A 113,392-nucleotide genomic window follows, 5' to 3' on the forward strand; every position below is an offset into this window, starting at 1 on the left:
GTGTGCCTGACGCCAGGCCAGCAACAGGGTCTCCGCGCCGTCGTCGAAGGCCACGCTGACCCACGGGTCGTCCCAGGTGGGGAGTCCCGTGGGGAACCGGGGCACCGAGCGGGCGAGATGCTGACGGATGGCCTTGTGCGCGTCGACCCCGGCCCGCACCAGGGCGAGCTGGTCGTCGTCCATCCGGTCGAGCAGCCCCGCCTGGTAGAGCCGCCCGGCCAGGCCCGTGCACATGGTGAAGACGATCTCCTCGTCGGTCATCGTGGCTTGGGGGTACGCCCAGTGGGCGGCCTGCTCGGGCAGCACGTGCACCAGCGAGGCGACCGCGATGGCCGGGTAGAGCAGCGGGTCCTGCTGGTCGGAGGTGGACTGCAGCTGCAACCGGCTGAGCATCGCGAAGTCCGACCGCAGCGCGCCCGAGCCGCAGTTCTCCAGCACCAGGTCCGGGTGCCGGTCGAGGACCCCGTCGAGCCAGGACAGCACCGCACGACAGTGCTCGAGCAGCCCGTGCCCGACGCTCGCGGCCTCCAGGTCGGTGCCGGGCCCCGGCGTCACGTTGTAGTCCAGCTTGAAGTAGCCGACCCCGAGGTCGAAGACCAGCCGGTCGATCGTCTGGTCCAGGTGCGCGCGGGCGTCCGGGTTGCGCAGGTCGAGCAGGTAACGGTCCCGCTCGCGGACGCGCACGCCGCCGCGCTGCAGGAAGGCGCGCTCGGGCAGGGTCTGCGCGGTCCGGCTGGTGACCCCGACGACCTCGGGCTCCAGCCAGAGTCCGGGCACCATGCCCCGGCTGCGGATGTGGTCGAGCAGAAAGGACAGCCCGCGCGGGAAGCGGACCGTCGAGGGCTCCCAGTCCCCCACCGAGGCCCACCAACCGGCCGTGTCGTCGTACCAGCCGGCGTCGATGCAGTAGTACTCCGCCCCGACGGCCTCCGCCGCGTCGATCAGAGGCAGCTCCTTGGCCTCGGTCGGGTCGCCCTCCAGGGTGTCCATGTAGTCGTTGAAGACCACCGGCAACCTCACGTTCTGGGGATGGTCGCGTCGGCTGGCCCGCCGCTGCTCGGTGAGCCGGCCGAAAGCCTCGTCGAGGGAACCGGCCACGGCGAAACTGACCGGCACGGTGGTGAAGGACTCGGTTGCGCTGACCGAGACCGACCAGCTGTGCAGCATGTCGGTCGGCCCCAGCACCGACACGTACGCACCGTCCGCCTGGTCCCCGGCCGGCGGCCCGGCCGCGTCGTCGCTGATCACGGCGGGCTGCCAGCCCTGGCCCCGGCGCTCGCCGACCTCCCAGACCCACGGGCCGTTGTGCTCGACCTGCCAGGCCAGCGTCCGGCCGGCACCGCCGACCACGGCTCCGACCGGGACATACGCCCCGGAGGACCAGGTGCTGGTGGCGACGGCGCGGACCGCGCTGCCGGCCGTCGGTCCGCGGGCACCGGACCGCGTCGTCACCAGGCCGGCCGAGCGCAGCGGATGCGCCGACCAGCGGTTCTCCGCCGTCCAGCTGCACTCGGCCCGCCAGACGGTCGTACCGGCGAGGTCGTCGGAGACGACGGCACCGGTGGCCAGGCTGCTCACCGCCCAGACCAGCACCGGCGGCCGTCCGGCTGTCCCGGACAGGGTCGTCGTTGTCCGCACCGCCGCCATTCCGGGCAGCACGACGAAGCGGCTGAACGCGCGCAGCCCCGTCACCGGCTCCATCTGCTCGATCTCGAGCACGGCCGCCGGACCTTCGGTGCGCGCCTCATGTCGGACGTAGCGCAGACCGCCGCCGAGCTGACTACCGGTCATCCGGGAGCTGTGGCTGCTGGGGTCCGAGCCGAGCTGGGGGCCCATCACCTCGACCAGCGGCTGCTGCACCCGGGCGTACGCGGCGGGGTCGCCCGGGCCGGGACCGGCTCCGGCCACGACGTCGACCAGCCGGAGCGGGCCGTCCTCGCCCGCACTGTCCACGTCCGCGAGGAAGCGCAGGCTGACCGCGGGGGTGGTCCAGTCGATCGTGGTCACGTGGCCTCGCTGCTCCTCCGGGTCGGGTGCGGCTCAGTCTGCCGGTAGCCTGCCGAGCATGGCCAGGACCATCGCCACCGCCACCGCCGTCGAGCTCGCCGAGCTGCTGGACTTCGTCCGGCCGCGGCACCACCTGCTGCTCGCCACCACCCGCGCCGACGGCCGTCCGCAGCTCTCGCCCGTCTCCGGCGGCGTCGACGAGCAGGGCCGGATCGTCATCTCCTCCTACCCGGGCCGGGCCAAGGTCCGCAACGCCGAGCGGCACGCCGCAGTCTCGGTCTGCGTGCTCAGCGACGACTTCGACGGCCCGTGGGTGCAGGTGGACGGTGACGCCGAGGTGCTGCACATGCCCGAAGCCGAGGACCCGCTGGTCGACTACTTCCGTTGCATCGCGGGCGAGCACCCGAACTGGGACGAGTACCGGGCGGCGATGCGGCTGCAGGACAAGTCGCTGATCCGGGTCACGCCCACCCGCTGGGGTCCCGTCGCGACCGGCGGCTTCCCCGCCGACGTCGCGGCCCGCCTGGACGGCTGAGCCGCGGCTCGGCGCCGGCTCAGCCGTCGACGAAGGGCTGGTCGTCCCCGACGCAGACCCGGCCCGCGGCGGGCAGCGCGGTCTTCAGCAGGTAGCGGTCGACCGCGTCGGTCACACACGCAGAGGTGCCGTAGGAGGTGTGGCCCCAGCTGTCGGAGGTGAGCAGCCGGGAGCCTGGGGACAAGGCGGCCGCGTGCTGGGCGCCGACGTAGTTGGTGGCTGGGTCCCAGTAGCTGCCGACGACGAGCAGCGGCTCGAACGGGCGGCGGGTGAAGGGGCCACGGTAGGCGTCCTCATCCCGTCCGCTGAACGCGTCCCCGGCGCAGGACCCCAGGCTCCAGGTCCAGAGCCGACCGAAGTAGCGGGCCCTGCGGTCCGCCGCCGACCCGGCCTTCGGGTAGGTGGCGAGGTGCGCCGGGTTGAGCGAGTCGGTGCAGGCCACGGCGGCCGGGGCCTCGTAGCCGTTGTCGTAGGGGAAACCGAACCGCGGCGGACGGCCACCCGTCCGCTGGTCGATCTGCTGCAGCACCCGCGCGACCTGGTCGACGGACCGCCGCCGCTGGGCCAGGGCGCGGCCGGCTGCGGGCTCGGTCGTCTCCAGCAGCTGCGCCATCAGGCTGGTCACCAGCTCGGGCCCGTTGGGGTAGTAGAGCGCGCTCAGCACGCTCGAGACGAGGTCGGGGTAACCGAACCGCTCACGTTCGTCGGTGTCGGGGTCGGTCACCACGATGGGGTGCTTCTTGAGCCGCTTCGCCACCACCTCGAAGTTTCCGACCGGGTTGCCGTCGGCGAAGCTGCACGCGTCGGCCCCCGCCTTGTCGCAGCGGACGAGGAGCGTCCGCAGCGCCTTGGACGCCCCTTCGGCAGCGTGGATCCGGGCCTCGATCGGGAGCTTCGCGGTGGCCGTGGTGCCGGCCCAGCCGACCGGGTCGATCACCCCGTCCAGGGCCAGCGCCCGGACCCGGTCGGGGAAGAGGTTGGCGTAGACCTGGCCGATGTAGGTGCCGTAGGAGAAGCCGAGATAGCTGAGCCGTCGGTCCCCGACCGCCCGTCGCAGCACGTCGAGGTCGCGGGCCACCTCGGCGGTCGACATCGACACCGACAGCGGCGCACCGGTGCTCGAGCAGCCGCGACCCAGAGCTCGCTCGGCCCGCAGGTAGGCCTTCTGCACCGCGGCCCCGTACGGGAACGGGACGGTGGCGAGGGTGTTCAGGACCGGCGCCTGGTCGGCCGGCGTGGCGAAGCACTGCACCGCGTCGCTGGCGCCGACGCCCCTCGGGTCGAAGCCGACCAGGTCGAACCGGTCGAGCAGGCTCGAGCTGAGGAACCGCGGCGCGTCTTGCACGAAGTCGGTACCGGAGTCCCCCGGCCCGCCCGGGTTCACGAACAGGGTGCCGATCCGCCGTTCGGGGTGCCGCGCCGGCAGCTGGCGCAGGGCGACCTCCACCTGGGGTCCGTGCGGGTCGTCGTAGTCCAGCGGCAGCTCGGCGGTGGAGCAGCGGAAGCCGCCACCGCAGTCGTACCACCTCAAGACCGGCGTGGGGACGGCGTCGACGCGGCGGCGCTCCTGCGGGCTGGTCACGTCGTAAGCCGTCAGGCCGGCCGCCGTCGCCGGTGCGACCACCGCGCCCGCGCTGACCAGCGCCAGCAGCAGGGAGACGACGAACGCGGGCAGCATTGGGACCGCCGAGCGACGCTGGAGCGACATCGCAGGCCCTTCCGTTCGCGACGACATCCCCCGGGTCTGGTCGCTGAACCTATCGGACAGGACCGACGATCTGCGGGATCACGGCCGCGGCGGCTCGGGCGGGGCGAGGTGGGTGAACGCGGCGAGATTGGCGGTCGACTCGCCCCGCGAGCGACGCCAGACCCACTCCCGGGTGATGCTGGCGGCGAAACCGAGCTCGAGGATGGGGTTGAACGAACGGTCGGCGGTGTCGGCGACCGTGCCCAGCACCTGGTCGACGGCCGTCCCGCTCAGCGCGTCCAGCGGCAGGCTGCCGGTGAGGTAGATGTCGCCGAGCGCGTCGAGGCTGAAGCAGATCGTGTGCAGCTTGAGGTTGCGCTCCAGCAGCCAGCGGTAGACCGCCGCGTGGTTCTCGTCCGGCCGCCGGGCGACGAACGCACGGACCCCGAGGTCGTAGCGGCCCACCTCCAGCGCACACTCGGTGACCAGCTTGGCCGTGCCCGGCAGCGAGACCGAGAACACGCCCGGCCGACTCTCCGACCAGGGGAGGTCGAGCCCGGCCAGCACGGCGCGGACCAGTACGGCGGGCTCCCTCGAGGCGGGCTCGCCCGCTGGATGCACGCTCATCGGGCGAGCCTAATGGGGGACCAGGGGGCGGTCAGTGGGTCAGGACCAGCTTGATGGCGGCGACGACCACGCCGGCCACGGCCAGGGAGATGCCGATCAGCACGTTCTTCCAGGTGTTCTTCTCGCCGTCGAGGTAGGACGCCACCGAGCCGAGGAGGACGAACCGGACGACGATCGAGGCCAGCGAGACGCCGACGGCAACGGTCGGGGAGAGCCAGTCGAGCCAGCCCGCGACGAGCAGCACGGTGGGCAGCAGGCCCGAGGTGGCGATCGGTACCGAGTCGCGTACCGACTCCTGCAGGCTCGTGCCCTCGTCGATCGTCCGGTGGGTGACCACCAGCGCGAGGACATGGGCCGCGAAGGTCGACACCGCGGTGCCGACGACCAGCAGCGCCGCCTCACCGTTCCGGACGGTCGCCGGGGTCGAGGCCGCGACCACGGCCAGCACCAGGATGTTGCCGTAGATGTAGGACTCGACGCGGGACGCGGCACGCTGCCGGGGCAGGGCGGCCGAGGTGATCTCCGAGGTCGTCCAGGGCCAGCGGGTGAGGAGACCTGTCGCGGAAGGGCGGGGCACGGCGCGAGTCTGGCATCCCCCGGCCTCGCGTGCCGACGATGAGGCCGCCCCCAGTGCGAGACCGGCCGCATGGACGCCGAGAGCGGGGCACCTGGGCCGGTGGTCGCCTTGTCCGCCGCGTCCAGGGCGGCGCTCGACGAAACGGTCGAGACGCTGCGGCACGCGGGAGCCCACCGCGAGTTCGCCGAGAGCCTTCGCCGTGGTCGATGAGACCGGGTCCTGCGCCTGCTGCGCTCGGTGAGCGACGACCTCTCCATGCTGCGGGACGCTGCGACCGCCGCACCGGAGAGGCGCGCGGGGCCGCTCTTGCTGCGCCGCGTCACGTACACCTTCATCACCGCGATCGAGTCCTGCGTGGACGTGGCGCAGCACATCTGCGCTGCCGAAGGATGGGGCCAGCACGCGGGACAACGGCGACGCGCCGGCCCTTCTGGGCCGCCACGGTGTGCTGGAGCCGCCATACGCCTACCGGATGCGACAGGCTGTCGGCTTCCGCTACGTCCTCGTCCACGAGTACGCGAAGGTCGACGACCTGATCGTCCCGAAGCGGCTCGCGGACCCGTCCGACGTCGACGAGTTCGCTCGTTCCGTGGCCACCTGGCTGCCAGACCGGTGAGGAGCAGCCGATGACCAGAAGAGCCGGGTCTCAGATTCCCGCTGGGATTCCCGGGTGTCGCGCCCGGCATTAGGGTGACTTCCTGTCCGTCCGCGGCCCTCGACGGCCCTGGCCCAGGAGCTCCGTTGCGCCTCTCACTCAGTCATCCCGCCCGCTTCCCGCTCGCGCTGGCCGCGACCGCCCTCACCCTGGTCGGCACTGCCGCCTGCGCCCCCGAGGACGCGACCCCACTCCCCGCGACCAGCGCCGCCAGCGGGACCGCAAGCCCCAGCTGCACCAAGGACTCGCTCAGCCTGGTCACGCCCGGCACCTTCACGGTGGGGACGGACAAGCCGGCGTACGAGCCGTGGTTCTCCGACAACGACCCGACCAACGGCAAGGGCTATGAGTCGGCCGTCACCTACGCGGTGGCCGAGCAGCTCGGCTTCGCCAAGGCCGACGTGAAGTGGATCACCGTCCCCTTCACCAACGCGTACGCGCCCGGGGCGAAGAAGTTCGACGTCGACGTCAACCAGGTCTCGATCACCGACGCCCGCCGCAAGGCCGTCGACTTCTCCTCCGGCTACTACGACGTGGCCCAGGCCGTCGTGACGTCGAAGGACTCCCCCATCGCCGGCGCCACGACCCTCGCCGCCCTGAAGAGCGCCAAACTGGGCGCGCAGGTCGGCACCACCTCCTACACCGCCATCACCGACCAGATCCAGCCCGACAAGAAGCCAGCGCCCTACGACACCAACGACCTCGCGGTGCAGGCGCTGAAGAACGGCCAGATCGACGGTCTGGTGGTCGACCTGCCGACGGCGTTCTACGTCGCCGCCGCCGAGCTCGACGGCGGCAAGATCGTCGGCCAGCTGCCTCCCGGAGCCGGGAAGGTCGACTCCTTCGGCTTCGTGCTGGCCCTGGGCAGCGGCCTGACCAGCTGCGTCTCCACCGCGGTCGACGCGCTGAAGACCGACGGCACCCTGAAGAAGATCGAGGGGCAGTACCTGTCGAACGCCGGCGGCGCCCCCCTGCTGCAGTGAGCTGGCAGCCCTCGGAGCTGCAGCAGCAGCGGCTCGACTACCGCCGTCGCCGCTCGACCGGCTCAGTGGTGATCGCCCTGGTCAGCACCGTGGTGATCATCGCCGCGCTCGTTCTCGGGATCACGGCGACACCAGGCTGGCCGCGCGTCCAGGAGACGTTCTTCGACCCCGCCCGCGCCTGGTCCGCGCTGCCCGCCGTGGCCACCGGGCTCTGGCTGAACGTGCGGGTGATGATCGTCTGCGGCGCCTTGATCCTGGTGGTCGGGCTGACCCTGGCCGTGCTGCGGACGCTGCGCGGGCCGGTCTTCTTCCCCGTCCGAATAGCGGTGGCCGCCTACACCGACCTCTTCCGCGGGCTGCCGCTGCTGCTGGTGCTGTTCCTGCTCGGCTTCGGCGTCCCGGCGCTGCGGCTGCGCGGCGTGCCGAGCGACCCGCTGGTCTGGGGCGGCGCGGCCCTGGTGCTCACCTACTCCGCGTACGTGGCCGAGGTGTTCCGCGCCGGCATCGAGTCGGTACATCCCTCCCAACGGGCGGCCGCGCGCTCGCTCGGGCTCTCCTACGCGCAGTCGATGCGGTTTGTCGTGCTGCCCCAGGCGGTCCGTCGGGTGGTGCCGCCGCTGCTGAACGACCTGGTCAGCCTGCAGAAGGATTCCGGGCTGATCGCTGTCCTCGGGGTGGTGGACGCCATCCGCTCGGCCCAGATCGAGACCGCGACGGACTTCAACTTCACCCCGTACGTGGTGGCGGGGCTGCTGTTCGTGGCCTTGACCATCCCGCTCACCCGCTTCACGGACTGGGTGGCGCGGCGCCAGGGTTGGTACGGCGTGGCGGGAGCGACGACGTGAGCCTGGTGGAGGCCCGGGGTCTGCGGAAGGCGTTCGGGCCGCAGGTGGTGCTGGACGGGCTCGACCTCGACGTCGACGCCGGCCAGTGCGTGGTGCTGATCGGCGGCTCAGGCTCGGGCAAGTCGACCCTGCTGCGCTGTCTCAACCTGCTGGAGACCCTCGACGACGGCCAGATCCTGCTGTCGGGCCGCGACATCAGCGACCCCCGCGTGGACGCCGACGCCGTCCGGGCCCGCGTGGGCATCGTCTTTCAGGCCTTCAACCTCTTCCCGCACCTGAGCGTGCTGGACAACGTGATGCTGGCCCCCGTCCGGGTGCACCGGCGGCCCCGTGCGGAGGCCCGGCAGCAGGCGATGGAGATGCTCGAGCGGGTGGGGCTGGTGGGCAAGGCCAACGCCAGGCCGGACGAGCTCTCCGGCGGCCAGCAGCAACGGGCGGCCATCGCCCGCGCCCTGGTCAACTCCCCCGTCCTGATGCTGCTGGACGAGGTCACCTCGGCCCTCGACCCCGAGCTGGTCTATGAGGTGCTGTCCCTGCTCCGCGACCTGCGACGCGAGGGGATGACGATGGTGCTGGCCACCCACGAGATGGCCTTTGCCCGCTCCGTCGCCGACACCGTCTGCTTCCTGGACGGCGGCCGCGTCCTGGAGCAGGGCCCGCCCGCCCAGGTCTTCGACTCCCCCCGCGAGCCTCGGACGCAGGAGTTCCTCTCCCGGCTGGCTCTCTAGCCGAGTTGTCAGAACTGATTTGCCCCATAGGACAACTACGTTCTGACAAGTCGGCAGGAGCTAGACCCCCTGGACGAACCAGCGGGTCTGGTACGGCGCCACGGCAAGAGGCCCGTCCGTGAGTGGCGTCTCCTCGGTCAGCGCGTCCCAGGCCCAGTTGCCGACGGGGACGACCCAGCGGGGCAGGGACTGCTCGCGGTCGGTGACGTTGTAGACCCCGACCATGGTCTGGGTGGGGGCGCGCCGGACGAAGACCAGCACGGCCGGGTTGACCGGGTCGGCGATCTCGGTCTCCACGGCGGCGTCGAGCGCCGGCAGCGAGGCCCGGACGGAGATGGCGTGCCGCAGCCCGTGCCAGACGCGGTGCTCTACCGTGCCCGGCTCGTGCCGCAGCGCGGCGATCTCCCAGGACATCCGCGGCCGGTGCACCCAGCGGTTGTCGTCGACGTGCTCGGGCTCGTCGAGGAAGTGGTAGTCGTTGCGCAGCGCCAGCTCGTCGCCCATCCACAGCAGCGGCAGGCCACCGAAGCCGAGCACCAGGTGGTGGGCCAGCAGCAGCCTCTCCACGGCCCGGTCCAGCTGGGCCGCGTCGCCCCGGCCCAGCGCAGCCTCGATCCCGAGCAGCGAGGCGGCCGTACCGCTGATCCGCCGGTCACCGGTCTCCAGGTTCTCCTGGAAGACCAGTCCGCGGGCGTCGCTCATCGGGTAGAGGCCGGCGTAGAAGTCAGCCAGGAAGTGCCGGTGCTCGAAGCCGTTCAGTCCGACCGAGGCGGCGTCGCCGTCGTCGATCGCCCAGCCGATGTCGTCGTGGCAGCGCAGGTAGGTGTCCCAGACCGTGGTCGGCGGCTTGGCGGGGAAGCGGTTGAGGGCGGCGCAGAAGAGCCGGGTGTCCTTCGCGGCCAGCGCCGACCAGATCTGCACCATCAGCGAGTTCTGGTACGCCATGTCGCTGACCTTGCCGGCGTGCTTGCCCACCCCGAGGTACGGGGCGAGGTCGGCCGGGCCGACGATGGCCTCGGCCTTGAAGATCAGCGCCGGCGCCGCGATCCGGGCGACGGTGCGCAGCGCCTGGGTGATGGCGTGCACCTCGGGCTGGTTCTGGCAGTTGGTGCCCATCCGCTTGAACAGGAACGCGATGGCGTCCAGCCGCAGGCACTCCACGCCCAGGTTGGCCAGCCAGCAGATGAGGTCGGCGAACTCATAGACCACGTCCGGGTTGTGCCAGTTGAGGTCCCACTGCCAGGTGTTGAACGTGGTCCAGACCCAGGAGTGGGAGTCCTCGTCGTAGGTGAAGTTGCCCGGCGCGAAGTCGGGGAAGACCTCCGGCAGGGTGGCCTCGTACGCGTCCGGCAGGGTGCGGTCGGCGAACATGTGGAAGAAGCCGCGGAAGTACGGATCACCGCTGCGGGCCGCTGCGGCCCACTCGTGCTCGGCGGCCACGTGGTTCAGCACGAGGTCCAGGGTCAGCGAGATGCCCTTGCCCCGCAGCACGGTGGCCAGCTCACGCAGGTCGTCGATGGTTCCGAGGTCGTCGCGGACGGCGCGGTAGTCCATCACCGCGTAACCGCCGTCGTTCGGACCGGGACGGGGCTTGAGCAGCGGCAGCAGGTGCAGGTAGGTGACGCCGAGCTCGGCGAGGTAGTCGACCTTCTCCCCCACCCCAGCCAAGGTGCCGCCGAACAGGTCCGCGTAGGTGGCGTAGCCCATCATCTGCGGGCGCGAGAACCACTGCGGGTCGGCGTGCCGCCGCAGGTCGAGCAGCCGCAGGTCAGCCGGCCGTTGGCGGAAGTTCTCGGCCGCGATCATCACCAGCCGCCGGCCCATCTCGGGTGCGGAGTCGGGGTAGGCGCCGCCGAGGGCGCTCAGCAGGTCCGGCCAGTAACGCTGCAGCCGGGTCTCGAAGACGACCTGGTCGTGAACCGGCTCGCCCTCGAGCAACGGTGCCACATCGGGGATGCTCACCCGCCGAGGGTAGAGGTTCGGGCGCTCCGGCGGGCCCAAGGGGTCCGCGGAGCGGCCGCAGCGACGCGCTCAGCCGACCGGGGACGCTTCCTGGAACTCCGCCAGCAGGGGAAAGGTCTGCGCCCCGAGCTCGACTTGGGTGAGCAGCACCCCGACCGTGCCGTCCGGGTCGACGAAGAAGTCGGTGCCCTGTCCGCCCGACCACCCCCAGCGGCCCTGGTGGGGACCGTCGGTCTGCACGGCGACGCCGAACCCCCACCCGATGCCGTCCCAGAAGCCGGGGAAGAAGCTCTCCGGGGTCTTTGCCACGGTCGGCACCTGGTCCCGGCTCAGCTGCCGGACGTCCTCGGGACTGATGAGCTGACGACCCTCGTGGCGGCCGCCGTTCACCAGCACGGCAAGAAAGCGCGCGTAGTCGCGAGCGGTGGAGACCAGCTCGCCGTGGCTCACGTCGACCCGGGGCGGACCGGCGTACGGGCCGCCGCCCGCCGGCTCGGTCTCGACCAGGCCCGCGTCGCTGTGGCGGTAGGCGGCGGGCAGCCGGTCGCACTCCTCACTCGGCACCCAGAAGCCGGTGTCCACCATGCCCAGGGGGGCGAAGAGGTCCTCCGCGAGGTGGTCGGCCAGCGGGCCCCCGGTGACCCGCGACAACAGCACGCCGAGCAGCCCGAACGAGTGGTGGTAGCGCCAGCCGTCCCCGGGCTGGAAAGCGAGCGGCAACGCGGCCAGCCGGTCCAGCCACTCATCGGCCCCGACCGGCCAGGGCAGCGGGCCGGCCTCCAGGCCGGTCGCCGTCATGGCCTCCTGCAGCGGACTTTCCTGGGCGATCATGCCGTAGCCGGAGGTGTTGGTGAGCAGGTGCCGCAGGGTGATCGGGCTTCGTTCGGGGACGGTGTCGGTCAGACCCGCCGTCGGTTCGGTGAGGACGCGGCGGTCGGCCAGCTCGGGCAGCCAGCGCTCGACCGGCTCCTCGAGCCCGATACGGCCCGCGGCCACCAGCCGAAGCGCGGCGACCGCAGTCACCACCTTGGTCATGGACTGGATCCGGAAGATCGCGTCCTCGCGGATGGGCGGGCCGCCCAGCACCGCGTCACCGACCATGACCACGGTGGACTCGGGCGAGCCGAGCAGCGCCACCGCGCCGGGGACCGTCCCGGCCTCGACGTGCCGCTGGAGCAGCTCCTTGAGGTCGACGCCCATCCTCAGGCCGACTGCTTGTCCCCGCGGCGGATCTTCAGCCGCGACTTGAACTCGTCCACGAACGCCTCGCGGATCACCTCGTTGTCCAACGCCCGACCCACCCCGCCCAGCTTGCCCCGGACGACGCGCTGGCAGACCGTCAGCCACGCCTGACCCATCGCGTAGGTGAAGGTGGAAGCCACCCCGGCCCCGACCACGCCGCCCGCCACCGAGCCGGCGCCCGGAACCATCTTGAGCAGCCCGGCGAAGGTCGCGCGGCCGGCGGAGGTGGCCGCCGTCGTCGACGCGATCGCCATCAGCGCGGCCCGGTCGAACTTGATCGAGTACAGCTGCGCGATCTTGGCCATCATGCCCAGCTGGATCGGCACCAGCGTGGCGGCGTCGGAGAACGGGATCGGGATGAACGCCGCCCCGGCCGCGGTGGTGGCCGCGGCGGCTATGTAGCCCTGCGCCTGCCGAGCCTTCCGGGCCGTGTCGATCTGCTGGGCGGCGGTGAGGGCCTCTTCGACGCCGTCGGGCGCAACTTGAAAGGTGGCATCGAGCAGGTCCTTCAGGCCGTGCGCCGGCTGGCCCGAGAACGGGTCGGCGGCCGCGTTGATCAGGAAGGGACGCCCGCCCGCGAGCGGCAGCCGCTGGTCGGCGATGATCGTGGCCAGCGCGAGCGCGTCCGGGTGGTACTGGCCGTCGCGGACCGGCACCTGGGTCAGGACCAGCACGACCTGCAGCCCGATCTCGTCCAGCCGGCGGATGAAGTCCGCCTCGGACTCCTCGAAGCGGCGGTCCATGCCGCGGACGCAGTACCAGGCGACGTGCAGCTGGTCCGAGAGCGGCAGCTTGCGCATCTCCTTCATGGCCTTGGACAGCTCGGAGAGGATCTCCTTGTTGTCCTTGCCGACCTCCAGGCCCTGGGTGTCCACGATGCCGAGGTGGCCGACCTTGTCGACGTAGAGCCGACTGCCGCGGGTCACCGGCTCGCCGATGCCCGTCTTGGCCACCTCCTCGCCGAAGACCGCGTTGATCAGCGTCGACTTGCCCACGCCGGTCTTGCCGAAGACCGCCAGGTTGAAGCGGCCGATCGCCGCGGACTGGCGGTCGTACTCCTGCCGGAAAGACTCCCGGAACCAGTCGGTACCGCCTGCCACCTGCGTCTCCGTCCTGTGGGCCGGTTCCCCAGCGTACGGGCCGGCCTCAGCCCCGGGGCGCCCCGCCGGGCGGGAGCAGGCCGCTGCGGTAGGCGAAGGCGATCGCTCGCGGGCGGTCACGCAGTCCGAGCTTGTCCAGCACCCGGCCCAGGTGGGTCTTGACGGTGGTCTCGCCCAGGAAGAGCTCCGCGGCGATCTCGGCGTTGCTGTGACCCAGCCCGACCAGCCGGAGGACGTCGGTCTCGCGGGCAGTGAGGAGATCGAGCTCGGGCGCCGGCACCGGAACGGCCGGGGCAGCCGCCAGCCGGGCGATCACGCCCGGCACGACCGCCGGGTCGAGGGCGCCCTGACCGGCCCGGGCGTGCCGGATCGCGTCCACGAGATCCTCCGGCGGCGAGCTCTTCAGCAGGAAGCCGGCCACCCCCTGCCGCAGTGCCGCGTCGACCACCTCGTCCTCGTCGAACGTGGTGAGGATCAGCACCCGGGTGCCCGGAACGGCGGCGATCACCCGCTCGGCCGCAGCGAGACCCGAGAGCCGGGGCATCCGGACGTCCATCAGCACCACGTCGGGGCGCAGCCGGGTGGCGACGGCGACCCCGTCCAGGCCGTCGGCCGCCTCCCCCACCACCTCGAGGTCGTCCTCGCTGGAGATCAGCAGCCGCAGCCCGGCCCGCACCATCGCCTCGTCGTCGACGAGGACCACCCGGGTTCGTCTCATCGGACCGGCTCCTCGACCCGCGCCCGCAGCGGGAGCACGACCCTGACCGCGAAGCCGCGGGGCTCGGCCGCTCCGTAGTGCAACGTGCCGCCGAACATCGCCACTCGCTCAGCCATCCCGGTCAGGCCGTTGCCGGCGGTCGCGACGCCGGTCGCCGGGCCGTCGTCGCGGACGGTGATGGCCAGCTGCTGCTGGCCGGCGTCGAGCTGGACAGCGATCGTGGCGCCGGGCGCATGCTTGATCGCGTTCGTCAGCCCCTCCTGCACGATCCGGTACGCCGACACGTCCAGCGCCTGGCCCAGGTCGCGCACCTCCCCGGTCCGCTCCAGGGTCACCGCCGTCCCGGCCAGCCGGACCTGGGCCACCAGCTCTTCGACCTGGGCCAGGGACGGCACCGGGGCGAGGTCGGGCCCCTCCGCCCGGACCAGCCCGACGATCCGGTGCAGCTCGTCGACCGACCGGCGGCCCAGCTGCTCGGCCTGCCGGAGCGTGTCCTGCTCGGCGGTCATGCCGTCCAACCGGCGGCGGACCACGCCCACCTGCAGGGTCATCACGCTGACGCTGTGGGCCACCGCGTCGTGCAGCTCACGGGCGATCCGAGCCCGCTCGGCGCTGATCGCCGTCTGCGTCCGCAGCTCGCGCTCGGCGGCCAGCTCCGCGGCCAGCCGGCTCAGCTCGGCCGAGCGCAGCTTCTCGCGCTGCAGCAGCGAACCGACGAACCAGCCGGGGGCGGTGAACAGCAGGTAGAACAGGATCTCGAACACCTCACCGCCGCGGACGGCGGTGCTGACCCCGACGCTAGCGGCCACCACCAGCCAGGCGGCCAGGCTCCAGCGCCCCGGAAGACGGAACGCGAAGAAGCCGATCATGAAGAGCAGCATGATCAACTCGGTACCGCCACCGTGCGGCATCCCGGGCACCAGCACGTTCGCCGTGCACAGGCCGACGGCCACCACCAGCCCGAGAAAGGGCAACGGGTAGGCCAGGACGGCGCAGGCCATGATCAACACGATGCTCAGGAAGATCAACGGGCTCAGCCCGTTGCGCTGCGGGTAGGTCCCGTTCTCGACGATCATCGCCACCCCGAGGAGCAGCGCGACCCCGACCACCGCCAGCCACCCGCGCCGGGTGGTCGGGAACACGAACCGCGGCCGGGTCACCGGCGCCGAGGTGGTCATGGCAGCACGCTAGGCGGTCCGGGACGAGGCCCGCATCGTCTGCGGAGAGGATGCCGTAGGCCAGGACGTCCTCCCCGCGGATGACAGGAGCCGGCGACGCCGACCGCCGGTCGCAGCGAGGACGGGCCGGCGGACCGATCCCCCACCCCACCCGGAGTTCCTAGCGTTCTGGCCATCACCTCGACGACCTCCGGCCGAGGTCACGACCTAGGAGCCCCGATGACCACCACTGTCCCCTCGTCCACCACCGACCCCGTCGCCCAGCCCGCCGAGACCGCCGAGACCGCCGGTCTGTTCAGCCCGCCGCTGCGGACGGTGGTCAGCTACGCCGGCGGGGCCGCGATGCTTGCCACCCCGCTGCTGATCGTCGGCGGCATCCTCACCTCACCGCCTCAGGCGAGCCGGGCGATGGATGACTACGTCGAGTCACTGGCCCGCGACCCGTTCCTGTCCAGCCTGTCGGCCAGCCTGCTGCACTACGGCTGGGTCACCCTGGCCCTGGGCCTGCTCGTGGCGATGACCCTGGTCCGGGGCAGCAAGGGTCGGGTCCTCACCCTGGTCGGTGGTCTCGTGGGCGGCTTCGCCGCCGTGCAGATGTCCGCGCTGATGCTGAACGACTACTTCCTGACCGCCCTGGGCAACAACCTGGCCCTGGGGGACGCCGTGAAGGTCGCCAACGCGATGATGGTCGACGGCGACGTGGCGTCCCAGCTGTGGTGGCAGAGCGGCAAGCTCGTCATCCTGCTGCCGGTGCTGCTGTACGCCGGACTGGCCCGCGCGGGCGTGATCTCCTGGTGGCTGGTCCCGCTGTCGGCCCTGCCGATGGTCCTGCCGTACCTGGTCATGGGCTGGGTCGGCGGCGCGTCGGACCAGCTCATCGGCGGTAACGCGCTCGGCCTCATCGCCGGCGGGCTGACCGGTCTGGTCTGCTACGCCCCGACCTTTCTGGTGGGCCTCCGGCTGCTGGGCCGCGGCCGGCTGACGGCCTGAGCGCACGAGCCGGAGCCCGAGGATTCGGGCTCCGGCTCACCGCGCCGGTAGACTCGGGTCTCGTTGCCTGCGTCGCCGCCGCGACCGCGACTCATCTACCTGTCAGGAAGTCCTCACGCATGCCCATCCGCTCTGATCTGCGCAACGTCGCCATCGTGGCCCACGTCGACCACGGCAAGACGACTCTCGTCGACGCCATGCTCTGGCAGTCCGGCGCCTTCCGCGCCAACCAGGACGTCAACAACCGCGTGATGGACTCGATGGACCTCGAGCGCGAGAAGGGCATCACGATCCTCGCGAAGAACACCGCCGTGCTGCACCACGCGCCCGACGGTTCGAACGTGATCATCAACATCATCGACACCCCCGGCCACGCCGACTTCGGTGGTGAGGTCGAGCGCGGGCTGGAGATGGTCGACGGCGTGGTCCTGCTGGTGGACGCGTCGGAGGGCCCGCTGCCCCAGACCCGGTTCGTGCTGCGCAAGGCGCTGGCCAAGAACCTGCCGATCATCGTGGTGGTCAACAAGGTCGACCGCCCCGACGCGCGGATCGCCGAGGTCGTCGAAGAGACCTACGAGCTGTTCCTCGACCTGCTCGACGACAGCGACACCGACGTCCTCAACTTCCCGGTCGTCTACGCCTCGGCCAAGGCCGGTCGCGCCTCGCTGACCGCTCCGGCGAACGGCGAGATGCCGGACGCGGAGAACCTCGGCCCGCTCTTCGCGACCATCCTCGACGGCGTCCCCGCGCCCGAGTACGAGGAGGGCGCGGTGCTGCAGGCCCACGTGACCAACCTGGACGCGTCGCCCTACCTGGGTCGGCTCGCGCTCTGCCGGGTCTTTGCCGGTGAGATGAAGCGCAACCAGGTGGTGGCCTGGTGCAAGCAGGACGGGACCATCCAGAACATCAAGCTGTCTGAGATGTTGATCACCGAGGCGCTGGACCGCGTCCCCGCCGACCTGGCCCGCCCGGGCGACATCGTGGCCATCGCCGGCATCCCCGACATCACCATCGGCGAGACGCTGTCGGACCCCGCGAACCCGAAGCCGCTGCCCCTGATCACCGTCGACCAGCCGTCGATCTCGATGACCATCGGCATCAACACCTCCCCGCTGGCCGGCAAGTCGGGCAAGCTCCTCACCGCCCGCCTGGTCAAGAACCGGCTGGACGCCGAGCTCGTCGGCAACGTCTCGATCAAGGTCTTCCCGACCGAGCGTCCCGACACCTGGGAGGTCCAGGGCCGCGGCGAGCTGCAGCTGGCCATCCTGGTGGAGATGATGCGCCGCGAGGGCTTCGAGCTGACCGTCGGCAAGCCGCAGGTCGTCACCCGTGAGATCGACGGCAAGGTCCACGAGCCCGTCGAGCGGTTGACCATCGACGCCCCCGAGGACTACGTCGGCGTGGTCACCCAGCTGATGGGGCTGCGGCGCGGCCGGCTGGAGCAGATGATCAACCACGGCACCGGCTGGGTCCGGATGGAGTACCTGGTGCCGGCCCGCGGCCTGATCGGCTTCCGGACCGAGTTCCTCACCGAGACCCGTGGCACCGGCATGATGCACCACGTCTTCGAGTCCTACGAGCCCTGGCACGGCGAGCTGCGCACCCGTCCGAACGGGTCGCTCGTCTCCGACCGGAGCGGCGCCGTGACGGCCTACGCGTCCTTCAGCCTGCAGGAGCGGGGGACGCTCTTCGTCGGCCCGACCACCGAGGTCTACGAGGGCATGATCGTCGGCGAGAACGCCCGCTCCGACGACATGGACGTCAACATCACGCGCGAGAAGAAGCTCACCAACGTGCGCTCCTCCACCGGCGACGAGCTCGAGCGCCTCATCCCGCCGAAGAACATGGCGATGGAGCAGGCGCTGGAGTTCTGCCGTGGCGACGAGTGCATCGAGGTCACCCCGGCCGCCGTCCGGATCCGCAAGGTCGTGCTGTCCGGCAACGAGCGGGCCCGGACCCGCTCACGGGCGAAGAACGCCTGAGCGCTGCGTCAGCAGCCATCACGTGGAGCGATCCTGACGGGTAGTCGCGTCAGGATCGCTCCACGTGGTCTCTCAGCTGGCGTCAGACCTGACGGTCGGTCGCCGGCGCGTCGAAGGTCGGCGGCACGGTCGGGCTGATGACCTCGTCGAGCGGCTCGGACGAGCCGTCGTCGATCAGCACACCGTCGGCGACGAGCGTCTCGGGAACGACCTCGTCGGGCACGGTGGGAGCGGCCGGCTGCGGGGCCGGGGCCGAGGTCGCCGCGGCGGCGGCGGCTGCACGGCTCTTGATCAGCGCGCGGGCCGCGTCGATCCGCTCCTGGATCTTGTCGAAGGTCGGGTCGATCCGGCCGGTCACGTCGCTGCGGACGCTGTTCAGGACCCGCTGGCCACGGGTGGCCAGATCGCTGTAGGTGCTGGTGGCCTGCTCCTGCAGCTCGGTCACCCGGCCCTTGGCCACCTCGGGAACGGCCTTGATGTCCTCGGGCACCCGCTTCTCGGCGATGAGGCGGACCTGCTCGGTCTGCTTCGCCAGCTCCTGACGGCGGAACCGGAGCTCGGCCAGCCGAGCGTTCGCCCAGCGCTGGGTGTCGGTCACCGTGCTACGGACGGCGCCCACGGCCAGCTCGGTGAAGCCGGCGAACGCGTACAGGGCCTTCAGGTCGGCCTCGCGCATCGCGGCCGCGGTCTGCGACAGCGACGGCCGCGGCTCGGGCTCAGGGGCGACGTCCACGGTCGGCACGTCGCCGATCAGCGGCTCGGCCTCGGGGCCGGCGAGACTCGGTTCGACCGGGGTGTACTCCGCGACCGGGGTGGTGTCGGTCGGGCTGGTGTCGATCGGGCTGGTGTCGACGGGGGTCTCGTCGAACGGGGTGGGGTCGGGCGTGGTGGACATGATGCCTCCTGGGCGTGTCTTCAGTGGAAGGGGTCGGTGGACGGTGAGGGGGGCCCGGCTGTGGCCGCCTGGTCGGCCGCACTTCGCTCGTTCTCACGTACGAACGAGCTGTAGATCTCGATCAGCACGTGCTTCTGGCGCTCGCTGATCCCGGGGTCGGCCAGCACGGCCATCTCGACGGTCGTGCTGGGGTGGTCTAGAGGATCCAGGATTCCGGCGCGGACGTACAAGGTCTCTGCCGAGACCCGCAGCGCCTTCGACAGCTGCTGCAGGACCTCGGCCGAGGGCTTGCGGAGCCCGCGTTCGATCTGGCTCAGGTAGGGGTTCGAGATCCCGGTCTGCTCGGCCAGCTGGCGCAGCGAGAGCTCCGCGCTGCGACGCTGAGCCGCGATGAACTCACCGAGGGAGTTGAGCTGGTCCCCCAGGTTCGCTGATCGCAGACGTGCCATGCCTCCATGGTGCTTGCAGTTGCAAGCGGATGCAAGCCCTGGCTAGCAGCATGGGGGGTATCTCAGGGTCGGCGGGCGCGTGCCGTCAGACCGCGCGAAGTCTCCTGGGCGTGGTGGCCTGGGGGACGGAGGCGGTGATGAGGGAGCCGTCGGGCCGCCGCTCACCGGTCTGCAGGGCGAGGCGACCCTCGATCAGCGGGCCCTGTCCGTTCAGCTGCACCACGATGGGCGGACCCTCGACCAGCCGGACCCGGCGGCCCTGCACCGCGACCTCGACCGAGGTCGGGCCCGCCTCGACCACCGTGAAGGTCATCTCCTCGGCCGTCAGGTCCACCGCGACCCGGGTGCCGCGCAGGGTGAGGCTGAAGCGCAGCGCCGACCAGCTCTCGGGCAGCCGCGGGTCGAAGGTGAAGACGCCGTCGTAGTCACGCATCCCGCCGAAGCCGTAGACCAGCGCGTTCCAGACGCCGCCCGTCGAGGCGACGTGCACCCCGTCCGTGGCGTTGCCGTGGAGGTCGGCCAGGTCGACGAAGAGCGAGCTGTGGAAGTAGCGCAGCGCGAGGTCGCGGTAGCCCACCTCGGCCGCGATGATCGACTGGACGACGCCGGAGAGCGTCGAGTCGCCGGTGGTGATCGGGTCGTAGTACTGGAAGTCGGCCCGCTTCTGGTCCAGCGAGAAGTGGTCGCCCTGCAGGAACAGGGCCAGCACCACATCGGCCTGCTTGAGCACCTGGAAGCGGTAGATGACCAGCGGGTGGTAGTGCAGCATCAGCGGCCGCTTGTCCTCCGGCGTGTGCTTGAGGTCCCACACCTCCCGGTCGAGGAACTGGGCGTCCTGCGGGTTGATCCCGGTGACGGGGTCGTACGGGATGGCCATCGCCTTGGCGGCCGCCACCCACTCGCGCAGCTCGCTGGCGTGGATCTCGAGCCGCGCGACCACCCGGCGGTACGCCTCCGGCATGTCGGTCTTCATGTGGTTGACCGTCCAGGCGGCCTTCTCGAGGTTGAACCGGGCCATCACGTTGGTGAAGAGGTTGTCGTTGACCACGGTCGTGTACTCGTCCGGGCCGGTCACCCCGTGGATGTGGAAGCTGCGGGAGCCGTCCCCGTCCTCGCGCCAGAAACCGAGGTCGGCCCACATCCGGGCCGTCTCGACCAGGATGTCGATGCCCTCGCGCCACATGAAGTCCTCGTCGCCCGTGACCTGGACGTACTTGCACAACGCGTAGGAGATGTCGGCGTCGATGTGGTACTGGGCGGTCCCGGCGGCGTAGTAGGCCGAGGCCTCCTCGCCGTTGACGGTCCGCCAGGGGAAGAGCGCGCCGCTCTGGGCGAGGTCCTGGGCGCGGCGGCGGCCGGCGTCGAGCATGTTGTAGCGGAAGCGCAGCGCCCCGCGGGCCATCTTGGGCGAGGTGTAGGTCAAGAACGGGAGCACGTAGATCTCGGTGTCCCAGAAGTAGTGGCCGCCGTAGCCAGAACCCGTCACGCCCTTGGCGGGGACGCCGGACTGCTCAGCCCGGGCGGTGGCCTGGGCGATCTGGAACAGGTTCCAGCGGATCGCCTGCTGCAGCGCCGGCTGGCCCTCGATCACCACGTCGGTGCGGTCCCAGAAGTCGTCGAGCCAGCGTCGCTGCGCCACGTACTCGGGTTCGGTCCCGCTGGCCAGGACCCGGTCGAGGGTGCGCCGGGTCCGGTCCACCAGCTCGCGCACGGGAATGCCGCGGGAGGTGTGGTAGGAGACCGTCTTGATGATCTTGATCGGCTGGCCGGGACGGGCCTGCACCCGGTAGACCATCTTGCCGGTGTCCTCGTCGGCGCTGATGTGGGCGGTGTAGGGGTTGGCGGTCTCGATCGCGTGGTCGACCCCGACGGCCAGGGTCATGCCGGAGTTCGCGCACCGGTAGCCGAGGGCGATCCGGGTGTCGGAGCACCAGTGCTGCTGAGGTTCCAGCACCCGGGTCTCGAACGCCTCGGCCTTGCGCGGGTCCGTGCCGGTGCCCATGGCCGCGGACCGGACGTGGTACTCGTCGCGGCCGTCCTGCCGGTTCAGCGTCTGGCTCGAGATGACCACCGGTGCCTCGTCGTCCAGCATCGTGACCTCGATGGTCATGATCGCCAGGTGGCGGTTGGTGAAGGAGACCATCCGGGTGGAGGTGACGCGGACCCGCTTGCCACCCGGCGTGCGCCAGACGATGTCGCGGTGCAGGACCCCGTCGCGGAAGTCCAGCGAGCGCTCGTAGGACTCCAGGTCGGCCACCGAGAGCAGCATCGGCTCGTCGTCCACGTAGAGCTTCATGGTCTTGTTGTCGGGCACGTTGACGATCGTCTGGCCGACGCGGGCAAAACCGAACGCCTCCTCGGCGTGCCGGATCGGCCAGGTCTCGTGGAAGCCGTTGATGAAGGTGCCGTGGGCGTGGGCCTCGCGACCCTCCTCGACGTTCCCGCGCATCCCCAGGTAGCCGTTGCCGACGGCGAAGAGGGTCTCGGTGACACCCAGGTCCGCGGAGCTGTAGTGCGCCTCGGTCAGTCGCCACTCATCCACGGGGAAGCGGCCGCGGTCCAGCGGGTCCTGCGACCGGATCGGGTCGTCGCCACCGGAGCCGATCACGGCCGGGGCTCGGCGGTGCTCGAGGCAGTGCCGTCGCCGACGAGCTCAGCCAGATCGGCGACAACGATGTCAGCGCCAGCAGCAGTCAGCCGGTCGACCCCGACACCGCGGTCCACGCCGACCACGAGGCCGAAGCCGCCGTCCCGCCCGGCCTCGACGCCGGAGAGGGCGTCCTCGAAGACCACGGCGCGCTCCACCGGGACCCCCAGCTGCTGGGCGGCGTACACGTAGGTGGCCCCCGACGGCTTGCCGGCCAGGCCCTCCTGGGCGGCGACCGTGCCGTCGACCACCAGCTCGAAGCGCTCGGCCAGCCCGGCGGCCTCCAGCACGGCCGGCGCGTTCCGCGAGGACGACACGACCGCGACCGCGGTGCGCCTCTCGGCCAGGAAGTCCAGCAGGGCCACCGAGCCGGGGTACGGGAGGACGCCCTCGTCGGCCAGCACGGCGGCGAAGAAAGCGTTCTTGCGGTTGCCGAGACCGCAGACGGTCTGCACGTCCGGCCCGTCGGTGGGGTCCCCGTCGGCGAGCGGGACGCCGCGCGAGGCCAGGAACGAGCGGACGCCGTCGTAGCGGGGCTTGCCGTCGATGTGGTCGAAGTAGTCGCGCTCGGTGTAGGGGGCGTCGGTGAGCCCACGCGTGGTCAGGAAGTCCACGAACAGCTCTCGCCACGCGCGCATGTGCACCTCGGCCGTGGGCGTCAGCACGCCGTCGAGGTCGAACAGCGCCGCGTCGTACGTGTCCCAGTCCACCCGAGAAGCGTAGAGCCCATTCCGCTGTTGTTCGGACAAATGCGCCAACGATTGTTCGCCCAGGGCAGAGCCAGTTCGCGCCGTGGCTGATCGCGGCTAGATTTCCGACGTGACCAGGCCCGAGGAGAGCGACCCGATCGTCGTGGAGGTCGTCCGCAGCGGCTTCGTCGAGAGCGTGCACCGCGGCCGCGTCGCGATCACGGGACCCGACGGCGACCTGCTCGCCTCCGTCGGCGCCGAGTTCGCCCCGATGTACCCACGCAGCTCGAGCAAGCCGCTGCAGGCGGTCGGCATGCTGCGGGCCGGCTTGGACCTGGACGCCTCACCGGAGAAGGCGGCCCTGCTGGCGTTGGTCTGCGCGTCGCACTCCGGCGAGCCGATCCACGTCGACGGCGTGCGGGCAATCCTGGCCGGCGTCGGACTGGACGAGTCGGCGCTGCAGACCCCGCCCGACTGGCCGCTCGACGACGTCGCCCGCGAGGCCGTGATCCGGTCCGGCGGGGCGAAGGCGCCGATCTCCATGAACTGCTCGGGCAAGCACGCCGGGATGCTGGCCACCACGGTGGCGATGGGCGGGGACGTCGCGACCTACCGCGACCCCGACTCCAAGACCCAGCTGGCGATCCTGCGGACCATCGACGACCTCGCTCACGAGCAGGCCGGTCAGCTGGCCGTCGACGGCTGCGGCGCACCGCTCTTCGCGATCTCGCTGTACGGCCTGGCCCGGGCGTTCGGCTCGCTGGCGGCCGCCGCTGACGGTGAGGAGCGACAGGTCGCGGACGCCATCCGGGCCCACCCGGAGTACACCTCGGGCACCACGCGTGACGAGCTCGCGCTGCACCGGGCCATCCCCGGTCTGGTGGGCAAGGCCGGCGCCGAGGCGGTCTACGCCGTCGGCCTGCCCGACGGCCGCGGGGTGGCCCTGAAGATCACCGACGGCAACCCGCGCGCCCGCGCGGTGCTGATGGCCGCCGTCCTGCAGCGCCTGGGCTACGACCACCGGACGCTCGACGAGCAGGTCAGCGCCCCGGTCCTGGGCCACGGCGAGCGCGTCGGCGAGATCCGCCCGGTCGCCGAGGCCTTGACCGCTCTCGGCTGAGGAACGCGCCGCTGAGCGTGAGGTCAGAGGCGGGGGCGGACGTGCAGGCCGACCTCGGGGTCGACCAGGATCTCCTGGCCGGCGGCGATGCCGTCGACCAGCAGGGTCGCGTCGGGATCGACGGTGCGCTTGACCATCGCCAGCGCGACCGGGCCGAGCTCGTGGTGGCGGGCGGAGCCGCCGACGAAGCCGACCGACCGGCCGGCCAGCTCCAACGCCGCGCCGGGGGTCGGCAGGGAGTCGACGCTGCCGTCCAGCAGCAACCGCACCAGCCGGCGGGGCGGCCGGCCGAGGGTGTGGACGCGCGCGACCGTCTCCTGACCGCGGTAGCAGCCCTTGTCCAGGTGGACGGCGACACCGAGCAGGCCGACCTCGTTGGGGATGGTGCGGTGGTCGGTGTCGAGGCCGACCCGGGGCACGCCGGCCTCGATCCGTCGGGCCTCGAGAGCCCAGGTGCCCGCTCGGGGGGCCAGCTCGAGGGCCGCGGTCAGGTCGCCGCGCGGGACGAACAGCTCGCGGCCGCCGAGGGAGTCCGGGCCGCTCCGGACCGGCCAGGGCACCTCGTCGCCGCCGAGCTGCCAGACGACGGCGTACTCGGGGGTCCGGTCGGCGACCTCGACGCGCATCATGAAGCGCATCCGGTCCAGCCAGGCCGCCAGGCCGGGCGCGGCGTCCGGTTCGGTGTGCGCCCAGAACGTCGTGCCGTCGTCGACGCCGTAGAGGACGTGCTCGACGTGGCCCTGCGGGGAGAGCACCAAGGTGGTCACCCCGACGCCGGGCGCCAGGGCGGTCAGGTGCTGGGTGGTCAGCGAGTGCAGCCAGGTCAGCCGGTCGGGGCCCGTGACCGTCACGACGCCGCGGTGCGAGAGGTCGACCACGGCCGTGCCGGACCCGAACTGCCGCTGCTCGCGCATCGGGTCGCCGTAGTGCCAGGGGACGCCGGCGTCCACGCCCGACTCGGCCACGATCGCGGTCTGGGAGCTCATGGTCTGGTCAGCGCGAGACGCCGGAGGTTTCTTCCCGACCGGTCGGTGATCAGGCTCGGGCGCGGACGAGACGGGCCCAGAGATGGTACTGCAGCGGCTGTCCGTTCGCGGCCTTGTCCAGCGTCCAGAGCAGCTCGCCGTCCACGTTCCCGTACAGCCGTCGGCCGGCGGCGTAGTCCTCGGCCGAGACGGTCCGCACCACCGCGTCGGTGGTCAGGTCGATCTGGGCGCCCGTGACCTTGCCGTACCAGATCTCGGTGTAGCCCTCGGGGTGGGACATCACGACCTCGATGCTGCCGTCGGCCTGCGGCCGCCAGAACCCGGTCTCCATGCTCAGCGGCCGGACAGCCCGGCCCTCCTCGTCGACCTCGAACGTCTGGGAGAGGTAGTGCAGGTAGTCACCGCCGTTGGTGGCGAAGTCGACCTGCTGACCGAAGTCGAAGTCGGGGATGCCGGGGTAGTTGCCCTTGCCCGAACCCTCCCAGCGACCGATCAGCCACGCGATCGGCATCAGCCGGGGGTGCAGGTCGGGATTGATCTCGAACGCCACCCCGACATCCTAGTGTTCGCGCCGCCGGGCCGCCTGACGACCGGGCAGGTCGTGTCCACGCGCTCGGCACGGCCCGCACCAGGCTGTCGACGACGCCCTCCCCCAGACGATCCCCGACCCCTACGATCAGGTCCATGACGGGCTGCCCGCAATGCCACCAGAGCAATGCGCCGACGGCCCGGTTCTGCTCCGGCTGTGGCGCCCGGCTGGTGGGGCCGACCTCGCTGCGGGAGGAACGCAAGCGGGTCAGTGTGCTGTTCTGCGACCTGGTCGGCTTCACCTCCCGCTCCGAGCATCTCGACGTCGAGGACGTCCGGACCCTTCTCACGCCCTACTACCTCCAGGTTCGCTCCATCCTCGAGCAGCACGGCGGCACGGTCGAGAAGTTCATCGGGGACGCTGTGGTCGGCGTCTTCGGGGCCCCCCGGGCCCGCGAGGACGACGCCGAGCGTGCGGTGCGCGCGGCGCTGGCGATCACGGACCGGATGCGGCAGCACGCCGGCGGTCCCGGGCCGGACCTCCACGTCCGGCTCGCCGTCACGACCGGCCCGGCTCTGGTGTCCCTCGACGCGCGCGTCCGCGACGGCGAGGGACTGGTGGTGGGAGACGTCGTCAACACGGCCGCCCGGTTGCAGACTGCCGCGCCCGAGGACGGCGTCCTGGTCGACGAGCTCACGCGGCGGCTCACCGACCGCTGGGTGCACTACGAGGCCGTGGCGCCGGTGCTGCCTCGCGGCAGGACCGAGGCCGTCCACCCCGCGGTCGCCGTCGGGCTGCGACGAGACGCCGACGACCGCAGGCGCAGCCCGGAGGCTGCGCCGATGGTCGGGCGGGAGGTCGAGCTGGCGAGGCTCGTCCAGGTCGCGGACCGGGTGCGCCTGCGCGGCCGGAGCGAGCTGGTCGTCCTGGTCGGCGCCCCGGGTCTGGGCAAGACCCGGCTCGTGACCGAGCTGCGTCAGCGGCTCGGCAACGGCCCCGCGCCGGCGGGGTGGCGGCAGGGCCGGTGCCTTCCCTACGGCGAGGACGTCGCGCTCTCGGCGCTGGCCGCCATCGTGGTGGACCTCGTCGGCATCCGAGCGGCCGACACGGCGGCCGAGGCCGAGGAGCAGGTGCGCTCGACGGTGGCCGGGTTCTCGCTCGAGGCCGAGGAGGCCGACTGGCTCAGGCGCCAGCTGGCTGTGCTGGTGGGCCTGGGTACGGCGACCGGCAGCGGCATGAGCGAGGCCTTCGCCGCCTGGGCTCGGTTCCTCGAGCTGGTCGCGGCGGGCCAGCCGGTGGTGCTCCTGGTCGAGGACCTGCATTGGGCCGATCCGCTGCTGCTCGACTTCCTGGATCACCTGCTCAGCTACGCCGAGCACTCCCCGATCCTGGTGGTCGGGACCACCCGGCCCGAGCTGCTGCCGCGCCGCCCGGGTTGGCAGCAGCCCGACCCGCGTCGCACGCTGGTGTCGCTGGCCCCGCTGAGCACGCCCGAGACGGCGCGGCTCCTGGCCGGGTTGCTCGGCCGGCACGTGATCCCGGCCGAGCTGCAGGCACCGCTGCTCGACCGGTCCGGGGGCAACCCCCTCTACGCCGAGGAGTGGGTGCGGATGCTGGCCGACCGCGGCCACCTCAGGCGGGGGCGTCGCACCTGGACCGGCGACGCGGTGGCCGAGCTGAGCAGCCCGCCACCGACGGTCGAGGGCATCACCGCCGCACGCCTGGACACCCTCGACCCCGAGCACAAGCAGCTGGTGCAGCTCGCGGCGGTCCTGGGGGGCGAGGGGTGGCTCGAGGCCCTGGCCGCGCTGAGCTCGCTCGACGAGGACACCCTGAGCGCACGCGTCGCGGTGCTCGAGCGTCGCGAGCTGATCCGACGGACAGCCGACGACGACGGGGCCGGCTGGGTCCGCTACGTCTTCGTGCACGCGCTCGTCCGCGACGTGGCGTACGCCCAGATCCCGCGGGCGGTGCGCGGGGAGTGGCACCAGCGCTGTGCACGATGGCTTTCAGGGCTCGCGGCGGATCGCGTCCACGACCGCGCCGAGCTGCTCGCGCACCACTGGAGGTCGGCCCACGAGCTGGCGGTGAGCACCCAGACGTCGACCCCCGAGCTGGTCGAGGCCACCCGGCTGGCTGCCCGCGCAGCCGCGGACCGGTCCCGGCAGCTGCACGCCTACGCCGTGGCGGCCGCCTGGTACGAGCAGGCGCTGGCGCTGTGGCCGTCCGAGGACCCCGACCGGCCCCGCCTGCTGCTGCATCTCGGCTCTGCCCTGTCCAACGCCCGGAGCGCCGGTGCCGACCTGCTCGAGGAGGCGTACGCCGGCCTGGTCGACCAGGGCGACCGCGAGCTGGCCGCCGAGGCGAGCCGCCGGCAGTCAGCGACCTACTACACCCAAGGCGATGACGAGGCGGGCCGCACGGCGCTGCAGCGGGCGCTCGACCTGCTCGAGCCGGCGGGTCCCTCGCTCGCGAAGGCCTCGGTCCTGGCCGACACCGCGCTGGACCAGATGATCGCCGGCCGCCCGGACGAGGCCCTGGCCAGCGGCCGGAGGGCCCTCGAGATGGCCGACGCCCTCGGCCTCGACCAGCCCGCAGCCCGGTGCGGGGCCCTGACGGCGGTCGGCGTCACGCGGCTGGAGACCGGTGACCTCGGGGGGCTGGACGACCTCCAGGAGGCCCTCGACACCTGCCTGAGGAACCGTGCCCCGGCGACCGTCGAGTACCACAACCTCGCGAACGCGGCGGTCGCGATCGGGGACCTCGCGCGCGGCTTCGGACTCGACGCCGAAGCCCAGGCCAGCGCCCGCCTCTACGCCATGGCCACCGACCTGCGGCTGGCCGACTCCGAGCGTGCCTGGGAGAGCTACTGGCGCGGCGACTGGAGGACCGCCACCCGCCTGGTCGAGCGGGCCCTCGCCCTGTCGGAGGAGGGGTCGTCGCACTTCACCGACGTCGGCTGCCAGCAGCTGCGGGGGCTGATGAGGCTGGCGCGCGGTGACCTCGCGGGGGCGGACTCGGACCTGACGGCCGCCGTCGAGGTCGCCGCCAGGCTCGACCTCGCCGGCACATTGCAGTCCCTGCTCCCGCAGCAGGCCTGGGCGCAGCTGGCGGGCGGCGACGTCGGAGCAGCCCACGACACGGCCGACAGAGCCGTCTCGTTCGTCGCGGACGGAGCGCGGCTGGCCAGCCCGGACTGGTCGGGACCGCTGGCGATGGTGCTCGACGGGCTGGGCCGCTCCGCGGAGTTCGCCGAGCTGGCCGCAGGTGTCCGGCTGCCGACCCGGTGGCTCGCCGCCGCCCGCGCCGTCGCCGTCGCGGACTTCGACGGAGCGGCGGAGGTGTACGCCTCGATCGGCTCCCGACCCGACGAGGCGCTCGCGAGACTCAGAGCAGGCGAGCAGCACCGCGCCGAGGGCCGAGCAGGCGAGGCCGAGGCCCAGTTCAGCCGGACGCTGACCCTGTGGCGTGCCCTCGGCGCCCGGCTGTACCTCTCCCGCGTCGTCGAACGCCAGCCGCGCTACGCCTGACCGGCGACTCATCGTTCCCTGCGGATGTCTGTCAGCAGGCTGACGGTGGGGAGTACGGACGGAGACGGAGCCGGACGCCCGCACCGCCGAGGGTGGGGCAGTACCCACCGAGCGCCCGCCGGGCGCCCTACCGCCGAGGAGATCGCCATGGAAGAACTGATCGTGAAGCTCTGGAAGTTCGTCCCCCCGGTCGGCCGCGTGACCCGGCCCGGGCTCGCCGCCGTCATCGGTTTCGCCTTCGGCGGTATCGGCCTGGCGATCTACTTCCGCACCCTCGTCGACGTCCTGGTCCCGATCGCCCTGACGGTCGGCTGCGTCCTGGTGTTCGACCAGGCAGCCGGTTTCGGGTGGTTCTTCGGCGCTCTGGTGTCGGCCACCTACGGCTACTTCCGCTCGGGCGAGTCGAACCAGAGGCTCGGCGCGGCCGCCGACCGCCCAGCGGTGGGCGCACGCTGAGACCCACCACCCTCGGCTGGAGGCCGGGGTCGCGAGGAGCACATCGGCCAGCAGCGCGGCTGATGTGCTCCACTTGGTGCTGTGCCGACCAGGGGACGACCGGACGGGCTGTCGCGCGGCCTCCTCGCCGCCCTGCCGCCGCAGGGGCGCGACGCCGTCCTGTCGGCCGCCCGGCACCGCTCGTTCGCGGTCGGGGAACGTCTTGTCCGGCAGGGGGAGGACGCTCTGGAGCTCTTCCTCCTCAACTCGGGCTGGGCGGCGGTCCGGCTCGGCACGCCCAGGGGCGACAGCGTCACCCTGGCGGTGCTCTGCCCCGGCGACGTCTTCGGCGAGACGGGGGCGCTGAACACCCGACAGCAGCGGACCGCGACCGTCCAGGCCCTTGACGCCGTGACCACACTGGTGGTGCGCTGGGACGACCTGGAGGTGCTTCGCCGGTCCCACCCGGAGGTCAACGACTTCCTCCTCGCCCTGCTGGGCCGCCGGATCGAGCGGCTGAGCCGCCTCGTGGTCGAGGCGCATCACCTGCCGGCCGCACGCCGGGTCGCGCGCCGGCTCTACGAGCTCGGGCGACAGTTCGCCGCCGACGGGACGAGCCCGCTGCTCCCCTTGTCCCAGGAGGAGGTGGCGCAGATCGCGGGAACGACCCGCCCCACGACCAACCAGGTCCTCAAGCGGCTGGAGGCTGACGGCGTGATCGCGCTCGCCCGCGGCCGGATCGAGCTGCGCAACCTGCCGGAGCTGCGGTCGCGCTGCTCCTGGTGAGGAGGTGTCTGTCGGCGAGCCGACACCGGGGTGTCCCGGGGACGACGGAGGAGAGCGCCGGAACTGACGAGGCTGAGAGCACTCGCCAGATCGGCGACATCGGTGATCCCCGGAGGTTCCCATGAGCTCGACCATCAACCCCACCAGCACCCGGCCCTCGCACGGCCGCGTCCTCAGAAGGCTCGGCTCCGCCGCCGTGGCAGCTGTCGCCCTCGCCGGCGGCCTCGCGGTGGCCACCCCGGCGCAGGCTGCCGGCGGGGGGTACAACCCCTCCTTCCTCTACGCGTGGAACTGGGGCGACTGCTCGGTCAAGGTCGGCGTCGTCCGAGACGTGTACTCGCCCTGGGCCGCGATCGGCGGCTCGAGCGTCACCTGCTCGCAGCGGCACTCCTCCACGAAGGTGACGGTCGTGCAGCTCTTCAACGGGAACGTGGTCAGCGGGAGCTCGGCGAGCACCTCCTTCGCCAACTCCTACGGGACGGGCGGCCGGATCCTGGAGACCCCCCGTTTCTGCGGCGGTGGCTACTGGTCCCAGCGGGCGACCGTGACCATCTCCGGGCTGGGCGCCTACACGTTCACGACTCCGCAGGCCTGGGTGCAGACGGGCTGCTGACCGCCGGCGACGATCCGTTGTCTGGCGGCCGCGGCGGATCGGGCAGGTCGCGCTCGAGCACGGTGCTGACGGTGACGTAGGTCCGGCCGCCCGCCACCGGCCAGTGCTCGACCCGCGACCCGACCTCGCGGTAGCCGAGCCGCCGGTAGAGAGCGGCGGCCCGCGGGTTGTCGTGCTCGACGGCCAGCTGGGTCCGCGACCGGCCGTGAGCGCGGGTCCGCTTCTCCAGCGCCACCACCAGCCGGGTGCCCAGCCCGAGGGACTGCAGGTGCTCGTGCACGCTGAGCATGGTGAGCACCCCGACGTCGGAGTCCGGCGGGAAGCTGACCGAGCCGACGGCGACCAGGCGGCCGTTGGCCAGGGCGATCACGAGCACCGTCCGGAGACCCTCCCAGCTGTCCTGGAGCGCCTCCGCCAAGGCCCGCTGGTGCTCGACGCCCCCCGACCAGTCGAGGTCGGTCAGGTCCGTCGGCTCGAGGTCGCGCACGGTCAGTCGGAACTTCACTGCCCCATCTTCGTGCCCCCACCGGCAGCGCCACCCGTTCGGGGCCTTCGACAGGCTCAGGGCGCGTCCTACTAGCGTTGCGGTCATGACGCGCTACATCGTGATCGGGGCCGGGGCGATCGGCGGAGCCCTCGGCGGCCGGCTCACCCACGCCGGTTTCGAGACCGTGCTGGTCGCGCGTGGAGACCACCTGCGGGCGCTGCAGACCAACGGCCTGCGGCTGCGGACGCCGACCGAGGACCTGACCGTCCCCGTCCAGGCCGTCGGCGGTCCGGACGAGCTCCAGCTGAGCGCGGACGACGTGCTGGTGGTCGCGACCAAGACCCAGCAGGCCCACGACGCGCTGGTCAGCTGGGCCGACGCTGCGGTGCTCGGCGGCGGCACGGCCGGAGAGCGGCTCCCGGTCCTGATGGCGCTGAACGGGGTGGCCAGCGAGGAGCTGGCGCTGCGCTACTTCCGACGGGTCTACGGCGTCTGCGTCTGGATGCCGGCGGTGCACCTGGTGCCGGGTGAGGTGGTGCTGCGGGCCAGTCACCGGTCGGGGATGCTGCACGTCGGCCGGGTGCCGGCCGGCGCCGATGGGGCCGACACCGCCCTGCTGGACCGCGTGGCCACCGACTGGACGGCCGCCGACTACGACGTCCCCCGGCCCGAGGACGTGATGGCCTGGAAGTACCGCAAGCTGATCAGCAACCTGGGCAACGTCTTCCAGGCCCTGGTGCACACCAACGGTGACGCCGCTCCGCTGGTGGCCCGGGCGGAGGCGGAGGCGCGCGGGGTGCTGGACGGGGCGGGGATCGCGTACGTCTCGGACGAGGAGGAGCGGGCTGCCCGCAGCGCGGGGTTCACCATGACGCCCGTCCCCGGGGTGCCCGACGACGTCGGCGGCTCCACCTGGCAGTCGCTGCGACGCGGCACCGGCAACGTCGAGACCGACTACCTGAACGGCGAGATCGCCTACCTCGCGCACCGGACCGGCCAGCAGGCCCCCGTCAACGAACGGCTGGCCACCCTCGCGCGACAGGCGGCGAGGAGCGGGCTGGCCCCCGGTGACCTCAGCGCTGACGAGCTGGCCGAACGGCTCGGCCTTCCGGCCTCCTGAGGAGGCCAGCAACGAAAACCACTGGTCGGAACGCGTCGCTGCGTGGTCTGATCGACCCGCCCACGTCCACCGAGGAGGAACCCGCCATGCGAGCAGCCAGCACCACCCCGCCGGTTTTCCTCCTCCGAACGGACGTGTTGGCCCTTGCGCACCCTCAACCTCGGCATCCTCGCCCACGTCGACGCCGGTAAGACCTCACTGACCGAACGCCTGCTGCACGTCGCGGGCGTGCTGGACGCTCCCGGCAGCGTCGCCGCCGGTAGCACCCGGACCGACACCATGGCGCTCGAGCGCCAGCGCGGCATCACCATCCGCTCGGCGGTGGCGACCTTCACCGTGGACGACGTCCTGGTCAACCTCCTCGACACCCCGGGCCACGCCGACTTCATCGCGGAGGTGGAGCGGGCGCTGTCGGTGCTCGACGGTGCCGTCCTCGTGGTCTCGGCGGTCGAGGGCGTGCAGGCCCAGACCGTCGTCCTCTACCGCGCCCTGCGCCGGCTCGGCATCCCCACGCTGGTCTTCGTGAACAAGATCGACCGCAGCGGCGCCGACCCCGCGGCGACGCTGGCTGCGGTCGCCCGCCGGCTCAGCCCGTCCGCCGTCGCCCTGCAGCGGGTGCTCGAGGCGGGAGCGCCGACGGCCCGGGTGCTGCTGCGCGAGGCCGACGAACCCGGACACGTCGACGAGCTGACCGAGCGGCTGGCCGAGGTCGACGACGAGGTCCTGGCGGCGTACGCCGACGGCACCCGACTACCCGCGGCCGGCCTCCGCCAGCGCTTCGACGCGCAGGCCCGCGCGGGTGCCGTCCACCCGGTGCTGTTCGGCTCGGCGACGACCGGCGCCGGTGTGCCCGAGCTGCTGGCGGCCCTGCCCCGGCTGCTGCCGGTCCGGGCGCCGGACCCGGACGCAGCCGCGTCGGGGCTGGTGTTCACGATCGAGCGCGGCGAGGACGGGGAAAAGCTCACCTACCTGCTGCTGCGCGCGGGCCGGATCCACGTCCGCGACCGGTTGGACCTGCGCCGGGGCCGGCCGGAGCGGGTCACCGGGCTGCAGGTGTTCGCGCCGGGCGGCACCGAGCGGAGCGCCGTGCTCGAGGCCGGTCGGATCGCCCGCGTCCGCGGCCTGGACCAGGCCAGGGTCGGGGACGTCCTCGGCGATCCGGCCCTCTGGCCCCAGGCCGAGGCGCACTTCTCCCGGCCCTCGCTGGAGACGGTGGTCGAGACCGTCGACCCGACGGACCGAGGAGCCCTCCACGCCGGGCTGACCCAGCTCGCCGAGCGGGACCCCCTGATCTCGGTGCGTCAGGACGACAGCCGCAGCGAGATCGCGGTCTCGCTCTACGGCGAGGTGCAGAAGGAGGTGCTCGGCAGCCTGCTCGAGAGCGACTACGGGGTCGAGGTCACCTTCGGGACGTCGACGGTGATCTGCGTCGAACGGGTCGTCGGAACGGGGGCCGCGGTCGAGGTGGTGGCGGCCCCGAGCAACCCCTTCCTGGCCACGGTGGGGCTGCGGGTGGAGACGGCGCCGGTCGGCAGCGGCGTCGACTTCGGCCTGGAGGTGGAGCGCGGCGCGATGCCCGCCGCGTTCTTCACCGCCGTCGAGGACGCCGTGCGGCAGACGCTCGGCTGCGGACCGTACGGCTGGGAGATCCCGGACTGCCGGGTCCTGATGACCCACTCCGGTTACTACCCGAGGCAGAGCCACGCCCATCAGAGATTCGACAAGGCGATGTCGAGCACGGGCGCGGACTTCCGCTACCTGACGCCGTGGGTGCTGATGACGGCCCTGCTGGATGCGGGCACCCAGGTCTGCGAGCCGGTGCACCGCTTCGTGCTCGAGGGACCGCAGGACACCCAGGGCGCCTTGCTGGCCGTCCTCGTCCAGCTCGACGCGGTGCCGCTGGAGACCTCCTACGCCGACGACGTGGTCACCCTGACCGGCGACGTCCCTGCCGCGTCGGTGCACGAGCTGCGGCTGAGGCTGCCCGGGCTGAGCCGCGGCGAGGGTGTCTTCACGACGACGCTCGGCCACTTCCGTCCGGTCCGCGGACGCCCGCCGACGCGTGCCCGGATCGACGACGACCCGACCGACGCCGAGGTCTACCTGCGGACGGCGGGGAGGCTGGCCGGCCGGGTCTGACGGCTCAGGGGTTGCCGTGGTCGGCGATCCGCCAGGGGACGTCGTCGCTGTCGCGCTCGAGCAGGTAGGCCCAGCCGTTCGGTCCGTCGTCGTAGGCGAGGTCGGAGGAGTCCGAGAGCCCGCTGAAGCGCAACGTGACCCGCACCCGGTAGTAGCTGCGGCCGGGCTTGGCCGGGAGGCCGTCCTCGGGCTCGGCGAGCGACTGGCTCTGGACGATCGCGAGGTCGTTCATCGTGCCCAGCACGCCGAACCGGGTCGGGGACGAGCTGGGGTAGATCGTTCTCATGGTGGAGAAGTCGCGTTGGTTGTAGGCCTCGACGTAGGTCGTCACCACCTGCTCCGGAGTGGCCCGGGCGTCCGGCTCGGCCACCGGGTGGGTGTCCAGGTTCAGCCGGAAGCCGGCTGCATGCGCACCGAGCAGACCGAGGGCTAACCCGGCGACGAGCAGGATGGCCGCCCACCACCGCCGCTGTCTCATCCGGCCAGCGTAGGGACGGATTGGTCGCCGGGCCACTCACGCGCCGACCCGGACCCGAGTCCGCTCAGCTCAGCCGCTCGGTCAGGTGGATCGTCACCTCGTCACCGTCGGTCTTGCCGATCGCCTGCTGGATGGCGGCCGCCACGGGCAGCTTGTGGGTGCCGTCGCCCAGCGCCATGAACGAGCTCCGGAAGGGGGCGCCGTCGATCGTCCCCGCGACCTTGACCAGGCCGCGGGTGCCGAAGACCGAGGCCGAGCCGGGCAGCTGGACGCAGGTCCACGTGTCACCCGCCCGCACCTTGCCCAGGGTGGCGGTGAACACGAGGTCGAGCGGGCCGGCGTGGGACGGCATCACGCACCGCCCGGTGTGGTCGGGTCCTGGAGGTAGACCAGGCCGTTGCCGTCGGGGTCGGCGAAGTGGAACATCGGCGGCACCCCCTCCCACCGCAGCACCGCGTCGTTGTGCAGCGTGGCGCCGGACTCGACGAGCCTGGCGTGCGCCGCGTCGGCGTCGGAGGTCCCCATCCGCACGGCCATGGGCAACGGGCTGTCGGGCGGGAGCAGGACCAGGCTGACGCTCGACCCGGGCGGTACCACCTCGACCATCCGCGCTCCGGCCCACACCTCGACGTCGCTGCGCAGCTCGAAGCCCAGCACGTCCACGTAGAAGCTCTTCGCGCGGTCCTGGTCGGCCACCGGGAGGGAAATGCTGTGCACCACCGTCGTCATCGTCATGGTGGGCAGACCCGGTAGGGCCGGAGAAATCATCGGGTAGACGTGAGCCGCGAGTACCCGGCTCAGGTCTACCCAACGAGGTAGCGCCGCCCGTTCCCGGGCCCTCAACCCGCTGAGGTCGCGACGCCGCTGCCGAGCGGGACCGGCTCGGGCCGCTCCACGGTCGTGGCCAGCTCGACTGCCGCGTGCTCGGCACTGGAGCGGGGGATGGCGTCCATGATCTCCAGCACGTGCAGCGCGAGGTCGCCGGAGGCGCGGTGTGGCCCTCCAGTGGCGAGGGCCCGGGCCAGGTCCGCGACGCCGACGCCCCGCCCGGCCCCCGCGTAGCCGGCCGCGGCGGGGACCGGCCGCCACTCCCCCGTCGCCGCGGTCCAGACCTCGACCAGGCCGTCGAAGGTGTTGGGGTCGGGAACGGCGACGGTCCCGGTGGTGCCGTACACCTCGAAGAGCGGTCGGCGGCTGGCCCGGACGTCGAAGGAGAGGCTGACCGTCGAGGTGGTCCCGCCCCGGTGCTCGAGCAGGGCCTGCACGGACGTGTCGACCGTCACGGGGACGGGCGTCCCGGCCTGCGGTCCGGTGGCGACGGTCCGGAGCCGTGACGACCGTCGGCTCAGCCCGCTGACCCGCTCGACCGGCCCGAGCAGGGTGACCAGCGCCGTCAGGTAGTAGGGGCCCATGTCCAGCAGCGGTCCGCCGCCGGGTGAGTAGTAGAAGTACGGCGCCGGGTGCCAGGCCTCGTGGCCGGGTGAGCTCCAGGCGACCGCCGCCGCGTAGGGCTCGCCGACGACGCCGGAGTCGAGCAGGTGGCGGGCCGTCTGCACCCCGGTCCCGAGCACCGTGTCGGGCGCGCTGCCGATGCGCAGACCCCGCTCACGGGCCAGCTGCACCATCGGGGCCGCATCGGCGAGCGAGAGCCCCAGCGGCTTCTCCGCGTACAGGTGCCGACCGGCCTCGAGCGCCGCAGTCCCGACCTCGACGTGCACCGCCGGCACGGTGAGGTTGAGTACCAGGTCGACGTCGTCGTACGCCAGCAGGTCGGGCAGCGAAAGAGCGACGACCCCCTGGTCGGCGGCGACCTGCCGGGCCCGGTCGGCATCCAGGTCGGCGACGGCGACCAGCTCCAGCTCGGGCAGGTCGGGCAGCGTCTGGAGGTACTGCGCGCTGATCTGGCCGACGCCCACGATGCCGATCCGCACCCGGTTCGAGTCCACCGGCGCAGCGTATTGGCTGCTGGGCCCGCTCACCTACCGTGGAGGCATGCCCGCGCTCCCCGGTCACCGTCCGCCCCTGATCCTCGAGCTGGACCTCACCGAGCTGCCGGTCGACCCCGACACGGCCGACCCGCTCGCCCGGCTGCGCCTTCGCGGGCGGCGTCAGCTGAGACCGATGCTTCGTGCGCTGCACGAGGCCGCGGCAGACCCCCGGGTCGTAGGGCTGGTGGCCCGCGTCGGCGGGTCGCTCCCCTGGGCCGCGATGCAGGAGCTGCGGCTCGGCGTCCGGGCGTTCGCCGACAGCGGCCTCCCCACCGTGGCCTTCGCCGAGACCTTCGGCGAGACCGGGGACACGGCCTCGTACGTGCTGGCCACGGCCTTCGACCAGGTCTGGCTGCAGCCGGGTGGCGGGATCGGGATGCTCGGCGTGGCCACCGAGACGACGTTCGTCCGCGGGGTGCTCGACCGGCTGGGCGTCCAGCCCGAGTTCGAGCAGCGGCACGAGTACAAGAACGCCGTCAACACTTTCACCGAGAGCAGCTACACCGACGCCCACCGGGAGGCGCTCGAGGCGCTGACGGCCTCGGTCCAGGCGGAGGCGGTCGAACGGATCGCCGCCGGGCGGCGGCTCTCGCCGGAGCGGGTCCGCGAGCTGGTCGACACGGGCCCGCGGACAGCCCGGGAGGCCCAGCGCGACGGTCTGGTGGACGAGCTGGGCTATCGCGACCAGGTGCACGCCGCCCTCCGCGCCCGGGTGGGCGAGGACGCCGAGCTGCTGTTCGCCGACCGCTGGACGCCCCGCCGGACCCCGACCCTGCCCCGGCCCCGACGCGGACGCGTCGCGCTGGTCCAGGCGCGCGGCACCATCGTCAGCGGGCGGACGCGCCGCGGTCCGACGGGACGCCAGCTGGGCAGCGACTCGGTGAGTGCCGAGCTGCGGGCGGCGCTGGGCGACGACCAGGTCCGCGCGGTCGTGCTGCACGTCGACTCCCCCGGCGGCTCGGCCGTGGCCTCGGAGACCATCTGGCGCGAGGTGGGTCGGCTCCGGGAGTCCGGCCGGCCCGTCGTGGTCTCGATGGGTGCGCTGGCGGCGTCGGGCGGCTACTACATCGCCTGTCCGGCCGACGTGATCGTCGCTCTGCCCGGAACGCTGACCGGCTCGATCGGCGTCTTCGGCGGCAAGCTCGTGGTCCGCGACCTGCTCGAGCGGTACGGGGTGATCACCGACGCCGTCGAGCAGGGCGAGCGGTCACGGATGTTCTCCTCCCGCCGGCCCTTCTCCCCCGACGAGCGGGACCGCTTCGCCGCGACGGTGGACGCCATCTACGACGACTTCGTGGCCAAGGTCGCCGACGGCCGCGGACGCGACGTCGCCGAGATCGACGCGGTTGCCCACGGCCGGGTCTGGACGGGCCGGGATGCCGTGGCCGCCGGTCTGGTCGACGAGCTCGGCGGGCTACGGGACGCCGTCCGGATCGCGCGCACCCGGGCCGGCCTGCCTGACGACGCACCCGTCAGCTCGTTCACCGTCCCGCCGCTGGCCCGGCTGAGCCGACCCCGCAACAGCGACGACCCGCGCGCTCAGGCCGTCGCAGTCTGGCCGGGACTCGGCGACCTGACCGCCGCGCTCGGCCTGCCGGCCGGCACCGAGCTACGGATGCCGAGCCTGCGGCTGAGCTGAGACGAGATCTTAGAGCCGGAGCTCCGCGAGCATCGGGCAGACGAAGGTGCCGCGACGGGCGCCGAGCCCGACCGCGTCGAGGTGCCGCAGGATCTGCACGTAGGACTGCAGCAGGGTCGTCTCGGTGTAGGTGATCTTGTGCTCGGCGCAGTGGCGGCGGACGAGCTCGCTGGCCCGACGGAGGTTGGGGCGGGCCATCCCGGGGAAGAGGTGGTGCTCCACCTGCAGGTCGAGGCCGCCCATCAGGAAACGGACGACCGGGCCACCCTTGATGTTGCGCGACATCAGCACCTGACGGCGGAGGAAGTCGACCTTCACCTCGCGGGGCACCAGGGGCATCCCGATGTGGTTGGGCGCGAAGGCCCCTCCGAGCAGGAAGCCGAAGACCCCGATCTGCACGCCGACGAACGCGAAGGCCAGGCCTGGCGGCAGCAGCCAGAACAGCAGCGCGAGGTAGCCGACGAAGCGCACGGTCATGAAGGTGAGCTCGACGCCACGGTGCCGGACGGGACGGCGACCCACCAGGTGACGGACCGACGAGACGTGCAGGCTCAGGCCCTCGAGGGTGAGCAGCGGCAGGAAGAACCAGCCCTGGCGGCGGACCAGCCGGGCTCCGAGGCCCCTGCGGGCGGCAGCGGCCTCGTCGCTGAAAGCGACCGCCCCACTGCGGATGTCGGGGTCGGCGTCCAGCTTGTTCGGGTTCGCGTGGTGGCGGCTGTGCTTGTTCATCCACCAGCCGTGGCTGATCCCGGCGAAGAAGGCCGAGAGCACCCGTCCACTCCAGTCGTTCCAGCCCGCGGAGCGGAAGATCTGGCGGTGCGAGGCCTCGTGACCGAGGAAGCCGAGCTGGGCCAGGATCACGCCGAGGACGGCGGCCAGCACCAGCTGCAGCCAGCTGTCGCCGAGCAGCACGACGCCGGTGAAGACCGACCCGAGCGCGACCGCCGCTGCGGCGAAACGCGTCCAGTAGTAGCCGTAGCGGCGCTGCATCAGCCCGGCCTCCTTGGCCTGGCGCAGCAGCTCACTGAAGCCGTTCAGGTGCGCCGCCGGTCGACGGGAGGAGGGAGAGAGCGCTTCGACAGTCACTAGGGCCCCGATCGTGAGGTCTTTGCTGCGCAAGCGCACAACAGGTGTGAAGGTACCCGACCCGTTTGAACCCAACCTGTGGGTGAGATGTCCGAGCGAGGTGGTGCCACAATGCCGCCAGCAGCGGAAGGGAACATCGTGCGTCTGGTGGTGCAGCGGGTGAGCTCGGCCCGGGTCGTGGTGGCGGGCGAGACCGTGGGCGAGATCGCCCGGCAGGGTCTGCTCGTGCTCGTCGGGGTCACCCACGACGACACGGCCGCTGACGCCGCCCGGCTGGCCGAGAAGGTGTGGACGCTGCGCATCCTCGCCGCGGAGCAGTCGTGCGCTCAGCTGGGGGCGCCGCTCCTGGTGGTCAGCCAGTTCACCCTCTACGCCGACACCCGCAAGGGCCGCCGTCCGTCCTGGAGTACCGCGGCCCCCCGCCCGGTGAGCGAGCCCCTCGTCCAGGCCTTCGTCGATGCGCTGCGCGGGCTGGGAGCCGAGGTCTCGACCGGCGTCTTCGGCGCCGACATGGCCGTCACCCTGACCAACGACGGCCCCGTCACCCTGATCCTGGACTCCTGAACCGAGGTCTCAGTAGCCCGTTGGTCCTGGAGACACCTGCGTTCCGGCCGGTCGGTCTGGGCGGGACTCGGCAGGGTCAGGCGGCCTCGAGCTCGACCTCGACGTCGGCCACGCTGCCACGGGCGGCGCGGACGACCCGGTCCAGCTTGGCGCCGGGCGCGAGGGTCCGCAGCGTCCAGTTGCCGTCGCCGGCGAAGAACCGGAAGTGACCGGTGGCTGAGGTCGGCACCTCGGCGGTGAACTCACCGCTGGCGTCGAGCAGCCGGACGTAGGCGTTGGGGACCGGCGAGCCGGCCCGCAGCACCCGGCCCTGGATGACGGCTTCCTTGGTGGTGTCGATGCCGGCGACGCTCAGGCCGCCTGTGGTTGCTCCGCACATGCTGTGTCTCCTCGTGTCGCGTCGGGGGTGGAGTCAGGCCTGGCCGGGCTCGTCGCCGACGGCCACCGGGACGCCGACCAGGGAGCCGTACTCGGTCCACGAGCCGTCGTAGTTCTTGACGTTGCTCTGGCCCAGCAGCTCCTGCAGCACGAACCAGGTGTGCGCGCTCCGCTCGCCGATCCGGCAGTAGGCGATGATCTCGCCGTCCCAGTTGACGCCGGCATCGCTGTAGATCTTCTTCAGCTCGTCGTCGGACTTGAAGGTGCCGTCGTCGTTGGCCGCCTTGCTCCACGGCACGTTCACCGCGGTGGGCACGTGGCCGCCGCGCTGGGACTGCTCCTGGGGCAGGTGGGCCGGGGCGAGCAGCCGGCCTGCGTACTCGTCGGGGCTGCGGACGTCGACCAGGCTCTTGCTGCCGATCGCGGCCACGACCTCGTCGCGGAAGGCGCGGATGTCGGTGTTCGGCTCGGACGCGGTGTAGCTGGCCGCCGGTCGGGTGACCGTGTCGGTGCTGAGCGGCCGGGCGTCCAGCTCCCACTTCTTGCGACCGCCGTCCAGCAGCCGGACGTCGCCGTGGCCGTACAGCTTGAAGTACCAGTAGGCGTACGCGGCGAACCAGTTGTTGTTGCCGCCGTAGAGCACGACGGTGGCGTCGTTGGCGATCCCACGCGAGGAGAGCAGGGCCTCGAACTGGGTCTTGTCGATGAAGTCGCGACGCACCGGGTCCTGCAGGTCGGCCTTCCAGTCCACCTTCACCGCACCGGCGATGTGGCCACCGTCGTAGGCCGTGGTGTCCTCGTCCACCTCGACCAGGACCACGTTGTCGTCACTGCTGTGCTCGGCGACCCAGTCGGCGTCGACGAGAACCTCTGACCTGCTCATCTGCGAATCACTCCTGTTGCGGTGGGTCGGTATCCCTGGGTAGTGGACGCTCACGCGCGCGGATCGGCGCCGTCGGTGAGCGGTGGTGGCGGGGGCGCGGTCGGCCTGTGGCCCGACGCGAAGAGAGCGCGCCCCTACCGGCGGGGGAGTCGACACAACGACGACCGCATGCGCCCGTGGTCCACGGCGCGGCGGCGGGTGAGCGACAACGCCCACACCCTGTCGGTGGTCATGTCAGCCACCGTACGGCGGCGAGCCGCGCTCTCCCCAATGAGTCCCGAGACGTGGGACGAGTGTCCAGCATTCGGACAGCCGATGTTCCACCCCTGGACGGACCTGCTCGATGCTCCGGGTGGACGCGACCAGCGGTCCGGACCCGCACCGTGGAGGACATGATCTCGTCGCTGACCTCACCCCCACCCGGGCCTCCCGTCGTGGGCTGCCCGTCCTGCCACCGCGCCCTCGAACCCGGGACACGGCGCTGTCCGGGCTGCGGCCTCGGCCTGACCGGTCCGGCGGCCGCTGAGCTGTGGCGGATCGACCAGCAGCTGCTCGAGCTGCAGCGCCACCGCCGCGAGCTGATCGACTGGCTGCGCCGGCACCCGTCGGCCGACGGGCCGCCCGCAGCCCAGCCGGTGTCACCGACCGGTCAGCGGCGGTCCTGGACCGGGCAGCAGCTGCTGCTCGCCGCCGGTGCCCTGCTGGTGGTGACCGCCGCCGTGGTGTTCCTCGCGGTCGCCTGGTCGGCGCTCGGCGTGACCGGCCAGGTGGGCGTGATGGGGTTGCTGACCGTCGGGGCCGGGGCGACCAGCCTCACCCTCGCGAGCCGGCAGCTGACCGCGACGGCCGAGACGCTCGGCGCTGTCGCTGTCGGGCTCGCCGTCGTCGACCTTGCCGCCGCCCACGCCCTGGACCTCGCTGGGCTGCAGGCGGTGGACCCGGACCGGTACGCCGCGGCGACCTCTGCCCTGCTCGCGGCCGGCTGCGCCCTGATCGCCTGGCGACACCGGTCCCTGGTCAGCTTCGCACTGGCGGCCGTCCTGGCCGGAGCGGCCGCCCCGCTGTTCGGCGCGGTGGCGGCCGAGCCCTCCGGCGCGACGGTCGCGCTGGTCTTCCTGCTCACCGCGGCGGTGGCGATGCTCCTCTCCCAGGCTCCGCACTCCCGACGGGTGGTTCGCGTGGCCCTGCGGGTGGTCGCCGCGGCCTACCTGCTGGCCACCTGGCTGGTCGCGGTGGTCACGACGCTGCAGGAGCCGCTGCTGGGTGTGGGCGGCCCGGCGGCATCGATCTCGCTGGTCGCGGCGGCCGGGGTGCCGTCTGGTCCGGTCTGCCGGATGGCCTCGGGCGGGTGCGGCGCCCCGGGTGGGGCTGTCTCGCCCTCGTCGTCGCTGTGGTCACGGTCGCCGGGGCGGCCTGGCAGGCGGACGCGTCCGGGACCACCACGGCCGCGGTGGCCCTGGTGGCGGCCGGAGCTGCTGTCGCAGCCGGGGCCGCCCGTCGGCCGCTCACCGTCGGACCGGTCGGGGTGGCGTTGCTCGGTCTGCACCTGCTCGCCGCCGCGACCCTGCTGGTCGCCGAGGGGTGCTACCTCGACGACGGCCGGCTTGAGCGGTCGCCGCTGGGCTGGACGCTGGCCGCTGCCCTGCTGGTCACCGCCGTCGCGGCCGCTGCGCTGGCCCGACGCGACGGGTGGCTGCGCCCCGTCGGCCTCGGTGACACCGCCCTGCTCGTCCTGCTCGCGGCGGCCCAGCTGGCTCGACCGTCCGGCGTCGGACCCTGCGTGGTCGTCCTCCTCGTGCTCGCGGTGGCAGCCGCCGCCCTTGCGGTCCTTCGTCGGGGACGGGTCGAGGAGCCGGTCTTCGCCGGCGCCTGGGGCCTCGCGTGGGTCGCGGCCCTCGGCGTGTCCGCGGGCAGTCACTCCCCCGCGCCCCTCGTCGCGGCGACCCTGGCCACCGCCGGCCTGACCGCGGCCGCCAGCGCCCTGCTGCCGGGACGCGGCTGGCTCGCCGTCCTGGGCACGCTGCTCTGCTCGGCCTCGGTCTGGACCGTGCTGGTCGACCGCGCGGTCGAGACGCTCGAGGCGTACACCCTGCCGCTCGCCGTCCTGCTCGCGGTCGTCGGCCTGGTCCGGTGGCGGCGGGACCCGACCGCCTCGTCCTGGCTCACCGTCGGCTCGGCGCTGAGCGTCGGCTTGCTGCCCTCGGCCCTGGCGACCGTTGACGACGCCGGACTGACCCGGCCGCTGCTGGTCCTCGCCGTCGGGGCGGCGGTGATGCTGCTGGGGGTCGCCCGGGGCCGGCAGGCACCGGTGGTGATCGGCGGCCTGGCCCTGGTGCTCGTCGCGGGGTCCCAGCTGGCGCCGTGGGCGGTGGGCCTGCCGCGCTGGGTGTCCTTCGGCTCCGTCGGACTGCTGCTCCTCGTGCTGGGTGCGCGCTATGAGCAGCGACGCCGCAACGCCCGCTCGGCGTTGGCCTGGGTGGCCGCGCTGCACTGACCGATCGCCGCGGCGCCGTTCGATCTGACAACGTTGTCCCGCATGCTGAACGAATGCTGAGTGACTTCAGCCACACCGACCGACGCGTTGCACGCCGCCGAACGGGCCGACTTAGGCCCGATCACCCTCCTGCGCCGCCCGCGAACGGGGGCAGCACCTCGATCCGCACCTCAGTCCTCAGAGGTCTGTCCAGGTCGCTCTCGCGCACGGCGAGCCCGTCCAGGAGCACGGTGCAGGCGCTCAGCACCCGGGAGAAGTGGCCGCTACGGGCGCCGACCCGGTCGAGGGCGGCCCGTAGCGTAGAGGCCTCGACGGTCTCCTCAGCCGTCCCGGCGGCGGCTCTGGCCCCGGCCCAGTAGTGGAGGTGAACGGTCGACATTGCAGTAGTCTCGGCCATGAAGTGCAGTCCGGCCACGCAGCGCCGCCCTGGCCAGCTCCGCAGCATCCTGGCCGGATGTCCGGCTCGGTACCGCCGCCACCAGGACTGCACGCACGGACGACACCCGCACGGTAAGTGACCCCCTACGAGGAGGCCCGAGATGGCGACCCTGCTGCTGCTCACCAACGACACCCACGCGTCGTCGGAGATCCTGCCGGCCCTGGAGCTGCTGCCGCACCAGGTCAAGGTCGCCCAGGCCGAGGCCACCGCCCTGCTCGACGCCCCCGCAGCCGACGTCATCCTGCTCGACGCCCGCCGTGACCTCGTCGGTGCCCGCTCGCTCTGCCGGCTGATCGAGACCACCGGCAAGGAGTCCCCGCTGCTGGTCATCGTGAGCGAGGGTGGCCTGGCCGCCCTCTCCTCCGACTGGGGCTTCGACGACCTGCTGCTGGCCACCGCCGGCCCCGCCGAGGTGGACGTGCGGCTGCGACTGGCCATGACCCCCGCCGTCAGCTCGGGCACCGACCCGCTGATCCAGACCGGGAACATCGTCATCGACGAGGCCGGCTACTCGGCCAAGCTCAACGGCAACCAGCTCGACCTCACCTACACCGAGTTCGAGCTGCTCAAGTACCTGGCCCAGCACCCCGGCCGGGTGTTCAGCCGCCAACAGCTGCTCAGCGACGTCTGGGGCTACGACTACTACGGCGGCACCCGGACCGTCGACGTCCACGTGCGCAGGCTGCGGGCGAAGCTCGGCCCCGAGTACGAGTCGGTGATCGGCACCGTCCGCAACGTCGGCTACCGCTTCGTGGCGCAGGTCGAGGAGAGCTCGCGGGTCACCTCGGCCTGAGGCCGGCCCGGCCCGCGATACTCCTACCGCTGGCCCCTAGGCCGCATCCGAGCGGCGCTCGCCGATCTCGTAGACCTCCGAGGCCCGGCCGACGATCAACGGGTCGGGGACGCCGACCACGTCGGCGTCCTTGCCCTCGTAGTCCGCCCGGTGCAGCACGTAGCGCATCGCCTCGAGCCGGGCCCGCTTCTTGTCGTTGCTCTTGACCACCGTCCATGGCGCGAGGTCGGTGTCGGTGTGGGCGAACATGCCCTCCTTGGCCGCGGTGTAGGCGTCCCACTTGTCCAGGGAGGCGAGGTCCATCGGCGACAGCTTCCACTGCCGGACGGGGTCGATCTGACGGATCAGGAAGCGGGTGCTCTGCTCGCTCTTCGAGACCGAGAACCAGAACTTGACCAGGTCGAAGCCCTCCTCGACGAGCAGCTCCTCGAAGACCGGCGCCTGCCGCAGGAACTGGGTGTACTCGGCGTCGGAGCAGAAGCCCATCACCCGTTCGACCCCGGCCCGGGTGTACCAGGAGCGGTCGAACAGCGCCATCTCCCCACGGGCGGGCAGCCGGGCGATGTAGCGCTGGAAGTACCACTGCCGTGACTCGTAGTCGGTGGGCTTTTCCAGGGCGACGACGTGGGCGTTGCGCGGGTTGAGGTGCTCGGTGAAGCGCTTGATGGTGCCGCCCTTGCCGGCGGCGTCGCGGCCCTCGAAGGCCAGCACCTGACGACGGCCGGTGGCCTTGATCCAGCGCTGCATCTTCAGCAGCTCGATCTGCAGCAGCCGCTTCTCGCGCTCGTAGGTCTCGGTGTCGAGCCGGTCCTCGTACGGGTAGCCCTCACGCCAGGTGTCGACGATGGTGCCGTCGACGGCCCGCAGAATCGGGTCGTCGTCGTCGAGCTCCTCGACGGTGAAGTCCTCAGCGCCGTAGCGCTCCTTCAGCCAGATCAGCTGCTGGCGCAGGGCCCGGTCCAGGGTGTCAGCCACCCCTCAGTTCTACCGGTCCGGAGGTACGCGCCGGTGACCGCCCGGTGAACAACAGGTGGCCACGCCGTTCCCCGAACCGGCCAAACCTCGCTCCCTGAGCCTGTCGAAGGGTCAGCGCGGACCCGGGCCGTCACGCTCGACGATGGCGGCCGCGGCCGCCTGCCGCGCACGTTCCCGCGCGAGCATCCGGCGCACGTGGGTCGGCACGGTCCCGGGAGGACCGTCGGGGCGGACGTATTGCACCGCCCCCAGCACCTGGGCGAGGAGCACCAGCAGCAGGGAGACGGTCAACGCCGACGCCGCGATGGCCGACCAGCCGGCCGAGGCGCTCCCGGAGATGCCGGCGTAGAGGGCCACGACGGCGACCGCGTAGGAGCCGACGTGCAGCCACCAGGAGAGCCGGCCCAGCGTTGCCGACGGGACGCCGTGCTGACCGCGCCACCAGGCCATCGCCTGCCGCCAGGCCAGCAGCTGGACGACGCAGATCCCGGTCATCACGAAGGCGCAGACCAGGGCCAGGGCGGTCCAGACGACGCCCGTCGCCGCGGTCGTGAAGCGCGGGAAGGTGGCGACGCCGGCGGCCGCAGCCACCACTGCGAGCGCACCGACGACGATCCCCGCGACGGTGAGCCGCAGGTGCGGGGTCATCCGGGCGGCGACGGCCGGCTGCCCGCCCACGCCGTACTCGCCGATCTGCTCGGCCGGGTACTCCTCGTCGCGCATGTCCGTCCCTCCCGCGACGCGGCTCCCCCACGCCGTCCCTCGACCGCCCAGCCAGTCTAGGGCGGCGGGACGTGACACCCCGGCCCCGCGGACGCCTCGGCACCACCCGGAGGGAGCCTCACCCTCTAGTGTCAGCAGATGGCCACCCCCGTGCGCATCCTGTCGGTTCCGCGGCTCGACCCGGCGCAGGTCGAGGCGGTGCGCAAGCTGCTGGAGCGGTCGACGGCGACCGACGGCGCCGTGGCGGTCAACGAGTCCGGGCTGCTGCACCTGGACCATCCCGCCGAGGACGTGCAGCACCTGCTGGCCCTGCCCCCCGCCGGGATGCCCGGGACGCTCCGCGGCTACGCCCAGCTCGACGCCACCGGGCCGACCAGCACAGGACAGCTCGTCGTCGACCCGGCGCAGCGTCGTCACCAGGTCGGACGGGCGCTGCTGCACCGGCTGGTCGAGCTGGCTCCCACCCCGGTGCAGGTCTGGGCCGTCGGCGACGCCGAAGCCGCCCGTGCGCTGGCCGCCACCGAGGGACTGGTGCCGGCGCGGGAGTTGCTGGTGATGACCCGGTCCCTGCTCACCGAGCTGCGGACCCCGGAGCTGCCCGACGGCGTCACGGTCCGGGCCTTCGTCCGCGGCCGGGACGAGCAGGCCTGGCTGGAGGTCAACGCGAGGGCCTTCGCCTCCCACCCCGAGCAGGGCGGGGTCACCCTCGAGGACCTGCGGGAACGGATGGCCGAGCCCTGGTTCGACCCGGCGGGGTTCCTGCTCGCCGAGCGTGGCGGCCGGCTGGTCGGCAGCCACTGGACCAAGCGGCACTCGGCCACGCTCGGCGAGGTCTACGTGCTGGGTGTCGACCCCGAGGCCGGCGGCCGCGGTCTCGGTGGGGCGCTGTTGGACCTCGGTCTGCAGCACCTGCGCGACACCGGGCTCAGCGAGGTCGAGCTCTACGTCGAGGGCGACCACGAGCGCGCCGTCGCGCTCTACCAGGGCCGTGGCTTCACGACGGCCAGCCGTGATGTGATGTATGCCCGACCGTGAGCACGCCGCCGCGCCGGCTCTGAGCGAGCCGGCCGCGGACGCCTCACGATGAGATCAGGAGCTCGGATGGAAGCAGTCGACGTGGCCGCCCCCGCACCCAGGGGGACGGCGAACGGGTTCGCGCCGCCTCCCGAGCCCGATGCTCTGGAAAACGCCGAGCTGTCCTCGGAGCGCTTCCTGGACCGCGAGCTGTCGTGGCTGGCCTTCAACAACCGGGTGCTCGACCTGGCCAAGGACGACGGGCGGGTTCCGGTGCTCGAGCGGGCCAAGTTCCTCGCCATCTTCGCCAGCAACCTGGACGAGTTCTACATGGTGCGGGTCGCGGGGCTCAAGCGCCGGATCGCGGCGGGCGTCGCCGTCCCCACGGTCAGCGGGATGATGCCGCGCGACGTGCACTCGGCGATCCTCAGCCGCACCCGCGAGCTGGTCGCCGAGCAGGCCCGCGTCTTCACCGAGGTGGTCCGGCCCGAGATGGCGGCGGCCGGGATCGAGATCCTGCGCTGGGAGCAGCTGACCACCGAGGAGCGGACCCGGATGGACGAGCTCTTCGCGGAGCGGATCTTCCCCGTCCTCACCCCGCTGGCCGTCGACCCGTCGCACCCGTTCCCCTACATCTCCGGGCTGAGCATCAACCTCGCCGTCCTGGTCAAGAACCCCGAGACCGGCGTCCGGCAGTTCGCGCGGGTCAAGGTGCCGAGCGTCCTGTCCCGCTTCCTGCCGCTGTCCGAGGGCCGCTTCGTCGCGCTCGAGGACGTGATCGCCCAGAACCTCGACCAGCTGTTCTCGGGCATGCAGGTCGTCCAGCACCACACGTTCCGGGTGACCCGCAACGAGGACGTCGAGGTCGAGGAGGACGACGCCGAGAACCTCCTGCTCGCCCTGGAGAAGGAGCTGCTGCGGCGCAAGGTCGGCCGCCCTCCCGTCCGGCTGGAGGTCGAGGACGACATCGACCCGAAGATGCTCGAGCTGCTGGTCGGCGAGCTGGACATCGCCGAGAAGGAGGTGTTCCGGGTCCCGGGGCCGCTGGACCTGCGCGGGCTCTTCGCGCTCACCGACATCGACCGGGCCGAGCTCAAGTACCCCACCTTCCTGCCCTCGACCCACCCGCACCTGTCCGAGGTCGAGACGGCCAAGCCGGCGGACATGTTCGCCGCCCTCAAGCAGCGTGACGTGCTGCTGCACCACCCGTACGACTCCTTCGCCACCAGCGTGCAGCGCTTCATCGAGCAGGCGGCCGACGACCCGCAGGTGCTGGCCATCAAGCAGACCCTCTACCGCACCTCCGGTGACTCCCCCATCGTGGACGCGCTGATCGAGGCGGCCGAGGCGGGCAAGCAGGTGCTGGCCCTGGTCGAGATCAAGGCCCGCTTCGACGAGCAGGCCAACATCGCCTGGGCCCGGCGACTGGAGCGGCACGGCTGCCACGTGGTCTACGGGCTGGTCGGGCTGAAGACGCACTGCAAACTGTCGATGGTGGTCCGCGACGAGCCCGAGGGGCTGCGCCGCTACGTCCACATCGGCACCGGCAACTACAACCCGAAGACGGCCCGGACCTATGAGGACATGGGGCTGCTGACGGCCAACCCGATCATCACCGAGGACGTCGGCCGGCTCTTCAACCACCTGTCGGGGATGAGCCAGGAGACCTCGTACAAGCGGATGCTGGTGGCCCCGCACGGCATCCGGACCGGCCTGCTCGGCCGGATCGAGACCGAGGTGGAGCACCACCGCGCCGGCCGGCCGGCCGGGATCAAGATCAAGGTGAACTCCCTGGTCGACGAGGCGATCTCGGACGCGCTGTACCGGGCCTCCCAGGCCGGCGTGCCGGTGGACCTGTGGGTGCGCGGCATCTGCACCATCCGTCCCGGGGTGCCCGGGCTGAGCGAGAACATTCGGGTGCGCAGCATCCTCGGCCGCTTCCTCGAGCACAGCCGGCTGTTCTGGTTCGCCAACGGCGGCAACCCCAGCGTCGGCATCGGCTCGGCGGACCTGATGCACCGCAACCTCGACCGGCGGGTGGAAGTGCTCGCCTCCATCACCAACCCGGCACACGTGGCCGAGATCGGCGAGCTGTTCGACTTCGCCTTCCGCAAGGACACCGCCTCGTGGAAGCTGCAGCCCGACGGCAGCTGGACCCAGTTCACCGAAGGCCAGGACCACCAGCCGCTGGTCGACATGCAGGAGCACCTGATCAGCGTCAAGAGCAGGCGTCGGGCGAAGTGAGCGGCGCGGGCGGAACAGGGGTACGCCACGTGGGCAGAAGGCGCCGGGCGTGAGGGTCCTCGGGGCGGGGGACGCGTGCCCGGCATGCTGAAGGAGCTGGTCCGGCCGGTGCCGACGAAGCTGCGGCCGATCCTCGCCGGAGGGGCGGTGGTCACGCGCGAGCACCCGACCCGAGGCACGGAGGTCGTGCTGGTGCACCGCAAGCAGTACGACGACTGGAGCCTGCCCAAGGGCAAGCTCGAGGCCGGTGAGTCGCTGCCGGCCTGCGCGGTGCGCGAGGTGCTGGAGGAGACCGGGGTGACGATCCGGCTGGGCACACCCCTGGACCAGGTCGTCTACGAAGCGGGCCGGGCCGGGCTGAAACGGGTCGACTACTGGGCGGCCTCGGTGGTCTCCGCCACCCGGCGCGCTCCCGACGCCGAGGTGGACGTGGTCTCCTGGCTGCCGCTGCGGGCCGCCCTGAGCCGGCTGGACTTCGACCACGACAAGTTCCTGGTCCGTCAGCTGATGGACCAGCCGGTGACCACGCCGCTGGTCATCCTGCGACACGCCAAGGCGATGGACCGCAAGGACTGGTCGCGCAAGGACGCGGCCCGTCCCATCAACTCCCGCGGCCGCCGTCAGGCCCGGCTGCTGATCCCCATGCTCGGCGCGTACGGGGTACGGCGGCTGGTCTCCTCCAGCTCGGCCCGCTGCGTCAGCACGGTGATGCCGTACGCGCACAGCCAGGAGCTGCGGGTCGAGACGCACGGGCAGCTGAGCGAGGAGGAGGGCAGCCACGACGCGTCGGGGGTCGCCCGGCTGCTGGGCCGGATCCGCAAGCAGACCGTCGCCGACCAGGTCCCGACGGTGGTCTGCGTCCACCGGCCCGTGCTGCCGCACGTGCTGGAGGCACTGGAGATGGCGCCGACGCCCCTGGTCACCGGGGAGTTCCTGGTGGCCCACCTGACCGGTGACGGCGAGGTGCACGCCCTCGAGCGGCACCGCCCCCAGGCCTGACCGTCGGAGTTGAGGACACACCAGCACGTGGCCACTCGCGCGCCGCTGGTACCCCACCCCGAGAACGCTCGGTACGGCAAGCGCGTCTGGCTCTGCGCACGAGACAGGCTCTGGCGGGTGGACGGCATCTACGGACCGTTCAGCGTGATGGTGCCCTCAGCAGCATGCATGCATCACCGTCACCAGCCATGACCCAGGTCCCACCATCGACATCCTCGACGACTCGAGCACCGCGTGCGACGCGTCAGCGGCCGACCCTGGGACGGAGCGCGACCGATGGCCGACCTCCGTGCGGGACGCCGGCAGTAGCCGAAGGGTCTGCGAGAGGTCAGATCCGGGCCCCGCTGATCGCTTTCGGGCGGTGCCGGGCACGATGTCGCGGGTGGCAGACAGCCTGCAGGAGGGTCGGCTCCCGACCGGCCCGCGCGGTCGGTGGCGCAGCGGACTCCTGGTGACGGTGCTGTGCACGGCGCAGGCGTTGGAGCCTTGGAGCACGACCTCGTTCTGTCGCTGCCCTCCCTTGACTTCGACCCAGGGTCTGGCCAGCTGACCAAGATCATCGGTGACCGCCCAGGCGAGAAGTGGCGGCGGGTCTTGGGTCACTCGGACCAAGAGGCGGTGCGCCCGCGGGAACGACTGGTCGAGATGGTCGAGCGATGGCGCAACCCCTACTCGCACGGAGGTTCCGAGAAGGGGCATGGCGCAACGGTCTGCCTTCATACGCCGGAAGTCGGGGCGTTGCCCTTGGGTCTGACGAACGTCCGCGACAGTCCTCTGTTCTCGTTCCACGCTGCTTCCGACACAGACATCGAGGACGTGTTCGCGCTGTTCGACGAGATCGACGCCTATCTGGTCAAGACCATTCCTGCGGGACGCGCAGTTGAACCTGCACAAGATCTCTCTCCTGCATGATGAGAAAGTGAAGCGACGCCAGTACACGGCCACTGAGCTGAACCGACTCGGCGGCATCATCGGCCAGTCGGTCGCAGGCTTAGTGGCTCAGGTGAGCACCGTCCCCTGGTACGGATTCAACGGCATCCAGGCCCTCGTGCTTACCGACGATGCCGTGTACCGCATCCAGCAGAGCTTCTTCGCTCTCCGCAGAGACCGAATACTCGGCAGGTATCCGCTCACCGACATCAGCGACCCTCGCTGGACACCGGCCCGGAACGGACGGTCTGGCCGCATAGCTTTCCGCGTGGCTGGCTCACAGCACTGCTACATCTCCAAGTGGCAAGAGGCAGTCGAGCTGGCGGGTCGGCTCGAGCGGCCCGCCGCCTCGGCCTGAGCCGGAATACGACACGCAGGCCCACCAAGGGCCTCAAGGATCAGTGGATGGCCATCCCGGGCACCTGAGTGGACGACAGTCGTGCGGGACGCAATCCAGTGGCCGACCCTGCGGCGGGGCACGACCAGTGGTCCACAACTCTCGCGAAATCTCGCACGGAGGAGGATGCCGGGAGCTAGCGTCCATCAGCATGTCTGGCTCCCGTTGGTTCAGCTACGTCGTCATGGGAGCGTCCAATCCTTCCGAGCCGGCCATGCTTGAGGAACTGGAGCGCGTGCTGGACGCAGCTCGACCCGCGAACATCGACGTGGACCGAAGCGAGGCCATCGATGGCTCTTTCCTCATCGCCCACTCCCGCGGCTTTCTCGGAGATATCGAGGTCGAGGTCCACAAGGACTGGGCTGACCTCAGGAGCATCGTCATCGACCGGCAGATGCGAGCCGCGGAGTTCGGAGCGGGTGGGTCCGAACGACCGCGCAGACCGTCGATCGGATCATCCGTGGCCACTACGACATCGAGCGAACCCGCTGGCGTGACAGCGTCATCGGACAAGCATCAGCGGCGAGAACCACACCCGGACCATCTCGTCAGCGTGGGCTCGACTACCTGTTCCTGGTCGCTTCCTCACCCGCGAGCGGCTGCAGCTCGACTGCGGGTGCAGGCTTTGAGGCGGCGCTACCTCAAACCCCGGGACCAAGGCCAGACTGAGGTTTGATATCTGCAATATGGTGCAGCCGCCTATCCGATAGCGTAATCCATCAGTTCTCCGAAGAACACCAGAAGAGAGAAGAGCACCGTGAGGCTGAGAGCGGCAGTGGCAACGACGGCGCTAACTCGGCTCAGTAATGCGCGCCTTACCGATGCGTGGTCGTCCCGTAACCAGAACCCCAGCAGGAGAACGGCGGCTAGCGCTGACGGCGGCACAATCATCAGGGCCCAACTCGTCAAGGAGAAAGTATCCGGAGCGTCGCCTTCGCCATTGACGACGAAGTAGAGGACGAAGGCCATAGCCAGTGCGGCGGCGACTGTCAGACGGAGGACGACGATCGGTCCTCGAGCCGAGGTGCGTTTCCGCCGCGGCGGCCTCTCGTCGCCGAGCCTGCCGCGCTCTACGTCGGTTGATCGCTGCACGTCGCTAGTGTGCTGCACCGACCCCTTCCGCGAGGTCGATAGGCGCCACTCCGTCCCTCGGCTACCTCAACCGCGTGGAGTACGAAGCCCTTCACAAGAACGCAACATCGCGGCAAGCTCAACACACCCGTTCGTGTCCGGGGGCCCGGGTCGGCCTCCCCCGGTGAAGGGGGCTTTTTGGCGAGCTGGCGGGCTGACGTAGGGCGGTCATAAGGCCTGGCAGATCGGTGACCAAGCCGCTTGCAAGAGCTTGATGACGAGCAAACCGATGGCTCGCCGACGAGCTAGTGAAGAAGCGACACGTTGGAGGAGAATCCAGATCCCGGGGGATCGGGTGCGTTCCAGCCTGAGCCGAAGCAGATCGAGCGTTCACCCGCCGTTCACCTGCGGCGGGCCGTCCGGACAACTGACGCCGCTACGTTTCGGCCATCGGGAGGGGGTGACCCTGCCGCGCACCCGTCGATGTGGTATCGGCGGGAACCTCCAGGGGACGCATCCCCTCCTGTCTGTTAGGACACGCATGACCCTGCACCAGGCTTCCGCGAAGCCGCACCTGACCTCGCGGGTCGTCAAGCTTGCGGCCGTGCTCGCCCTCGGCACGCTCAGCTTCGCCGCTTGCGGCTCCGACCCCGGCACCACCACGAGCGCCGCACCCGCCGGCTCCAGCTCCGGCGGCAGTTCCTCCGGCCTCGCCTGCCCCTCCGGCTCGCTCTCCGTCGAGGGCTCGAGCGCCCAGGCCAACGCGATCAGCGAGGTGATCGCCAACTACAACTCCGAGTGCGGCGACAAGGCCAAGATCGAGTACAACCCGACCGGCTCCGGCGCGGGCATCAAGTCCTTCTACAACGGGCTGGTCGACTTCGCCGGCTCGGACTCCGCGCTGAAAACCGAGGCCGTGGACGGCGTCGTCGAGGCCGACAAGGCGAAGGACCGCTGCCAGGGCAACCCGGCGTGGAACCTACCGATGGTCGTCGGCCCGATCGCCTTCGTCTACAACGTCGACGGCGTCGACAAGCTCACGCTGAACGCCGAGGTGCTCGCCGAGATCTTCAACGGCACCATCAAGACCTGGAACGACCCGAAGATCGCCAAGCTGAACGACGGCGTGACCCTGCCGAGCGACCCGATCACGGTGTTCTTCCGCTCCGATGAGTCCGGCACCACCGAGAACACGACGAAGTTCCTGCAGGCCGCCGGCAACGGCGCCTGGAAGGACGAGCCGGCCAAGGCCTGGACCGGCACCGGCGAGGGCAAGAACAAGTCCTCGGGCGTCGCCGAGGGTGTCACCGGCACCAAGAACTCCATCTCCTACGTCGAGTGGAGCTACGCCAAGGACAACAACCTGAAGATGGCCGCCCTCGACAGCGGCAAGGGTGCGGTCGAGCTCAGTGGCGAGTCCGTCGGCAAGGCCGTCGCCGGGGCTACGGTCAAAGGCTCGGGCAGCGACCTCAGCCTCGGCCTGGACTACACCGGTAAGGCCTCCGGCTCCTACCCGGCACTGCTGGTCACCTACGAGGTCGTCTGCAGCAAGGGCCTGGCCGCCGACAAGACGGCGATCATCAAGGACTTCCTGGGCTACTTCGCCTCCGACTCGACCCAGAAGGGTCTGGAGGACCTCGGTTACGCGCCGCTGCCCGCCGACCTGCTGACCAAGGTCAAGGCGTCGGTCGACGCCATCTCCTGATCGCCGCAGACTAGGAGCTCGCGCACTCCTCCCCCCGCGTCCGCCCCCCGGGTCGGCTCGAGGGGAGGAGTCGTGAGTCTCACCCGCTCCCCACCACCCAGGAGGGTGATGTCCGCCACCGAGACCGGCACGGCTGACACGCTGGACCCCGGCCGCCGACCGGCCCCCGATCCCGCCCGCGATCCCACGGTCTCGCCGGTCGTCATCCACGACGAGCCCGAGGTCACCTCGCCCGTACCGCAGGTGCGGGTCACCTCGCCGGAGCGTCGGACCGGCGGCCCGGTGCCCGAACGGGGTTCCGGGGTCAAGCTGGCCAAGATCAGCCGGACGGGCGACCGCGTGTTCGGCGTCCTGGCCGGCGGCTCCGGTGCGGTGATCGTCGCCCTGGTGATCTTCGTGGGGGTGTTCCTGCTGGCGCTGGCCCTGCCCTCGCTGCTGCAGAACAAGGACAACTTCCTCGTCTCCCGCAACTGGGTGGTGGCCGGTACCGACCTGCGCTTCGGCATCGCCGGCCTGCTCTGGACCACCGTGCTCTCCTCGGTGATCGCGATGCTGCTGGCCGTTCCGGTGGCCGTCGGGGTGGCGCTCTTCCTCACCCAGTACGCGCCGCGCCGGCTCTCGGGCCCGCTCTCCTTCGTGGTCGACCTGCTGGCTGCGGTTCCCTCGATCATCTTCGGGCTGTGGGGCCTCACCGTCCTGGGCCCGTTCCTGAACCCCGCCGGGGTGTGGATCTCTGACCACCTCGGTTTCATCCCGCTCTTCGCGGCGACCGGTGCCCAGCCGAAGAACTCGGTCTTCGTCGCCTCGGTCGTGCTGGCGATCATGATCCTGCCGATCATCACCGCCATCTCCCGTGACGTCTTCGCCCAGACCCCGCGGGACCACGTCGAGGCCGCGTACGCGCTCGGCGCCACCCGCTGGGAGATGATCCGCACCGCCGTGATGCCCTACGGGCGCTCCGGCGTGATCAGCGCGTCGATGCTCGGCCTCGGCCGGGCGCTGGGCGAGACCGTCGCCGTGCTGATCATCCTGAGCACACCGGCCCCCGGCGCCGCCTTCTCGCCGTCGATCTTCGCCGGCGGAGAGACCTTCGCCAGCAAGATCGCCAACAACGCGTCCGAGTTCGACACCCCGTCCAAGACGGGCGCTTTCATCGCGGCGGGCCTGGTGCTGTTCGTGGTCACCTTCGTGGTGAACGCACTGGCCCGGGTCGTCGCCGACCGGGGGAACGCCAAATGAGCCCCTCGGGGGGGGATCGGGGGGGTCGTCTCCCCCGGCAAAGGAGCAGCATGAGCATCAGCGCAGTCAAGGATGGCGAGCAGCTGTCGTTCCGCCGCCCCAGCGGCATCCGGACGCTGACCAACTCCCTGGCCGGGGTCTACGTCGTGCTGGCCGCAGTGCTGGCCGTCATCCCGCTGGTCTGGGTGCTCTACACCGTGATCAGCAAGGGCTACCGACTCGTCCTCACCTCGTCGTGGTGGCTGCAGAGCCAGCGCGGCATCACCCCCCGCCGCGAGGGCGGTGGGGCGTACCACGCGATCGTCGGCACGATCGAGATCGGGCTGATCTGCGCGCTGATCGCCGTCCCGCTCGGCGTCCTGGGGGCGGTCTTCCTGATCGAGTACGCCCGCGGCACCAAGGTGGCCCGGGTGGTCAGCTTCACCGTCGACATCCTGAGCGGGATCCCCTCGATCGTCGCCGCCCTGTTCATCTACGCCCTGTTCATCACCGTCTTCGGCCTCGGCCGCTCGGTCATCGCCGTCTCCTGCGCGCTCGTGCTGCTGATGCTGCCCGTGGTGCTGCGCTCGACGGAGGAGATGCTCAAGCTGGTCCCGGACTCCCTGCGCGAGGCGTCCTACGCGCTCGGCGTACCGCGCTGGAAGACGATCCTCCGGGTGGTCATCCCGACCGCGTTCGGCGGCATCTCCACCGGCGTGGTCCTCGGCCTGGCCCGCGTGATGGGTGAGACGGCGCCGTTGCTGATCCTGGTGTCCTACGCGGTGGGCATCAACTTCTCCCCGTTCACCGGCACCATGGGCGCCCTGCCCACCATGATCAACGCCGGCCGCGACCAGGCGCCGACCCTGCCCGGCTACGAGCGCGTGTGGGCCGCCGCGCTCACCCTCATCCTGCTCGTCATGCTGCTCAACCTGCTCGCCCGGGTGATCGCCCGCGCCAGCAAACTGAAGGAGAAGTAACCCCATGGCCAAGCGCATCGACGTCCGCGACGTCGACATCTACTACGGCAGCTTCCACGCCGTCCAGGAGGTGTCGATGACCGTCGAGCCCCGGACCGTGACCGCCTTCATCGGCCCGTCCGGCTGCGGCAAGTCGACCTTCCTGCGCACGCTGAACCGCATGCACGAGGTCATCCCCGGCGCCCACGTCAAGGGCAGCATCACCCTCGACGGCACCGACCTCTACGGCTCGGGCGTCGACCCGGTGGCGGTCCGTCGGGTGGTCGGCATGGTCTTCCAGCGACCCAACCCGTTCCCCTCGATGTCCATCTTCGACAACGTCGCCTCGGGCCTGCGGCTCAACGGGGTCAAGAACAAGGTGGTGCTCAGCGAGGCCGTGGAGCGCTCGCTGGTGGCGGCCAACCTCTGGAACGAGGTCAAGGACCGGCTGGGCCGCGCCGGCATCGGGCTGTCCGGCGGTCAGCAACAGCGGCTGTGCATCGCCCGCGCCATCGCGGTCGAGCCGCAGGTGATCTTGATGGACGAGCCGTGCTCGGCCCTCGACCCGATCTCCACGCTGGCGATCGAGGACCTGATCGGTGAGCTGAAGGAGCGCTACACCGTGGTCATCGTGACCCACAACATGCAGCAGGCGGCCCGGGTCAGCGACCAGACCGCGTTCTTCAACCTGGCCGCCCAGGGCAAGCCCGGCCGGCTGATCGAGATCGGGTCGACCGAGAAGATCTTCTCCAACCCGACCGAGAAGGCGACCGAGGACTACATCACCGGCCGCTTCGGCTGAGCTGCCCGCCGGGCACAGGCCCCCGACATAGACTGCCCGGCGTGAGCGCGCAGGCTGGTTGGTACCCCGATCCAGGTGGCGGGAACGGCCTCTACCGTTACTGGGACGGCAAGGCCTGGTCCGCCGCCACGTCGCCCAACCCGAGCGCCCCCCCGCCCAGCCTCGGACTGGTCAACCCGGTAGCGCCGCCGGCCCCCACGCCAGCCGGTCAGGGCGGTCAGGGTTACGGCGGTCAGGGGTACGGCGGCCAGGGGTCGGCCTACGCGGCCTACCAGCAGACCACGAAGCGGCGTACCCCGTGGGGCTGGTGGCTCGCCGGCGGAGCGCTCGTCGTGGTGATCGTCGTGATCGCGGTGCTCGCCGTCCGTGCCACCACGGGTCTGGGCGCCGCCGCCTCGCCTCCCGGGGGTCAGGGCAGCCAGAACGCCTGCCCCCAACCCAAGGAGGAGACGGTCGAGCCCGGCCAGGACCCGAACGACGGCCGGGTGCACGGCGGGCCGCTCTCCTACCCCGAGCTGGACAGTCCCTGGGCGCTGCCGGCCCCTGACGACCGGGTGCCGTTCGGCACCGACGTGCGCGTCCAGACCGTGCTCGACCAGGCCGACTACGACGGCACGGGCAAGGGCCACGACTGGGTGGCCTCGGTCCTGGTGGCCGAGCTGCAGGCCGGTGACGGCTTCTTCAGTCCCGAGGACGGGTCGAAGATCGTCGTGAAGTGCATCCTGGGAACCTTCTACGGCCCCGCGGCGGTCACCAGTGACGTCACCGTGAACAAGGCGGCCACCATCGACGGGCACGACGCCTGGATCGTCGAGTCCGAGCTCCACTTCGACATCCCCGGGCTCAGGACCAAGGGCGAGCGGCTGATCGTGGCCATCGTCGCCACGGGGACCCGGTCGGGCCTCTTCTACGCCTCGATCCCCGACACCCAGCCGACGCTCCTGGAACCGGCCCGGCAGGCGCTGGCCCAGCTCACCGTCACCGAGTGAGGCTCGTCGTCGTGACGTGAGGGGCTCAGCAGCGAGCCAGGCCGCGCCGGGCCTTGAAGGCCAGCACCCGCGCGGCGCTCTCGTCGATCCGGGCCGCGAAGTCCGGGTCGCTCTTGGCTCGAGCCACCAAGGTCTTGGCCATCGACTGGGCCAGCGACGGGTCGGCCACGATGATCAGGTCGCCGCCGGCCTTCACGAAGCGCACGGCGCGCTGGGGGCCGGACACGTTGCTGACGCCCTTGGCGGCGAGGTCGTCGGAGATCACCACGCCGTCGAAGCCCAGGTCGCCGCGGATCATCTGGTCGATCACCGTCGAGGAGAAGACCGCCTGCTGCTTGGCGTCGATCTTGGTGTAGGTGGCCGAGGAGACCATCACCATGTCCACCCCGGCCTTGACGGCGGCCGAGAAGCCGGCCAGCGCCGGGTCCTTGCGGGTGGTGGCCCCGTCGACCACGCGGGCCTCGGTGTCGGTGTTGCCGCGCACCTGGCCAAGGCCCGGGAAGTGCTTGACCGCCGTGGCGAGGCCGGCGTTGTCCATCCCGGTGGTGAAGGCAGCGACCTTGCGGGCGACCACCGTGGGCGAGGACCCGTAGCCCCGGCGGAGCTGGCTGATCGGCTGGTTGACCGAGACCAGGCTGCGCGGGACGACGTCGGCCACCGGCGCCAGGTTCAGGTTGATGCCCGCCTTGTCCAGCTCCTCGCCCCACGTCTCGGCCTCGTCGGCCAGCTCGGCGTCGGGAAGCTCGGCCTGTCGGAAAGCCGAGGGGATGTCGCTGAAGCCCGAGCCGGCGAGCCGCTGCACGAGGCCGCCCTCCTGGTCGGCGGCGAGGACGACGTTCACCCGCTGCGGCCGGTCGGCTGCGCCCCGGACGTCGGCGACCACCTGCTGCGTGGCCGACATCCCCGCCTTGGAGTTGCCCAGCAGCAGCACGCTGCCGGCGTGGGTGCGGCCGATCATGGTGGCCCGTGACGACGTGAGGCCGGTGGAACTCACCGAGACCATCAGCAGCTGCCCCACCCGCTCGGACAGGCTCAGCTCACCCAGCAGGCCGGCACAGTCGGTCGGCTGAGGACCCACCGGGGTCGCGGTGGAGCTCGGAGACGGGCTGGGCGTCGCGGACGCGCCACCCGGCGACCGGGACGGCTCGGTCGAGCCGGAGTCCGAGCGGCCCGAGGACGGGGCGGGGGTGAGCGGACCGGAGCTGGTCGGGTTGCCGCCCGAGGTGGTGCAGGCGGCGAGTCCGAGCAGCACCACCGCGAGCGCCGGCACCACCAGCCGCACCGGCAGCGCCACCGAGGCCTGGGCGCGCCGGCGCCGGCCGTGACGACGTGATGCAGCAGGACCTGACCCAGCCACAGCTCACCTCCTGGTTCGGGGCGTCCACGCCGCGCGGTCCGTTGGCCGTACCGCAGACGTTCACCCTAAGGTGGGCCACACGCGCTTCCGGTGCACGTCGTGCCCGGAACACACCTGCGGGAGGACCCATGTCGAGCATCAGCGTAAGTCCCCGGACCCTGGCGGACGTGCTTCCGGGCGGCCTCGCCCGAAGTGTGGCCCTGGTGGCTGCTGGTGCGGTCCTCGTCGGGCTCGCCGCCCAGGTCTCGATCCCGCTGCCCTTCACTCCGGTACCGCTGTCGCTGTCGACCCTCGCGGTGATGCTCGTGGTCGCGGCCCTCGGAAGCCGCCGCGGCGTCGCGTCCATGGCGCTCTACGTGCTGCTCGGGGTCGCCGGGGTCCCGTGGTTCACCGCGCACCACAGTGGATGGGCGTTTGCCTCCTTCGGCTACGCGGTCGGCTTCGTCGTGGCGGCCTGGATCGTCGGTCGGCTGGCCGAGCGTGGCGCCGACCGGCACGTCCTGCGGACCGCCGGGGTGATGGTGCTGGGAAACCTCGCCATCTACGCGGTCGGCGTGCCCGGCCTGATGCTGATCGCCGGACTGCCGTTCGGCAAGGCCCTGCTGCTCGGCGTCGTGCCGTTCCTGATCGGCGACGCCCTGAAGATCCTCGTCGCCGCGGGCCTGCTGCCCGCCGCCTGGAAGCTGGTCGGCCAGCGCCGCTGACCTCGGTCTGAGTCCCCGCCGGCAGCCTGAGCGGCCAGCCGGACGGACCAGCATGCCCAGGATCAGGGCCGCTCGGAGCCGGACGTCGATCGGATTGGTCCTTTCATGAGACTGAGATAAGTCTTTTCTCGGACGAAAACGGTTCGATATCAATCCGGTTTCTGTTGGGTCTTCCCGCCCTTTCCTCGCCTAGGGTCTCGGTGCGTCAGACAGCGTCGGGGGAGCTGGGGGGCAGCCATTCTGCTGCCTCATTCCGTCCCCCCCGATCGGAGCAGTCATGTCCTTTTCCCCCACTCAACGCCGGCTCGCCGCGGCAGGCTCGCTGGCCCTCGCCGCGACCGTCGCCCTCGCCACACCGGCGCCCGCCCAGGCCGCCGGCTCCCGCGCCTACAGCGGATCCGCCTACGGCTCCACAGCCAAGGTCGGCAGCCTCGTCAACTCCGGCAAGACCTCTTCCGTCGGGCTCTGCACGACGACTGCCCCGAAGTCCGCCAGCAACAACACCGCCAAGATCGTCCTGCCCGGCGTCGGCCGGATCGGAGCGGCCACCACCAAGGTCACGACCTCGAAGAGCAGTGGCCAGCTGACGACCAGCACCACCACGACCGGGTCGACGTCGCTCGTCGGTGACCTGGTCCAGGCGTCGGCCATCACGAGCACGGCCAAGGTCAAGTACTCCTCCGCCGGCTACACCCGCGCAGCCTCCACCGTGTTCACCAATCTCCGGGTGGCGGGCACCAGCGTGACCGCCAGGCCGGGGGTGGACACCATCATCAGCATCCCCGACGTGGCGACCGTCCGCATCAACGGCCAGAGCACCTCCACGACCAACGGCGCACACAGCATCACCGTCACCGGACTACGGATCACGCTTCTCGCGGGTAACCGGCTGGGCCTGCCGACCGGTGACATCGTCGTCGGGGTGGCCACCAGCGACCTGCGCGACCCGGTGCACCGCCTGGCCTCCGGCGCGGCCTACGGCACGCTGGTGAACGTGGCGGGCGTGGTCAAGTCCGGCGCGACAGCAGCGGTCGGCCAGCCCTGCGCGGGCAGCAACGGCGTCACCCTGACCAACTCGGTGGACTCGACCACGCTCGGCTCGGCCCTGCACGTCGGGGCGGTGCGGAGCGCGACCAAGAGCACGGACACCTCCGCTAAGACGCTTTCCGTCGCGACGAACACCGTGGCGGGCATCGACCTCCTCGACGGTGTCGTCACGATCGACGCCGTCGAGGCCAAGGCCGCGACCACCGCGAAAGGCACGAGCACCCCGTCCAGCTCCTCGTCCGGGACCAAGGTCGTCGGGCTCAAGGTCAACGGCGTCAGCCGTACGGTGAGCACCGCGGAGAACACCAGTATCAACATCGCCGGCGTCGGCACGCTCTACCTGCACCGCGCCCTGCGGACCAGCACCGGCATCCAGGTCTACGCCGTCCAGCTGAAGCTCAGCACGGCGTCCCAGGGCCTCGGCGTCGGCACCGTCATCACCGTCGGCTCGGCGAAGACGGGCGTCGCCGCTCACTAGACCAGGGCTCCCACCAGGGCGGACGTGCTCCGCCACCCCCTACTGCGCGCTGCCGGCTCGTCGACGAGCCGGCAGCGCGTTTCTGCGTGCCCCGAGCCTGACGGGCCGAGCAGGAAAGCCATTTCTTTTCGGAGCCGAAACCACCCTGGATTGGTCTTTCTTGAGGCATCTTTTACGCAGTTTTGCCCTTGGCTACGGTTTGGTCTCGCTTTGATTCTTTGCATTTTTAAGCCGCCACGAATGTCCTATGTTCTGTCCTGTTCGCGGCTACCGGGGGGAGCCAAGCGGCGCCAAAAACACTCATTCCCACCCCGATCGGAGAGCACCGTGTCCACCTCCCCCACCCGCCGCATCCTCGCCGTGACCAGCGCCTCGACCGTGGCCGCCGCGCTGGCCATGACGATGCCGCTACCCGCCCAGGCCGCGACCACGACGTACGACGCCTTCAGCGGCTCGGCCTACGTCTCCGTAGTCACCCTCGGCCCGATCACCTCGGGCGCGAGTGCCGTGTCGTCGGTCTGCACCACCAACAAGGACCTCACCCGCACCAACACCGTCGCCAAGCTCTCCGTGCCGCTGCTCGGCAACGTCGGCGCCGGGAACACCCAGGTGACGACCTCGGGGTCCGGCAGCTCCGGCGCCACCACCGCGACCACCACCATCGCCGGCACGTCCCTGCTGGGCGGTCTGGTCTCGGCCAGCGCGATCACCTCCTCAGCCAAGGTCTCCCACACCGGCGACACCTACACCAACACCGCCAGCAGCACCTTCACCGGTCTGAAGATCGCCGGCCGCTCCGTCACCGTCAAGCCGACCGGGGTGACCACGGTCAGCATCCCCGGCATCGCGAGCGTCGTCCTCAACAACCAGAAGGTCGCCAGCGCGGCCGGCAACCACACCCTCGGGGTGATCGCCATGCGGGTCAACGTGCTCAAGGGCAACCCGCTGGGCCTGGCGAGCGGGACCGTCATCGTCGGCGTCGCGAACGCCGGGCTGCGGGACACCATCTTCCACAAGCCCGCCGCCTCGGCCTACGGGACCCAGATCGACGTGGCCGGCGTCGTCAGCGCGGGCAAGACCGCTTCGGTGGGGCTGCCCTGCGGCGGTCTGACCGACGTCACCAAGTCCTCCAACCTGGCCGGGGTCGACGTCCCCGGGGTTCTCAAGGTCGGTGCGCTGACCACGAAGGTCTCCAGCACCGACACCGCCTCGAGCACCACGGCCAACGCCAGCGCCGAGATCGGCGCCACCAGCCTGCTGGGTGGCGTCATCAGCGTCGACGCGATCACGGCGGCCTCCAGCTCCACCCGGAAGGGGACCAAGGTCACCACCACCTCCGAAGGCACCCAGGTGCTGGGCCTGAAGATCAACGGCGTCGACCAGACCACCGCCGACGTGGCCGAGAACAGCACGATCGACATCGACGGGGTGGGCACCCTCTACCTGCGCCGGGCCGTACGCTCGGGCAGCAGCCTCCAGGTGTACGCCCTCCAGCTGAAGCTGGACACTGCCCAGCTGGGGCTCGCCGCCGGCACCACGCTGACGGTCGGCTCGGCCTACGCCGCGGTCACCGCCTACTGACCGCACCACCACACCAAGGCCGATGAGCGGCCGGCTCGGGCGCCCGAGCCGGCCGCTCGTCACGTCTCGAGCCGGGTTCAGCCCAGCCCGAGCAGGGCGTTCTCGATCACCTCGGCCATCGCCGGGTGGATCCAGTACTGCCCCTGCGCGACCTCGGCCGCGGTCTGGCCGAAGCTCATCGCCTGGATCAGCGGCTGGATCAGCGACGAGGCGTCGGGTCCGATCAGGTGGGCCCCCAACAGCCGGCCGGAGGCGCGGTCGCCGACCAGCTTGACGAAGTGGTCGGTGTCCTCCATCGCCCAGCCGTAGGCCACGTCGCCGTACGCCTGCCGGGCGACGGTGTAGTCCAGCCCCTGCTCGCGGGCCTCCTGCTCGGTCAGGCCCACCGCGGCGACCTGCGGGGAGGAGAAGACGGCGTGCGGAACGAACCGGTGGTCGCTCTCGTGCAGGTCGTCGGGGTGCAGCAGGTTGTGCTGGACCACCCGGGCCTCGTGGTTGGCCACGTGCTTGAGCTGGTGGTGGGAGGAGACGTCGCCGAGGGCGAAGACATGGGAGGCCGTGGTGCGCTGGTGGGCGTCGACCACCACGTAGCCCTCGGCGTCGACGTCGACCCCGGCGGCCTCGAGGTGCAGGGTGTCGGCGTTGGGCCGTCGGCCGGTGGCGATGAGCAGGACGTCGACGGTCAGCTCGTGCTCCCCGTCTGCGTCCACCACGGTGGCCCTCACGCCGCCACCCTCGGCCGGTCGCACCTGCCGCAGCGCAGCCTCGGTCCGCAGGTCGACCCGGGAGGCCATCAGCTCGGTGAACCGGGTGGAGACGTCGTCGTCCTCGCGCCGGAGCAGCTTCTCGCTCCGGCTGAGCACGGTCACCCGGCTGCCGTAGGAGGCGAAGATGTGGGAGAACTCGGCGGCGATGTACCCGCCGCCGACGATCAACACCGAGCGCGGCAGGTCCGGCAGCCGCATCACGGTGTCCGAGGTGTGGTAGGTCACCGAGTCGAGGCCGGGGACGTCGGGCAGCACGGGCCGGCTGCCCGCCGCGAGGACGAAGCGGTCCGCGGTGATGGTCTCCGCGCCGACCTGGAGAGCATGCTCGCCGACGAAGTGGGCCGACTCCTGGTAGACGGTGACGTTGTCGTTGCGCTGGCGCCACGTGAGCCCACCGGCCGAGATCGGGTCGATCCGGCCGAAGATGCGGTCCCGGATCTCGGCCCAGTGCACCGCCGCCAACTCGAGGTCCACCCCCAGCCGGTGCGCGTGGGCGGGGCTGAGAGCCAGATCGGCGGGGTGCACGAACATCTTGGTCGGGATGCAGCCGACGTTCAGGCAGGTGCCGCCGAAGGTGCCCTTGTCGACCAGGGCGACCGAGGTGTCGGCGAAGCGTTCGTCGACGATCGAGTTGCCGGAGCCGGAGCCGATGATGGCGAGGTCGTAATGCTGCACCCCGCCATGCTGCCAGGCGGCCCCAGCCGCCCCGTTCCCCTAGCCCGTCGAAGGGCCCGACCGGTCAGCTCAGACCTCGACGCCGAGGGGCACGCTGATCCCGAGCCCGCTGCGGGTCTCGCGACCGTAGTGGCCGATCTCCCGGGCCAGGTCCAGCGGTCGGGTCGTCATCGAGGTGTCCGGCGCCAACAGGTGGGCGGGGACCAGCCAGACGATCTCGAACTCGATCCCGTCCGGGTCCCGCCCGTAGAGGGACTTGGTGGTGCCGTGGTCCGACAGCCCGGTCAGCGCATCGGCCGACGCCAGGTCGAGCTGAAGCTGCTCGAGGTCGCCGAGGGTGCTGACCTCCCAGGCCAGGTGGTAGAGCCCGACGGTGGAGCGGCCCGCGGGGCTGGACGCAGCCTGAGTGCCCATGGCGAAGAGGCCGAGGTCGTGGTCGTTGGTGGAGTCCCGCGCACGCAGGAACGAGGCCTGCCCCGCCATGCCGGCGACCACGGTGAAGCCGAGCACCTCGGTGTAGAAGCGCACCGAGCGGTCGAGGTCGGCGATGAAGAGGACGGCGTGGTTGAGCCGCTGGATGGCCATGAGTGCCCCTGGGGTAGTGATTGAAGGTTCAAGTAAGTGTAGCGTGACTCCCGGACCCAGCACCAGCAGGATGGGGCCAGCACCGGGAGCGGCAACCGGTGCTGGACTCGGACCCAGAGACGGAGAGCAACGATGAGCGACGGGACCGGCCGCCCGCAGCCGCCGCGGATGACCCGCGCGCTGACCTTCCTGTTCGCCGTCGCGGGTGGGGCGGCGGTCGGGAACCTCTACTGGTCGCAGCCGCTGCTGGACACGATCGCCACGGACCTGCACGCCTCCACCGCCGCAGCCGGCTGGCTGGTCACCGCCACCCAGCTCGGCTACGCGGCGGGGATCCTGCTGGTGGTGCCGCTCGGCGACGTCACGAACCGGCGTCGGCTGCTGCTGGTGATGATGCTGTGCGCCGTGGCCGCCCTCCTCCTCTGCGCACTGGCTCCGACGATGGGCCTGCTGCTGGCGGCGATCACCCTGCTCGGCCTGACCACCGTCGGCGGGCAGATCCTGACCCCGCTCGCCGGGGACCTCGCCGACGACGGTTCCCGCGGGCAGGTGGTGGGGACGGTGGCCTCCGGCATCCTCACCGGGATCCTCGTCTCGCGGACCCTCAGCGGCCTGGTGGCCGAGGTCGCCGGCTGGCGGGCCATCTACGTGCTCGCGGCCGTCGTCGACGTCGTCCTGGCCGCGCTGCTCTACCGGGCCGTCCCCCCGCTCTCGCCCAAGACCAAGCTGGCCTACCCGAGGCTGATCGCCTCCGTGGGTGCGGTGGTGGTGCGCGAACGCACGGTGCGGTGGACGCTGGTCCTCGCCGGCATCTCCTTCGGGGTGTTCACCATGTTCTGGACCTCGCTGACCTTCCTGCTCAGCGGGCCGCCGTTCTCCTACCCCGTCTCCGTGATCGGTCTCTTCGGGCTGGTCGGCCTGGCCGGGGCCATCGCCGCCCAGCGCGCCGGTCGGCTGCACGACCGCGGCTGGTCCCTCCCAGCCACCGGCATCGGCTGGGCGCTGGCCCTGCTCGCGTTCCTGCTCGCTCTGGTGGGCGGCCGCTCGGTGGTGCTGATCGTGCTGGCCATCCTGGTGCTGGACGTCGCCATCCAGGGGGTCAACATCCTCAACCAGACGCGAATCTTCGCCGTCTCGGCCGAGGCGCGGAGCAGGCTCAACACGGCCTTCGTGACCAACAACTTCATCGGTGGCGCCGTCGGCTCCGCGGCCGCCACCGTGCTGTGGTCCGTCGGTGGCTGGACGGCCGTCACCACAGCCGGCGCCGGCCTCAGCGTCGTGGCCCTGGTGGTCTGGGCGATCGCCCGTCGCGGCCCCTTGCGGACCGAGCCCGTCGCCCGCTCGTGAGCACGACGAGATTGCCTGCATTTCCTATCGTGAGACAGGGGTTTGCCTGCCCGGGTCGGCTCGGTTACGGTCAGGCCAGGTCATGAGTGCCAGCACGTAGCCCCGGCTCGCTGGCCAGCAACCCTCCGCGACGGTTGGGGTGCTCCGGGTGAAGACCAGGCCCGCGTCCTCCCGGACGCCGGCAAACCTGTCGTCCGACTTCCGAGGGAACCCTGGTGACCCTTCACCTGCACGGCCGCATCCACGTCGACCTGCAACGCACCGCGAGTGCGGGCTGTCGACGCATGCCGACCTCCGCCTGAGCTCTGCTCCCCTTCCTTCCCACCCTCGCCGGCTCGCCACTCGATGGCGGCGCCGCACCCCAGGAGTCCCGCATGCCTTCGTCCACGTCCCCACTCGGCCAGATCGCCCAGCGGCTCGCCGCCCGTACCGACCTCTGGCAACCCCTCGTCCGCTATGACGCCCAGAACCGCTTCTACACCCGGCTCGCGGCGGAACCCGACTACGAGGCGTGGCTGTTGACCTGGCTGCCCGGCCAGGGCACCCTCTGGCACGACCACGGCGGCAGCGCCGGGGCCTTCGCCACCGTCCAGGGCACGCTCACCGAGCGCCACGCCGTTCCCGTGGGCGACGGCACCGCCCGGATCGCCGCCGGAGAGCGTCGGCTGAGCGACGCGGCGGTCCGCCCGTTCGGCCGCCAGCACATCCACCAGGTCGTCAACGCTGAGCTTTTACCAGCCGTCAGCGTGCATGTCTACGCCCCGTCACTGAGCGAGATGAACGAGTACGAAGCCCACGGGTCGCTGCTATCGTTGACTCGATCACAACTGGCCGGGGTGAATTGGTGAGCATCCTCGTCCCGCCAGCCACCACGACCCGCACCGGTCGCAAGACCATCCACGAAGTGCTGGAATCGGCCCGGGGGCGCCTCCAAAGGCTCACCCCAGCACAGGCCCGGATTCTCTGGGGCACCGGTGCGGTCGTGGTGGACATCCGTCCCGCGGCTCAGCGCGACGTCGAAGGTGATCTTCCCGGCGCCCTGCTGATCGAGCGCAACGTGCTCGAGTGGCGCTTCGACCCCGCCAGCGACGCGGCCCTACCGATCGCCTCGTACGACCTGCCGGTGATCGTCCTCTGCCAGGAGGGCTACACCTCCAGCCTCGCCGCTGTGGCCCTGCAGGACCTCGGCGTCTGGCGCGCCACCGACGTCATCGGCGGTTACGCCGCCTGGCGGTCCCTGCTCTGACCGAGTTGTCAGAACTCAGTTGTCCTCCGGGGCAGCTGAGTTCTGACAACTCGGGGGGGGGAAAAGGGTCAGACGCCGGCGTAGGAGTGCAGGCCCGAGACCAGCAGGTTGATGCCCACGAAGTTGAACCAGAACGACGCGAGGCCCACGATCGCGATCCCGGCGGCCTTGCTGCCCCGCCAGCCGGCCGTCGAGCGGGCGTGCAGGTAGCAGGCGTAGATCACCCAGGTGACCAAGGCCCAGGTCTCCTTGGGGTCCCAGCCCCAGTACCGACCCCAGGCGTACTCGGCCCAGATGGAGCCGGCGGCGACGGTGAAGGTCCACAGCGGGAACGCGAAGGCGTGGAAGCGGTAGGCGAGCAGGTCGACCCGCCGAGACGTCGGCAGCAGCGCGAGGTAGCCCTTGACGGTGCCCCGGTCCTCGGCCCGCTTCTTCAGCAGGTACAAAATCGACAGCAACCCGCCCACGTTGTACGCCGCGCCCGAGATGGCGGCGGCCACGATGTGGATCAGGAACCAGACCGAGTGCAGCGCCGGCACGAGCGGGGCAACGGCGACGTAGAAGACGGTGACCGCCAGGCCGTTGCCGACGGCAGCCAGCAGCGTCACGGGCAGGCCCAGCCAACGCAGGCCCGAGCGCCAGACCATGACCAGGTACACCGCGACGATGAACACCATCGCCAAGGTGGTGAACTCGAACATGTTGCCCCACGGCGCCCGGCCCGCGGCCAGGCCTCGGAGCAGCACGCCGCCCACACTGAGCGCGAGCCCGAACACGGTCAGCGCGACGCCCATCCGGCCGAACTGCTCGACCCGCTGCGAGCTCGCCGCCGTGGCCGGCTCGGCGGGGGCGGTGGACCGCGGGACGGCCCGGGTCCGGGGAGCGTCGACGGTGTCGTAGACGGCCTCACCGCGCGCCCCGACGCTGGCCAGCTCGCGCTCGGGCTCGGCCACCGTGCCGACGCTGCGGGCGGCCGCCCACTCGGCGGCGTGGGCGAACATCGCCAGCGCGTAGACCACCACCGACGTCACGAACACGACGTTCGACAGGTACTCGTATCTCATCGGTCTGCCTTCTGGCTGAGGTCGCTTGCGGGGTCTGGAGCAACTGGTCCTGCTGAGGGTTCGCCGGCGTCGTCCTCGCCGGATGCGTGCGGTCCTGCGTCGGGGGGCGGTCCCGTGTCCGGGGGCGAGCCCGACAGCTCGGCGGCGAACTCGGCGACGTCCTCGCTCAGCCCACCCCGGGCGTCGGCACGGTCCAGGCCGCCGACCTCGACCATCAACGTCGCGCCGTCACCCTTGCTGGTCCGCACCCAGATCCGGCGCGGCCGCACGAACAGCGACAGGCAGAGCCCGAAGACGGCGAAGCCGATGGCGATGAGCGAGATGGGAGCGCCCGGCGCGTCACCGACCTGCAGCTTGACCCAGCGGTCCCAGCCGTCCATCTTCAGGGTGCCGAGCCCGTTGGGGAGCGTGACCGTCTCACCCGTCCGCAGGGCGAAGCGCAGCGGGGTGCCCTTCGCGTCCTTCATCTGGGTCATGCCGGTGGTGTCGAGGGAGTAGACGTTCTCCGGCGCGCCGGTCTCGGCCTTGGGCGGGCCGTACCAGCCGTTGAGGAACAGCGCCGGGTTGATCGCGTCCGGGAAGCCGGAGGTAGGGGCCGCGCTGGACCCGTCCGAAACGGCGGTGGGCAGGAAGAAGCCCTCGAACGCGATCCGCTGCGGCCGCGCGTCGTAGGCCTTGATCGCGCCCGCCGAGGTGAAGTTGCCGTCCTGGGGCAGGAAGACCACCGGTCCGGAGAAGGTGACCTTGCCGTTGCCGTCGGTGATGGTCACCCGGGGGGCGTAGCCGTGGCCGATCAGGTGCACCGTGGTGCCGTCGATGGTCAGCGGGTGGTTGACCTCGAGGGTCTTGGTCACCGGCGCCTCACCGGGAGCCTCGGTCACCTCGACGACGGCCTTGAACAGCCGGGCCGCGCCGCGCTGCACCGCCCCGGTCTCGAACCGGACGTCGAAGCTCTTGACCAGCACGCTGAAGGGCACCAGCTGGGAGTCGGAGAAGGCGGCCCCGGCCGACAGGTCGTCGTACTGGGTGACGGTGTTGGCGAAGCCCTGGCCGGTGACCACGACGGCGCTGCCGCGGAAGCCGTACAGGCTGCCGATGGCCACCCCGAGCAGCACGAACAGCAGGCTGATGTGGAAGACGAGGTTGCCGGCCTCGCGCAGGTAGCCGCGCTCGGCCGCGACCGAGTCCTCGCGCAGGTCCACCCGGTAACGCTGCCGGCGCAGGCTGGTCGCCGCTCGTTCGAGCACGGCGGCAGAGTCCTCGTCGGCGCCGGTGCCGGCCACCGGCGCGCTGCGGTACGCGGGCAGCCGGGACAGGTAGCGGGGCGTCCGCGGTGGCCGGCTGCGCAGCGCCCGGGCGTAGACGCCGACCCGGGGCACGATGCAGCCGATCAGGGACAGGAAGAGCAACAGGTAGATCGCGGAGAACCACGGCGAGGTGTACACGTGGAAGACGCCGAGCTTGTCATAGATCGGCCCGAGCGTGGGGTGGTCGGTGAGGAACTCCGAGACCCGGACGGGTGAGATGTTCTGTTGGGGTACCAGCGACCCGGGGACGGCCGCCACGGCGAGGGCGAACAGCAGCACCAGCGCCGTGCGCATCGAGGTCAGCTGAGTCCAGACGAACCGGGCGCCGCCGCGCCAGCCCAGTTTCGGCAGGCCGCCCTGGGGGGGCGGGGGTGGCGTCGCTCCCGGCTCGGTCTGCGGCGCACGGACGTCGGTGGTGGTCATCTCCAGCTCTCAGATCACGGGGACGAACGCGGTGAGGGACCGCAGCGAGGCGGTGACGTGGTTCCAGAGCCCGGTGACCAGGAGCAGTCCGACCGCGACCATCGCCACCCCGCCGATCCGCAGCAGCGCGACCTGGTGGCGGCGGAGCACGCCGACCACCCGGGCCATCCGGGTGTAGGCCAGTCCGGCGACGACGAACGGGATGCCCAGACCCAGCGCGAAGACGAAGGCCAGCAACGCGCCGCGCAGCGCCGTCCCCTCGTTGTAGGCCAGGCTGAGGACGACGCCGAGGGTCGGCCCGATGCAGGGGGTCCAGCCGAGGGCGAAGACCACCCCGAGCAGCGGGGCCGCGGCGACTCCGGCGGCGGGCACGCGCGAGAGCCGCAGGTCGCGTTGGCCCAGTCTCAGCACGCCGGCGAAGACCAGGCCGAGCCCGATGATGACGACGCCGAGCACGCGCGTGATCGGGTCGGCGTAACGCAGCAGCACGGAGCCGAGGCTGCCGATCACCGTCCCGGTGGCCACGAAGACCACCGCGATGCCCAGCACGAACAGCGAGGTGCCGGCCAGCATCCGGCCGCGGCGGCGCGTTCCCTCGAGCACCTCGGCGGCGCCGAGGCCGGTCGCGTAGGAGAGGTAGCCCGGCAGCAGCGGCACCACGCAGGGAGAGAAGAAAGAGACCAGCCCGGCCAGCAGGGCCACCGGTACGGCCAGCGCCATCGAGCCGCCCGCGGCGCTGGCAGCCCAGGTGCTCAGGTCGAGCGGGGTCACTGGCCGGCCGCGACGTCGTCGACCATGTCCACCAGCGTGATCTCGGAGATCGACCCGAGCACCCGGGCGGCCAGCCGCCCCTGGGCGTCGATGATGAGCGTGGACGGGATCGCCGTGGGCGGCAGGGTGCCGGCGAAGGTGAGCAGCGTCGTGCCGTTGGGGTCGAAGATGCTCGGGTAGGTGATCTCGTGCTCGCGGACGTAGGCCTGGGGCGCGGTCACGGCGAGGTCCCGGGAGCTGATACCGACGAACTGGGCCTTGCCCTTGGTCGCCACGCTCGCCGCCTGCAGGGCCGGCCCCTCCTCGCGGCAGGGCGGGCACCAGGCGCCCCAGACGTTGACCACCACGACCTTGCCGGGGTAGTCGGCGGTCGACAGGGGCTTTCCTTCCAGCGAGGTGCCGGACACCACGGGTACGGGCTTGCGGTCGGCCGGCGCGATCCTGGTCAGGTTGTCCTTGGAGCCGACGTAGCCCTGCTGGCTCGCGCTGCGGGTCTTCTCGTCGGCTCCGGTAGTGGTGCAGCCCGACACGCCGACGACGAGCAGGACGGCGGCGAGGGCTCCGGTCAGCCGGACCAGGGGCGTCACGTCAGGAGCCCGCGACGAACTTCGCCGGCCGCGGTCCGGCGTAGAGCGCAGCCGCAGGCTCGCGGTAGCCGACCGAGACCAGCCGGCCGTCGGTGTAGGTGAAGGAGGTGACGCTGGCCAGCCGGCACTCGCGCTTGCGCGGGTCGTGGACCAGCCGCCGGCCCTCGGCGTCGCAGCGGGCCATCCAGACCGGGAGCTGGTGGCTGACGACGACGGCCTCGTGCCCGGCGGCGGCCGCGGCCGCGTCACGCAGCGCGAGCCGCATCCGGGCGACGATCTCGCGGTACGGCTCGCCCCAGCTGGGGGTGGCCGCGTTGCGGAAGAGCCACCAGATCCTCGGAGTGCGCAGGATGACGCCGGCCGTGACCTTTCGACCCTCGAGCTGGTTGCCGGCCTCGATCACCCGCTCGTCGATCGCCACCGGCAGCCCCAGCCGTCCGGCCAGCGGCGCCATCGTCTCCTGCGCCCGCTCCAGCGGGGAACAGACGAGGTTCACGATGTCCCGGCCGGCCATGTCGTCGGCCACCAGCACCGCCATCTCGCGTCCGAGGTCGGACAGGTGGTAGTCGGGCAGCCGGCCGTAGAGCAGGCCGGCGGGGTTGTGGACCTCGCCGTGCCGGACCAGGTGCACGGTCGTCCTGGTCCCGAAGCCCTGCCTGCTGGTCGCCTCGTCGCTCACCGCGTCATCCTCTCGCAGCCGCCGCGGCCGCGGCGGGCAGCGCGCTGACCACCCGGTCGAGGGCGGCGTCGTCGTGCGCGGCGGAGAGGAACCAGCCCTCGAAGGCGCTCGGCGGCAGGTAGACCCCGGAGTCCAGCATCGAGTGGAAGAAGGCGGCGTACGCGTCGGTGTCCTGTCGCGCCGCGGTGGCGTAGTCCGGGACGGCGGTCACGCCGTCTGGCACGAAGAAGACGCTGAACAAGTTCCCGGCGGCCTGGACCACGTGCGGGACGCCCGCCGCACCCAATGCGGCGGTGACCTCGGCCCGCAGCCGCTCGGCAGCGCGGTCGACGTGGGCGTAGACGTCGTCGGTGGCCAGTTGCAGTGTGGTCAGGCCGGCCGTGGCCGCAACCGGGTTCCCCGAAAGCGTCCCGGCCTGGTACACCCCGCCGATGGGGGCCAGGTGCTGCATCAGGTCGGCCCGGCCGCCGAACGCCGCAGCGGGGAATCCGCCGCCCATCACCTTGCCGAAAGTCATCAGGTCCGGCACCACCCCGTCGCGGCCGAACTGCCCGGAGCGGGTGACCCGGAAGCCGGTCATCACCTCGTCGCTGACGAACAGCGCCCCGTGTGCGGCACAGATCTCGGCCAGGAAGGCGTTGAAGCCGACCCCGTCCTCGACGCCGGGCGGGACGACGCCCATGTTGCCCGCCGCCGCCTCGGTCACCAGGCAGGCGATCTGGTCGCCGTAGGTCGCGAACGCCTCACGGACGGCGGCACGGTCGTTGTAGGCCAGCACGATGGTGTCGGCCGTCGTCGCCTCGGTCACCCCCGGCGAGCCCGGGATGGCCGCGTCCGCGGAGAAGGAGGACGCCCCGTCGCGGGCGGCCAGGGTGGCCACGCCCGAGCCGGCCGCAGCCAGCAGAGCGTCGACGTGACCGTGGTAGCAGCCGGCGAACTTGATGATCTTGTCCCGGCCGGTGATCCCGCGGGCCAGCCGCAGCACCGACATCGTGGCCTCGGTGCCGGAGTTGACCAGGCGCACCTGCTCGACCGGGGTCCGGTCGATGATCGCCGCGGCCAGCTCGACCTCGGGCGTCGTGGGCGCGCCGTAGGAGGTGCCGCGGGACGCCGCCTCGGCGACGGCCCCGATCACCTCCGGGTGCGCGTGCCCGAGCAGCATCGGCCCCCACGAGCAGATGAGGTCCACCAGCTCGTTACCGTCGGCGTCGTAGAGGTAGGGACCCTTGGCGCGGGCGATGAAGCGCGGTGTCCCGCCGACCGACAGGAACGCCCGGACGGGTGAGTTGACCCCGCCCGGAGTGACGGCCTGGGCCCGGGCGAACAGCGCTGCGGAGCGGGTGTCGGTCGAGGTGTCCCGGGTGGTGGTGGTCATCGGGTCGTTCCCTGAGTCTGGCGAAGGGCGTAGCGCTCGGCCCAGGTCTGAGCCCAGTAGGTGAGGACGATGTCGGCCCCGGCACGGCGGATCGAGGTGAGCGTCTCGTTCACCGCGGCGTCCCGGTCGATCCAGCCGTTGGCGGCGGCGGCCTCGACCATCGCGTACTCGCCGGAGATGTTGTACGCCGCCACCGGCACGTCGACGGCCTCCCGGACGGCCCGGATGACGTCGAGGTAGGCCAGCGCCGGCTTCACCATCACGATGTCGGCACCCTCGGCGAGGTCGAGGGCCACCTCACGCAGCGCCTCGCGGACGTTCGCGCCGTCCTGCTGGTAGGTCCTGCGGTTGCCTGTCAGCGACGAACCGACGGCCTCGCGGAACGGTCCGTAGAAGGCCGAGGTGTACTTCGCGGCGTAGGCCAGGATCGTGGTGTCGAGGGCGGCCGCGGCGTCCAGCGCCGTCCGGATCGCGCCGACCTGGCCGTCCATCATCCCGCTGGGCGCGACGACGTGCGCGCCGGCCTCGGCGTGCAGCACGGCCATCGCGGCGTAGATCTCGACCGTCGCGTCGTTCTCGACCAGGCCCGAGGGGGTCAGCACCCCGCAGTGGCCGTGGTCGGTGAACTCGTCGAGGCAGACGTCCGACATGACCAGCAGGTCGTCACCAACCTCGGCGCGGACCGCCCGGATCGCCTCGGTGAGGATGCCGTGCGGATCGACCGCACCGCTGCCCCGGGCGTCCTTGTACTCGGGCACCCCGAACAGCATGATCCCGGCCAGCCCGGCCTGGGCCGCGCCGACCGCCGCCTTGCGGAGAGTGTCCATGGTGTGCTGGACGACCCCCGGCATGGACGAGATCGGCCGCGGCTCGGACAGGCCCTCCGCCACGAACGCCGGCAGCACCAGCTGGCGCGGTTCGACGCTCGTCTCGGCCACCATGGCCCGCATCACGGGTGAGGTCCGCAGTCGCCTTGGACGGGAAATCGGGGTGCTCATGACGCCTCCCAACCTAGCGCCGGGAACGGCGGATCAAACCCGTCGACGGGGTGACGTACGCCGCTGTGAGGGCTTGAGCACCGGCTCGCCCTCGGCCAGGAAAGCGTCGCGCCGCTCGGCGGCAAAGCTGGCGAGCGAGTCGGCCAGCTCCACCACCGACGGCTTGTGCGCGACCACGTCGACCCGCAGGCCGTGCTCCTCGCAGGTCTTGGCCGTGGCCGGGCCGATCGCCGCGATGATCGTCGAGGGGTGCGGCTTGCCGGCGATCCCCACCAGGTTGCGGACGGTGGAGGAGGAGGTGAAGACGACGGCGTCGAACTTGCCCGACTTGATCGCCTCCCGCACCGGCGCCGGCGGCGGGGTGGCCCGGACGGTCCGGTAGGCCGTGACGTCCTCGACCTCCCAGCCGAGACTGGTCAGGCCGGCCGTCAGCGTCTCGGTGGCGATGTCGGCGCGGGGCAGGAAGACCCGGTTGATGGGGTCGAGCACCTCATCGAAGGCCGGGAACTCCGCGGCCAGCCCGGCCGAGGACTGCTCACCGGTCGGCACCAGGTCGGCCTCGATCCCCCAGGCCTGCAGCGACTCGGCGGTGACCGAGCCAACGGCGGCGACCTTGAGGCCGGAGAAGGCCCGGGCGTCCAGGCCGTACTCGTCGAACTTCTCCCGGAGCGCCTTCACCGCGTTCACCGAGGTGAAGACGACCCACTCGTAGCGGCCCTCGACCAGGCCACGCAGGGCCTTGTCCATCTGCAGCGGGCTGCGCGGCGGCTCGACCGAGATGGTCGGCACCTCCTCGCTGTGCGCGCCGTAGGTCCGGAGCCGGGCCACCATCGGGCCGGCCTGGTCCTTGGTGCGGGGCACCAGCACCCGCCAGCCGAAGAGCGGCTTGGTCTCATACCAGCTGAGCTCACGACGCTGCTCGGCCGCGGCCCCGACGATCACGTGCAGCGGGTCCAGGCCCGGCGCCTTGATCGACGCCACGGCCTCGACCAGCCCGTCGAGGGTCGTCGGCAGGGTGATCTGCTCGGTGCTGCCACCGTGGAGGGTGACGATGACGTGGTCGGTGCCGGCGCGGCCCGCGGCCAACGCCGCGTCGACCATGCCGCCGACCATCGAGACCAGGGTGCTGATGACGATGGTGGCCGCGCTGCCCCACTGCCCGGTGTTGGCCTTGCTGAACTTGCCGTCGGTCACCGAGGCGAACTGGACGCCACCGGCGTGGATCAGGTCGATGCCGGCGTACTCGGGCACGGCGGTCAGGCTGGAGACGCCGGGGACGACCTCGAAGTCGATGCCGCCACGGACGCAGGCCGCGGCCTCGTCGGCCACCGCGTTGTCCAGGAACGGGTCGCCGGTGACCAGCCGCACCACCCGGGAGCCCGCTGCGGCGTGCCGCAGGACGATCTTGGCCCGGGCCGACGCCGACAGCGGACGGCCGGTCTCACCGGTGCCCAGCGTCGCGACCTCGGCCCCCTCGGCCAGGGTGATCGCCGGGTGGGACAGGATCTCGGACTGCCGGTCGCTGTCCAGGATGACGGCGCTGGCGTCGGCGAGGGCCGCGATCGCCCCGAGGGTGAGGAGGTCAGGATCTCCGGGTCCGGTGCCGACGAAGATGACCCGTCCGCGGGTGGCCGAGGTGGGAGCGGCGGGGTTCCGGGGCTGGTGCGCCGAAGATGAGCTCACTGACGTCTCGCGTTCTGTTGTCCGGGTGCCCGCGGAGGCACCAGGGATCGGATCACTCGAGGGACTGCAACCTGGCCAGTACCCCCGCGGCGTGCCTTGACCCGAAGTCGTGAGGATCAGCCGAAAAACCCTGGACGTCGAGCCGGAAGGCGGGACCAGCTGCAGTGGGCTCCGACAGGTTGCTCACTAGTGTTCTCCCAATTACGGCGGTCAGAGTCAAATCGAGACTTGTACCACGGACCGACTTGACAACGGCGCGCGCACCCACCGGAGCCGTGCACCCGGCCTCCAGCCGGGCCAGGAAGCCCCGCTCCACCCGGACCTCGGCGTGGCTCGTCGGGTGGTCGAGCGCGAGCACCTCCGCACGCAGGGCCGGGTCGAGCCCGCGGGAGATCTCCAGCGCCAGCGCACCCTGCCCCGGCGCCGGCAGCATCACGTCGAGGCCGAGGAAGTCGGCGGGCAGACCGAGCACCTCGACGGGCGACGCCGGGCCCTCGGCGTCCTCGTCACCGCCGGTGAGGTGACCCAGCCGCCGCAGCCCAGCCGCGGCGAGGACCACGGCGTGCAGCGCCCCGCGCCGGACCAGGTCCAGCCGGGTGCCGACGTTGCCGCGGACCGGCACCAGCTGCACGTGCCGCTCCCGCGTGGCCGCCCACTCCCCCAGCTGCAGGGCTCGTCGGGGAGCTCCGGTGCCGATGCTGTCGCCGTCCCCGAGGTCGTCCAGGTGCCGACCGACGAGCACGTCGCGGGTGTCCTCGCGGACGGGTACCGCCACCACCTCGAGGTCGTCGTCCGGGGCGGTCGGCAGGTCCTTCAGCGAGTGCACGGCCACGTCGATCTCCCCGCGACGCAGGGCCTCCCGGACGGCCCCGGCGAAGATCCCGGTGCCACCGATCTCGGTCAGCAGCCGCTGGTCGACGTCGCCGCGGGTCGTCACGCCCACGAAGCGGGTGGCGATCCCACGGGCCGCCAGCATGGCCGCGACCGCGTCGACCTGGGCGCGGGCGAGCGGGGAGGTGCGCGCGCCCAGCCTCAGCACGGGGGCCGCAGGGCTCACGAGGTGGGGACCTCCGCGGACATCACCGCGGCCACGCTCTGCGGGTCGAGGGCGAACAGCTCGCGCAGGGCGGCGGCGTAGTCGACCGCGTCCGGGTCCGCCGAGAGCTCCTGGACCCGCACCGTGGGCGAGTGCAGCAGCTTGTCCACGACGCGGCGGACGGTCCGCTGGACCTCGTCCCGCTCGTGGGTGTCCAGGGACGGCAGCCGGCCCATCAACCGACTCATCTCGGCGGACACGACCTCGGAGGCCATCGACCGGAGGGCGACCACGGTGGGGGCCACCTGGGCGGCCCGGCGCAAACCGACGAAGTCACCGACCTCGCCGCGCACCAGCGCCCGGGCCTCCGCGACGGCGTCGGAGTCGTAGCCGTCCTCGAAACCGGCGGCCAGCCGGTCGAGGTTGACCAGGCTGATGCCCAGGGTGTGGACGTCCTCGGAGACGTCCGGCGGCAGGGCGAGGTCGACCACCCCGGTGACCGGCGTGCCGGCGAGCTGGTCGGCCCCGATGGTCATCGAGCGGGCACCCGTGCAGGTGACCAGCACGTCGGTGGCCGCCAGCTCGTCGTCGAGGGCGTCCAGGCCGATCGCCCGGCCGCCGACGGCTGCCGCCAGCCGGGCCGCCCGCTCGAGGGTCCGGTTGGCGCAGGTCACCGACGCCCCGGCCGCGGCGGCCGTCCGCGCCGCCAGCCCGGCCATCGCGCCCGCACCGACCACCAGCACCCGCCGTCCGGCCAGCTCGCCGCGCTCGGCACCCAGCAGCGCGTACGCGGCGCTGACCAGCGACCGGCCGGCCGAGCCGATCTCGGTCTCGGTCTGCACCCGCTTGGCCACCCGGAGTGCCTGCTGGAACAGCGAGTTGAGCACGGTGCCGACGGTGCCCTGGCCCTGGCTGAGGGCCAGTGCGGCGCGGACCTGGCCCAGGATCTGGCTCTCACCGACCACCACCGAGTCCAGGCCGGAGGCCACGGCGAAGGTGTGGGCGACGGCGCCCTCGTCGAAGTAGACGGCGCAGAGCGTGCGGAGCTCCTCGACGCTCAGCCCGGCGAGCTCGGCCAGGGCCAGCACCGCGTCGTCCAGGCCGCCGTGGAAGCGGGACACCGAGGCGTACAGCTCGGTCCGGTTGCAGGTGGAGAGGACGACCGCCTCGTCGATGTGCTCCGACGTCACCAGCTGCCCGGCCAGCTTGCCGGCGGTCGCCGCGTCCATCGCCAGCCGCGACAACATGGCGACGCTCGTCGAGCGGTGCGACACGCTCACCACCAGGATGCTCATCTGGGTCCTTGTTCCTTGCTCTCAGGAGCGACGAGGACGCGTGCCTGGTCGATGGTCTGCCCCGCGGCGCGCCGGTGCTCGTGGTAGGCGAGGATCTGCAGCTCCTGGCCGAGATCCACCTTGCGCACCTGGACGCCCTCGGGCACCGCGAGCACGCTCGCGGCGAAGTTGAGGATGCTCGTGATCCCGGCCGCCACCAGCCGGTCGGCCACGCTCTGGGCCGCTTCCGCGGGGGTGGCGATGACGCCGATCACGGCGCCGGTGTCGGCCACGACCTGCTCGAGGTCGGCCAGGTCGGTGATGGCCAGGCCGTGGATCCGCAGCCCTACCAGGGCCGCCGAGGGGTCGACCAGACCGACCACCCGGAAGCCGCGGGAGTAGAAGCCGGAGTAGTTGGCCAGTGCCGTGCCCAGGTTGCCGATCCCGACCAGGACCACGGGCCACTCGTGGGTGGAGCCGACGACCCGGCCGATCTGGAAGCGCAGGTAGGCCACCTCGTAGCCGACGCCCCGGGTGCCGTAGGAACCGAGCGCCGAGAGGTCCTTGCGCAGCTGGGCCGGGCTGACGCCGGCGGCCTCGGCCAGGGCGCCACTGCTGATGGTATCCAGCCCGTCCAGGGTGTTCAGCACCCGCAGGTAGACCGGCAGCCGGGCGATGGTGGCCTCGGGAATCCCCTTGGTGGCCATCGCCGTGGCCGTCGCGGGTCCGGCCGCCGTCGGCGACGGGGTGGGTGCGAGAGCGTCGAGCGCCCCCTGGTGCACCTGGCCCAGCGTCTCGGCGGACACACGACTCCTGGATCTGGTGGACAGCTTCGGCACTCGGTCGGGCGTCGAACGAGCCAACATTACAGAGCCGGGTGAAGGGCTTCCAAATACCTCGGGCCCACGTCAGCGTCGGGTGAGAGCCGCACGCAGGCGCGCCGGGTCGACCCGCCAGAAGTCGTGCTGCACCCCGTCGACGAAGGTCACCGGCACCTCGTCGGTGTAGCGGCGCAGCAGGTCGGCGTCGCCGGTGATGTCCCGGGTGGCGTAGCCGGTGCCGGTCTCGGTGCAGACCTGCGCGACGATCGCGACCGCCTGTTCGCAGAGGTGGCAGCCGGGCCGGGTCAGGACGAGGACCCGTTCGGCTCCCCGCGCCGCCGGCCTCAACGCAGGCCCGCCACGAGGCCGGCTCGTTCCCGCAGCAGTCCCTTGCGGACCTTGCCGGTGGCGCCGCGCGGCAGCTCGGGGACGACCTCGAGGGCCGTCGGCCGCTTGAAGCGGGCCAGCCGCTGTTCGCAGTGCAGGCTGACCAGCTCGGCCAGGGTCGCGGCCGGCGTCGGCTCCTCCGCGACGACGAAGGCCACCACCTGCTCCCCCGTACGCCGGTCGGGCCGGCCCACCACCGCCACGGAGGCGATCTCGGGCAGCTCACCGATCACCTGTTCGACCTCCGCGGGATAGACGTTGAAGCCGTTGACGATGACCAGCTCCCGGGCCCGGTCGACCAGGAACAGCTCGCCGTCGTCGAGGTAACCGATGTCGCCGGTCGGGAACCAGCCCTCGGCGTCCGGGCCGCCGGCGCCGTCCGGCCAGTAGCCGGAGAACAGGTTGTCGCCGCGGATCGAGACCTCGGCAGGCTCGGAGGCGTCACTGCCGTCACCGATCCGGATCTCCACGCCGGGAAGCGCGCGTCCGACGTGCCCGTGGCCCCGGCGGACGCCGCCCAGGGTGGCGGTGACGCCCGGAGCGGCCTCGGTCAGCCCGTAGCCCTGGGCGACCTCGATCCCGGTCCGGGCCGTGAACTCCGCCGCCAGGTCCTCCGGCAGTGGCGCCGCGCCCGAGACGACGGTCTGGACGGTGGCCACGGCCTCCTCGAGGCCGTCCTCGCCCAGCAGCCGGTGCAGGGTCGGCGGGGCGAGCGGCAGGTTGGTGACCCGCTCCTCGCGCAGCAGCGGTGAGAGATCGCCGCCCGCCGGGCCGGAACCGTCGACCACGACCAGCCGGCCGCCGGAGCGCAGCCAGCTCCCCAGCACCGCGTTCAGACCGAAGACGTGGAAGAGGGGCAGGTTCGCCAGCACCGTGGACTCAGGACCGAGCAGCCCGAGCGCGTGCAGGTGCTCGACGTGGGCCAGCAGCGCGCGGTGGCTGAGCATGGCCGCCTTCGGCCGACCGGAGGTGCCGGCGGTGTAGAGCAGGACGGCCAGGCTCTCGGCGTCACGCGGCGAGCTCACGGGAGCGTCGGCCACGCCGAGCGCGGCGAGCCCGGCGTCGGTCAGCGGCAGCGTGCGGACGCCGGGCAGCCCTACCGGGGTCAGGTCCGGAGCGGCCATCAGCACCCGTGCCCCGCTGTCGGTGAGCAGCACCTCGAGCTCGGACGGGGTGGACTGCGGGTTGAGCGGCACCACGACGACGCCGCCCCGGAGCGCAGCCAGGTAGGCGACCACGAAGGCCGTCGAGTTCGGTCCCAGCAGACCCAGCCGGGCCCCGGCGATCAGGCCGGTCGCGCCCAGACCGGCGGCGAGCGCGCCGACGGCAGCGTCGAGCTCGGCCCAGGTGAGCTCGGACCGGGACGCCCCCGGCGTCACCAGCGCGACCTCCGCCGGATACCGACCAGCGGCAACGGCGAGGAGATCGGCCAGGTTCACCGGCGTCGGGCCGTCGTTGCGCACGAGCCGATTCTGGCACAGCGCCCGGTGGTGGCGACGGGTCACGATTCGGCTGCGGGCACCGTCCGCCCTGGTCGCAGGACTAGTGGTCATGGTGGAAGTTCGTCGAGGGTGTGCGTCGTCCAGGTGCGTGCATCGCCAGGCCGACGAGAAAGGGATACCGGGAGTATCTCGATCGAGGAGAACGCCGCGAGGCGAGTGCCTGGGCGGGGCAGACCCCGACGAACTTCCACAATGACCACTAGTCTGGCGCGGTGACCGATCCGCTGGAGGAGGCGCGCCCGCTGGGCCGCGTGGGCGCCTCGGTCGTGGAGGTCAAGCGCCCCGGGCGAGGACGGCGCGGGACCCGGCCACCCCTGGTGGAACCGGACGCCCGGGCGGCGGCCTTCTTCGACCTCGACAACACCATGATCAAGGGCGCCTCGCTGTTCCACCTGGCCAAGGGCCTGTACCGGCGTGGCTTCTTCCCGGTCCGGGTGATCATCAAGGCGCTCTGGCTGCAGGCCTACTTCCGCGTCGCGGGCCGGGAGAACCCGGGACACATCGAGGACGCGCGCCGCTCCACCCTCTCGTTCATCGAGGGCCACACGGTCCACGAGCTCGAGGAGATCGGCGCCGAGGTCTGGCACACGACCATCTCGCGTCGGATCTGGCCCGGCACCCGGGCGATCGCGCAGTCCCACCTCGACGTCGGCCAGCAGGCCTGGCTGGTGACCGCCGCCCCGGTGGAGGTGGCCGGCATCATCGCCGCCCGCCTCGGGATGAACGGCGCCCTGGCCACCACCGCCGAGCACGTCGACGGCGTCTACACCGGCCGACTGCGGGGCGAGCTGCTGCACGGTGAAGCCAAGGCAGAGGCCATTCGCGAGCTGGTCGAGCGCGAGGACCTCGACCTGGCCCGCTGCTTCGCCTACTCCGACTCCTACAACGACCTGCCGATGCTGTCGGTGGTGGGCCACCCCTCGGTGATCAACCCGGACCGCCGGCTCAAGCGACTGGCCGGCGAGCGCGGTTGGCAGGTCCGTGACTACCGCCGGGGCCGGCGTGCGGGACTGCTGGGTGCCGGCGCCGCCGGCAGCGCCGGTGGGGTCTGGGCCGTCGGCGTGGCGATCCGCCGGCTGCTGCGCCGCTGAGCCTCCAGCCTGCTCGATCAGGCTCCGGTCACCGGGCCTGACGTCAGCAGCCGTCCAGGGCGGCCAGGTCCTCCGCGTCCAGCTGGACATCCAGCGCCCCCAACGCCTCGTCCAGCTGCTCGACGGTCCGGGCACCGATCACCGGGATCATGGCCGCGCGTCGGAGGGGCAGGGCGTCGGTGGTCAGGGTGGCGCTGCCGGCGGCGTAGCGCACCGAGCTCGCGGGTCCCGCCAGGTGCCAGGCCAGCACGACCTGGTTGACGGTCGAGCCGTGGGCGTGCGCGATCTGGTGTGCGGTGAGCAGCCGTCGTCCGCTGCCCGGGTGGGCGTAGCGGTCGGGCAGCGGTAGCCACGGTCGCGCCAGCTGGCCCTTCTGCAGCGGTGAGTAGGACAGGATCGTCAGGTCCGGGTGCTCGGCGGCGTAGTCGAGCCCCTCACGGGTGACCAGGGTGTCCTCGGCTCCCCCGGGAGCCGGCCAGTAGAGCGAGTGTTCCTGCTGCCACGCGCCGAACGCGGGTCGCGAGGCCGACCGGCTGTGGGCCCGGGCCTCCGCGAGCCGCCAGGTGGTGGTGTTGGACAGGCCGGGCACCTGGACCAGACCCTCCTCGACCAGGTCCGCGAACGTGTCCGCGATCTCGGCCGCCTGCCGCGTCCGGTCGTCGACGTGGCCGTAGTAGACGCCGACGCGAGGGAGGCCGAGCCGCTCGAGACTGGCCGTCAGCTCGCGCCGGACCACCTCGGGCGCCAGCCCCTCGTAGTTGGTCGGGGCCTGGCCCGACAGCGGCCGCCGTGGATCGGCCTTGCCGGCTCCGCACTTGGTGGCCACCACCACCTCCTCGGCCACCCCGCGGCTGGCGATCCACCGCCCGAGCAGCCGCTCGCTGTCCCCGGCCTGGGTCCCGAGGCTCTCCTCGGTCCAGGCGCCGTAGTTGTTGGCGGTGTCCAGGAAACGGCCGCCGGCCTCGAAGTAGCGGTCCAGGACGGCGTAGGAGGAATCCTCTCCCTGGTGGACGCCCAGGGCCATCACCCCCAGGCAGAGGGCGCTGACGGGGACGGCCTGGTGCTGGCTGCGCAGCTGACGGGTTCTCATGTCGTCCACGCTAGGGGTAGATCGGTCTGCTCACCCGGGCCAACGGGGGCTAGCCTGACCAGGCCAATACGAGGAGGTTCGACCGGATGGACGTCGACCGGGTACCCGTGGTCGCGGCCGGGCTCACCCTCGAGCTCGATCCCTCGATCGGGTCGCTGACCCAGCGGCTGATGGCCGGACTGCGCACCGGCGTGCAGCAGGGCCGGCTGCCGCCCGGGCTCGCGCTGCCGCCCAGCCGCGCCCTGGCCGCCGGGCTGGGCTGCTCGCGATGGGTGGTGACCGAGGCGTACGCCCAGCTGGTGAGCGAGGGCTACCTCCTCGCCGTCACAGGCTCGGCGACCCGCGTCCGCGAGCTGGGGCCTGCGGCGACGGCGACGGGGGCGACGGCGGCACCGGTCCCCCGGCCCCGGCTGGACCTGCTGCCCGGCCTGCCGGACCTGGCGGCGTTCCCACGCGTCCGCTGGGCGGAGGCGTACCGACGGGCGGTGCGCGAGCTGCCGACCGACCTGCTGGCCGGTCGGTCACTGCTGGCGACGGGTCCGGCCCGCCACACGCTGACCGCCTACCTGCGCCGGACTCGCCAGGTGCAGGAGGACCCGACCCAGCTCAGCCTGAGCACCAGCTCGACCGCCGCCGTGGGCTGGCTGGCCCGCGTGTTCGGCGGCCTGGGCCACCACCGGATCGCCGTCGAGGACCCTTCCTGGCCGGGGCTACGGGACGCCGCGCGTCGGGCCGGGCTCGAGGTCGTCGGCGTGCCGGTCGACGACCAGGGCCTCCGCGTCGACCTGCTGGCCCGGACCGACGCCCGGCTGGTCATCGTCACCCCGGCCCACCAGTTCCCGACCGGGGTGGCGATGTCGGCCGAGCGGCGGCTCGCGTTGATCGAGTGGGCTGAGCAGACGGACGGGACGGTGCTGGAGGACGACTACGACGCCGAGTTCCGCTACGACCGCCGCCCGGTGACGAGCCTGCAGGGGATGGCCCCGGACCGGGTGGTGCTGATGGGCTCGGTGTCGAAGTCGCTCAGCCCGGCGGTGCAGCTGGGTTGGGTGATCCTGCCGCAGTGGCTCATCCTGCGGCTCGTCTCCGACGACCTCGACCGCGGCGTCGGACCCTCGGCCCTGACGGTCGCGGCCTTCGCGACGATGGTCGCTGAGGGGTGGTACGAGCGGCACCTGCGTGCCGTCGGACTGACCTACCGTCGACGGCGAGCGGCGCTGGTGGCCGCCGTCGCGCACCGGCTGCCGGGATGTGCGATCGGTGGTGCCGCCGCCGGCCTCCACCTGCCGTTGACGCTGCCGCCCGGTACCGACGTCGAGCAGGTCGTGCGGGCGGCGACCGCCCTGGAGCTGCCGCTGGCCAGCCTGGACGACTACCGGCTGCGCCCGCGCGGGAGCGAGGACGGACCTGGCCTGGTTCTGGGCTTCGGGAACCTGCGCAGCGGCCGGGAGGACGAGGCCGTCGCCCTGCTGGCCCAGGCGCTCGCGGAGTCCAGCCGTCGGGAGCCCGTCAGCGGCGGGACAGCCAGCCGGAGAGCGGCACCATCAGCGCCAGGTAAGCCACGTAGCCGAACAGCCCGATGACGGCGAGGCCCTCGGCCTGATCGTGACGGGCGAGGACGCCCACCGCGGCCGCCACGACCGCCAGCAGGGCGAGGGCGGCCGCGCCGATCAGCGCGAACCCGCGCACCGTCTCGGCGTCGACCAGGCCGGACGAGGGCGACGAGGGCTCACGGCGTCCGGCCGGTCTCGCCCGCACCAGCGCCGCGGTGAACACCGCGAGCGCCAGCACGAGCAGCACCTCGGACCCGAACATCCGCACAGGCTACGGCCGGGGCGTCGCCTGGGTCAGCAGCTGCTGACCCGCGACCACGAGCCGTTGCCGGTGGACGTCAGCGAGGTGGTCACGTAGCGGCTGTCAAGGCCCAGGTAGTCCCGACTGCCCGTGGCGTAGGCCCGGTTGAACAGATCGGTGGCCCGTCCGGCCGCGACGTGGTCGGCGTTACTGGCCCGGACGCAGGTCGCGCTGGGCGTGGGCGTCGGGGTGGGAGGCGTCGTGGTGGGGGGCGTCGTGGTCGGCGGGGTGGTCGGGCCGGCGGTGATCAGGCCGGCCGCGAACTGGGCACCGGCGGTCGTGCTGCCGTTGCTGGCGTACTGCAGATGGGCCGCGACGTTCGATCCGTTGCCGCAGACCGGGTCGCCGGTGTTGCAGTAGTCACGCGACTTCGGCCCGTACAGGGTGCTCGCGGTGGCGATGGTCTGGCGCTGCAGGCCCAGCGGGTTGCCGAACACCACGACGGCCTTGACCCGCGGCGCCAGGCTGGTGGGGATCGCGGTGCCCGTGCTGGTTCCGGTCCGGATGCCCAGGGCGATGTCGACGACGGTCGCACCCTGGGAGTAGCCCCCGAGGACGAACTGGGTGTTCGGGCAGCTGGCGGCCAGGCTCGTGACGTGGTTGGTGAGGTCGGTCGCGCCCGGCCCGGCGCTGGACTGGGAGCTGTTGGCCGCATAGTCCACGGCGTAGGAGCTCACGGTGCGGCCCGACAGGTCGGAGGTGAGCGAGGTCACGAAGGGCCGACCGACCGTCCCGAGACCGGCCGACTCACCGGTGCCGCGGGCGAACGAGATGTCCACGTCGCTGCAGGTGGCGGCCGAGGCACTGGTGCTGGTGACGGCCAGTCCGACGAGCGCCGAGCTGGCGATGAGGACGAGGCCGGCCGCCAGACGCGCGGGACGGGACAGGGCAGGACGGGATAGGGCAGGCAAGGGCATGAAGGTTTCCGATCGGTCGGTGCGGCGAGAACCGATCGGACCCCCCGAGTCGGCGGAAGCATCGTGCGCGACCGGTCGACCTGCCGTCAAGGGTTTCGGAGGCGGCATCTGCATCGATGAACGTGAACGTTCGGGGTCGCGGGCTGGGGCTTCGCGGCCGGGCGCCGCGACGTCGGCCGGGCCTGGCGTGGCGGAAGCCCCGGTGACCTGGTCACCGGGGCTTCGCGCGGAAAGCTACTTGCCGGCGCGGCGACGCTGGATGCGGGTGCGCTTGAGCAGCTTGCGGTGCTTCTTCTTCGCCATCCGCTTGCGGCGCTTCTTGATGACCGAACCCACGATGTACAACCTCTCGATGCCTGTCACCGCCGGATCGAGCTCGGCACGGCGGACACAGACTGCTTCTCGGACTCCCGGCTCCCAGGCCAGACAACTACGGCATGCTACCCGGCGCGGGGTGGCCCGCGCGAACTCACGGCGGACACCCGCCCACGCCGCGCACCGTCGGTGGCGGGCACTAACGTCAGTCCCTGTGACCAGCAATGTCGATGACCACGCCTACGTCGAGGACTACAGCTCGGGCGCCGGCTCGCGGTCGGCGGTGCGAGCCTGGCTGCCCAGCGACGCCCCCGAGCTGAGCCTCAACGGTGAGTGGCAGTTCCGGCTGCACGCCTCGCACCACGGGTTGGGCGACCCTGCGGCCGGCGACGACGAGGGCTGGGAGACGATCACGGTCCCCTCGCACTGGGTGCTGGGTCCCGACGGCGCCCTGTCCGCCGAGGCCGGCCGCGGGCGGCCGATCTACACCAACGTGCAGTTCCCGTTCCCGGTCGACCCGCCGTGGGTGCCCCAGGAGAACCCGACCGCCGACCACCGACGCACCTTCGACCACCCGGGCTGGGAGGTCGAGCGGGTGCTGCTGCGCTTCGACGGCGTCGAGTCGGTCTACCGGGTCTGGCTGAACGGCACCGAGGTCGGCGTCGGCAAGGGCAGCCGGCTGGTGGCCGAGTTCGACGTCACCCAGGCCCTGCGGCCCGGTGAGAACGAGCTGGTCGTCCGGGTGCACCAGTGGTCGTCGATGAGCTACGTCGAGGACCAGGACCAGTGGTGGCTGCCTGGCATCTTCCGCGACGTCACGCTGCTCGGCCGTCCCGCCGGCGCGCTGGACGACGTCTGGCTGCAGACCGACCTGGAGCCGAACGGCCACGGCACGCTGCGGACGCTGCTCCGGGCGGAGGTGGCGGCCTACCCGGTGACCGTCCGGGTGCCCGAGCTCGGCTTCGAGCAGACCTACGCCGACGCCGACGCGCTGGCGGGTGCCGGCGCCGAGGACCTCGGACCGGTCGAGCCCTGGAGCGCGGAGACCCCGCGGCTCTACGCCGCGGAGGTGGCGAGCAGCGGGGAGGCCGTCAGCGTCCGGCTCGGGTTCCGCCGGGTGCGGATCGAGGGTGACCGCTTCCTCGTGAACGGCGCCGCGGTGCGCTTCCGCGGCGTCAACCGGCACGAGACACACCCCGTCCGCGGCCGGGTGTTCGACGAGGCTCACGCCCGAGCCGACATGGTCACGATGAAGCGCGCGAACGTCAACGCCATCCGCACCAGCCACTACCCGCCGCACCCGCGCGTCCTCGACCTGGCCGACGAGCTCGGCTTCTGGGTGATCGACGAGTGCGACATCGAGACCCATGGCTTCGAGCACCTCGGCTGGGTCGACAACCCCAGCGACGACCCCCGCTGGGCCGCGGTCTACGCCGACCGAATCGAGCGGACGGTCGAGCGCGACAAGAACCACGCGTGCGTCGTCATCTGGTCCCTCGGCAACGAGGCCGGGACCGGACGCAACCTGGCGGCCAACGCGCAGTGGGTGCGGCGGCGTGACCCGGGCCGGCCGGTGCACTACGAAGGCGACTACACGTGCGCCTACACCGACATCTACTCCCGGATGTACCCGAGCCTGGTCGAGGTCGAGGCGGTCGGGCGCCAGACCGGCGGCATCCGCTACACCGGCTCACCGGGTGAGGCACAGCGGGTGCGGAGCAAGCCGTTCCTGATGTGCGAGTACGTGCACGCCATGGGCAACGGTCCGGGCGCGATCGCGGAGTACGAGGAGCTGGCCGAGCGGTACCCGCGGCTGCACGGCGGCTTCGTCTGGGAGTGGCGCGACCACGGCCTGCTCACCCACGCGCCGGACGGCAGCCCGTACTACGGCTACGGCGGTGACTTCGACGAGGTCGTGCACGACGGCAACTTCGTCATGGACGGCATGCTGCTGCCCGACGACACCCCCACGCCGGCGGTCGCAGACTTCGCCGCAGTGCACGCGCCCGTGCGGTTCGCGCTGGTCGACGGCGAGCTGTCGGTGCGCAACCACGCGCACACCGTGGGCACCGGCCACCTGCGCTTCGTGGCCTCCCGGCTCGAATCGGACGGCGAGTCGTCGGAGCAGGAGCTGACCGTGCCCGACCTGGCTCCCGGTGCGTCCGCCTCCGTGTCGCTGCCCGACGAGCTCGGGTCCGCGCCGGCGGGCACCGAGGCGTGGCTGGAGGTCCGGGCCGAGCTGGCTTCGGAGCAGCCCTGGGCGCCGGCCGGCTACGTGGTGGCCCGGCGGCAGTGGCCGCTGACGGCGGGTTCGCCCGAGCTCACTCTGCCCCGACCGGGACGGCTCGAGCTCGTGCAGGCCCTGTCCGGGGCCGTGCTCGAGCTCGGCCCGGCCACCTTCGACGCCGGCAGCGGGCGGCTGCAGTCCCTGTACGGGACCGCCGTCGACGGTCCCCGGCTGGAGCTGTGGCGGGCGCCCACCGACAACGACCGCGGTGCCAGTTTCGGCTCGTACGAGGAGGTCGCCCCTGAGGCCAGCCCGTTCGGGCTGGGCGCGCCAGGCCCCTCCTCCGCGGACCGGTGGCGCGAGCGCGGCCTCGACCGGCTGGTGCACCGTCAGGTCGAGCTGCGGTCAGGACCAGACGAGCTGGTCAGCATCGTGCGGGTCAGTGCGGCCAACAGCGGCCTGTTCGTCGACGTCACCTACCGCTGGCAGCTGCTCGGAGAGGCGCTGGCCTGCTTCGTCGACCTGGTGCCGACGGTCGGCTGGGACGGCACCTGGCCGCGCGCCGGTATCCGGCTGGACCTGCCCGCCGGTCTCGACCGTGCGTCCTGGTTCGGGACAGGGCCGGACGAGGCGTACCCCGACACGTCCGGCGCATCCCGCGTCGGCTCGTTCTCGGCCGAGGTGGACCAGCTGAACGTGATCTATTCGCGGCCCCAGGAGACCGGTCATCGGCCCGGGCTCCGCTCGCTGTCGGTGTCCGAGGACGGCACCGAACGGCTCCGGCTCCGCACCCTGCCCACGGTCGACGGCCACCGGCCCGGCTTCACCCTGTCCCGGCACACGCCGCAGCAGGTCGCCGCCGCCCCTCACCCGTACGAGCTCCCGCAGCCCACGCACACGTACCTGTTCCTCGACGCCGCCGTGCACGGGGTGGGCTCCCGAGCCTGCGGCATCGACGTCCTGCCCCAGTACGCCCTCGCCCCCGGCGCCCACCAGTTCGCCTTCGTCCTCGAGCCCCCGCAAGCCTGACCCCCGGCGCCGCCTGCCGTCTGCCGTGGGTGGGTTCTGACGGTCACTTCACAGCCCTACGCCCACTTTTACCCTGCGCCAGAGGGTGTGCGGCCGCCCTTAGGGGTGTGAAGTGACCGTCCTGGGTCTGCCCAGGACAGAGGTGGCGGACGCGGGCTCGGGGCCGATCGGCAGTCCCGGGGAGCGGGTCTAGCCGGTCTCGTAGAAGGCGTCGCGGAGGTAGGCGTTGACGGCGGCCTCGGGGACGCGGAAGCTGCGGCCGAAGCGGACGGCCTCGAGCTCACCGGCGTGGATCAGCCGGTAGACGCTCATCTTGGAGACGCGCATCAGCGCCGCCACCTCGGCCACGGTGAGGAACGTGACGCCCGCCAGCCCGGGGCCGGCGGGGCGGCGCCCTGCGCGTGTCGCACCGAGCCCTGAGCCGGTCGAAGGGTCGCCGATCGGGGTGACGCCCTCGGGCGTGAACTTCTCGGTCATGCGAACCCCATCTCGTCGACAGCCCCCCGCTGCTGGGCCAGGTACTGCAGTGAGAGTAGTGGTAGCAGAGGCGTTTGCGATAGGACCAGTTTGGTCTCACAGCACGACACGCCGCGTCGATGGTTGACGCGCCCTCCGCCGAGACGGACACTACGCCGCCGCGCTGAGATCTCGGCTCAGAAGCCTGGGTCGAGGCCGAGCTCGGGATAGACGGCGCGGCGGGTGGCCAGGATGGCCTGGTCCACCCGGCTCTCGGGCGAGATGCCGTCGGAGAAGCGGGCGAACGAGATGTCGGCGTGGTCGCTCATCGAGGTGGGCGCCCATTCACCGATCTCGTCGCGCCAGGCCTGCGGCGTCGGGGTCTGCGGCGGGACGGGCTCGCCGCTGACGATGCCGAGCAGGTGGGTCCAGGCGCGCGGCACCACCTGCAGCAGCGCGTAGCCCCCACCGCCGGTCGAGACCCAGCGTCCCTCGCAGATCTCGTCGGCCAGCGCCGCCAGCGCCAGGTACGACGCACGCTGCCCGTCGAGGGAGAGATCGAGATCGGCCAGCGGGTCGTGCTCGTGGGAGTCGCAGCCGTGCTGGGTGACCAGCACCGTCGGCGCGAACGCGCGCAGCACGTCGGGCACCACCGCGTCGAACGCGCGCAACCAGCCCGCGTCATCGGTCCCGGGCGGCAGGGCGACATTGACCGCCGTCCCCTCCGCACCCGGACCTCCGGTCTCCTCGGGGAAGCCCGTCCCCGGAAAGAGACACGCCGGCGTCTCGTGCAGGCTGACCGTCATCACCCGCGGTTCGTCGTAGAAGATCGCCTGCACCCCGTCGCCGTGGTGGACGTCGACGTCGACGTAGGCCACCCGCGGGACGCCCGCGTCCAGCAGCCAACGGATCGCCACGGCGAGGTCGTTGTAGATGCAGAAGCCACTGGTGGCGCGGGGCATCGCGTGGTGCAGGCCCCCGCTGATGTTGCTGGCCCGCCGCGCCTCCCCCGCCCAGACGCTACGCGCCGCCTCGACCGTGGCCATCGCCACCTGCGCCGAGATGTCGTGCATGCCCGCGAACACCGGGTTGTCGGAGGTGCCGAGCCCGAACTCGGCGTTCGGCTCGCCACGCTGGACGGCCTCGATGTAGTCATCGCCGTGCACCCGGCGGATCAGGTCCAGGTCCACCTCGGCCGGCGGCACGATGCTCAGCCGGTCGAGCACCCCGAGCTGGCGGGCCAGCGACATGGTGTTCTTGACCCGGCCGGGCGCCATCGGGTGGTCGCTGCCGAAGTCGTACCGGCTCAGCTCCTCGGAGTAGACCAGCCGACCCTTCACGAGGCGGAGCCGGCCGGGGTGGCTGAAGGGCGGGAGGCCGCGGCGAGGTCGCGGCTGCGGTCCCGCGCCGCCTCTATCGCCCCCAGGAACGCCGAGCGGACCGCGTGGTCCTCGAGCTGCCGGACCGCGGCGGCCGTCGTGCCGCCGGGGCTGGTCACCCGCTCACGCAGCACGGTCGGGTGCTCACCAGTCTCGCGGAGCAGCTTCGCCGAGCCGAGCATGGTCTGCACGACGAGCTCGGTGGCCGTGTCGCGGGGCAGCCCGAGGTGGACGCCGGCCTCGATCATCGCCTCGACCACGAAGAACAGGTAGGCAGGCCCTGACCCCGACAGTGCGGTGACGGCGTCCAGATAGCGCTCGGGCACAGTGACCACCCGACCGGTGGCGATGAGGATCTCGGTCACGCGCTCCAGGTGCGCGTCGCTGGCGTGCGCGCCGCCCGAGATCGCGGCCATCCCCTCGTCGACCTGGGCCGGCGTGTTCGCCATCACCCGGACGACGGCGGTCCCCTGGGGCAGACCCCCCTCGATCGTGGCGAGGTCGACCCCGGCGGCCAGCGAGACCACCAGCGAGGTCGGGGTCAACGCGGCGGAGATCTCGGCCAGCAGCTCGGTCATGTCCTGCGGCTTGACCACCAGCACGACCGTGTCGGCCCAGGCCGCGGCGGCGAGGTTGTCGAGCATGACGATGCCGTAGCGGTCGGTCAGCTCGCGTTGCCGCTCCTCCCGCCGGTCCGTCGCCACGATCTGGTCTGAGGACCATCCGGCCCGCAGCAGGCCCGACAGGACCGTCTCGCCCATCACCCCCGCACCCAGGACCGCCAGGGTCGGGCGATCCGGACCGAGGGAGGGGACGGCGACCACGGCCTAGCCCTGTCGACCCGCGACGAGGCGGCTACCCAGCAGCTCGGCGATCTGCACCGCGTTCAGCGCCGCACCCTTGCGGAGGTTGTCGTTGGAGATGAAGAGCACGAGCCCCTTCCCCGTGGGCGCGGACTGGTCCGCACGGATCCGGCCGACGTAGCTCGGGTCACGACCCGCGGCGTCCAACGGGGTCGGGACCGCCATCAGCTCCACTCCCGGGGCCGCGGCGAGCAGCTCGGTCGCCCGCTCCGGGCTCAGGTCGGACGCGAACTCGGCGTGCACCGCCAGCGAGTGCCCGGTGAAGACCGGGACGCGGACGCAGGTGCCGGCCACCAGCAGGTCCGGCAGGTGCAGGATCTTGCGCGACTCGTTGCGGAGCTTCTGCTCCTCGTCGGTCTCGGCCGAGCCGTCGTCCACGATCGAGCCGGCCAGCGGCAGCACGTTGTAGGCGATCGGCTTGACGTAGAGGTTCGGGGTCGGCAGCTCGACCGCCCGGCCGTCGAAGGCAAGCCCGGACGCTCGGTCGGCGACGGCCCGGACCTGACCGTCCAGCTCGTCGACGCCGACGCCACCGGAGCCCGAGACGGCCTGGTAGGTAGCCACCTGGAGCCGGACCAGCCCGGCCTCGCGGTGCAGTGGCGCCAGCACCGGCATGGCCGCCATGGTGGTGCAGTTCGGGTTGGCGATGATGCCCTTCGGCGGGTGCAGCGCGTCCTCCCCGTTCACCTCGGCCACCACCAGCGGCACCTCGGGATCCATCCGCCAGGCCGAGGAGTTGTCGATCACCACGGCCCCGGCCGCCGCGACCCGCGGGGCGGTGACCTTGGAGGCCGACTTGCCGTTGGAGAACAGCGCCAGGTCGAGGCCGGAGAAGTTCGCGAGCTCGGTGTCCTCCACCTCGATCTCGCCGTCCCCCCAGGGCAGCCGTCGACCAGCCGACCGGGCCGAGGCGAAGAACCGCAGCTCGGTGACCGGGAAGTTCCGCTCGGCCAGCAGCGTCCGCATCACGCCGCCGACCTGGCCGGTGGCCCCGAAGATCCCTACACGCATGCCGCCCAGCCTAAGGCCTGATGAGAGGGCCCTGCCCTTCGTGGAACGTCCCCTCGACGTTGCGAGCTCCAGGCAGGATGGGCACGTGACTGCGGATCCGGCGGCGTCAGCGCCCGACGTGCTGCTCGACCGTCCCCGGATCGGTCTCGAGGTGGTCCTGGTGCTCGCGCTCTCGCTGGGTCGCTCCGCGGTCTACTCGGTGCTGCAGATCGTCGAGCGTCTGACCCGGAACGTGCCGCTCTCGGCCCAGACGTCGACCCTGAACGCCTCGGCCACGCCCGACCGGCCCTGGCTGGACCTCGCCTACCAGCTGAGCGACATCGCGTTCGCCCTGGTGCCGGTGCTGCTGGCCCTCTACCTGCTGAGCCTGTCCGACCGACCCGCGGCCCAGCGGATCGGCTTCGACCTACGCCGGCCCGGCTTCGACGCCATGGCCGGGCTGGTGCTCGCGGCCGGGATCGGCGTCCCGGGGCTCGGCCTCTACCTCGGCGCCCGCGCGCTCGGTCTCAACACCCAGGTCCAGGCCTCCGGGCTGACCGACGTCTGGTGGACGATCCCGGTGTTGATCATCTCCGCGGGTGAGAACGCTGTGCTGGAAGAGGTGATCATGATCGGCTTCCTCTTCACCCGCTTCCGCCAGCTGGGCTGGGCACCCTGGATGATCATCGGCGTCAGCGCGCTGATCCGTGGCTCGTACCACCTGTACCAGGGATTCGGCGGCTTCGCCGGGAACCTGATCATGGGCGTCATCTTCGGTCTGATCTACCTGCGCTGGAAGCGGGTCGGGCCACTGGTCGTCACGCACACCCTGCTCGACGTGGTCGCCTTTGTCGGCTACGCCCTCGTCGCCCCGCACGTCAGCTGGCTCTGAGCCCGGCTTCCCGGAGCCGTCTCCTCGGTCGCGCGGCCCGACCCGACTAGGTTGAGCCCGTGAGCGTCGAGGATGACCGCAGCGCGGTGCCGCTGGTCCTGCTCACCGGCCCGCTCGCCCCCGCCGGCAGCGTGCTGGCCCTGCGGACGGCGCTCGAGAGGCTCGGGTCCGTGCTCACCCCCGCGCTCCCGCTGACCCCCGCCCGACCGGCGGACCTGAGCCGGCCCGCCCTGGCCGTGCTGGCCGCGGTCTCCGCCGCCAACGCCGACGGGGCCGTGCTCTGCGGGATCGGCCTCGGGGCCATGGTGGCGCTGCAAGTGGCCGCCACCCACCCGCGTCGGGTCAGCTCACTGCTGCTGTGCACCGCCGTCCAGCCCGCTTCGGCGACCGTGCGTTCGGTCCACCAGGGCATGACCGGAGTGCTTCCCGCCCGGGTCCTGCAGCTGTTGCCGGGCGGCCGACCGCAGGCCGTGGCAGCCCTGGATCAGGTCCGGAGGCCGGACTACCTGCCCCTGACCCCGCTGGTCACCCCACCCGCCCACGTCCTGTACGGGGAGCACGACCGGCTGAACGACCGGGCCAGTCGACGGCTCGCGCACGCCCTGCCGAACGCCACGGCCGTCGCGGTGCCCGGGTGCGGACCGGGCTGGCTGACGAGCCAGCCGGACCGGTACGCCGAGGCGGCCGCCCGCTGCCTGCGGGGGTGGTGATCCGTCAGACGACCGGCGCGGCCAGGTGCTCCCGCATGAAGGCGAGGGACTCCGCCAGGTCCTGCTCCCGGCTGGCGCGGGTCGGGTTGCGCCGCGAGTTGATCTCCAGCACCACGTGCCCGTCGTAGCCCTGCCGGACCAGCTCGTGCAGCACGGCGGCGGCCTGCTGGTCACCGCGACCGGGCACCAGATGCTCGTCCTTGACGGAGCCGCTGCCGTCGGTGAGGTGGACGTGGCGCAGCCGGCTGCCCCACGAGCGCGCCAGGTCGATCGACTGCTGACCCGCCGTCGAGGCGTGCGAGAGGTCGAGGGTGAGGTCGGCGTAGTCGAGCTCGGTCGGGTCCCATCCGGGGACGTAGGCCTTGAGCTCGCCGGCCGGGGTCCGCCACGGGTACATGTTCTCCACGCAGAACCGGATGCCGGTGCTCTCGGTGAGCCGGCGGACGCCCGCCACGAAGCCGCGGGCGTAGTCGCGCTGCCAGCGGAACGGCGGGTGCACCACGACGACGTCGGCCCCGAGCCGGTGGGCGGCCTCGGCGGAGCGTTCGAGCTTGGCCCAGGGGTCGGTTCCCCACACGCGCTGGGTGATCAGCAGGCACGGGGCGTGGATCGCGAGCACCGGGATGCCGTGGTAGTCGCGCAGCTTCTCGACGGCGTCGATGTCGGCGGCCACCGGGTCGATGCCCACCATCAGCTCGACGCCGTCGTAGTCCAGCCGCCGCGCCAGCTCGAAGCCGCTGGCGGTGGACTCGGGGTAGACCGAGGAGGTCGAGAGCCCGACCTTCACGGTCGGTACAGGGGTGAGGTCGCCGCCGGTCTCGGCGGGACCGGACGCGGCTCCCGTCTGCTCAGAGGGCACCGAACCAGCCTAGCCGTCGGGGCGTCACGCCCAGGTCCTCCGCGACGTCGTCCCCCTGAGGGCCTGCCGGGTCTGTGGGTCGGGTCCCTATCCTCGGCCCGTGCCCGAAGTGCTGATCGGCTTTCCCCGCGCTTTCGCGGAGTTCGAGGACCCGGCCGACCCCGACCAGGTGTTCCGCTGCGACCTGACGTGGCTGACCTCGCGATGGAGCTGCGTCTTCGGCCAGGGCTGCCCGGGGATCTACGCCGACCGGCCCGACGACGGGTGCTGCACGCTCGGGGCCCACTTCTCCGACGACCAGGACGAGCGCCGCGTCGCTGAGGCCGTGGGCCAGCTCAGCGCTGCTACCTGGCAGCACCGACCGGTGGGCCTCGAGCGCGGCTGGGCCGAGGAGGAGGACCCCGACCAGGTCCCCGAGGACGAGGAACCCGGACGCAAGACCAGGCTGGTCGACGGCGCCTGCATCTTCCTCAACCGACCCGACTTCGCCGCCGGCCCGGGCTGTGCGCTGCACCTGCTGGCCCTGCAGCAGGGACGCGAACCGCTGGAGACCAAGCCCGACGTCTGCTGGCAGCTGCCACTGCGCCGCCAGTTCCGCACGATCACCGCCGCGGACCTGACGACCCGGACCGAGGTGAGCATCGGGGAGTACGGGCGCGACGGCTGGGGGCCCGGTGGCGCGGACCTGGACTGGTACTGCAGCTCCAACACCGAAGCCCACCGGGGGTCGCGCCCGGTCTACCAGGCCAACGCCGCCGAGCTGGTCGCCCTGATGGGAACGGCCGCGTACGAGGTGCTGGCGAGCCTGTGCGCAGACTTCGTCGCGGGTGGCCGACGGCTGCTGCGACACCCCGCAGACCCGGACCTGGCTGCGGGCCCGGGTTCGTAGCCGCGCCGGACTGGGCGACAATGGCGCGTATGCATCTGGATCACCTGTCCTTCGCCGCGGGGCCGGAAGGCCTTGACGCCACCGCCCGGCGGCTCGGCGAGCTGTTGGGGACGGCGTTCCGTGAAGGTGGTTTCCACCCGCGGTTCGGGACCCGGAACAAGATTCTGCCGCTCACCGACGGCCAGTACCTCGAGGTCGTCGAGGTCCTCGACCACCCGGCGGCCGACAAGGCCCCGTTCGGTCAGGCCGTCCGCGCCAGGTCCGCCGACGGCGGCGGCTGGCTCGGCTGGGTGGTCGCGGTCGACGACCTCGGCCCGGTGGAGGAGCGCCTCGGCCGCGCGCCCGTCGACGGTCAGCGCTACCTTCCCGACGGCACCCGCCTCTACTGGCAGCAGCTGGGCGTCAAGGGACTGCAGTCGGACCCGCAACTGCCGTTCTTCGTGCACTGGCTGAGCGACGCCTCGATCCACCCCTCCCACGGCGGCCACGAGGTCGAGCTGCTCAAGATCGAGATCGCCGGCGACCGGGAGCGGGTCGATGACTGGCTGGGCGGACGCTCCGACACGATCCTGCACGACGTCGACATCGACTGGATCGCCCCGAACGGTCAGCCCGGCCTCAGCGCGGCCGTGTTCAGCACCCCGCGCGGCGAGGTCCGGCTCTGAGGTCGGGCGGGGTCTGACCCGGCTGGAATAGTGGCGGCATGCCCGTCCGCATCCGTCCCGCCGTCGCCTCGCTGCCTGCGTACAAGCCCGGCCGGCCCGCACGTGCGGCGGCGGGCGCGCCGGCGTACAAGCTGTCCAGCAACGAGAACCCCTACCCGCCGCTGCCCGGGGTGCTGGCGGCGACCGCGGCGGCCGTCGAGCGGATGAACCGCTACCCCGACCTGGCCAACACCGAGGTGGCGGCCGCGCTGGCGGCTCGGCTGGGCGTGCCGGCTGAGTCGCTGGCGTTCGGCACCGGGTCGGTGGCTGTCCTCTACCACCTGCTGGCCGCGGTCTGCGAGCCGGGCGACGAGGTGGTCTACGCGTGGCGGAGCTTCGAGGCGTACCCCATCGCCGTCCAGATCACCGGAGCCACCTCCGTCCCGGTGCCGCTCGGCGCCGGGGCCGTGCACGACCTGGACGCCATCGCGGCGGCCATCACGCCGGCGACCCGGGTGGTGATGCTGTGCACGCCCAACAACCCCACCGGTCCGGCCATCGCGCACGCCGACCTGAGCAGCTTCCTCGACGCCGTGCCCGAGGACGTGCTGGTGATGGTGGACGAGGCCTACGTCGAGTTCGTCACCGACCCGGGCGCCGTCCGCGGCCTGGCGGCGATGGCCGGTCGACCCAACGTCGCCGTCCTGCGGACCTTCTCGAAGGCGTACGGGCTGGCCGGTTTTCGCGTCGGCTACTGCGTCGCGGAGCCGTCGCTGGCGGCGGCCGTCCGGGCGGTCTCGCTGCCCTTCGGGCTGTCCGTGCCCGCCCAGGCCGCGGCGGTGGCCAGCCTGGACGCCGAGGACGCGCTGCTGGAACGGGTGGCCGAGCTGGTCGACGCGCGGCGTGTGCTGCGTACCGGGCTGCTCGAGCGTGGCTTCGACGTGCCCGACGCGCAGGGCAACTTCGTCTGGCTGCCGGCCGGCCCGCGCACGGCCGAGTACGGCGCGGCGTTCGAGGCGGGCGGGGTGGTCGTCCGCCCGTACGCGGCCGGGACGCCCGGGGACGGGGTGCGGATCACGGTCGGCGAGCCGGCCGCGAACGCGCGCGTGCTCGAGGTCGCCGCGGGGCTCAGCCGGAGCTGAGACCGGCCTCAGACCACACGGCCGGGCCGCGCGGCCCGTCGCGAAAGAATTGTCAGTGCGCTCGAATAGCGTTCGGTGCATGGCCAAGCCCGCGACGCGCCCCGCTTACACCTGCACCGAGTGCGGTTGGTCCTCGGCGAAGTGGGTGGGCCGCTGCGGGGAGTGCCAGACCTGGGGCAGCGTGGTCGAGGTGGGCGCGCCCAAGCTGACCGCGGTCAAGTCGTCGGTACCCGTCAGCAAGGCCGTCCCGATCGGCCAGGTGAGCGCGGAGGCGGCCGCCCGGGCCCTCACCGGCGTCGGCGAGCTGGACCGCGTGCTCGGCGCGGGGGTCGTCCCCGGCGCGGTGCTGCTGCTGGCCGGCGAGCCCGGCGTCGGCAAGTCGACGCTGCTGCTCGAGGTCGCCGCGCGCTGGGCCAAGGCCGGCCGCCGGACGCTCTACGTGACCGGTGAGGAGTCCGCGGCGCAGGTGCGGCTGCGGGCTGGCCGCACCAACGCGCTCGCCGACGAGCTCTACCTGGCGGCCGAGAACGACCTGGGCACGATCCTCGGCCACATCGAGGAGGTGGAGCCGTCGCTGATGGTGCTCGACTCCGTGCAGACGATCGGTACCGCCGAGGCCGACGGGTCCCCCGGCGGGGTCACCCAGGTGCGTGAGGTGACCGGCGCCCTGGTCCGGGTGGCGAAGCGCCGCGGAATGGCCGTGATCATCGTGGGCCACGTGACCAAGGACGGCGCCATCGCCGGACCCCGGCTGCTGGAGCATCTGGTGGACGTGGTGCTGGCGTTCGAGGGCGACCGGCACTCCGGCTTCCGGATGGTCCGGGCCACCAAGAATCGTTTCGGCCCGGCCGACGAGGTCGGCTGCTTCGAGATGGGCGAGCACGGCATCGTCGAGGTGCCGGACCCCTCGGGCCTGTTCACCTCCCGTCACGCGGAGCCGGTCCCCGGCACCTGCGTCGCGGTGACGATGGAGGGCCGACGGCCGTTGCTGGCCGAGCTGCAGGCGCTGGTGGCCCCGTCCCCGTTGCCGCAGGCGCGGCGGACGATGCACGGGGTCGACTCCGGCCGGCTGGCGATGGTGCTCGCCGTCCTCGAGCGGCGGTGCCGGGTCAAGCTCTACGACCGCGACGTCTACGTCTCCACGGTCGGGGGCGCGAAGGTGGCCGACCCTTCGGCCGACCTCGCCGCCGCCGTGGCCATCGCCTCCGCCGCCAGCGGCAACGTCGTCACGGCCAAGCTGGTGGCGCTCGGAGAGGTGGGGCTGGCGGGCGAGCTGCGACAGGTCCCCGGCACGGAGCGCCGGCTCGCCGAGGCGGCGCGGCTGGGCTTCACCGAGGCGGTGGTGCCGGCCGAGACGGCCACTATCCAGGCCCGTGGCATGACGGTGCGGCACGGCATGCTCGTGCACACGGCCAGCACGTTGCAGCAGGCCCTCGACGCGGTCGGGGTGCTCCCGGGCCGCAGCGGTGAGCCGAAGGATCCAGCCTGAGCCCGGGTGAGGGTCCGGGGGGCGCGGCACTGAGGCTCTGGTAGCACGACGAGGAGAACGCGGCGAGGTGCGTGCCTGGGCGTCGCTCGTCCCAAGAATCAGCCGCGACGGACTACTAGGATGACGCTCGGCGAGGGGAGAGCGGTGATGGCGAGCACGGAATTACGACCCGGACTCCTGGACCACCTGGCGCGGATGGCGCCGGGCACGCCGCTGCGGGACGGCTTCGAACGGATTCTCCGTGGCCGGACCGGAGCCCTGGTGGTGCTCGGGCGCAACCCGGTGGTCAACGCCGTGTCGACCGGCGGTTTCGCCCTCGACGTCCCCTACACCGCCACCGCCCTGCGTGAGCTGGCCAAGATGGACGGCGCCATCATCATCGACGCCGACTCGATGCGCATCGTCAGCGCCGGCGTGCAGCTGATGCCTGACCCGACGATCGGCACCGTGGAGACCGGGACACGGCACCGGACGGCGGACCGGGTGGCGCGCCAGTCCGGCCTGCCGGTGATCTCGGTGTCGGCCTCGATGTCGACGATCTCGCTGTTCCTCGACTCGTCCCGGCACGTCTTCGAGCAGTCCGACCAGATCCTGTCCCGGGCCAACCAGGCCCTGCAGACCCTGGAGCGCTACCGGGTCCGCGTCACCGAGGTCACGGCCCGCCTCTCCTCCCTCGAGGTACAGGACCAGGTCACGGTGGCCGACGTCTTGCTCGTCGTCCAGCGGCTGGAGATGGTGCGCCGGCTGAACGCCGAGCTGGACGGCTACGTGGTCGAGCTCGGCACCGACGGCCGGCTGCTCGCGCTCCAGCTCTACGAGCTGAGCGCCGGCTTGGACGACCTGCGAGAGCTGCTGGAGCGCGACTACCGGCCCGACGACGACCCGGGCTTCGGCTTCCCGGGGCTGGCTCAGCTCGACCTCAACGAGCTGCTGAACCCGCTGACCGTGGCGCGGGCGATGGGTTTCGCCACCCAGGTCCACCTCGACAGCAGGATCTCGGCGCGTGGGTACCGGCAGGTGGGCCAGATCAACCGGCTGCCGCCCGGGCTTGCGCCTCGGCTGATCGAGCACTTCGGCTCGCTACAGGCCCTCTTCGCCGCCAGCAGCGCCGAGCTCCAGGAGGTGGACGGGGTGGGCGAGAGCCGGGCGCGGGTGATCCGCGACGGCCTGGTGCGCCTCGCGGAGGCCGCCTACAGCGACCGCCTGGGCTGACTGGGTCAGGCGTGCAGGATGATCCGCATCGTCACCGCTTTCGCCCCGTCCAGCTTGGCTGTGGCGATGTAGGTGCCGGCCCGAGGGATCTCCGGCCGGTTCTCACAACCCTTGGCCGACCGGCGGCCGTTCCAGGCCATCAACCACGCGACGTCGGCCTCGGCGGCCAGCTTCTTGCTCACGGGCTTGACCGCGGTCGCGCAGTCCGACGTGCTGTAGATCCGGTCACGACCGGAGTAGATCGTGAGCTTGAAGGTGTCGGGGGTGACCTTGACCAGGCAGGTCGCGCCGGACGCGTTGATCAGCGAGAGCCGGAACCTGGCGTGCTGCTTCGGCTCGAGCTGCCGGCTGCCGGTGAGCGTCGTCCGCAGCTGGTCGGGGTCGCAGGCGACGGGCGCAGCCGGCTTGGCGGCGGTCTTCTTGGCCGACGGGGACGCTGAGGCTTTCGGCTTGGCCGAGGTCTTGGCGGACGCCTTCGTCGAGGGCTTGGCGGACGCCTTCGCCGAGGCCGTGGCCGAGGCGCTGGCGGACGGGCTGGGCGAGGCGGAGGTCGTGGCACCGGCTGGGACGACCACGGGCGGCGGGGCGGCCGACGCGGCCGATCCGGTGCTGGTCGCGTTGACGACCAGCGTAACCAGCAGGACCAGCATCAGGAGTGCGCTGCCCAGGACGAGGGCGCGGCGGATCCAGTACGTCTGTTCGGGCTCGGGGCCCACGGGGTGCAGCACACCGCTCATGGGCCGAGCGTAGGCAGCCTTCGTCCTCGCGCCCGGCTGCCACGCCGTGCGTGGGGACGCCAGCCGCGGGTACGGTGGCGGCCGTGATCGCCGACCCCGCCGCCCGGCGCCACGCCGTCGTCCGGCGATTACTGCACTGGTACGGCGAGAACGCCCGCGACTTGCCGTGGCGACGGCCAGAAGCCACGCCCTGGCAGGTGATGGTGAGCGAGTTCATGCTGCAGCAGACGCCCGTCGAACGTGTCCGCGGACCCTGGCAGACCTGGGTCGAGCGCTGGCCCTCCCCCGCCGCGCTCGCCGACGCGCCGCCGGGTGAGGCGGTACGGGCCTGGGGGCGGCTGGGCTACCCGCGTCGCGCACTCCGGCTGCACGCCGCCGCCGTCGCGATCACCGAGCGCTTCGGCGGTGAGGTGCCCGCCGACCGTGAGTCACTGCTCAGCCTGCCCGGGGTCGGCTCCTACACCGCGGCCGCGATCGCGAGCTTCGCCTACGGCCGTCGCGAGCTGGTCCTGGACACCAACGTCCGCCGGGTGCTGACCCGGATCGACGCCGGCCTGGCCCAGCCCGGTCCGAGCCCCACGGTGGCCGAGCTCGCGGCCGCGGCCGGCTACGTCCCGACGGGCCCGCGCGGGCGGCCCGCTGGGCGGTCGCGGCGATGGAGCTGGGCGCCCTGGTCTGCGTGGCCCGGACGCCGCGCTGCGCCGACTGTCCCGTCCGCGACCAGTGCGCGTGGCGGGCCGCCGGCTACCCCGCGCACGACGGGCCGCCCCGCCGCGGCCAGGCCTGGCACGGCACCGACCGGCAGTGCCGGGGCGCTCTGCTCGCTGTGCTCCGCGGTAGCGACCAACCGGTGCCCGTCGACGAGCTGGCCGACGCCTGGGCCGACCCGGTCCAGCGCGAACGCTGTCTGCAGAGCCTGCTGAGCGACGGCCTGGCCGTCGTCGAGCCGGGAGGTGGCATTGCCCTGCCCGGCGGGGACCACTAGAGCGGAGCGGGAGTCCCGGGTTCCCGTGAGGCGCGTGCCGACCCCACGCTGGCGAGCACCACGCAGGCCAGAGCCAGCCACTGCAGCGGGCTCAGCAGCTCGGCCAGCAGCACCAGCGCGGCCAGCGCGCCGACGGCCGGCTCGAGGCTCATCAGGATGCCGAACACCCGCGGCGGCATCCGGCGCAGCGCGATCAGCTCGAGGCTGTAGGGCACCACCGAGCTGAGCAGCCCCACCGCGAGGCCCAGCAGCAGGACCCGCGGCTGCAGCAGGACGCTGCCCGCCTCGAGGACCGCCGGTGGCGCCAGCCCGACGGCGCCCACCAGGCTGGCCACGGCCAGGCCCGAGATGCCCGGCCAGCGTTGTCCCGTCCGGGCGCTGAGCAGGATGTAGCAGGCCCAGCCCAGAGCGGCCACCAGACCGAAGAGGACACCGAGCAGGTCGAGCCGGGTGCGGGAGAATCCGAGCAGGGCGACGCCCAGGCCCGCGAGGGCCACCCAGAGCAGGTCACGGGGCCGTCGGGAGCCGATCGTCGCCACGGCCAGCGGGCCGAGGAACTCGATGGTCACCGCCAAGCCGAGCGGGATCCGGGCGAACGACTGGTAGAACGCCCAGTTCATGCCCATCAGGCAGACCCCGAAGGCCAACGCGATGACCCAGTCGGTCCCGGAGTGGCCCCGGAGCCGGGGCCGCCCGACCGCCAGGAAGACGATCGCGGACGTGACCAGACGCAGCCAGACCATCGCGGTGGGTGGGACGGTGTCGAACAGCTCCTTCGCGATGGAGGCCCCGAACTGCACCGTGAAGATCCCGGTCAGCACCAACCAGACGGCCGGGATCCGTTGGAGACGCACCGCACCACCTTGCCGCATCTGCGGCCGGCCTTCGACCGGGTCTCGGCGCCGGCGCCGCGGACCTCAGGCGCCGCCCGTGCAGTCGGTCGCCGGGAACGACTCCAGGTCGCGGATCATCACCGCAGGCTCTCGCGGCCGCGAGTCCGCATAGAAGGAGTAGGTCCGGTGCAGCGCGTCCAGCGTCAACTGCTTGCCCTCGGTGTCGATGTGTCCCGTCAGCAGGATCAGGGCGAAGCCGGCGCCGACCACGAAGCCGTCCACGTCGGGGCCGTTGTCCGCCGGGTCGTCGAGTGCGCCCGCCGGATCGTCCTGCTCGATCATCCAGCGCAGGGTGGTGCACCGGTTGAGCTCGTGCCGCCGGTCCACCCAGCCGTAGAGGGTGTCGGATCCCTCGTCACTGCCGAACGGGGCGAGCTCCTCGCCCTCGTCGTGGTAGAGCGGGTCGGTGAAGTGCGCCGCGAAGGGCGCGCTGGGCTTCGGGAAGTCCGGATCGGGAGGCTCCGCCGCCCGGCTGGGCTGGTCAGCGACGCCGGAGGGGATGTCGACCGGCTTCGCCGGCCCACCACCGGGGAGCGGGATGCGCGCCACGCCGCACGCCGAGACCACCAGGACGACCAGGGCCAGCAACGCGACGGCGGTCCGAGGAGAGTGCACCGCGTCAGCCTGGCACCTGGAGGACCGTCGCGGAGCCGTTCGACAGCACAGCGGGTGCGATCGTGACGGGAGTCCCCGCACGATCGCACCCGCTGTCTGGTCGGACCGGGCGTGCCGGCCCGGTCAGTCGGTGCTGGTCGGCTCCTCGCTGAAGCCCTCGATGATGCCGCCGAACTCCACCGGCGGCGCGTCCGGAGCGGCGGAGCGGTCGTTACCGGTGAAGGTGAACGGCTCCTCCGAACCCGGGTCGGCGACGTCGACGACCACGATCTGGCCGGCGTGCAGCTCGGAGAACAGGATCTTCTCCGCCAGCGTGTCCTCGATGTCGCGCTGCAGCGCGCGGCGTAGCGGCCGGGCTCCGAGCGTCGGGTCGAAGCCACGCTGCGCGATCAGCGTCTTGGCCGCCGGGGTGAGCTCGATGCCCATGTCCCGGTCCTTCAGCCGCAGCTCGATCTGGGCCACCATCAGGTCGACGATCCGCTCGATGTCCTCCTGGCTCAGCTGGCGGAAGACCACGATCTCGTCGACGCGGTTGAGGAACTCGGGCCGGAAGTGCTGCTTGAGCTCATCAGCCACCTTGGCCTTCATCTTCTCGTACGAGCCGCCCGTGGCACCGCCGCCGCTGAAGCCGAGCGACACGCTCTTGGCGATGTCGCGGGTACCCAGGTTGGTGGTCATCACGATGACGGTGTTCTTGAAGTCGACCACCCGGCCCTGGGCGTCGGTCAGCCGACCCTCGTCCAGGATCTGCAGCAGCGAGTTGAAGATGTCCGGGTGCGCCTTCTCGACCTCGTCGAACAGCACGACGCTGAACGGCTTGCGTCGCACCTTCTCGGTGAGCTGGCCGCCCTCCTCGTAGCCGACGTAGCCGGGAGGCGAGCCGAACAGCCGCGAAGCGGTGTGCTTCTCGGAGTACTCGCTCATGTCCAGCTGGATGAGCGCGTCCTGGTCGCCGAACAAGAACTCGGTCAGCGCCTTGGTCAGCTCGGTCTTCCCGACGCCGGACGGGCCGGCGAAGATGAACGAGCCGCTGGGACGCCGCGGGTCCTTGAGGCCGGCGCGGGTGCGCCGGATCGAGCGGGACAGGGCGCGGACGGCGTCGTACTGGCCGATGTAGCGCTTGCCCAGCTCCTCCTCCATGTTGAGCAGGCGAGCTGACTCCTCCTCGGTGAGCTTGAAGACCGGGATGCCGGTGCTGGCGGACAGCACCTCGGCGATGATCTCCTCGTCCACCTCGGCCACCACGTCGAGGTCGCCGGACTTCCACTGCGCCTCACGCTCGGCGCGGGCGGTGAGCAGCTTCTTCTCGTCGTCGCGCAGACCCGCGGCGCGCTCGAAATCCTGCGCGTCGATCGCGGCTTCCTTCTCCAGCCGGACGGCGGCGACCTTCTCGTCGAACTCCCGCAGGTCCGGCGGGGCCGTCATCCGGCGGATCCGCAGCCGGGCACCCGCCTCGTCGATCAGGTCGATCGCCTTGTCGGGCAGGAAGCGGTCGGAGATGTAGCGGTCGGCCATCTGGGCCGCGGCCACCAGCGCCTGGTCGGTGATGGTGATCCGGTGGTGCGCCTCGTAGCGGTCGCGTAGCCCGCGCAGGATGTCGATGGTGTGCGCGATCGTCGGCTCGGCGACCTGGATCGGCTGGAAGCGGCGCTCCAGGGCGGCGTCCTTCTCGACGTACTTGCGGTACTCGTCGAGCGTCGTGGCGCCGATGGTCTGCAGCTCACCCCGGGCCAGCATCGGCTTGAGGATGCTCGCCGCGTCGATCGCGCCCTCGGCGGCTCCGGCACCCACCAGGGTGTGGATCTCGTCGATGAACAGCACGACGTCGCCGCGGGTCTTGATCTCCTTGAGGACCTTCTTCAGCCGCTCCTCGAAATCACCGCGGTAACGGCTGCCGGCCACCAGCGCGCCGAGGTCGAGGGTGTAGATCTGCTTGTCGCGCAGGGTCTCGGGAACGTCGCCGCGGACGATGGCCTGGGACAGACCCTCGACCACGGCCGTCTTACCCACGCCCGGCTCTCCGATCAGCACCGGGTTGTTCTTGGTACGGCGGGAGAGCACGGTCATCACCCGCTCGATCTCCTTCTCACGTCCGATGACCGGGTCGAGCTTGTTCTCCCGGGCCGCCTGCGTCAGGTTGCGACCGAACTGGTCGAGCACCATCGAGGACGAGGGGGTGTTGCCCTGCTCGGGAGCACCCGAGGTGGCAGCCTCCTTGCCCTGGAAGCCGCTGAGCAATTGCAGGACCTGGTTACGCACCCGGTTGAGGTCGGCGCCCAGCTTGACCAATACCTGCGCGGCGACGCCTTCGCCCTCACGGATCAGGCCCAGCAGGATGTGCTCGGTACCGATGTAGGAATGGTTGATCTGCAGCGCTTCCCGCAGACTCAGCTCGAGTACTTTCTTCGCTCGCGGGGTGAAGGGGATGTGGCCGCTCGGAGACTGCTGGCCATGGCCGATGATCTCCTCGACCTTCTGCCGCACTGCCTCGAGAGAAATACCGAGCGACTCGAGGGCCTTCGCCGCCACACCTTCACCCTCGTGGATCAGACCCAGCAGGATGTGTTCGGTGCCGATGTAGTTGTGGTTGAGCATGCGGGCTTCTTCTTGGGCCAGCACCACCACACGACGGGCTCGATCGGTGAAACGCTCGAACATGGTGTTTGCTCCTCGCCTGCGACACGGTCCCCGCCCTTGTGGTGGGTCCGACGCCGTCGCTGTTCACTGTAGTAGGCCGCCTGACCCCGAACCCGGCTTCGAGTCAAGCACGTCCGGATGTCAACGAGGCAACAGCAGCCCTGCTGCAGCAACAACCCTGTTCACGGAGCGGAGATTCCGCTCTGGGGGGGCGGGATCTGCAGCCGACCGCGGCCGGCGGGCGGCCCCCGTTCGCCCAGAGCGCAACTCGACCGTCGGCACCGTCACTCGCGCCGACGGGGTCGGGCACGCCTCAGGCGTGGGCCTGCTCGTAGGCGTCGCGCACCTCAGCCGATACGCGCCCGCGGCTGCTGACCTCGTAGCCGTTGCCCAGCGCCCACGACCGGATCTCGCTCGTGCTGGAGGAACCGGCGGGCTTGGCGGCGCCGGCGGGGGCCGCGCGGCGGCGCCGACCGCCGGTCTTGCGCGCGTGCCCGATCCACGGTGCCAGCTCATCACGCAGCTTGGCCGCATTACCTCCGGAGAGGTCGATTTCGTACTCGACACCATCGAGAGCGAATGAGACCGACTCATCAGCCGTGCCTCCATCGTAATCGTCCTCCAAGATGATCTGCACTCGCTGGGCCATTCTTCCTCCACTGCTGCGGTATAGATGTCGCGACAACGCTACCCCAAACGGACGGTTTTGCCGAGAATGACCAGGCGAGGATCGGAGCGTTTGTGGAACTATCGGGTGTTAACGCGACGCATTTGTCCGCGATTGACCCGACCAGCACGATGGGGACATGGCAGTGGGGTCGCAATCGTGGTCGCAGGCGTGGGTACGGACGGCGTCCGGCCCGAACGGCTTCTGGCGCCGGTCGAGCCCGGGAGAACACTTCTCGACCGCGGCGATGGCCGGCCCCGAGCTCGCCGAGGCGTTGCTCGCCCTGCTCGATCGGTACCCCGGGACCGGCACCGTCGTCGACGTGGGGGCGGGCGACGGAGCCCTGCTGGCTGGGCTCGCCGGCCGGGACGCCGGCCTGGGGCTGGTGGGGGTGGACCTACGGCCACGACCCCCGACCCTGCCCGCGGGGGTGTACTGGATCGAGGACTGCTGGGACGTGTCCGCGCCGGGGTGGACGAGCGGCGGGATGGCCGAGCTGGTCGAGGGTCTGGCCGGACCGGTGCTGGTGGTGGCCACCGAGTGGTTGGACGACCTGCCGTGCCCGGTTGCGGTCCGCACCCCGGACGGGCACCGCGAGCTCCGGGCAGACGGCAGAGCTGGGGCGCCCCTCCGGTCAGAGGACCAGGACTGGGTGGACCGCTGGTGGCCGGGTGGCGAGCTGGTCGAGGTCGGCCGCTCCCGTGACCTGGCCTGGGCGGCTCTGGTCCGCAGCCTGGACCGGGTCGGCGGCCTGACCCTAGCGGTCGACTACGGCCACGACCGCTCGGGACGTCCGTCCCAAGGGTCCCTGGCCGGCTTCCGAGCCGGCCTGCCGGTGGCCGCCTGGCCAGATCGTCGGGCCAACCTGACCGCCGCCGTGGCCCTGGACGCCGTCGCCGAGGCCGGTGAGCGGGCTGGGGCGCGGACGGTATGGCGGCGGGACCAGGCGGACGTGCTGGCCGAGCTGTGGCCCGACCCGGGCCACGACCACGGGTTGGCGGCTCTGGCCGCCCGCAGCCGGCGGGCTGCCCTGGTGAACCGGCGCGACTGGGGCAGTCACGGGTGGCTGCTGCAGCAGGTGACCCCGTCGACCCCTGTGACAGCCTGAGCCGGTGCGCGCACCGCTCCGGGTCCTCGTCGGCTCACTGGGTCGAGGGATGCTGCCGGACGCGGCCGCCGACCCGCCGGCCGGGACGGTCCTGCTCGACCTGGGTGCGGACCACCCCAGCACGGCCGGCCTGCTCGAGCTGGGGCTGTGGACCGAGGACGACGTCGTCACGGCGGCGACCGTCCGGGTCGGAGCCATGCACCGCGGCGCGGAGAAGCTGTTCGAGGTCCGCGACTACCGGCAGATCGGCATGCTGGCCGACCGGCACGACTGGCAGGCGCCGTTCTTCGGCGAGCTGGGGGTGGCGATGGTCTGCGAGCAGCTGCTGGGCCTCGAGGTGCCCGTCCGCGCGCGCTGGCTGCGGACGCTGCTGGCCGAGCACACCCGGATCCTGAGCCACCTGGGTCAGCTGGGCTTCCTCGCTGACCGATCCCTCCCCCGGGTGGAGGTCCGGGCGCTGCGGGAGCGGCTGCGGGAGCAGACGTTGCGGCTGACCGGCAACCGTGTGCACCCGATGGTCGCGCGGATCGGTGGTCTCGCGGCCGACGCGGACGAGGGCTGGCTGGCCCACGAGCACGCGCTGATGGCCGACCTGGTCGCTCTCGGGCGGGCCCTCGAGGCCGCTGAGGGCCTGGTCGGGCTCGCGGGCGTGGCGGTGCTCAGCCGGGACACGGCGGCGGCGTACGGGGTGAGTGGCCCGGCAGCCCGGGCGAGCGGCATCGCGCTCGACCTCAGGCCGGCCACTCCGCGGCTGGTCTACCACGAGCTGGCCGAGCTGATCACGCCCACCTCCGACACCGCCGGGGACGCGGCGGCCAGGTTCCGCACCACGGCCCACGAGCTCGGCGAGAGCGCGCGGCTGGTGCAGGCGTGCGTGGACCGGCTTGCGAGGTTGATGGGGCCGGTCGAGGTGCCGCTCGGCAAGATCGTGAAGCTGCCGGAGGGCGAGGGCTACCTCGCCCTGGAGGCCCCGCTCGGCCTGGCCGGCTACTGGGTGGTCTCGCGCGGGGAGAAGACACCGTGGCGGTTCAAGCTGCGGACGCCGTCGTTCAGCAACGTCGCCGCCCTCGAGTCAGTCCTGGTCGGCGTCCCCGTGACCTCCTTGGAGGCCTCACTGGCCTCGATCGGCTACGTCATCGGCGACGTCGACCGCTGAGAGTGCTCCCGTGAACGATCCTGACGGGTAGTCCCGTCAGAATCGTTCACGGAGGGTGGTGAGGGCGCCTCAGGCGAGCCGGCGGTCCTCTTCGTAGTTCGGCAGCACCGAGGCGAAGGTCGGCAGCTCGGTCACGTCGGCCTGCTCGACCGCGGCGAACTCGGCCCGGACCCGGCGAGGCAGCTGGTGCACCTCGGCGGCGACGCGCTCGTCCTCCTCGGCCTGCAGCCGGGACCGCAGTGTCGTGATCTCGGCGTCCTGGGACCGGACGGTGCTGCGTAGCCAGGAGATGACCTTGTCCCGCTGCTGGAGCTGGCCGCGAAGCGTCGTCCGGTCGCCCTCCAGAGCGAAGACCTCGTGCCGTAGGGCCGCGATCGTCACCCGCTGGCCGTCGACCACTGCGGTCACCTCGCGCACCCGGCCGCTGAGCGTGTCGACGACGCCGGCGTTGTGCTCGCGCTCGTTGCGTAGCTGCGCGCCGTGCCGCTGCGAGGTCACCAGCATCGTCTGAGCGTGGGTGCGCTCGGCGGTGAACAGCTCGCGCCAGGCGAAGACGCAGGCCAGCACGGCCGCGACGACCGCGATGCCGACGCCGGTCCGCGCCGCCCAGGTGGGCCCCAAGGCGGCCGCCACGGCGATCACGGTACCCGCGCCGAGCGCAGCCTCGGAAGCTCGGCGCAGTCGCGACGGACGGGCCGAGCGGGCGGGTCGACGCCGGGTCGAGGCAGCAGCAGCAGAAGCAGCGGAAGCGGTCACGGCGTCACAGTAATCCGCTCGGCGGCGGTCGGGCGGGACGCCGCGCGGAGGGTCAGCGCCTCGGAGCGGGACCGGGTGGCTCGTCCTCGTCGTCGTCCCCCGGAACCTTGCACGCCCGCTCCAGCCGCAGCCCGGCAAGGCAGAGCGCGATGCCCGCGACGACGGCCACGGCCGACCTGATCACCCGGTCCCGGGGCGAAGCCGCGTCGATGTTGTTCACGAAGAGGAGCCCGAAGGCGACGTAGCCGCCCGCGACGAGGGCACCGGCCAGGGCGGACGCCTTGCCCAGCACGAGGAAAGCCACCGCCCTCTGCGGCTCCATCCGCTCCCGCCGGACCTGGATCCGCTGGTGGGTCGATCTGGCCAGGACCCCGACGAGGGCGGCGAAGACCAGCAGCCCGATCGGCGCCGACCACGGGATTCGCGGTGGCACCAGGCCGAGGGCGTTGGACACGACCACGACCAGCCACCCCGCCAGGCAACCGAAGATGGCGGCCACCACCAGGGCGCGGAGCGGGGTCTGGGTGACGCTGCCGCTGGGCTGTTCGGCCAAGGGGTCTCAGTCGCTCTCGATGGCGAGGTCCTCGCGCAGCCTGACCCCGGAGGTGTCGACCTGCCGCACCAGGTCGCTCACCGGGCCGACGGACGGCAGGCTGGCGTGCCCGTCGATCTCGGCCCAGGGCACCAGGACGAAGCCCCGCTCGCCCGCCAGCGGGTGCGGCAGCTTGAGGTCGGCCTGGTCGAGCTCGACGTGCCCCACCACGATCAGGTCGACGTCCAGGGTGCGGGGGGCCCAGCGGCCGCCGCTGCGGTCCCGTCCGAAGGCGTCCTCGATCGCCTGCGCCCGCTCGAGCAGCGTCCGCGGCTCGAGCGTCGTCTCGGCCACGAGCACCAGGTTCAGGAACGCAGGGCTGTCCTCGGGGCCCCCGACCGGCTCGGTCTCGTACACCGACGAGACGTCCACCACAATCACGTCGGGGGTGTCGCTCAGGGCGTCGACCGCGCCCTGCAGGTGGCCCAGCCGGTCGCCGAGGTTCGAGCCGATGGAGTACACGACCTTGCGCAGTGGCTTCATGCCGCTGAGGGT

The 113,392-nt window shown here is 71.9% G+C and carries 109 protein-coding genes and 1 riboswitch (2 of these 110 running past the window's edge); of the genes, 48 read left to right on the plus strand and 61 right to left on the minus strand.

The annotated features are described in order from the left end of the window. A protein-coding gene (locus tag ACFE7W_RS16120) for a glycoside hydrolase family 36 protein (protein ID WP_375425841.1) crosses the window boundary here: on the minus strand, positions 1-2,007 show its 5' portion. The gene continues 183 nt to the left of window position 1, outside the view; only the first 2,007 of its 2,190 coding nucleotides appear in the window; it begins with the start codon at positions 2,005-2,007; the stop codon falls past the left edge of the window. A gap of 58 nt (positions 2,008-2,065) precedes the next feature. Between ACFE7W_RS16120 and ACFE7W_RS16125 the strand changes: the two genes are divergently transcribed. Beyond that, on the plus strand, positions 2,066-2,542 hold the full coding sequence (locus tag ACFE7W_RS16125; protein WP_375425842.1) for a PPOX class F420-dependent oxidoreductase: 477 nt from the start codon (positions 2,066-2,068) through the stop codon (positions 2,540-2,542). 19 nt (positions 2,543-2,561) lie between these two features. Here the strand turns inward: ACFE7W_RS16125 and ACFE7W_RS16130 are convergent, their stop codons facing one another. The 3 genes from ACFE7W_RS16130 to ACFE7W_RS16140 all read right to left on the minus strand — a co-directional run bounded on the left by ACFE7W_RS16130 (position 2,562) and on the right by ACFE7W_RS16140 (position 5,433). Continuing rightward, the gene (locus ACFE7W_RS16130) at positions 2,562-4,250 is read right to left on the minus strand and encodes an alpha/beta fold hydrolase (RefSeq protein ID WP_375425843.1); all 1,689 of its coding nucleotides are present in this window, start codon (positions 4,248-4,250) and stop codon (positions 2,562-2,564) included. A 78-nt stretch (positions 4,251-4,328) separates the two neighbouring features. Beyond that, positions 4,329-4,856 carry a YbjN domain-containing protein gene (locus tag ACFE7W_RS16135; protein ID WP_375425844.1) on the minus strand — a complete coding sequence of 176 codons (528 nt, stop codon included), beginning with the start codon at positions 4,854-4,856 and terminating at the stop codon, positions 4,329-4,331. 31 nt (positions 4,857-4,887) lie between these two features. Further along, entirely contained in the window at positions 4,888-5,433 is a 546-nt protein-coding gene (locus ACFE7W_RS16140; RefSeq protein WP_375425845.1) for a hypothetical protein, read from the minus strand. Between the two features lie 379 nt (positions 5,434-5,812). Here ACFE7W_RS16140 and ACFE7W_RS16145 point away from each other — a divergent pair, with 379 nt between their 5' ends. From ACFE7W_RS16145 to ACFE7W_RS16160, 4 genes are all read left to right on the plus strand, one after another. Beyond that, complete coding sequence (locus ACFE7W_RS16145) at positions 5,813-6,049, plus strand: HepT-like ribonuclease domain-containing protein (protein WP_375425937.1); 237 nt, start codon at positions 5,813-5,815, stop codon at positions 6,047-6,049. 125 nt (positions 6,050-6,174) lie between these two features. Further along, positions 6,175-7,071, plus strand: coding sequence for an ABC transporter substrate-binding protein (locus ACFE7W_RS16150; protein WP_375425846.1), 897 nt, complete (start codon positions 6,175-6,177; stop codon positions 7,069-7,071). Next, positions 7,068-7,916: an amino acid ABC transporter permease gene (locus ACFE7W_RS16155; protein WP_375425847.1), complete on the plus strand. Its 849-nt coding sequence runs from the start codon at positions 7,068-7,070 to the stop codon at positions 7,914-7,916. Before ACFE7W_RS16150 ends, ACFE7W_RS16155 begins: the two co-directional genes overlap by 4 nt. Further along, positions 7,913-8,644 (plus strand): amino acid ABC transporter ATP-binding protein, encoded by a 732-nt coding sequence (locus ACFE7W_RS16160; protein ID WP_375425848.1) that lies wholly within the window; start codon positions 7,913-7,915, stop codon positions 8,642-8,644. Before ACFE7W_RS16155 ends, ACFE7W_RS16160 begins: the two co-directional genes overlap by 4 nt. Positions 8,645-8,704: 60 nt before the next feature. Here the strand turns inward: ACFE7W_RS16160 and ACFE7W_RS16165 are convergent, their stop codons facing one another. The 5 genes from ACFE7W_RS16165 to ACFE7W_RS16185 form a co-directional block, all read right to left on the minus strand. Then, the gene (locus ACFE7W_RS16165) at positions 8,705-10,606 is read right to left on the minus strand and encodes an amylosucrase (protein ID WP_375425849.1); all 1,902 of its coding nucleotides are present in this window, start codon (positions 10,604-10,606) and stop codon (positions 8,705-8,707) included. A 69-nt stretch (positions 10,607-10,675) separates the two neighbouring features. Continuing rightward, a complete protein-coding gene (locus ACFE7W_RS16170; RefSeq protein ID WP_375425850.1) occupies positions 10,676-11,806 on the minus strand; it encodes a serine hydrolase domain-containing protein in 1,131 nt (376 codons plus the stop codon). Between the two features lie 2 nt (positions 11,807-11,808). After that, complete coding sequence (locus ACFE7W_RS16175; RefSeq protein WP_375425851.1) at positions 11,809-12,948, minus strand: GTPase family protein; 1,140 nt, start codon at positions 12,946-12,948, stop codon at positions 11,809-11,811. Between the two features lie 46 nt (positions 12,949-12,994). Beyond that, positions 12,995-13,666 (minus strand): response regulator, encoded by a 672-nt coding sequence (locus tag ACFE7W_RS16180; protein ID WP_375425852.1) that lies wholly within the window; start codon positions 13,664-13,666, stop codon positions 12,995-12,997. Next, entirely contained in the window at positions 13,663-14,844 is a 1,182-nt protein-coding gene (locus tag ACFE7W_RS16185) for a histidine kinase (protein WP_375425853.1), read from the minus strand. The genes ACFE7W_RS16180 and ACFE7W_RS16185 overlap by 4 nt, the downstream gene beginning before the upstream one ends. Positions 14,845-15,063: 219 nt before the next feature. Here ACFE7W_RS16185 and ACFE7W_RS16190 point away from each other — a divergent pair, with 219 nt between their 5' ends. Both ACFE7W_RS16190 and typA read left to right on the plus strand, forming a co-directional pair. Beyond that, a complete protein-coding gene (locus ACFE7W_RS16190; RefSeq protein WP_375425854.1) occupies positions 15,064-15,834 on the plus strand; it encodes a hypothetical protein in 771 nt (256 codons plus the stop codon). Between the two features lie 119 nt (positions 15,835-15,953). Next, a complete protein-coding gene (gene typA, locus ACFE7W_RS16195) occupies positions 15,954-17,816 on the plus strand; it encodes a translational GTPase TypA (RefSeq protein WP_375425855.1) in 1,863 nt (620 codons plus the stop codon). A gap of 82 nt (positions 17,817-17,898) precedes the next feature. Here the strand turns inward: typA and ACFE7W_RS16200 are convergent, their stop codons facing one another. From ACFE7W_RS16200 to ACFE7W_RS16215, 4 genes are all read right to left on the minus strand, one after another. Next, positions 17,899-18,711, minus strand: coding sequence for a hypothetical protein (locus ACFE7W_RS16200; RefSeq protein WP_375425856.1), 813 nt, complete (start codon positions 18,709-18,711; stop codon positions 17,899-17,901). Positions 18,712-18,731: 20 nt separating this feature from the next. Then, positions 18,732-19,160, minus strand: a complete 429-nt coding sequence (locus ACFE7W_RS16205) for a helix-turn-helix domain-containing protein (RefSeq protein WP_375425857.1) — start codon at positions 19,158-19,160, stop codon at positions 18,732-18,734. 85 nt (positions 19,161-19,245) lie between these two features. After that, positions 19,246-21,768 (minus strand): glycoside hydrolase family 65 protein, encoded by a 2,523-nt coding sequence (locus tag ACFE7W_RS16210; protein WP_375425858.1) that lies wholly within the window; start codon positions 21,766-21,768, stop codon positions 19,246-19,248. Next, positions 21,765-22,517, minus strand: coding sequence for an HAD family hydrolase (locus ACFE7W_RS16215; protein ID WP_375425859.1), 753 nt, complete (start codon positions 22,515-22,517; stop codon positions 21,765-21,767). Before ACFE7W_RS16215 ends, ACFE7W_RS16210 begins: the two co-directional genes overlap by 4 nt. 109 nt (positions 22,518-22,626) lie before the next feature. On the opposite strand from ACFE7W_RS16215, the gene ACFE7W_RS16220 reads away from it, so the two are divergent. Beyond that, complete coding sequence (locus tag ACFE7W_RS16220) at positions 22,627-23,616, plus strand: asparaginase (RefSeq protein WP_375425860.1); 990 nt, start codon at positions 22,627-22,629, stop codon at positions 23,614-23,616. 23 nt (positions 23,617-23,639) lie between these two features. Here ACFE7W_RS16220 and ACFE7W_RS16225 read toward each other — a convergent pair whose 3' ends face one another. Further along, on the minus strand, positions 23,640-24,602 hold the full coding sequence (locus ACFE7W_RS16225; RefSeq protein WP_375425861.1) for a YgfZ/GcvT domain-containing protein: 963 nt from the start codon (positions 24,600-24,602) through the stop codon (positions 23,640-23,642). 49 nt (positions 24,603-24,651) lie between these two features. Then, positions 24,652-25,113 (minus strand): FABP family protein, encoded by a 462-nt coding sequence (locus tag ACFE7W_RS16230; RefSeq protein WP_375425938.1) that lies wholly within the window; start codon positions 25,111-25,113, stop codon positions 24,652-24,654. Positions 25,114-25,286: 173 nt separating this feature from the next. Between ACFE7W_RS16230 and ACFE7W_RS16235 the strand changes: the two genes are divergently transcribed. The 4 genes from ACFE7W_RS16235 to ACFE7W_RS16250 all read left to right on the plus strand — a co-directional run bounded on the left by ACFE7W_RS16235 (position 25,287) and on the right by ACFE7W_RS16250 (position 30,495). Continuing rightward, positions 25,287-28,661: an AAA family ATPase gene (locus ACFE7W_RS16235; protein ID WP_375425862.1), complete on the plus strand. Its 3,375-nt coding sequence runs from the start codon at positions 25,287-25,289 to the stop codon at positions 28,659-28,661. Positions 28,662-28,808: 147 nt separating this feature from the next. Continuing rightward, positions 28,809-29,117: a hypothetical protein gene (locus ACFE7W_RS16240; RefSeq protein WP_375425863.1), complete on the plus strand. Its 309-nt coding sequence runs from the start codon at positions 28,809-28,811 to the stop codon at positions 29,115-29,117. Between the two features lie 81 nt (positions 29,118-29,198). Then, positions 29,199-29,882, plus strand: coding sequence for a Crp/Fnr family transcriptional regulator (locus ACFE7W_RS16245; RefSeq protein WP_375425864.1), 684 nt, complete (start codon positions 29,199-29,201; stop codon positions 29,880-29,882). A 121-nt stretch (positions 29,883-30,003) separates the two neighbouring features. After that, a complete protein-coding gene (locus tag ACFE7W_RS16250; RefSeq protein ID WP_375425865.1) occupies positions 30,004-30,495 on the plus strand; it encodes a hypothetical protein in 492 nt (163 codons plus the stop codon). Here the strand turns inward: ACFE7W_RS16250 and ACFE7W_RS16255 are convergent. Further along, positions 30,458-31,000: a GNAT family N-acetyltransferase gene (locus ACFE7W_RS16255; RefSeq protein WP_375425866.1), complete on the minus strand. Its 543-nt coding sequence runs from the start codon at positions 30,998-31,000 to the stop codon at positions 30,458-30,460. The two genes, ACFE7W_RS16250 and ACFE7W_RS16255, sit on opposite strands and share 38 nt — an antisense overlap. A gap of 85 nt (positions 31,001-31,085) precedes the next feature. On the opposite strand from ACFE7W_RS16255, the gene ACFE7W_RS16260 reads away from it, so the two are divergent. Together ACFE7W_RS16260 and ACFE7W_RS16265 are read left to right on the plus strand one after the other, a co-directional pair. Continuing rightward, positions 31,086-32,102 (plus strand): ketopantoate reductase family protein, encoded by a 1,017-nt coding sequence (locus ACFE7W_RS16260; protein WP_375425867.1) that lies wholly within the window; start codon positions 31,086-31,088, stop codon positions 32,100-32,102. Between the two features lie 144 nt (positions 32,103-32,246). Beyond that, a complete protein-coding gene (locus ACFE7W_RS16265; protein WP_375425868.1) occupies positions 32,247-34,241 on the plus strand; it encodes a GTP-binding protein in 1,995 nt (664 codons plus the stop codon). Between the two features lie 4 nt (positions 34,242-34,245). Here ACFE7W_RS16265 and ACFE7W_RS16270 read toward each other — a convergent pair whose 3' ends face one another. The 4 genes from ACFE7W_RS16270 to ACFE7W_RS16285 form a co-directional block, all read right to left on the minus strand. Then, positions 34,246-34,719: a hypothetical protein gene (locus ACFE7W_RS16270; protein ID WP_375425869.1), complete on the minus strand. Its 474-nt coding sequence runs from the start codon at positions 34,717-34,719 to the stop codon at positions 34,246-34,248. A gap of 64 nt (positions 34,720-34,783) precedes the next feature. Continuing rightward, positions 34,784-35,071 carry a DUF1905 domain-containing protein gene (locus tag ACFE7W_RS16275; RefSeq protein WP_375425870.1) on the minus strand — a complete coding sequence of 96 codons (288 nt, stop codon included), beginning with the start codon at positions 35,069-35,071 and terminating at the stop codon, positions 34,784-34,786. Continuing rightward, entirely contained in the window at positions 35,071-35,487 is a 417-nt protein-coding gene (locus ACFE7W_RS16280) for a VOC family protein (protein ID WP_375425871.1), read from the minus strand. Before ACFE7W_RS16280 ends, ACFE7W_RS16275 begins: the two co-directional genes overlap by 1 nt. Before the next feature lie 71 nt (positions 35,488-35,558). Beyond that, complete coding sequence (locus tag ACFE7W_RS16285; protein WP_375425872.1) at positions 35,559-36,665, minus strand: Gfo/Idh/MocA family protein; 1,107 nt, start codon at positions 36,663-36,665, stop codon at positions 35,559-35,561. Positions 36,666-36,711: 46 nt separating this feature from the next. Here ACFE7W_RS16285 and sppA point away from each other — a divergent pair, with 46 nt between their 5' ends. After that, positions 36,712-38,346: a signal peptide peptidase SppA gene (gene sppA, locus ACFE7W_RS16290; RefSeq protein WP_375425873.1), complete on the plus strand. Its 1,635-nt coding sequence runs from the start codon at positions 36,712-36,714 to the stop codon at positions 38,344-38,346. Between the two features lie 9 nt (positions 38,347-38,355). Here sppA and ACFE7W_RS16295 read toward each other — a convergent pair whose 3' ends face one another. Then, the gene (locus ACFE7W_RS16295; RefSeq protein WP_375425874.1) at positions 38,356-39,432 is read right to left on the minus strand and encodes a fatty acid desaturase family protein; all 1,077 of its coding nucleotides are present in this window, start codon (positions 39,430-39,432) and stop codon (positions 38,356-38,358) included. Positions 39,433-39,570: 138 nt separating this feature from the next. Here ACFE7W_RS16295 and dtd point away from each other — a divergent pair, with 138 nt between their 5' ends. Further along, a complete protein-coding gene (gene dtd / locus ACFE7W_RS16300) occupies positions 39,571-39,996 on the plus strand; it encodes a D-aminoacyl-tRNA deacylase (protein ID WP_375425875.1) in 426 nt (141 codons plus the stop codon). A 76-nt stretch (positions 39,997-40,072) separates the two neighbouring features. Here the strand turns inward: dtd and ACFE7W_RS16305 are convergent, their stop codons facing one another. From ACFE7W_RS16305 to ACFE7W_RS16315, 3 genes are all read right to left on the minus strand, one after another. Further along, positions 40,073-40,375 (minus strand): DUF1416 domain-containing protein, encoded by a 303-nt coding sequence (locus ACFE7W_RS16305; protein WP_375425876.1) that lies wholly within the window; start codon positions 40,373-40,375, stop codon positions 40,073-40,075. A 33-nt stretch (positions 40,376-40,408) separates the two neighbouring features. Further along, the gene (locus ACFE7W_RS16310; RefSeq protein ID WP_375425877.1) at positions 40,409-41,257 is read right to left on the minus strand and encodes a sulfurtransferase; all 849 of its coding nucleotides are present in this window, start codon (positions 41,255-41,257) and stop codon (positions 40,409-40,411) included. 638 nt (positions 41,258-41,895) lie between these two features. Next, a complete protein-coding gene (locus tag ACFE7W_RS16315; RefSeq protein WP_375425878.1) occupies positions 41,896-42,264 on the minus strand; it encodes a hypothetical protein in 369 nt (122 codons plus the stop codon). Positions 42,265-42,605: 341 nt separating this feature from the next. Here ACFE7W_RS16315 and ACFE7W_RS16320 point away from each other — a divergent pair, with 341 nt between their 5' ends. Then, positions 42,606-43,751: an SCO7613 C-terminal domain-containing membrane protein gene (locus ACFE7W_RS16320; RefSeq protein ID WP_375425879.1), complete on the plus strand. Its 1,146-nt coding sequence runs from the start codon at positions 42,606-42,608 to the stop codon at positions 43,749-43,751. Positions 43,752-43,872: 121 nt separating this feature from the next. On the opposite strand, the gene ACFE7W_RS16325 is transcribed toward ACFE7W_RS16320, so the two are convergent. Then, positions 43,873-44,130, minus strand: a complete 258-nt coding sequence (locus ACFE7W_RS16325) for a MoaD/ThiS family protein (protein WP_375425880.1) — start codon at positions 44,128-44,130, stop codon at positions 43,873-43,875. Positions 44,131-44,290: 160 nt separating this feature from the next. Between ACFE7W_RS16325 and ACFE7W_RS16330 the strand changes: the two genes are divergently transcribed. After that, positions 44,291-44,983, plus strand: a complete 693-nt coding sequence (locus ACFE7W_RS16330) for a winged-helix domain-containing protein (RefSeq protein ID WP_375425881.1) — start codon at positions 44,291-44,293, stop codon at positions 44,981-44,983. Positions 44,984-45,019: 36 nt separating this feature from the next. Here ACFE7W_RS16330 and ppk2 read toward each other — a convergent pair whose 3' ends face one another. Further along, positions 45,020-45,919, minus strand: a complete 900-nt coding sequence (gene ppk2, locus ACFE7W_RS16335; RefSeq protein ID WP_375425939.1) for a polyphosphate kinase 2 — start codon at positions 45,917-45,919, stop codon at positions 45,020-45,022. A 150-nt stretch (positions 45,920-46,069) separates the two neighbouring features. Further along, positions 46,070-46,681 carry a hypothetical protein gene (locus tag ACFE7W_RS16340; protein ID WP_375425882.1) on the minus strand — a complete coding sequence of 204 codons (612 nt, stop codon included), beginning with the start codon at positions 46,679-46,681 and terminating at the stop codon, positions 46,070-46,072. 138 nt (positions 46,682-46,819) lie between these two features. On the opposite strand from ACFE7W_RS16340, the gene mshD reads away from it, so the two are divergent. From mshD to ACFE7W_RS16365, 5 genes are all read left to right on the plus strand, one after another. Then, on the plus strand, positions 46,820-47,716 hold the full coding sequence (gene mshD / locus ACFE7W_RS16345) for a mycothiol synthase (protein ID WP_375425883.1): 897 nt from the start codon (positions 46,820-46,822) through the stop codon (positions 47,714-47,716). Positions 47,717-47,782: 66 nt separating this feature from the next. Continuing rightward, the gene (locus ACFE7W_RS16350; protein ID WP_375425884.1) at positions 47,783-49,939 is read left to right on the plus strand and encodes an RNA degradosome polyphosphate kinase; all 2,157 of its coding nucleotides are present in this window, start codon (positions 47,783-47,785) and stop codon (positions 49,937-49,939) included. An 84-nt stretch (positions 49,940-50,023) separates the two neighbouring features. Then, the gene (locus ACFE7W_RS16355; protein WP_375425940.1) at positions 50,024-50,938 is read left to right on the plus strand and encodes an NUDIX domain-containing protein; all 915 of its coding nucleotides are present in this window, start codon (positions 50,024-50,026) and stop codon (positions 50,936-50,938) included. 486 nt (positions 50,939-51,424) lie between these two features. After that, positions 51,425-51,850: a hypothetical protein gene (locus ACFE7W_RS16360; protein WP_375425885.1), complete on the plus strand. Its 426-nt coding sequence runs from the start codon at positions 51,425-51,427 to the stop codon at positions 51,848-51,850. A gap of 7 nt (positions 51,851-51,857) precedes the next feature. Next, positions 51,858-52,226 (plus strand): hypothetical protein, encoded by a 369-nt coding sequence (locus ACFE7W_RS16365; RefSeq protein ID WP_375425886.1) that lies wholly within the window; start codon positions 51,858-51,860, stop codon positions 52,224-52,226. 738 nt (positions 52,227-52,964) lie between these two features. On the opposite strand, the gene ACFE7W_RS16370 is transcribed toward ACFE7W_RS16365, so the two are convergent. Continuing rightward, entirely contained in the window at positions 52,965-53,357 is a 393-nt protein-coding gene (locus ACFE7W_RS16370; RefSeq protein WP_375425887.1) for a hypothetical protein, read from the minus strand. Positions 53,358-53,877: 520 nt separating this feature from the next. Between ACFE7W_RS16370 and pstS the strand changes: the two genes are divergently transcribed. The 5 genes from pstS to ACFE7W_RS16395 all read left to right on the plus strand — a co-directional run bounded on the left by pstS (position 53,878) and on the right by ACFE7W_RS16395 (position 59,009). After that, a complete protein-coding gene (gene pstS, locus ACFE7W_RS16375; RefSeq protein ID WP_375425888.1) occupies positions 53,878-55,041 on the plus strand; it encodes a phosphate ABC transporter substrate-binding protein PstS in 1,164 nt (387 codons plus the stop codon). 309 nt (positions 55,042-55,350) lie between these two features. Then, positions 55,351-56,280, plus strand: coding sequence for a phosphate ABC transporter permease subunit PstC (gene pstC, locus ACFE7W_RS16380; RefSeq protein ID WP_375425941.1), 930 nt, complete (start codon positions 55,351-55,353; stop codon positions 56,278-56,280). A gap of 50 nt (positions 56,281-56,330) precedes the next feature. After that, positions 56,331-57,239: a phosphate ABC transporter permease PstA gene (gene pstA / locus ACFE7W_RS16385; RefSeq protein ID WP_375425889.1), complete on the plus strand. Its 909-nt coding sequence runs from the start codon at positions 56,331-56,333 to the stop codon at positions 57,237-57,239. Positions 57,240-57,243: 4 nt separating this feature from the next. Then, a complete protein-coding gene (pstB, locus tag ACFE7W_RS16390) occupies positions 57,244-58,020 on the plus strand; it encodes a phosphate ABC transporter ATP-binding protein PstB (RefSeq protein WP_375425890.1) in 777 nt (258 codons plus the stop codon). 41 nt (positions 58,021-58,061) lie between these two features. After that, on the plus strand, positions 58,062-59,009 hold the full coding sequence (locus ACFE7W_RS16395; protein ID WP_375425891.1) for a DUF2510 domain-containing protein: 948 nt from the start codon (positions 58,062-58,064) through the stop codon (positions 59,007-59,009). A gap of 25 nt (positions 59,010-59,034) precedes the next feature. Here ACFE7W_RS16395 and ACFE7W_RS16400 read toward each other — a convergent pair whose 3' ends face one another. After that, the gene (locus tag ACFE7W_RS16400) at positions 59,035-60,303 is read right to left on the minus strand and encodes a glycoside hydrolase family 3 N-terminal domain-containing protein (RefSeq protein WP_375425892.1); all 1,269 of its coding nucleotides are present in this window, start codon (positions 60,301-60,303) and stop codon (positions 59,035-59,037) included. Between the two features lie 191 nt (positions 60,304-60,494). On the opposite strand from ACFE7W_RS16400, the gene ACFE7W_RS16405 reads away from it, so the two are divergent. From ACFE7W_RS16405 to ACFE7W_RS16415, 3 genes are all read left to right on the plus strand, one after another. Further along, positions 60,495-61,070, plus strand: coding sequence for a biotin transporter BioY (locus tag ACFE7W_RS16405; RefSeq protein ID WP_375425893.1), 576 nt, complete (start codon positions 60,495-60,497; stop codon positions 61,068-61,070). 277 nt (positions 61,071-61,347) lie between these two features. Continuing rightward, entirely contained in the window at positions 61,348-62,595 is a 1,248-nt protein-coding gene (locus ACFE7W_RS16410; protein ID WP_375425894.1) for a choice-of-anchor P family protein, read from the plus strand. 327 nt (positions 62,596-62,922) lie between these two features. Next, a complete protein-coding gene (locus ACFE7W_RS16415) occupies positions 62,923-64,176 on the plus strand; it encodes a choice-of-anchor P family protein (RefSeq protein WP_375425895.1) in 1,254 nt (417 codons plus the stop codon). 77 nt (positions 64,177-64,253) lie between these two features. Here the strand turns inward: ACFE7W_RS16415 and ACFE7W_RS16420 are convergent, their stop codons facing one another. Then, the gene (locus tag ACFE7W_RS16420; RefSeq protein ID WP_375425896.1) at positions 64,254-65,618 is read right to left on the minus strand and encodes a mycothione reductase; all 1,365 of its coding nucleotides are present in this window, start codon (positions 65,616-65,618) and stop codon (positions 64,254-64,256) included. A 69-nt stretch (positions 65,619-65,687) separates the two neighbouring features. Further along, positions 65,688-66,203 carry a VOC family protein gene (locus ACFE7W_RS16425; RefSeq protein ID WP_375425897.1) on the minus strand — a complete coding sequence of 172 codons (516 nt, stop codon included), beginning with the start codon at positions 66,201-66,203 and terminating at the stop codon, positions 65,688-65,690. A 132-nt stretch (positions 66,204-66,335) separates the two neighbouring features. On the opposite strand from ACFE7W_RS16425, the gene ACFE7W_RS16430 reads away from it, so the two are divergent. The 4 genes from ACFE7W_RS16430 (at position 66,336) to ACFE7W_RS16445 (ending at position 68,796) form a co-directional block, all read left to right on the plus strand. After that, entirely contained in the window at positions 66,336-67,550 is a 1,215-nt protein-coding gene (locus ACFE7W_RS16430) for an MFS transporter (RefSeq protein WP_375425898.1), read from the plus strand. A 78-nt stretch (positions 67,551-67,628) separates the two neighbouring features. Continuing rightward, positions 67,629-67,744, plus strand: a riboswitch (SAM riboswitch). 21 nt (positions 67,745-67,765) lie between these two features. Then, entirely contained in the window at positions 67,766-67,852 is an 87-nt protein-coding gene (locus ACFE7W_RS16435; protein WP_375425942.1) for a putative leader peptide, read from the plus strand. Between the two features lie 72 nt (positions 67,853-67,924). Continuing rightward, on the plus strand, positions 67,925-68,398 hold the full coding sequence (locus ACFE7W_RS16440) for a cysteine dioxygenase family protein (RefSeq protein ID WP_375425899.1): 474 nt from the start codon (positions 67,925-67,927) through the stop codon (positions 68,396-68,398). Continuing rightward, on the plus strand, positions 68,395-68,796 hold the full coding sequence (locus tag ACFE7W_RS16445; RefSeq protein WP_375425900.1) for a rhodanese-like domain-containing protein: 402 nt from the start codon (positions 68,395-68,397) through the stop codon (positions 68,794-68,796). Before ACFE7W_RS16440 ends, ACFE7W_RS16445 begins: the two co-directional genes overlap by 4 nt. A 68-nt stretch (positions 68,797-68,864) precedes the next feature. On the opposite strand, the gene ccsB is transcribed toward ACFE7W_RS16445, so the two are convergent. The 13 genes from ccsB to ACFE7W_RS16510 all read right to left on the minus strand — a co-directional run bounded on the left by ccsB (position 68,865) and on the right by ACFE7W_RS16510 (position 82,664). Continuing rightward, positions 68,865-69,860, minus strand: a complete 996-nt coding sequence (ccsB, locus tag ACFE7W_RS16450; RefSeq protein WP_375425901.1) for a c-type cytochrome biogenesis protein CcsB — start codon at positions 69,858-69,860, stop codon at positions 68,865-68,867. After that, positions 69,857-71,461: a cytochrome c biogenesis protein ResB gene (locus ACFE7W_RS16455; protein WP_375425943.1), complete on the minus strand. Its 1,605-nt coding sequence runs from the start codon at positions 71,459-71,461 to the stop codon at positions 69,857-69,859. Before ACFE7W_RS16455 ends, ccsB begins: the two co-directional genes overlap by 4 nt. Before the next feature lie 138 nt (positions 71,462-71,599). After that, a complete protein-coding gene (locus ACFE7W_RS16460; protein ID WP_375425944.1) occupies positions 71,600-72,310 on the minus strand; it encodes a cytochrome c biogenesis CcdA family protein in 711 nt (236 codons plus the stop codon). A 47-nt stretch (positions 72,311-72,357) separates the two neighbouring features. Then, complete coding sequence (locus ACFE7W_RS16465) at positions 72,358-72,948, minus strand: TlpA family protein disulfide reductase (protein WP_375425902.1); 591 nt, start codon at positions 72,946-72,948, stop codon at positions 72,358-72,360. A gap of 1 nt (position 72,949) precedes the next feature. Then, positions 72,950-73,627, minus strand: a complete 678-nt coding sequence (locus ACFE7W_RS16470) for a histidine phosphatase family protein (RefSeq protein WP_375425903.1) — start codon at positions 73,625-73,627, stop codon at positions 72,950-72,952. Between the two features lie 4 nt (positions 73,628-73,631). Further along, positions 73,632-75,002, minus strand: a complete 1,371-nt coding sequence (gene hemL / locus ACFE7W_RS16475) for a glutamate-1-semialdehyde 2,1-aminomutase (RefSeq protein ID WP_375425904.1) — start codon at positions 75,000-75,002, stop codon at positions 73,632-73,634. Further along, positions 74,999-76,000 (minus strand): porphobilinogen synthase, encoded by a 1,002-nt coding sequence (hemB, locus tag ACFE7W_RS16480; RefSeq protein WP_375425905.1) that lies wholly within the window; start codon positions 75,998-76,000, stop codon positions 74,999-75,001. Before hemB ends, hemL begins: the two co-directional genes overlap by 4 nt. Positions 76,001-76,033: 33 nt before the next feature. Then, positions 76,034-77,683 carry a uroporphyrinogen-III synthase gene (locus ACFE7W_RS16485; protein ID WP_375425906.1) on the minus strand — a complete coding sequence of 550 codons (1,650 nt, stop codon included), beginning with the start codon at positions 77,681-77,683 and terminating at the stop codon, positions 76,034-76,036. 52 nt (positions 77,684-77,735) lie between these two features. Continuing rightward, on the minus strand, positions 77,736-78,740 hold the full coding sequence (locus ACFE7W_RS16490; RefSeq protein ID WP_375425907.1) for a hydroxymethylbilane synthase: 1,005 nt from the start codon (positions 78,738-78,740) through the stop codon (positions 77,736-77,738). Further along, positions 78,737-80,014, minus strand: coding sequence for a glutamyl-tRNA reductase (locus tag ACFE7W_RS16495; protein ID WP_375425908.1), 1,278 nt, complete (start codon positions 80,012-80,014; stop codon positions 78,737-78,739). Before ACFE7W_RS16495 ends, ACFE7W_RS16490 begins: the two co-directional genes overlap by 4 nt. Continuing rightward, positions 80,011-80,700, minus strand: a complete 690-nt coding sequence (locus ACFE7W_RS16500) for a redox-sensing transcriptional repressor Rex (protein ID WP_375425945.1) — start codon at positions 80,698-80,700, stop codon at positions 80,011-80,013. The genes ACFE7W_RS16495 and ACFE7W_RS16500 overlap by 4 nt, the downstream gene beginning before the upstream one ends. 201 nt (positions 80,701-80,901) lie before the next feature. Further along, positions 80,902-81,162: a glutaredoxin family protein gene (locus tag ACFE7W_RS16505; protein ID WP_375425909.1), complete on the minus strand. Its 261-nt coding sequence runs from the start codon at positions 81,160-81,162 to the stop codon at positions 80,902-80,904. Continuing rightward, the gene (locus ACFE7W_RS16510; RefSeq protein WP_375425910.1) at positions 81,159-82,664 is read right to left on the minus strand and encodes a class I adenylate-forming enzyme family protein; all 1,506 of its coding nucleotides are present in this window, start codon (positions 82,662-82,664) and stop codon (positions 81,159-81,161) included. Before ACFE7W_RS16510 ends, ACFE7W_RS16505 begins: the two co-directional genes overlap by 4 nt. A gap of 251 nt (positions 82,665-82,915) precedes the next feature. Here ACFE7W_RS16510 and ACFE7W_RS16515 point away from each other — a divergent pair, with 251 nt between their 5' ends. Further along, complete coding sequence (locus ACFE7W_RS16515) at positions 82,916-83,794, plus strand: HAD family hydrolase (protein WP_375425911.1); 879 nt, start codon at positions 82,916-82,918, stop codon at positions 83,792-83,794. Positions 83,795-83,837: 43 nt separating this feature from the next. On the opposite strand, the gene ACFE7W_RS16520 is transcribed toward ACFE7W_RS16515, so the two are convergent. Beyond that, positions 83,838-84,884 carry an aldo/keto reductase gene (locus ACFE7W_RS16520; RefSeq protein ID WP_375425912.1) on the minus strand — a complete coding sequence of 349 codons (1,047 nt, stop codon included), beginning with the start codon at positions 84,882-84,884 and terminating at the stop codon, positions 83,838-83,840. Between the two features lie 86 nt (positions 84,885-84,970). Here ACFE7W_RS16520 and ACFE7W_RS16525 point away from each other — a divergent pair, with 86 nt between their 5' ends. Next, positions 84,971-86,467: a PLP-dependent aminotransferase family protein gene (locus ACFE7W_RS16525; protein ID WP_375425913.1), complete on the plus strand. Its 1,497-nt coding sequence runs from the start codon at positions 84,971-84,973 to the stop codon at positions 86,465-86,467. On the opposite strand, the gene ACFE7W_RS16530 is transcribed toward ACFE7W_RS16525, so the two are convergent. From ACFE7W_RS16530 to ACFE7W_RS16540, 3 genes are all read right to left on the minus strand, one after another. Next, a complete protein-coding gene (locus tag ACFE7W_RS16530; protein WP_375425914.1) occupies positions 86,394-86,699 on the minus strand; it encodes a hypothetical protein in 306 nt (101 codons plus the stop codon). The two genes, ACFE7W_RS16525 and ACFE7W_RS16530, sit on opposite strands and share 74 nt — an antisense overlap. Before the next feature lie 32 nt (positions 86,700-86,731). Beyond that, a complete protein-coding gene (locus tag ACFE7W_RS16535; RefSeq protein WP_375425915.1) occupies positions 86,732-87,655 on the minus strand; it encodes a cutinase family protein in 924 nt (307 codons plus the stop codon). 234 nt (positions 87,656-87,889) lie between these two features. Next, positions 87,890-87,991 carry a 30S ribosomal protein bS22 gene (locus tag ACFE7W_RS16540; protein WP_042842924.1) on the minus strand — a complete coding sequence of 34 codons (102 nt, stop codon included), beginning with the start codon at positions 87,989-87,991 and terminating at the stop codon, positions 87,890-87,892. A 193-nt stretch (positions 87,992-88,184) separates the two neighbouring features. Between ACFE7W_RS16540 and ACFE7W_RS16545 the strand changes: the two genes are divergently transcribed. Further along, the gene (locus tag ACFE7W_RS16545) at positions 88,185-91,226 is read left to right on the plus strand and encodes a glycoside hydrolase family 2 TIM barrel-domain containing protein (protein ID WP_375425916.1); all 3,042 of its coding nucleotides are present in this window, start codon (positions 88,185-88,187) and stop codon (positions 91,224-91,226) included. 189 nt (positions 91,227-91,415) lie between these two features. Here ACFE7W_RS16545 and ACFE7W_RS16550 read toward each other — a convergent pair whose 3' ends face one another. The 4 genes from ACFE7W_RS16550 to ACFE7W_RS16565 form a co-directional block, all read right to left on the minus strand. After that, a complete protein-coding gene (locus ACFE7W_RS16550) occupies positions 91,416-91,598 on the minus strand; it encodes a helix-turn-helix domain-containing protein (RefSeq protein WP_375425946.1) in 183 nt (60 codons plus the stop codon). Between the two features lie 281 nt (positions 91,599-91,879). Beyond that, on the minus strand, positions 91,880-93,022 hold the full coding sequence (locus ACFE7W_RS16555) for an acetoin utilization protein AcuC (RefSeq protein ID WP_375425917.1): 1,143 nt from the start codon (positions 93,020-93,022) through the stop codon (positions 91,880-91,882). Further along, positions 93,019-93,885, minus strand: coding sequence for a pyrroline-5-carboxylate reductase (gene proC, locus ACFE7W_RS16560; RefSeq protein WP_375425918.1), 867 nt, complete (start codon positions 93,883-93,885; stop codon positions 93,019-93,021). The genes ACFE7W_RS16555 and proC overlap by 4 nt, the downstream gene beginning before the upstream one ends. 3 nt (positions 93,886-93,888) lie before the next feature. Then, a complete protein-coding gene (locus ACFE7W_RS16565) occupies positions 93,889-94,944 on the minus strand; it encodes an aspartate-semialdehyde dehydrogenase (protein WP_375425947.1) in 1,056 nt (351 codons plus the stop codon). A 76-nt stretch (positions 94,945-95,020) separates the two neighbouring features. On the opposite strand from ACFE7W_RS16565, the gene ACFE7W_RS16570 reads away from it, so the two are divergent. Both ACFE7W_RS16570 and ACFE7W_RS16575 read left to right on the plus strand, forming a co-directional pair. After that, positions 95,021-95,806: a CPBP family intramembrane glutamic endopeptidase gene (locus ACFE7W_RS16570; protein ID WP_375425919.1), complete on the plus strand. Its 786-nt coding sequence runs from the start codon at positions 95,021-95,023 to the stop codon at positions 95,804-95,806. 59 nt (positions 95,807-95,865) lie between these two features. Continuing rightward, positions 95,866-96,516, plus strand: coding sequence for an alpha/beta fold hydrolase (locus tag ACFE7W_RS16575; RefSeq protein WP_375425920.1), 651 nt, complete (start codon positions 95,866-95,868; stop codon positions 96,514-96,516). Positions 96,517-96,520: 4 nt separating this feature from the next. Here ACFE7W_RS16575 and ACFE7W_RS16580 read toward each other — a convergent pair whose 3' ends face one another. Beyond that, positions 96,521-97,303 carry a sugar phosphate isomerase/epimerase family protein gene (locus tag ACFE7W_RS16580; protein ID WP_375425948.1) on the minus strand — a complete coding sequence of 261 codons (783 nt, stop codon included), beginning with the start codon at positions 97,301-97,303 and terminating at the stop codon, positions 96,521-96,523. 172 nt (positions 97,304-97,475) lie between these two features. Here ACFE7W_RS16580 and ACFE7W_RS16585 point away from each other — a divergent pair, with 172 nt between their 5' ends. The 5 genes from ACFE7W_RS16585 (at position 97,476) to disA (ending at position 102,751) form a co-directional block, all read left to right on the plus strand. Further along, on the plus strand, positions 97,476-98,264 hold the full coding sequence (locus ACFE7W_RS16585) for a hypothetical protein (RefSeq protein WP_375425921.1): 789 nt from the start codon (positions 97,476-97,478) through the stop codon (positions 98,262-98,264). Between the two features lie 29 nt (positions 98,265-98,293). Further along, the gene (locus ACFE7W_RS16590) at positions 98,294-98,929 is read left to right on the plus strand and encodes a VOC family protein (protein WP_375425922.1); all 636 of its coding nucleotides are present in this window, start codon (positions 98,294-98,296) and stop codon (positions 98,927-98,929) included. Positions 98,930-98,967: 38 nt separating this feature from the next. Beyond that, positions 98,968-100,050, plus strand: a complete 1,083-nt coding sequence (gene hisC, locus ACFE7W_RS16595) for a histidinol-phosphate transaminase (protein ID WP_375425923.1) — start codon at positions 98,968-98,970, stop codon at positions 100,048-100,050. A gap of 79 nt (positions 100,051-100,129) precedes the next feature. Further along, entirely contained in the window at positions 100,130-101,539 is a 1,410-nt protein-coding gene (gene radA / locus ACFE7W_RS16600) for a DNA repair protein RadA (RefSeq protein WP_375425924.1), read from the plus strand. Between the two features lie 147 nt (positions 101,540-101,686). Further along, a complete protein-coding gene (gene disA / locus ACFE7W_RS16605) occupies positions 101,687-102,751 on the plus strand; it encodes a DNA integrity scanning diadenylate cyclase DisA (protein WP_375425949.1) in 1,065 nt (354 codons plus the stop codon). Positions 102,752-102,756: 5 nt separating this feature from the next. Here disA and ACFE7W_RS16610 read toward each other — a convergent pair whose 3' ends face one another. Beyond that, positions 102,757-103,488 carry a hypothetical protein gene (locus ACFE7W_RS16610; RefSeq protein WP_375425925.1) on the minus strand — a complete coding sequence of 244 codons (732 nt, stop codon included), beginning with the start codon at positions 103,486-103,488 and terminating at the stop codon, positions 102,757-102,759. 83 nt (positions 103,489-103,571) lie between these two features. Here ACFE7W_RS16610 and ACFE7W_RS16615 point away from each other — a divergent pair, with 83 nt between their 5' ends. Beyond that, positions 103,572-104,411 carry an A/G-specific adenine glycosylase gene (locus tag ACFE7W_RS16615; RefSeq protein WP_375425926.1) on the plus strand — a complete coding sequence of 280 codons (840 nt, stop codon included), beginning with the start codon at positions 103,572-103,574 and terminating at the stop codon, positions 104,409-104,411. Between the two features lie 58 nt (positions 104,412-104,469). Here the strand turns inward: ACFE7W_RS16615 and ACFE7W_RS16620 are convergent, their stop codons facing one another. The 4 genes from ACFE7W_RS16620 to ACFE7W_RS16635 all read right to left on the minus strand — a co-directional run bounded on the left by ACFE7W_RS16620 (position 104,470) and on the right by ACFE7W_RS16635 (position 109,267). Beyond that, on the minus strand, positions 104,470-105,327 hold the full coding sequence (locus ACFE7W_RS16620) for a DMT family transporter (protein WP_375425927.1): 858 nt from the start codon (positions 105,325-105,327) through the stop codon (positions 104,470-104,472). 63 nt (positions 105,328-105,390) lie between these two features. Next, positions 105,391-105,981 (minus strand): hypothetical protein, encoded by a 591-nt coding sequence (locus ACFE7W_RS16625; protein ID WP_375425928.1) that lies wholly within the window; start codon positions 105,979-105,981, stop codon positions 105,391-105,393. Between the two features lie 123 nt (positions 105,982-106,104). Further along, positions 106,105-108,639: an ATP-dependent Clp protease ATP-binding subunit gene (locus ACFE7W_RS16630; RefSeq protein ID WP_375425929.1), complete on the minus strand. Its 2,535-nt coding sequence runs from the start codon at positions 108,637-108,639 to the stop codon at positions 106,105-106,107. A 292-nt stretch (positions 108,640-108,931) separates the two neighbouring features. Then, the gene (locus ACFE7W_RS16635; protein ID WP_375425930.1) at positions 108,932-109,267 is read right to left on the minus strand and encodes an Lsr2 family protein; all 336 of its coding nucleotides are present in this window, start codon (positions 109,265-109,267) and stop codon (positions 108,932-108,934) included. A 157-nt stretch (positions 109,268-109,424) separates the two neighbouring features. On the opposite strand from ACFE7W_RS16635, the gene ACFE7W_RS16640 reads away from it, so the two are divergent. Together ACFE7W_RS16640 and ACFE7W_RS16645 are read left to right on the plus strand one after the other, a co-directional pair. Then, a complete protein-coding gene (locus ACFE7W_RS16640; protein ID WP_375425931.1) occupies positions 109,425-110,393 on the plus strand; it encodes a hypothetical protein in 969 nt (322 codons plus the stop codon). Positions 110,394-110,397: 4 nt separating this feature from the next. Then, a complete protein-coding gene (locus ACFE7W_RS16645; protein WP_375425932.1) occupies positions 110,398-111,549 on the plus strand; it encodes an NADH-quinone oxidoreductase subunit D in 1,152 nt (383 codons plus the stop codon). 69 nt (positions 111,550-111,618) lie between these two features. Here the strand turns inward: ACFE7W_RS16645 and ACFE7W_RS16650 are convergent, their stop codons facing one another. The 3 genes from ACFE7W_RS16650 to folK form a co-directional block, all read right to left on the minus strand. Further along, positions 111,619-112,182 carry a hypothetical protein gene (locus tag ACFE7W_RS16650; RefSeq protein WP_375425933.1) on the minus strand — a complete coding sequence of 188 codons (564 nt, stop codon included), beginning with the start codon at positions 112,180-112,182 and terminating at the stop codon, positions 111,619-111,621. 175 nt (positions 112,183-112,357) lie between these two features. Further along, the gene (locus ACFE7W_RS16655; protein WP_375425934.1) at positions 112,358-112,858 is read right to left on the minus strand and encodes a DUF3180 domain-containing protein; all 501 of its coding nucleotides are present in this window, start codon (positions 112,856-112,858) and stop codon (positions 112,358-112,360) included. A gap of 6 nt (positions 112,859-112,864) precedes the next feature. After that, positions 112,865-113,392, minus strand: the 3' portion of a protein-coding gene (gene folK / locus ACFE7W_RS16660) for a 2-amino-4-hydroxy-6-hydroxymethyldihydropteridine diphosphokinase (RefSeq protein ID WP_375425935.1). 36 nt of this gene lie beyond the right edge of the window; only the last 528 of its 564 coding nucleotides appear in the window; its start codon lies off the right edge, out of view; the stop codon is at positions 112,865-112,867.

It is taken from the genome of uncultured Friedmanniella sp., assembly GCF_964244285.1.
GTDB lineage: Bacteria > Actinomycetota > Actinomycetes > Propionibacteriales > Propionibacteriaceae > Microlunatus.

Bases quoted from the DNA above. Each gene is read 5' to 3' on its own strand.
- pstS (WP_375425888.1), top strand. From the start codon at position 53,878: ATGACCCTGCACCAGGCTTCCGCGAAGCCGCACCTGACCTCGCGGGTC.
- ACFE7W_RS16200 (WP_375425856.1), bottom strand. From the start codon at position 18,711: ATGTCCACCACGCCCGACCCCACCCCGTTCGACGAGACCCCCGTCGAC.
- ACFE7W_RS16535 (WP_375425915.1), bottom strand. From the start codon at position 87,655: ATGCCCTTGCCTGCCCTATCCCGTCCTGCCCTGTCCCGTCCCGCGCGT.
- sppA (WP_375425873.1), top strand. From the start codon at position 36,712: ATGCCCGCGCTCCCCGGTCACCGTCCGCCCCTGATCCTCGAGCTGGAC.
- ACFE7W_RS16135 (WP_375425844.1), bottom strand. From the start codon at position 4,856: ATGAGCGTGCATCCAGCGGGCGAGCCCGCCTCGAGGGAGCCCGCCGTA.
- hemB (WP_375425905.1), bottom strand. From the start codon at position 76,000: ATGAGCACCCCGATTTCCCGTCCAAGGCGACTGCGGACCTCACCCGTG.
- ACFE7W_RS16340 (WP_375425882.1), bottom strand. From the start codon at position 46,681: ATGCGCGACGAGGAGTACCCGGCCGAGCAGATCGGCGAGTACGGCGTG.
- ACFE7W_RS16235 (WP_375425862.1), top strand. From the start codon at position 25,287: ATGACGGGCTGCCCGCAATGCCACCAGAGCAATGCGCCGACGGCCCGG.
- hisC (WP_375425923.1), top strand. From the start codon at position 98,968: ATGCCCGTCCGCATCCGTCCCGCCGTCGCCTCGCTGCCTGCGTACAAG.
- mshD (WP_375425883.1), top strand. From the start codon at position 46,820: ATGGCCACCCCCGTGCGCATCCTGTCGGTTCCGCGGCTCGACCCGGCG.
- ACFE7W_RS16635 (WP_375425930.1), bottom strand. From the start codon at position 109,267: ATGGCCCAGCGAGTGCAGATCATCTTGGAGGACGATTACGATGGAGGC.
- ACFE7W_RS16525 (WP_375425913.1), top strand. From the start codon at position 84,971: ATGGACGTCGACCGGGTACCCGTGGTCGCGGCCGGGCTCACCCTCGAG.
- ACFE7W_RS16530 (WP_375425914.1), bottom strand. From the start codon at position 86,699: ATGTTCGGGTCCGAGGTGCTGCTCGTGCTGGCGCTCGCGGTGTTCACC.
- ACFE7W_RS16405 (WP_375425893.1), top strand. From the start codon at position 60,495: ATGTCGAGCATCAGCGTAAGTCCCCGGACCCTGGCGGACGTGCTTCCG.
- ACFE7W_RS16410 (WP_375425894.1), top strand. From the start codon at position 61,348: ATGTCCTTTTCCCCCACTCAACGCCGGCTCGCCGCGGCAGGCTCGCTG.
- ACFE7W_RS16350 (WP_375425884.1), top strand. From the start codon at position 47,783: ATGGAAGCAGTCGACGTGGCCGCCCCCGCACCCAGGGGGACGGCGAAC.
- ACFE7W_RS16325 (WP_375425880.1), bottom strand. From the start codon at position 44,130: ATGTCGACCGTTCACCTCCACTACTGGGCCGGGGCCAGAGCCGCCGCC.
- ACFE7W_RS16205 (WP_375425857.1), bottom strand. From the start codon at position 19,160: ATGGCACGTCTGCGATCAGCGAACCTGGGGGACCAGCTCAACTCCCTC.
- ACFE7W_RS16125 (WP_375425842.1), top strand. From the start codon at position 2,066: ATGGCCAGGACCATCGCCACCGCCACCGCCGTCGAGCTCGCCGAGCTG.
- ACFE7W_RS16170 (WP_375425850.1), bottom strand. From the start codon at position 11,806: ATGGGCGTCGACCTCAAGGAGCTGCTCCAGCGGCACGTCGAGGCCGGG.
- ACFE7W_RS16630 (WP_375425929.1), bottom strand. From the start codon at position 108,639: ATGTTCGAGCGTTTCACCGATCGAGCCCGTCGTGTGGTGGTGCTGGCC.
- ACFE7W_RS16305 (WP_375425876.1), bottom strand. From the start codon at position 40,375: ATGTGCGGAGCAACCACAGGCGGCCTGAGCGTCGCCGGCATCGACACC.
- ACFE7W_RS16455 (WP_375425943.1), bottom strand. From the start codon at position 71,461: ATGCGCACGGCGCTGGTGCTGCTGTTCGCCCTCGCCGTGGCGGCCGTC.
- ACFE7W_RS16190 (WP_375425854.1), top strand. From the start codon at position 15,064: ATGACCACCACTGTCCCCTCGTCCACCACCGACCCCGTCGCCCAGCCC.
- disA (WP_375425949.1), top strand. From the start codon at position 101,687: ATGGCGAGCACGGAATTACGACCCGGACTCCTGGACCACCTGGCGCGG.
- ACFE7W_RS16355 (WP_375425940.1), top strand. From the start codon at position 50,024: ATGCTGAAGGAGCTGGTCCGGCCGGTGCCGACGAAGCTGCGGCCGATC.
- ACFE7W_RS16185 (WP_375425853.1), bottom strand. From the start codon at position 14,844: ATGACCACCTCGGCGCCGGTGACCCGGCCGCGGTTCGTGTTCCCGACC.
- ACFE7W_RS16260 (WP_375425867.1), top strand. From the start codon at position 31,086: ATGACGCGCTACATCGTGATCGGGGCCGGGGCGATCGGCGGAGCCCTC.
- ACFE7W_RS16460 (WP_375425944.1), bottom strand. From the start codon at position 72,310: ATGGCGCTGGCCGTACCGGTGGCCCTGCTGGCCGGGCTGGTCTCTTTC.
- pstA (WP_375425889.1), top strand. From the start codon at position 56,331: ATGAGCATCAGCGCAGTCAAGGATGGCGAGCAGCTGTCGTTCCGCCGC.
- ACFE7W_RS16180 (WP_375425852.1), bottom strand. From the start codon at position 13,666: ATGAGACGAACCCGGGTGGTCCTCGTCGACGACGAGGCGATGGTGCGG.
- ACFE7W_RS16240 (WP_375425863.1), top strand. From the start codon at position 28,809: ATGGAAGAACTGATCGTGAAGCTCTGGAAGTTCGTCCCCCCGGTCGGC.
- ACFE7W_RS16230 (WP_375425938.1), bottom strand. From the start codon at position 25,113: ATGCCGATCGCGTGGCTGATCGGTCGCTGGGAGGGTTCGGGCAAGGGC.
- ccsB (WP_375425901.1), bottom strand. From the start codon at position 69,860: ATGAGATACGAGTACCTGTCGAACGTCGTGTTCGTGACGTCGGTGGTG.
- ACFE7W_RS16130 (WP_375425843.1), bottom strand. From the start codon at position 4,250: ATGTCGCTCCAGCGTCGCTCGGCGGTCCCAATGCTGCCCGCGTTCGTC.
- ACFE7W_RS16640 (WP_375425931.1), top strand. From the start codon at position 109,425: ATGGCAGTGGGGTCGCAATCGTGGTCGCAGGCGTGGGTACGGACGGCG.
- ACFE7W_RS16440 (WP_375425899.1), top strand. From the start codon at position 67,925: ATGCCTTCGTCCACGTCCCCACTCGGCCAGATCGCCCAGCGGCTCGCC.
- ACFE7W_RS16425 (WP_375425897.1), bottom strand. From the start codon at position 66,203: ATGGCCATCCAGCGGCTCAACCACGCCGTCCTCTTCATCGCCGACCTC.
- ACFE7W_RS16280 (WP_375425871.1), bottom strand. From the start codon at position 35,487: ATGATTTCTCCGGCCCTACCGGGTCTGCCCACCATGACGATGACGACG.
- ACFE7W_RS16610 (WP_375425925.1), bottom strand. From the start codon at position 103,488: ATGAGCGGTGTGCTGCACCCCGTGGGCCCCGAGCCCGAACAGACGTAC.
- ACFE7W_RS16270 (WP_375425869.1), bottom strand. From the start codon at position 34,719: ATGAGACAGCGGCGGTGGTGGGCGGCCATCCTGCTCGTCGCCGGGTTA.
- ACFE7W_RS16275 (WP_375425870.1), bottom strand. From the start codon at position 35,071: ATGCCGTCCCACGCCGGCCCGCTCGACCTCGTGTTCACCGCCACCCTG.
- typA (WP_375425855.1), top strand. From the start codon at position 15,954: ATGCCCATCCGCTCTGATCTGCGCAACGTCGCCATCGTGGCCCACGTC.
- radA (WP_375425924.1), top strand. From the start codon at position 100,130: ATGGCCAAGCCCGCGACGCGCCCCGCTTACACCTGCACCGAGTGCGGT.
- ACFE7W_RS16590 (WP_375425922.1), top strand. From the start codon at position 98,294: ATGCATCTGGATCACCTGTCCTTCGCCGCGGGGCCGGAAGGCCTTGAC.
- ACFE7W_RS16225 (WP_375425861.1), bottom strand. From the start codon at position 24,602: ATGAGCTCCCAGACCGCGATCGTGGCCGAGTCGGGCGTGGACGCCGGC.
- ACFE7W_RS16495 (WP_375425908.1), bottom strand. From the start codon at position 80,014: ATGAGCATCCTGGTGGTGAGCGTGTCGCACCGCTCGACGAGCGTCGCC.
- ACFE7W_RS16430 (WP_375425898.1), top strand. From the start codon at position 66,336: ATGAGCGACGGGACCGGCCGCCCGCAGCCGCCGCGGATGACCCGCGCG.
- pstB (WP_375425890.1), top strand. From the start codon at position 57,244: ATGGCCAAGCGCATCGACGTCCGCGACGTCGACATCTACTACGGCAGC.
- ACFE7W_RS16330 (WP_375425881.1), top strand. From the start codon at position 44,291: ATGGCGACCCTGCTGCTGCTCACCAACGACACCCACGCGTCGTCGGAG.
- ACFE7W_RS16250 (WP_375425865.1), top strand. From the start codon at position 30,004: ATGAGCTCGACCATCAACCCCACCAGCACCCGGCCCTCGCACGGCCGC.
- ACFE7W_RS16310 (WP_375425877.1), bottom strand. From the start codon at position 41,257: ATGAGCAGGTCAGAGGTTCTCGTCGACGCCGACTGGGTCGCCGAGCAC.
- hemL (WP_375425904.1), bottom strand. From the start codon at position 75,002: ATGACCACCACCACCCGGGACACCTCGACCGACACCCGCTCCGCAGCG.
- ACFE7W_RS16520 (WP_375425912.1), bottom strand. From the start codon at position 84,884: ATGAGAACCCGTCAGCTGCGCAGCCAGCACCAGGCCGTCCCCGTCAGC.
- ACFE7W_RS16500 (WP_375425945.1), bottom strand. From the start codon at position 80,700: ATGGCCACCAAGGGGATTCCCGAGGCCACCATCGCCCGGCTGCCGGTC.